The 98494-nt window shown below is 70.4% G+C and carries 87 protein-coding genes, 1 tRNA gene and 1 pseudogene; 59 read left to right on the forward strand and 30 right to left on the reverse strand.

Going from position 1 to position 98494, the window contains the following annotated elements; all coding sequences use genetic code 11:
- On the reverse strand, positions 1 to 181 hold a 181-nt coding region (locus IEZ11_RS51000; RefSeq protein ID WP_229713278.1), incomplete at its 3' end, for a hypothetical protein.
- Positions 182 to 1034: 853 nt separating this feature from the next.
- Here IEZ11_RS51000 and IEZ11_RS21845 point away from each other — a divergent pair.
- From IEZ11_RS21845 to IEZ11_RS21870, 6 genes are all read left to right on the forward strand, one after another.
- Complete coding sequence (locus tag IEZ11_RS21845; protein ID WP_189264500.1) at positions 1035 to 1766, forward strand: Crp/Fnr family transcriptional regulator; 732 nt, start codon at positions 1035 to 1037, stop codon at positions 1764 to 1766.
- A gap of 161 nt (positions 1767 to 1927) precedes the next feature.
- A complete protein-coding gene (locus IEZ11_RS21850) occupies positions 1928 to 2446 on the forward strand; it encodes a hypothetical protein (protein WP_189264501.1) in 519 nt (172 codons plus the stop codon).
- Between the two features lie 199 nt (positions 2447 to 2645).
- The gene (locus tag IEZ11_RS21855; protein ID WP_189264502.1) at positions 2646 to 3407 is read left to right on the forward strand and encodes a DeoR/GlpR family DNA-binding transcription regulator; all 762 of its coding nucleotides are present in this window, start codon (positions 2646 to 2648) and stop codon (positions 3405 to 3407) included.
- Positions 3408 to 3436: 29 nt separating this feature from the next.
- On the forward strand, positions 3437 to 4384 hold the full coding sequence (gene pfkB, locus IEZ11_RS21860; protein WP_189264604.1) for a 1-phosphofructokinase: 948 nt from the start codon (positions 3437 to 3439) through the stop codon (positions 4382 to 4384).
- 289 nt (positions 4385 to 4673) lie between these two features.
- Positions 4674 to 6797 carry a PTS fructose transporter subunit IIABC gene (locus IEZ11_RS21865; RefSeq protein WP_189264503.1) on the forward strand — a complete coding sequence of 708 codons (2124 nt, stop codon included), beginning with the start codon at positions 4674 to 4676 and terminating at the stop codon, positions 6795 to 6797.
- Between the two features lie 119 nt (positions 6798 to 6916).
- Positions 6917 to 7186, forward strand: a complete 270-nt coding sequence (locus IEZ11_RS21870; RefSeq protein WP_189264504.1) for a hypothetical protein — start codon at positions 6917 to 6919, stop codon at positions 7184 to 7186.
- A 15-nt stretch (positions 7187 to 7201) separates the two neighbouring features.
- Here the strand turns inward: IEZ11_RS21870 and IEZ11_RS21875 are convergent, their stop codons facing one another.
- The 4 genes from IEZ11_RS21875 to IEZ11_RS21890 all read right to left on the reverse strand — a co-directional run bounded on the left by IEZ11_RS21875 (position 7202) and on the right by IEZ11_RS21890 (position 11839).
- Positions 7202 to 7957 carry a DUF6227 family protein gene (locus tag IEZ11_RS21875; protein ID WP_189264505.1) on the reverse strand — a complete coding sequence of 252 codons (756 nt, stop codon included), beginning with the start codon at positions 7955 to 7957 and terminating at the stop codon, positions 7202 to 7204.
- A gap of 157 nt (positions 7958 to 8114) precedes the next feature.
- Positions 8115 to 9341: a L,D-transpeptidase gene (locus IEZ11_RS21880; RefSeq protein WP_189264506.1), complete on the reverse strand. Its 1227-nt coding sequence runs from the start codon at positions 9339 to 9341 to the stop codon at positions 8115 to 8117.
- 184 nt (positions 9342 to 9525) lie between these two features.
- Positions 9526 to 10551, reverse strand: a complete 1026-nt coding sequence (locus IEZ11_RS21885; RefSeq protein WP_189264507.1) for a P1 family peptidase — start codon at positions 10549 to 10551, stop codon at positions 9526 to 9528.
- A 49-nt stretch (positions 10552 to 10600) separates the two neighbouring features.
- Entirely contained in the window at positions 10601 to 11839 is a 1239-nt protein-coding gene (locus IEZ11_RS21890; RefSeq protein ID WP_189264508.1) for a low temperature requirement protein A, read from the reverse strand.
- A 74-nt stretch (positions 11840 to 11913) separates the two neighbouring features.
- Here IEZ11_RS21890 and IEZ11_RS21895 point away from each other — a divergent pair, with 74 nt between their 5' ends.
- Positions 11914 to 12090 carry a hypothetical protein gene (locus IEZ11_RS21895; protein ID WP_189264509.1) on the forward strand — a complete coding sequence of 59 codons (177 nt, stop codon included), beginning with the start codon at positions 11914 to 11916 and terminating at the stop codon, positions 12088 to 12090.
- Between the two features lie 28 nt (positions 12091 to 12118).
- Here the strand turns inward: IEZ11_RS21895 and mscL are convergent, their stop codons facing one another.
- The 6 genes from mscL to IEZ11_RS21925 form a co-directional block, all read right to left on the reverse strand.
- The gene (mscL, locus tag IEZ11_RS21900; RefSeq protein ID WP_189264510.1) at positions 12119 to 12595 is read right to left on the reverse strand and encodes a large conductance mechanosensitive channel protein MscL; all 477 of its coding nucleotides are present in this window, start codon (positions 12593 to 12595) and stop codon (positions 12119 to 12121) included.
- A 138-nt stretch (positions 12596 to 12733) separates the two neighbouring features.
- Complete coding sequence (locus IEZ11_RS21905; protein WP_189264511.1) at positions 12734 to 13312, reverse strand: hypothetical protein; 579 nt, start codon at positions 13310 to 13312, stop codon at positions 12734 to 12736.
- A gap of 157 nt (positions 13313 to 13469) precedes the next feature.
- Positions 13470 to 14303, reverse strand: coding sequence for an S-methyl-5'-thioadenosine phosphorylase (locus tag IEZ11_RS21910; RefSeq protein WP_189264512.1), 834 nt, complete (start codon positions 14301 to 14303; stop codon positions 13470 to 13472).
- 112 nt (positions 14304 to 14415) lie between these two features.
- Positions 14416 to 14736, reverse strand: a complete 321-nt coding sequence (locus IEZ11_RS21915) for an FmdB family zinc ribbon protein (protein ID WP_189264513.1) — start codon at positions 14734 to 14736, stop codon at positions 14416 to 14418.
- Between the two features lie 67 nt (positions 14737 to 14803).
- A complete protein-coding gene (locus IEZ11_RS21920; protein WP_189264514.1) occupies positions 14804 to 16096 on the reverse strand; it encodes an MFS transporter in 1293 nt (430 codons plus the stop codon).
- A gap of 269 nt (positions 16097 to 16365) precedes the next feature.
- Complete coding sequence (locus IEZ11_RS21925) at positions 16366 to 17907, reverse strand: potassium/proton antiporter (RefSeq protein ID WP_189264605.1); 1542 nt, start codon at positions 17905 to 17907, stop codon at positions 16366 to 16368.
- A 270-nt stretch (positions 17908 to 18177) separates the two neighbouring features.
- Here IEZ11_RS21925 and IEZ11_RS21930 point away from each other — a divergent pair, with 270 nt between their 5' ends.
- Positions 18178 to 20940: a penicillin acylase family protein gene (locus tag IEZ11_RS21930; protein WP_189264515.1), complete on the forward strand. Its 2763-nt coding sequence runs from the start codon at positions 18178 to 18180 to the stop codon at positions 20938 to 20940.
- A 71-nt stretch (positions 20941 to 21011) separates the two neighbouring features.
- Here IEZ11_RS21930 and IEZ11_RS21935 read toward each other — a convergent pair whose 3' ends face one another.
- Positions 21012 to 21665, reverse strand: a complete 654-nt coding sequence (locus IEZ11_RS21935) for a 5-formyltetrahydrofolate cyclo-ligase (RefSeq protein ID WP_189264516.1) — start codon at positions 21663 to 21665, stop codon at positions 21012 to 21014.
- Between the two features lie 61 nt (positions 21666 to 21726).
- Between IEZ11_RS21935 and galU the strand changes: the two genes are divergently transcribed.
- From galU to IEZ11_RS21980, 9 genes are all read left to right on the forward strand, one after another.
- Positions 21727 to 22662, forward strand: coding sequence for a UTP--glucose-1-phosphate uridylyltransferase GalU (galU, locus tag IEZ11_RS21940; protein ID WP_189264517.1), 936 nt, complete (start codon positions 21727 to 21729; stop codon positions 22660 to 22662).
- Entirely contained in the window at positions 22659 to 23981 is a 1323-nt protein-coding gene (gene glp, locus IEZ11_RS21945) for a molybdotransferase-like divisome protein Glp (protein WP_189264518.1), read from the forward strand. Before galU ends, glp begins: the two co-directional genes overlap by 4 nt.
- 129 nt (positions 23982 to 24110) lie before the next feature.
- A complete protein-coding gene (gene moaC, locus IEZ11_RS21950) occupies positions 24111 to 24623 on the forward strand; it encodes a cyclic pyranopterin monophosphate synthase MoaC (RefSeq protein ID WP_189264519.1) in 513 nt (170 codons plus the stop codon).
- The gene (locus IEZ11_RS21955; protein WP_189264520.1) at positions 24620 to 25183 is read left to right on the forward strand and encodes a MogA/MoaB family molybdenum cofactor biosynthesis protein; all 564 of its coding nucleotides are present in this window, start codon (positions 24620 to 24622) and stop codon (positions 25181 to 25183) included. Before moaC ends, IEZ11_RS21955 begins: the two co-directional genes overlap by 4 nt.
- A 20-nt stretch (positions 25184 to 25203) precedes the next feature.
- Complete coding sequence (locus IEZ11_RS21960; protein ID WP_189264521.1) at positions 25204 to 25830, forward strand: GNAT family N-acetyltransferase; 627 nt, start codon at positions 25204 to 25206, stop codon at positions 25828 to 25830.
- Between the two features lie 172 nt (positions 25831 to 26002).
- Positions 26003 to 27370 (forward strand): divisome protein SepX/GlpR, encoded by a 1368-nt coding sequence (gene sepX / locus IEZ11_RS21965; protein ID WP_189264522.1) that lies wholly within the window; start codon positions 26003 to 26005, stop codon positions 27368 to 27370.
- An 81-nt stretch (positions 27371 to 27451) separates the two neighbouring features.
- Positions 27452 to 27525, forward strand: a tRNA-Ala gene (locus IEZ11_RS21970).
- Positions 27526 to 28113: 588 nt separating this feature from the next.
- Positions 28114 to 29202: a hypothetical protein gene (locus IEZ11_RS21975; protein WP_189264523.1), complete on the forward strand. Its 1089-nt coding sequence runs from the start codon at positions 28114 to 28116 to the stop codon at positions 29200 to 29202.
- Positions 29203 to 29238: 36 nt separating this feature from the next.
- On the forward strand, positions 29239 to 30363 hold the full coding sequence (locus tag IEZ11_RS21980; RefSeq protein WP_189264524.1) for a hypothetical protein: 1125 nt from the start codon (positions 29239 to 29241) through the stop codon (positions 30361 to 30363).
- 45 nt (positions 30364 to 30408) lie between these two features.
- On the opposite strand, the gene IEZ11_RS21985 is transcribed toward IEZ11_RS21980, so the two are convergent.
- Positions 30409 to 30909, reverse strand: a complete 501-nt coding sequence (locus tag IEZ11_RS21985) for a GNAT family N-acetyltransferase (protein ID WP_189264525.1) — start codon at positions 30907 to 30909, stop codon at positions 30409 to 30411.
- A 75-nt stretch (positions 30910 to 30984) separates the two neighbouring features.
- Between IEZ11_RS21985 and IEZ11_RS21990 the strand changes: the two genes are divergently transcribed.
- Positions 30985 to 31788, forward strand: coding sequence for an exodeoxyribonuclease III (locus tag IEZ11_RS21990; protein ID WP_189264526.1), 804 nt, complete (start codon positions 30985 to 30987; stop codon positions 31786 to 31788).
- 3 nt (positions 31789 to 31791) lie between these two features.
- On the opposite strand, the gene IEZ11_RS21995 is transcribed toward IEZ11_RS21990, so the two are convergent.
- Complete coding sequence (locus tag IEZ11_RS21995) at positions 31792 to 32412, reverse strand: MerR family transcriptional regulator (protein WP_189264606.1); 621 nt, start codon at positions 32410 to 32412, stop codon at positions 31792 to 31794.
- Positions 32413 to 32627: 215 nt separating this feature from the next.
- On the opposite strand from IEZ11_RS21995, the gene IEZ11_RS22000 reads away from it, so the two are divergent.
- From IEZ11_RS22000 to IEZ11_RS22015, 4 genes are all read left to right on the forward strand, one after another.
- On the forward strand, positions 32628 to 34166 hold the full coding sequence (locus IEZ11_RS22000; protein ID WP_229713279.1) for a flavin-containing monooxygenase: 1539 nt from the start codon (positions 32628 to 32630) through the stop codon (positions 34164 to 34166).
- Positions 34163 to 35119 (forward strand): alpha/beta fold hydrolase, encoded by a 957-nt coding sequence (locus tag IEZ11_RS22005; protein WP_189264527.1) that lies wholly within the window; start codon positions 34163 to 34165, stop codon positions 35117 to 35119. The genes IEZ11_RS22000 and IEZ11_RS22005 overlap by 4 nt, the downstream gene beginning before the upstream one ends.
- Positions 35116 to 36000: an SDR family oxidoreductase gene (locus tag IEZ11_RS22010; RefSeq protein WP_189264528.1), complete on the forward strand. Its 885-nt coding sequence runs from the start codon at positions 35116 to 35118 to the stop codon at positions 35998 to 36000. Before IEZ11_RS22005 ends, IEZ11_RS22010 begins: the two co-directional genes overlap by 4 nt.
- Before the next feature lie 88 nt (positions 36001 to 36088).
- Complete coding sequence (locus tag IEZ11_RS22015) at positions 36089 to 36376, forward strand: hypothetical protein (protein WP_189264529.1); 288 nt, start codon at positions 36089 to 36091, stop codon at positions 36374 to 36376.
- A 148-nt stretch (positions 36377 to 36524) separates the two neighbouring features.
- On the opposite strand, the gene IEZ11_RS22020 is transcribed toward IEZ11_RS22015, so the two are convergent.
- Positions 36525 to 39908: a S41 family peptidase gene (locus IEZ11_RS22020; RefSeq protein WP_189264530.1), complete on the reverse strand. Its 3384-nt coding sequence runs from the start codon at positions 39906 to 39908 to the stop codon at positions 36525 to 36527.
- Positions 39909 to 40075: 167 nt separating this feature from the next.
- On the opposite strand from IEZ11_RS22020, the gene IEZ11_RS22025 reads away from it, so the two are divergent.
- The 6 genes from IEZ11_RS22025 (at position 40076) to IEZ11_RS22050 (ending at position 49493) form a co-directional block, all read left to right on the forward strand.
- The gene (locus tag IEZ11_RS22025) at positions 40076 to 40678 is read left to right on the forward strand and encodes a TetR/AcrR family transcriptional regulator (RefSeq protein WP_189264531.1); all 603 of its coding nucleotides are present in this window, start codon (positions 40076 to 40078) and stop codon (positions 40676 to 40678) included.
- Positions 40679 to 40802: 124 nt separating this feature from the next.
- Complete coding sequence (locus IEZ11_RS22030; RefSeq protein ID WP_189264532.1) at positions 40803 to 43013, forward strand: MMPL family transporter; 2211 nt, start codon at positions 40803 to 40805, stop codon at positions 43011 to 43013.
- A gap of 122 nt (positions 43014 to 43135) precedes the next feature.
- Positions 43136 to 43654 (forward strand): YbaK/EbsC family protein, encoded by a 519-nt coding sequence (locus tag IEZ11_RS22035; RefSeq protein WP_189264533.1) that lies wholly within the window; start codon positions 43136 to 43138, stop codon positions 43652 to 43654.
- Positions 43651 to 44394, forward strand: coding sequence for a DMT family transporter (locus IEZ11_RS22040; RefSeq protein WP_189264534.1), 744 nt, complete (start codon positions 43651 to 43653; stop codon positions 44392 to 44394). Before IEZ11_RS22035 ends, IEZ11_RS22040 begins: the two co-directional genes overlap by 4 nt.
- Before the next feature lie 501 nt (positions 44395 to 44895).
- The gene (locus IEZ11_RS22045; RefSeq protein ID WP_189264535.1) at positions 44896 to 48531 is read left to right on the forward strand and encodes an NACHT domain-containing protein; all 3636 of its coding nucleotides are present in this window, start codon (positions 44896 to 44898) and stop codon (positions 48529 to 48531) included.
- A gap of 20 nt (positions 48532 to 48551) precedes the next feature.
- Positions 48552 to 49493 carry a restriction endonuclease gene (locus IEZ11_RS22050; protein ID WP_189264536.1) on the forward strand — a complete coding sequence of 314 codons (942 nt, stop codon included), beginning with the start codon at positions 48552 to 48554 and terminating at the stop codon, positions 49491 to 49493.
- An 86-nt stretch (positions 49494 to 49579) separates the two neighbouring features.
- Here IEZ11_RS22050 and IEZ11_RS22055 read toward each other — a convergent pair whose 3' ends face one another.
- Positions 49580 to 50872, reverse strand: coding sequence for an NsdA family TPR-like regulatory protein (locus IEZ11_RS22055; RefSeq protein WP_229713280.1), 1293 nt, complete (start codon positions 50870 to 50872; stop codon positions 49580 to 49582).
- A 313-nt stretch (positions 50873 to 51185) separates the two neighbouring features.
- Here IEZ11_RS22055 and IEZ11_RS22060 point away from each other — a divergent pair, with 313 nt between their 5' ends.
- Together IEZ11_RS22060 and IEZ11_RS22065 are read left to right on the forward strand one after the other, a co-directional pair.
- Positions 51186 to 51749, forward strand: coding sequence for an ATP-binding protein (locus IEZ11_RS22060; RefSeq protein ID WP_189264538.1), 564 nt, complete (start codon positions 51186 to 51188; stop codon positions 51747 to 51749).
- A 310-nt stretch (positions 51750 to 52059) separates the two neighbouring features.
- Entirely contained in the window at positions 52060 to 52356 is a 297-nt protein-coding gene (locus tag IEZ11_RS22065; protein WP_189264539.1) for a hypothetical protein, read from the forward strand.
- Between the two features lie 406 nt (positions 52357 to 52762).
- Here IEZ11_RS22065 and IEZ11_RS22070 read toward each other — a convergent pair whose 3' ends face one another.
- Positions 52763 to 53542, reverse strand: a complete 780-nt coding sequence (locus tag IEZ11_RS22070) for a GntR family transcriptional regulator (RefSeq protein WP_189264540.1) — start codon at positions 53540 to 53542, stop codon at positions 52763 to 52765.
- Positions 53543 to 53709: 167 nt separating this feature from the next.
- Here IEZ11_RS22070 and IEZ11_RS22075 point away from each other — a divergent pair, with 167 nt between their 5' ends.
- From IEZ11_RS22075 to IEZ11_RS22095, 5 genes are all read left to right on the forward strand, one after another.
- Positions 53710 to 54057, forward strand: a complete 348-nt coding sequence (locus IEZ11_RS22075) for an SCO3933 family regulatory protein (protein ID WP_189264541.1) — start codon at positions 53710 to 53712, stop codon at positions 54055 to 54057.
- Positions 54057 to 55358 (forward strand): FtsK/SpoIIIE domain-containing protein, encoded by a 1302-nt coding sequence (locus IEZ11_RS22080; protein WP_189264542.1) that lies wholly within the window; start codon positions 54057 to 54059, stop codon positions 55356 to 55358. The genes IEZ11_RS22075 and IEZ11_RS22080 overlap by 1 nt, the downstream gene beginning before the upstream one ends.
- Positions 55355 to 55552, forward strand: coding sequence for a hypothetical protein (locus IEZ11_RS22085; protein ID WP_189264543.1), 198 nt, complete (start codon positions 55355 to 55357; stop codon positions 55550 to 55552). Before IEZ11_RS22080 ends, IEZ11_RS22085 begins: the two co-directional genes overlap by 4 nt.
- 376 nt (positions 55553 to 55928) lie before the next feature.
- Positions 55929 to 57200: a replication initiator gene (locus tag IEZ11_RS22090; RefSeq protein WP_373294954.1), complete on the forward strand. Its 1272-nt coding sequence runs from the start codon at positions 55929 to 55931 to the stop codon at positions 57198 to 57200.
- 409 nt (positions 57201 to 57609) lie between these two features.
- Positions 57610 to 57825 (forward strand): hypothetical protein, encoded by a 216-nt coding sequence (locus IEZ11_RS22095; RefSeq protein WP_189264544.1) that lies wholly within the window; start codon positions 57610 to 57612, stop codon positions 57823 to 57825.
- Positions 57826 to 57893: 68 nt separating this feature from the next.
- Here the strand turns inward: IEZ11_RS22095 and IEZ11_RS22100 are convergent, their stop codons facing one another.
- Positions 57894 to 59342 (reverse strand): recombinase family protein, encoded by a 1449-nt coding sequence (locus IEZ11_RS22100; protein ID WP_189264545.1) that lies wholly within the window; start codon positions 59340 to 59342, stop codon positions 57894 to 57896.
- 26 nt (positions 59343 to 59368) lie between these two features.
- On the opposite strand from IEZ11_RS22100, the pseudogene IEZ11_RS22105 reads away from it, so the two are divergent.
- Positions 59369 to 59491, forward strand: a pseudogene (locus IEZ11_RS22105) (EamA family transporter); the annotation flags it as partial.
- On the opposite strand, the gene IEZ11_RS22110 reads toward IEZ11_RS22105, so the two are convergent.
- A complete protein-coding gene (locus IEZ11_RS22110) occupies positions 59488 to 59808 on the reverse strand; it encodes a hypothetical protein (RefSeq protein ID WP_229713281.1) in 321 nt (106 codons plus the stop codon). The pseudogene IEZ11_RS22105 and the gene IEZ11_RS22110 overlap by 4 nt on opposite strands.
- Before the next feature lie 174 nt (positions 59809 to 59982).
- Here IEZ11_RS22110 and IEZ11_RS22115 point away from each other — a divergent pair, with 174 nt between their 5' ends.
- From IEZ11_RS22115 to IEZ11_RS22135, 5 genes are all read left to right on the forward strand, one after another.
- The gene (locus IEZ11_RS22115; protein ID WP_189264546.1) at positions 59983 to 60924 is read left to right on the forward strand and encodes an ABC transporter ATP-binding protein; all 942 of its coding nucleotides are present in this window, start codon (positions 59983 to 59985) and stop codon (positions 60922 to 60924) included.
- Positions 60921 to 62279: an ABC-2 transporter permease family protein gene (locus tag IEZ11_RS22120; RefSeq protein WP_189264547.1), complete on the forward strand. Its 1359-nt coding sequence runs from the start codon at positions 60921 to 60923 to the stop codon at positions 62277 to 62279. Before IEZ11_RS22115 ends, IEZ11_RS22120 begins: the two co-directional genes overlap by 4 nt.
- Positions 62280 to 62292: 13 nt before the next feature.
- On the forward strand, positions 62293 to 65046 hold the full coding sequence (locus IEZ11_RS22125) for a bifunctional YncE/alkaline phosphatase family protein (protein WP_189264548.1): 2754 nt from the start codon (positions 62293 to 62295) through the stop codon (positions 65044 to 65046).
- A gap of 143 nt (positions 65047 to 65189) precedes the next feature.
- A complete protein-coding gene (locus tag IEZ11_RS22130) occupies positions 65190 to 66071 on the forward strand; it encodes an NAD(P)-dependent oxidoreductase (RefSeq protein WP_189264549.1) in 882 nt (293 codons plus the stop codon).
- Positions 66072 to 66169: 98 nt separating this feature from the next.
- Complete coding sequence (locus IEZ11_RS22135; RefSeq protein WP_189264609.1) at positions 66170 to 66445, forward strand: DUF1876 domain-containing protein; 276 nt, start codon at positions 66170 to 66172, stop codon at positions 66443 to 66445.
- 50 nt (positions 66446 to 66495) lie between these two features.
- Here the strand turns inward: IEZ11_RS22135 and IEZ11_RS22140 are convergent, their stop codons facing one another.
- From IEZ11_RS22140 to IEZ11_RS22150, 3 genes are all read right to left on the reverse strand, one after another.
- Positions 66496 to 67665 (reverse strand): serine hydrolase domain-containing protein, encoded by a 1170-nt coding sequence (locus IEZ11_RS22140; protein ID WP_189264550.1) that lies wholly within the window; start codon positions 67663 to 67665, stop codon positions 66496 to 66498.
- Between the two features lie 101 nt (positions 67666 to 67766).
- Entirely contained in the window at positions 67767 to 68171 is a 405-nt protein-coding gene (locus IEZ11_RS22145) for an organic hydroperoxide resistance protein (protein ID WP_194548440.1), read from the reverse strand.
- Positions 68172 to 68351: 180 nt separating this feature from the next.
- Entirely contained in the window at positions 68352 to 68780 is a 429-nt protein-coding gene (locus tag IEZ11_RS22150; RefSeq protein ID WP_229713287.1) for a MarR family winged helix-turn-helix transcriptional regulator, read from the reverse strand.
- 484 nt (positions 68781 to 69264) lie between these two features.
- Between IEZ11_RS22150 and IEZ11_RS22155 the strand changes: the two genes are divergently transcribed.
- Positions 69265 to 69612 carry an SsgA family sporulation/cell division regulator gene (locus IEZ11_RS22155; RefSeq protein ID WP_189264553.1) on the forward strand — a complete coding sequence of 116 codons (348 nt, stop codon included), beginning with the start codon at positions 69265 to 69267 and terminating at the stop codon, positions 69610 to 69612.
- Between the two features lie 9 nt (positions 69613 to 69621).
- Here the strand turns inward: IEZ11_RS22155 and IEZ11_RS22160 are convergent, their stop codons facing one another.
- From IEZ11_RS22160 to IEZ11_RS22175, 4 genes are all read right to left on the reverse strand, one after another.
- Positions 69622 to 71292, reverse strand: coding sequence for a penicillin-binding transpeptidase domain-containing protein (locus tag IEZ11_RS22160; protein WP_189264554.1), 1671 nt, complete (start codon positions 71290 to 71292; stop codon positions 69622 to 69624).
- Positions 71293 to 71397: 105 nt separating this feature from the next.
- A complete protein-coding gene (locus IEZ11_RS22165) occupies positions 71398 to 73008 on the reverse strand; it encodes a penicillin-binding transpeptidase domain-containing protein (protein WP_189264555.1) in 1611 nt (536 codons plus the stop codon).
- Between the two features lie 204 nt (positions 73009 to 73212).
- A complete protein-coding gene (locus IEZ11_RS22170) occupies positions 73213 to 73419 on the reverse strand; it encodes a hypothetical protein (protein WP_189264556.1) in 207 nt (68 codons plus the stop codon).
- Between the two features lie 99 nt (positions 73420 to 73518).
- Positions 73519 to 75309 (reverse strand): dolichyl-phosphate-mannose--protein mannosyltransferase, encoded by a 1791-nt coding sequence (locus IEZ11_RS22175; protein ID WP_189264557.1) that lies wholly within the window; start codon positions 75307 to 75309, stop codon positions 73519 to 73521.
- Positions 75310 to 75452: 143 nt separating this feature from the next.
- Here IEZ11_RS22175 and rsmI point away from each other — a divergent pair, with 143 nt between their 5' ends.
- The 11 genes from rsmI (at position 75453) to IEZ11_RS22230 (ending at position 89643) form a co-directional block, all read left to right on the forward strand.
- Positions 75453 to 76301, forward strand: a complete 849-nt coding sequence (gene rsmI / locus IEZ11_RS22180; RefSeq protein WP_189264558.1) for a 16S rRNA (cytidine(1402)-2'-O)-methyltransferase — start codon at positions 75453 to 75455, stop codon at positions 76299 to 76301.
- Positions 76302 to 76761: 460 nt separating this feature from the next.
- Positions 76762 to 77193: a hypothetical protein gene (locus IEZ11_RS22185; RefSeq protein ID WP_189264559.1), complete on the forward strand. Its 432-nt coding sequence runs from the start codon at positions 76762 to 76764 to the stop codon at positions 77191 to 77193.
- A gap of 46 nt (positions 77194 to 77239) precedes the next feature.
- On the forward strand, positions 77240 to 78142 hold the full coding sequence (locus IEZ11_RS22190; RefSeq protein ID WP_189264560.1) for a TatD family hydrolase: 903 nt from the start codon (positions 77240 to 77242) through the stop codon (positions 78140 to 78142).
- 230 nt (positions 78143 to 78372) lie between these two features.
- Positions 78373 to 79779: a ubiquitin-like domain-containing protein gene (locus tag IEZ11_RS22195; protein ID WP_444544935.1), complete on the forward strand. Its 1407-nt coding sequence runs from the start codon at positions 78373 to 78375 to the stop codon at positions 79777 to 79779.
- A 39-nt stretch (positions 79780 to 79818) separates the two neighbouring features.
- Positions 79819 to 80688, forward strand: a complete 870-nt coding sequence (rsmA, locus tag IEZ11_RS22200; RefSeq protein WP_189264562.1) for a 16S rRNA (adenine(1518)-N(6)/adenine(1519)-N(6))-dimethyltransferase RsmA — start codon at positions 79819 to 79821, stop codon at positions 80686 to 80688.
- Positions 80685 to 81596: a 4-(cytidine 5'-diphospho)-2-C-methyl-D-erythritol kinase gene (locus IEZ11_RS22205; protein WP_189264563.1), complete on the forward strand. Its 912-nt coding sequence runs from the start codon at positions 80685 to 80687 to the stop codon at positions 81594 to 81596. Before rsmA ends, IEZ11_RS22205 begins: the two co-directional genes overlap by 4 nt.
- A 174-nt stretch (positions 81597 to 81770) precedes the next feature.
- Positions 81771 to 83129: an ankyrin repeat domain-containing protein gene (locus IEZ11_RS22210; protein WP_189264564.1), complete on the forward strand. Its 1359-nt coding sequence runs from the start codon at positions 81771 to 81773 to the stop codon at positions 83127 to 83129.
- Between the two features lie 49 nt (positions 83130 to 83178).
- Positions 83179 to 84981 (forward strand): ABC-F family ATP-binding cassette domain-containing protein, encoded by a 1803-nt coding sequence (locus IEZ11_RS22215; RefSeq protein ID WP_189264565.1) that lies wholly within the window; start codon positions 83179 to 83181, stop codon positions 84979 to 84981.
- Between the two features lie 255 nt (positions 84982 to 85236).
- Complete coding sequence (locus tag IEZ11_RS22220) at positions 85237 to 87009, forward strand: outer membrane protein assembly factor BamB family protein (protein ID WP_189264566.1); 1773 nt, start codon at positions 85237 to 85239, stop codon at positions 87007 to 87009.
- A gap of 79 nt (positions 87010 to 87088) precedes the next feature.
- On the forward strand, positions 87089 to 88747 hold the full coding sequence (locus IEZ11_RS22225) for an outer membrane protein assembly factor BamB family protein (RefSeq protein WP_189264567.1): 1659 nt from the start codon (positions 87089 to 87091) through the stop codon (positions 88745 to 88747).
- A 203-nt stretch (positions 88748 to 88950) separates the two neighbouring features.
- Positions 88951 to 89643, forward strand: a complete 693-nt coding sequence (locus tag IEZ11_RS22230) for a helix-turn-helix transcriptional regulator (protein WP_189264568.1) — start codon at positions 88951 to 88953, stop codon at positions 89641 to 89643.
- 60 nt (positions 89644 to 89703) lie between these two features.
- Here IEZ11_RS22230 and IEZ11_RS22235 read toward each other — a convergent pair whose 3' ends face one another.
- The gene (locus IEZ11_RS22235) at positions 89704 to 90018 is read right to left on the reverse strand and encodes a hypothetical protein (RefSeq protein ID WP_189264569.1); all 315 of its coding nucleotides are present in this window, start codon (positions 90016 to 90018) and stop codon (positions 89704 to 89706) included.
- Between the two features lie 34 nt (positions 90019 to 90052).
- Positions 90053 to 91753: a sodium:solute symporter family protein gene (locus IEZ11_RS22240; RefSeq protein ID WP_189264570.1), complete on the reverse strand. Its 1701-nt coding sequence runs from the start codon at positions 91751 to 91753 to the stop codon at positions 90053 to 90055.
- Between the two features lie 125 nt (positions 91754 to 91878).
- Between IEZ11_RS22240 and galT the strand changes: the two genes are divergently transcribed.
- From galT to galK, 3 genes are read left to right on the forward strand one after another with little or no spacing between them, the layout of a single operon-like run.
- Positions 91879 to 92937 carry a galactose-1-phosphate uridylyltransferase gene (gene galT / locus IEZ11_RS22245; protein WP_189264571.1) on the forward strand — a complete coding sequence of 353 codons (1059 nt, stop codon included), beginning with the start codon at positions 91879 to 91881 and terminating at the stop codon, positions 92935 to 92937.
- Complete coding sequence (gene galE / locus IEZ11_RS22250; protein ID WP_189264572.1) at positions 92937 to 93905, forward strand: UDP-glucose 4-epimerase GalE; 969 nt, start codon at positions 92937 to 92939, stop codon at positions 93903 to 93905. The genes galT and galE overlap by 1 nt, the downstream gene beginning before the upstream one ends.
- Positions 93906 to 95066 carry a galactokinase gene (galK, locus tag IEZ11_RS22255; RefSeq protein ID WP_189264573.1) on the forward strand — a complete coding sequence of 387 codons (1161 nt, stop codon included), beginning with the start codon at positions 93906 to 93908 and terminating at the stop codon, positions 95064 to 95066.
- 3 nt (positions 95067 to 95069) lie between these two features.
- On the opposite strand, the gene IEZ11_RS22260 is transcribed toward galK, so the two are convergent.
- The gene (locus IEZ11_RS22260; protein WP_189264610.1) at positions 95070 to 95528 is read right to left on the reverse strand and encodes a GNAT family N-acetyltransferase; all 459 of its coding nucleotides are present in this window, start codon (positions 95526 to 95528) and stop codon (positions 95070 to 95072) included.
- A gap of 261 nt (positions 95529 to 95789) precedes the next feature.
- On the opposite strand from IEZ11_RS22260, the gene IEZ11_RS22265 reads away from it, so the two are divergent.
- Entirely contained in the window at positions 95790 to 96563 is a 774-nt protein-coding gene (locus IEZ11_RS22265; protein WP_189264574.1) for a LuxR C-terminal-related transcriptional regulator, read from the forward strand.
- 105 nt (positions 96564 to 96668) lie between these two features.
- On the opposite strand, the gene tamR is transcribed toward IEZ11_RS22265, so the two are convergent.
- A complete protein-coding gene (gene tamR, locus IEZ11_RS22270) occupies positions 96669 to 97166 on the reverse strand; it encodes a MarR family transcriptional regulator TamR (RefSeq protein WP_189264575.1) in 498 nt (165 codons plus the stop codon).
- Positions 97167 to 97255: 89 nt separating this feature from the next.
- Between tamR and IEZ11_RS22275 the strand changes: the two genes are divergently transcribed.
- Positions 97256 to 98068: a trans-aconitate 2-methyltransferase gene (locus tag IEZ11_RS22275; RefSeq protein ID WP_189264576.1), complete on the forward strand. Its 813-nt coding sequence runs from the start codon at positions 97256 to 97258 to the stop codon at positions 98066 to 98068.
- Positions 98068 to 98433 (forward strand): VOC family protein, encoded by a 366-nt coding sequence (locus IEZ11_RS22280; protein WP_189264577.1) that lies wholly within the window; start codon positions 98068 to 98070, stop codon positions 98431 to 98433. The genes IEZ11_RS22275 and IEZ11_RS22280 overlap by 1 nt, the downstream gene beginning before the upstream one ends.
- Positions 98434 to 98494: the final 61 nt, after the last annotated feature.

Raw genomic sequence — 98494 nt, forward strand, 5'->3', positions numbered from 1 at the left:
GCATTCCATGTCGACATGGAATGACTCTCGAAAGGAATTGCCGAACCGGTGGCCGGTTAATTCCGGGGCCGACGGTGGTCTGTCGTGCGGGTTTTTCGTGGCCGCGCTTCCGCTCGGCCGGGTCGTCGGCCGGGCAGGGGCGGTTGGCCGAATCTGTTTGCTCTTGATCGATGGCAATCACCTGATAACGCTGTCATGGAGTGACGGAAGCCGGCTCTCCCTCCCCTTCGTGTCTACAAAGAGGGCAAAAAGTGCGGCCGGATCCAGGGTGCCGACGGCGTGTGCGGGGCGGGGCACTGTCCGTGAGACTCCCCGCCCTCGGGGTTTTCGCCCGGCAGGTGGGGTGGTGGGGGCTCTTTGCCGACCGGTGGGGAGTGACCTAAAGGCCGTCCGTGGTGTTTACTGGGCACCGGTCTGATCCCTGGTGGGTCCGGACCCTTTCCGGGAGGTCCTGGGGGTGGTGCCCCGGGGCCTCTCGTTTTTTGCCTTCGGTATACGTGGGTGTCATATGTCGCTCACCGGGAGGGCCTTGTCGGCCCTCTGCAAGGGTATGCGGATAATCGCGAAACAGGGGCCGGGAATTCCCCGAAGGGCAAGCGGAAGGCTCGTTCGTACCGCACGCGATCTTCTGTAACAAATCCCCGTCGCCGGGGGTTTCCGGCATGATCACTAATCCCCGCGGCGCCTCGGGAAACATAACTGGCTCTGTGCTTGCGGCGAGCGGTACGGTTTATCTCGCTCATCTGTCCCAACGCGCCCGGCCTCACCACCCGGGCGTTGTCGTACCTCCCCGACCGGGAGGCCCGGAGCAAGCGCCGGACCCACCACCGGAACCCCGCTGACCAGCGGGGTTTCAGAGCTTCAAGAGGAATGGGAAAAGATCAAGTGCGTACTGCCGACGACGACGGCGCCTTCCCGCCGTCGTGCCGTGGTCCCCGCGGCACCCTGCCCGTGACGCGTCGTCACCGCCGTGCGCCCCGGGGCGCCTGCGCCGACGCACGTGCGTCCACGGCCGCCGCCGCGGGGGAGTGACCATGCCCTCGACCGTCGACGACGCCCGGTCGATCGACCTTCTCCTGGGGCACGAGGACAAGCCCGAGGGGAGCTTTCTGCAACGGCTGTCCGCGGCGGAGTGGCGCGTCCTGATGGAGGCGAAGCTGCGCAGCCGCACCTTCGCCAGGGACGAGCGGCTGCGGGTGGGCCCGGACGACCGGAACGTGTACATCATCTGGGAGGGCGTCGTCCGGCAGGACCGCTTCCCGCTGGGCGAAGGGGGCAGCGCCCCGGCCCTGACCCGGTTCCGGGGCGGCGGCCAGCTGGTCGGGGAGGCCAAGCTCATCGCCCCCTGCTCGGCCGTCCTGACCACCTGCCTGACCAGGACCGTGGTCATCCCCTGCCGCGTGCGGCACTTCAACGCCCTGCTGGCCCGCTGGCCCAAGATCCAGCTCGCCCTCCTGTGCAGCCTGGAGGACCGCAGCCGCAGCGACGAACGCGTCTACGCCATGACCACCAGGCCGCCCCTCGAGCGCGTCAGCGGACTGCTGGCGCATCTCGCCGACACCGTGGGTGTCCCCGGCCCCCGGACGGACTGCACCACCATCGCCGGGCCGAGCCAGAAGGACATCGCCGCCGCTCTCCAGCTCGCCACCTCCACCACGGAGAGCGCGATCCGCACCCTGCGCTACCACGGGATCATCGAGGCCCGGTACCGCCAGTTCGTCATCCACGACGTCGACGCGCTGCGCCACCTCGCCGCCCGGCACTGACACCGCTCGGCACTGACACCGCTCGGCAGTGACATCGCCCGGCAGTGACATCGCCCGGCAGTGACATCGCCCGGCAGTGACATCGCACCGGTGCGCCGGTTCCTCCCACCCGCGCGCACCGGCCCCCGCCGCTCACGCTCCGCCCCTGAACGGATCACCGCATGATGACCAGCATCGCCACGCCGGCGATCGGCACCGGCGCCGGCACTCTCGCGCTGAGCACCGTCTCCGCCCTCGTCACGGGTGTCCTCGCCACGTACACCCTCCTGCACCACAAGCAGGTCTTCGCCTGGATGCGGAAGATCCGCGGCAGGGACGAGGCGAACGCCGAACTCGACAAGCCGGCCGAGTGGCTCGCCGACCTCTACAAGGCCCAGTGCCGCCTGGCCCAGAAGCCCTGCCGGGCCGACGACTTCGAGGACATCTCCCAGACCGGCAACATGATCAAGGGCATCGCCGACCACATGGGGGCCCTCCGCCCCGAACTGACGGAGGTCGTCGAACGGGTCGGCGCGTACGTCGCCACCGCCCTGCCCGAGCCGGGGCCCGCGGTGCGCGTCACCGTCCCGGAGCACCGCGCCCAGCTCGTCAGGGCCATGCGGCAGGAGGCCGCTCGGGGCGAACTGGCGCGCGCCGTCATCGCCGCCGAGCAGAAGATCGCGGCCCAGAAGCACGGCTGACCTGGCGCCCTGCCCGTATGTGTCCGCCTCATGCCCGAACCTGTTTACTTTCCGGAAATCCAGGCGTAGCCTCCTCGCGAAACCACAAGTTCGGGCATGAGTCGGACGTAGTCGGACATGGGCCGGACGTCTGTGGGACGCATCCCGAGGCCTGTCTCAGGCATATCGCGGACGTATCTTGGAGCGGAGGCGCAGGGGCATGTACGCACCGGAGCGGCAGCAGGAGATCCTCCGGCTCGCCCGTGACGGCGGCCGGGTGGACGTCGTGTCGCTGGCCGAGGAGTTCCAGGTCACCGCGGAGACGATCCGCCGCGACCTGAAGGCCCTCGACCGCGCCGGCCTCGTCCGCCGGGTGCACGGCGGTGCCATCCCGGCCGGGCGCCTCGACTTCGAGCCGGACCTCGCCGAACGCGAGTCCACCTCCTCCGACGAGAAGGACCGCATCGCCAAGGCCGCCGTCCCGGAACTGCCGACCGAGGGCACCCTGATCCTCGACGCCGGTTCGACGGTCGCCCGCCTCGCCGCGGCCATTCCGCTGGAGGCGTCCCTCACCGTCGTCACGCACAGCCTCCCCATCGCGGCCCGCCTCGCCGACCACCCGGGCATCCAGCTCCACCTGGTCGGCGGGCGCGTGCGGCACAACACACGCGCCGCCGTGGACGCCTGGGCGCTGCGCGCGTACGGCGAGATCCGCGCCGACGTCCTCTTCGTCGCCGCCAACGGCTTCTCCGCCGACCAGGGCCTGACCACCCCCGACCTCGCCGAGGCCGCGGTCAAGCGGGCGGCCGTCACCGCGGCCCGCCGGGTGGTCCTGCTCGCCGACTCCGCCAAGCACGGCCAGGAGCACTTCGCCCGCTTCGGCGACATGGGCGACGTGGACCTGCTGATCACCGACAGCGGGCTGAGCCCCGAGGACGCCGCCGCCATCGAGCGCGGCGGCACGGAAGTAGTACGAGCATGAGCACCACGAGCACCACCTTCGGTACGGGCGTGATCCTCACCGTCACCCCCAACCCCTCCCTCGACCGGACCTACGAGGTCCCCGCCCTGGAGCGCGGCGAGGTCATCCGCGCCTCCGGCGAGCGCATGGACCCCGGCGGCAAGGGCGTGAACGTCTCCCGCGCGGTCGCCGCGGCCGGCCGCCGCACGGTCGCCGTCCTGCCCCTGGGCGGAGCACCGGGGGCCCTCGTCGCCGACCTGCTCGACGCCCAGGGCATCGAGGTCGCGCCGGTCCCGGTGGCCGGAGCCACCCGCTCCAACATCGCGCTCGCGGAGTCCGACGGAGTGCTCACCAAGATCAACGCGCCGGGCCCGGAACTCTCGGCGGAGGAACAGGAACTGCTCCTGGAGGCCGTGCGCGAACAGTCGCGCGACGCCGACTGGATCGCCTGCTGCGGCAGCCTGCCGCGCGGGCTGGCGCCCTCCTGGTACGCCGATGTCGTCGCCCGCGCGCACGCCGGGGGTGCGCGCATCGCGCTGGACACCTCGGGCCGCGCGCTGCTCGAAGCGCTGCGCGAGCGCCCCGACGTGGTGAAGCCGAACGCCGAGGAGCTCGCGGAAGCCGTCGGGCGCCCCCTGGTGACCGTGGGTGACGCGCTGAAGGCGGCCGAGGAACTGCGCGACATGGGCGCCCAGGCCGTCCTCGCCAGCCTGGGCGCCGACGGACAACTGCTCGTGGAGGACGAGGGTGCCTGGTTCGCGAGCGCCCGCGTGGACACCGTCCGCAGCAACGTCGGCGCCGGCGACTCCTCCCTCGCCGGTTTCCTGATCGCCGGCGGCAGCGGCCCGAAGGCCCTGGCCTCCGCCGTCGCCCACGGCGCCGCCGCCGTCCAGCTGCCCGGCAGCGTGATGCCCACCCCGGCCGACCTGGACCCGACGGCGGTCACCGTCACCGACCGCGTCCCCGTCGACCGCGAACTGACGGAGCCGGTGTCATGAAGCCTCACCCGACCGCTCACCCGATCGTTCACCCGGCCGCTGACCCGGCCGCGCTCCTCCCCGGCGCCGCCCAAGACCGCCGACAACCGGCCCAGGAGCGGCGAGGCGTCTCGTTACTCGCCGCGCCGACGGGCCGTCGGGGCACCCTGAGCCGCCCTGCCGTGCCCGGGAGGCGGGGCTTCCCCGGCCCCGCCTCCCACCCCGCCCCCCACGGCACCCCCGTCCCCACCCCCGTCCCCACCCCCGCCCACCCCACACTCCGGGCGATACGCGTGCATAGGAGCCCGCGATGAGCGACATGATCACCGCGGACCTGGTCGATCTCGACCTGTCCGCCGATACCAAAGAAGCGGCGGCGCGCGCCCTCGCCGAGCGCATGGTGGCCCTGGGCCGGGTGACCGACCTGGAGGGCTTCCTCGCCGACGTGGCCGCCCGCGAGGCCCAGATGCCGACCGGCCTCGACGGCGGCATCGGCATCCCGCACTGCCGCAGCGCCCACGTCACCGAGCCGACGCTCGCCTTCGGGCGCAGCGCCGCCGGCGTCGACTTCGGCGCCCCCGACGGCCCGGCCGACCTGATCTTCCTGATCGCGGCGCCCGCCGGTGCCGACGACGCCCACCTCACGATCCTCTCCGCGCTGGCCCGCCAGCTGATGAACAGCGAGTTCACGGACGCGCTGCGGTCGGCGGGCGACGCGGCCACCGCGGCGGCCCTGATCCGCGGCGACGAGACGCCCGCAGAGGGCACGAAGGCGGAAGCGAGCGCCCCGGCAGCCGCCGCGAGCGCCGCGGCCGCCGCCCAGAACACCGCTGCGGCGCCGGCGGCGGCCTCCGCCGGCACCGCAGCGGCCAGCGCGGGCGCCGGCGTCGGCCTCGGCTCCCGCTCCGGCGTAGGTTCGGACGCGGGTGAGCGCCCCTTCCGTATCGTCGCTGTCACCTCCTGCCCCACCGGCATCGCCCACACCTACATGGCGGCCGAGTCCCTGGAGAACGCGGGCCGTGAGGCGGGCGTCGAACTCGTCGTCGAGACGCAGGGCTCGGCCGGCTTCACCCGGCTCGACCCCGAGGTCATCGCGGCGGCGGACGGCGTGATCTTCGCGCACGACGTCCCCGTCCGCGAGAAGGACCGCTTCGCCGGCAAACCCACCGTCGACGTCGGCGTGAAGGCGGGCATCAACCGCCCCGGCGAGCTGATCGGCGAGGTCCGCACGAAGGCGGCCCGCGGCGAGGTCACCTCCGGCTCCGCACCGGCCACGCCGGTCGAACGCGCCGGGGAGGCCGGCGAGGGCTACGGCACCAAGCTGCGCAAGTGGCTGATGTCCGGCGTCAGCTACATGGTCCCGTTCGTCGCGGCCGGCGGTCTGCTGATCGCCCTCGGCTTCGCGATCGGCGGCTACACGATCAACAAGGCGCCGTCGGTCATGGACCACTTCGTGTGGACCCAGGGCGACAGCTGGGCCGCGCTGCTCTTCCAGATCGGCGTCGTCTCCTTCGGCTTCCTGGTCCCCGTCCTGGCCGGCTACATCGCCTACGGCATGGCGGACCGGCCGGGTCTGGTCCCCGGTTTCGTCGGCGGCATGATCGCCTCCACCATCAACGCCGGCTTCCTCGGCGGCCTGGCCGCCGGTCTGATCGCCGGTGGCGTGGTGATGGCGATCCAGAAGGTGAAGATCCCCGCGGCGGTGCGCGGCATCATGCCGGTCGTGGTGATCCCGCTGATCTCCTCGGCGATCGTCGGCTTCCTGATGTTCGTCGTGATCGGCAAGCCCATCGCCTCCGCCCAGAAGGGCATGACCGACTGGCTGAACGGCCTCTCCGGCTCCAACGCCATCCTGCTCGGCGCCCTGCTCGGCCTGATGATGTGCTTCGACCTCGGCGGCCCCGTCAACAAGGTCGCGTACACCTTCGCCACCGCCGGTATCGCGGTCTCCAACCCCAGTGACTCCGCGATGAAGATCATGGCGGCGGTCATGGCGGCCGGCATGGTCCCGCCGCTGGCGATGGCCCTGGCCACCACCGTGCGCGGCAAGCTCTTCACCGAGACCGAGCGCGAGAACGGCAAGGCCGCCTGGGTCCTGGGCGCCTCCTTCATCTCCGAGGGCGCGATCCCGTTCGCGGCCGCCGACCCGCTGCGCGTCATCCCGTCCTCGATGGTCGGCGGTGCCCTCACCGGCGCCCTGTCGATGGCCTTCGGCGCCACCCTGCGCGCCCCGCACGGCGGCATCTTCGTGGTCCCGCTGATCGGCAACCCGTTCCTCTACCTGATCGCCATCGCCGTAGGCGTCTGCGTCACCACGGCTCTGGTCGTCGTCCTCAAGGGCATGCGCAAGCCGGCCCGGCAGACCTCCGCGGGCGGTTCCGCCGCCGGCTCGGCCGCCGCCGCGAAGGAGGCCAAGCAGCCGGTCGCGGCCTGAGCGCCCGCCGCCCTGCTGCCCCTCTTGTCCCTTTGATTCGCTGTGAGTTGTTCACGGCACCTGCGAGATACGTCACGGTCCGGGACCAAAGTCCCGGACCGTGGTGTGTACTGGGACGTATGCCCGAGCACGTCTCGACCCTCCAGCTGATCGGCATGGCCGCGCTGACCCTGGCGACCGTCGCCTGGGCGGCCGTCGTGACGCGCCTGCTGCGCCGCAACCGCCGCGAGGCCCTCGCCTGGCACGCCGCGCGCGCCCTTCCCGCCTTCCCGCACCAGCTCCAGGCCGCTCCGTCGCGCGAGACCGTCGAACTGACCCCCGCCGAACAGGACGCCTTCGCCGGCCTGGTCCGCAGACTCGGCGGCCGCTCGGGCCGCGCGGGCCGCTAGACCCGGTCGTCGGGATCAGCCCGTCTGGCCCTGGCGCGTCGCCCGCCGCTCCATCGCGTTCCTGGCCGCGTCCTCCGTCGGGTACACCTCGCACATGTGGCGGCCGTCCGGCGTCACCGTGTGCTCCACCTCCCACAGGGACAGCTCCTGGCCGTCCCGCAGCAGGAACGCGTGCTCGTAGAGCGAGAAACTCGGACCCGCCCGGCCCACCCGCCCCGGCCGCCCGAACGCCTGGGTGATCTGGTGCGCGAACGCCGCCGTCAGCACCTCGGCCGTCTCCGCCCCCGGCCGGTCGGGGTTCTCCGCGCGGCGCAGCAGCCGGCGCGCGTGGTCCGCCGAGTCGTCCGGCACGTACACGTGCCGGGGCTCCGGAACCGGCGCCAGCGTCACCAGCACCGGCAGCTCGAAGTCCGGAGTGTCCTGCGGTAAGGGCAACCGCGCGGTCGCGGCCCGCAGCTCCTCCTCGTCGACGTACACCTCGTGCTGCGGGTCGTGACCCGGTGCGGTGTTGTGCACGAGCTCCCACAGCGTGACCGCCGAGCCGTCGGCCAGCAGCCAGGTGTGCCGGTACGTCTCCCGGTGCAGCCCCGCGCTGTGGTGCGCGGAGTGCAGCGAACTGTCGTGCGCCAGCGCGCAGTCCAGCTGCCTTATGGCCTCGTCGGGCAGCTCGAAGGAGTTCAGGGCACGGCCGAGGAGCCGCGCGAGGTGCTCCTCCGGAGACTCGGGCGACTCGGCTGGTTCGTACGCTGCCGTCTCGTACGGAACGCTCAAGGTTTCTCCCGGCGTTGCTGCATGTCACCTTGTGGGTGCATACCGTAGCCCCTCGGTCGGACATCATGTCCGGGAACCGAGAAAACGTACGCCGGGAAAACGCGCCGGCCGCGCGAAAAGTTCCCGCGCGGCCCGACGATCCGTCAAAACCAGCCGGTCAGGCGGAGCTTGCGGCGGTCCACTCGCTCCACGACAGGTTCCACCCGTTGAGCCCGTTGTCCGGCTGCACGGTCTTGTCGGGCGAGTTCTTCACGATCACGACGTCCCCGACGAGCGAGTTGTCGTAGAACCACTTGGCCGTGGTGTCCCCCTGCGCACCCTGCACGTCCGCGAGCCCCACACAGCCGTGGCTGGTGCCCTCGCGCCCGAACGGCGGGTTGCTCCTGCTGTACCAGTAGTTGCCGTGGATGAACGTCCCCGACGTCGTCAGCCGCATCGCGTGCGGCACGTCCGGGATGTCGTACTCCCCGCCGAGGCCCACCGTCTGGCTGTTCATCCGGGTCTGGGTGAACTTCTCGGAGATCACCATCTGTCCGTTGTACGTCGTGTGCTCCGGGCTGCCCGTGGAGACCGGCACCGTCCTGAGGAGCTTGCCGTCCCGCATCACGGTCATGGTCTGCGTGTTCGCGTCCACCGTGGAGACCTGCGAACGTCCGACGGTGAAGGTCACCGTCTTCTTCTGCACCCCGTAGACGCCGTTCGCGCCCTCGACCCCGTCCAGGTCGATCTTCATGGTGACCTTGGAGCCGGCCTTCCAGTACTCCTGCGGCCGGAAGTCCAGCCGCTGCGACCCGAACCAGTGCCCCACCACCTGCTGGCCGCTGCTGGAGGTGACCGTGATGTGCGACTGCACGGCCTTCCGGTCCGTGATCACCTTGTCGAAGTCGAACGACACCGGCATCCCGACACCGACCGTCGTCCCGTTGTCCGGCGTGTACGTGCCGATGTAGCTGTTCGCCGAGTCGACGGTGGTGAAGATCGAGTTGGCCGCGGCCGTGAGCCCCTTCGAGTCCTTCGCGGTCGCCGATATCTCGTACTTCGTGCCGCGCTCCAGCTGCTCCTTCGGCTTCCAGACGGCACCGTCCGCCGAGAGGGTGCCGGCCACGGCCTGCCCCGACCCCGCCACGGTCATCTTGACGCCGGTCAGCTTCCCGTCGCTGACCTGCACGCCGGTCGTGTTGATGGACGCGCCGGTCGAGCCGTCCTTCGCCGATATCGCGATCTTCGCGACCGACGTCTTCGCGGCGCTGTCCGTCTGCCCGCCCTTGCCGTCGTCGCTCTTGGCGCTGGCGTTGCCGCCGCAGGCGGTGAGGGTGAGGGCGCCGACCATCAGGGCGGCACAGGCCCCCAGTGCGCGCCGCGCTGCAATGTCCGGCGATGTCACGGGCTGCTCCAGGTTCTTGTGATGTGCGTGATCCGTTCCAGTGCGTGGAGAAAGAGGCCCCGGGCCCCCGCCGGGGTTCCCTCCGGCGCCCGCGAACGCCATCACGTGACAGAACCAGGACAATCGACAGCCACCCGCAAGGTTCCGGTCGGCCACCGAGGCCGCGCCCCCGCCCCCGCCGCAGTCACAGCGCCCCGTACAACTCCTCGTACGACGGCCACACCCCGCCCGGCCCGGCCACCGGCCCGGCGGCCCGTACGGCCCGCACGATCGCGCGGGTCACCAGGTCCGCGCCGGCCGCGAGGATCTCGTTGAACGCGAACGGGCTCGCGTCGAGCGGGCGCGCCTCCGTCGACAGCGCGAACACCGTGTCCCCGTCATGCAGCAGGTGCACCGGCCGTACGGCCCGCGCGATCCCGTCGTGCGCCGTCCCGGCCAGCTTCTGCGCCTGCGCCTTGGACAGCCGGGCGTCGGTCGCGACCACCGCGAGCGTCGTGTTGAGCGGCGGCAGCCCGTTTCCTGCGGCGGTCTCGGCGAGCCGCCGGCGCGCGGCCTCGTGCACCCGCTCCTCGGGATACTCGACGCGCCCCTGGAACAACTCCCCGTACAGCACGCCCGTTTCGGGGTCCAGCACCGCACCGGCCGCGTTGGCCACCACCAGCGCGGCGACCGTGATCCCCGAGTCCAGCACGGTGCTCGCGCTGCCCACCCCGCCCTTCACCGCGCCGGCCACGGCGCCCGTACCCGCGCCCACGCACCCCTGTGGCACCGGGGCGCCCGGCGCGCTCGCCGCGGCCGCCTCGACCGCCGCCCGCCCGCTCGCCGCGTCCGGCCGGGCCCGGAAGTCCCCGCCCCGGCCCAGGTCGAAGACGCAGGCGGCGGGCACCACCGGCACCACATGCGCCGGATCCGGCCCCACCCGCACGCCCCGCTGCCGCTCCTCCAGCCAGGCCATCACCCCGGACGCCGCGTCGAGCCCGTAGGCGCTGCCACCGGTCAGCACGACCGCCTCCACCCGCTGCACCACGTTGCGCGGGTCGAGCGCGTCCGTCTCCTTGGTGCCCGGACCCCCGCCGCGCACGTCCACGGCGGCCACCGCGCCGCCCTCGGGGGCGAGGACGACCGTGGTGCCGGTGAGCCAGCCCTCGCCGCTGCGGGTGGCGTGCCCGACCCGCAGCCCGGCCACGTCCGTCAATGCGTCAACTGTCATGGCGGCCAGTCTGGCCCAGCCCGGGACGGCCCGGCGCGGCCCGGCCCGGTCAGGAGGCGGCCGCGGTGGCCTCCGCGGGGCGCTCGCGGCCCGCCGTGCGCGCCGTCAGTGTCGTGCCGGTCGCCACCGCCAGCGCCGACACGACGCCCGCCGCCGGCACCGCCCAGTCGCCCAGGGACGTGCAGCAGAGCACCAGTAGCGCCGTCACCGGCAGCACCAGCTGCTGGGCGAGGCCCACCTTGAAGTGCCGCGAGTGCAACGCCCACACGGTCAGCAGGTACAGCGCCGTCGGGATGGTCACGGCCGCCGACGCGGCCGTCGTGGAGAGGCGCGCCTTGCCGACCGCCTCCTCGACGGCCACCTCCAGGCCCGCACCGATCGAGGCCGCCGACGCGAAGATCAGATAGTGGCCGTACCCCCACAGGAACGACTCCCTGTTGGAGCGCAGATGGACCTGGATCGGCACCACGAAGTAGATCCACCAGGCCGAGAAGACGATCAGCAGGCCGCCGGCCGCGATCGGCAGCAGCTCGCTCGGCGCGTCGTGCTCGGCCACCGCCGACTTCACGGCGACCGTCGCCGCCGAGATCGTCTCGCCGAGCACGATGATGGTGAACAGCCCGTACCGCTCGGCGATGTGGTGCGGGTGCCAGGAGGTCGTGTAGTCCTTCTCCGCGTACAGCGGCACGCACATCTCGGCGATCGCCATCACCAGGAACACCCAGGCCCGCGCGGGCTCCGGCAGCACCACCAGGCCGAGCCAGCCGACCATGCACAGCAGCACCCCGCCGGCGTACCGGAGCGCCATGGTCCGCTCCGAGCCGCGGGCCCAGCGCGCGGCTCTCAGCCACTGCGCGGCCATCGCCAGCCGCATGATCACGTAACCCAGCCAGACCAGCAGGTAGTCGTGGTCGGTGAAGGCCTGCGAGATACCGGCCGCCAGCACCAGGACGCCGGCGATCTGGACCAGGGTGACGATCCGGTAGAGGACGTCGTCGTTGTCGTACGCCGAGGAGAACCAGGTGAAGTTCATCCACGCCCACCAGATGGCGAAGAACTGCATCGCGTAGTTCAGGACGCCCTCGCCCGGGTGCCCCGCCGCGACGGAGTGCACCAGCTCCACGCCCGCCTGTGCGATGGCCACGACGAAACACAGGTCGAAGAAGAGCTCCAGCGGCGAGGCCACCCGGTGCGCCTCGTCGCGCCCGCGCGCGGTGAGCCGGCGCAGTGGTCGCAGGGGCTGGGGTGAGTGCGGGGAGGCGGGAGCCGCTGGAGAACTCGACATCATGCGCCCAGCAGATCAGAAAAGGCCACCGAAGGCCCACCAAGGGAGTCGAGCCGTGCGCGCCGTAGGCTGGAGGCATGAGTACTGCCCCCGAGCCCGCGCCGCGCGACCCGAAGCCCGCGCTGATCTTCGACGACCCGCTCGACCGGCAGTCGTCGGACGACACGGACCGCGGCTGGGGCGACCGCCCGGAGGGCGACTCGGCGGCCGACCTCAAGCGCTTCCTCGACGAGAAGCCGCCCCACCACCTCTGAGCCGCCCGCGCGAGCGCCCGGAGCGCCGCTAACGCTGGCTGTGACCGTTTCCGCGCTGCGCGATCAGGGCGTCGCGGATCTCCTTCAGCACCTCCAGCTCGGTCACCTCGATGACCTCGTGCGTGCCCTCCCTCGCCTTCCTGCGTGCTTCCACCCGGGCCAGGTACTTCGCCATCGGCAGCACCATCAGGAAGTACACGACCGCCGCGGTGATCACGAAGGAGAGCGTGGCGCCCAGGACCGAGCCCCACATGATCTGGACGCCACTCGTGACCGTGCCGTCCGCGGCCGTCTTGCAGGGTTCCTTCAGACAGGTGCTGTAGCTGTCCAGGTTCTTCGTGCCGATCGCGCCGACCAGCGGGTTGATGAGCCCCTTCACCACCGAGTTGACGATGTTCGTGAAGGCGGCGCCGATGACCACCGCGACTGCCAGATCGACGACGTTTCCGCGCATCAGGAAGGCCTTGAAGCCCTGCCAGACACTCGGTTCCTTCTTTGCGCTCACCTCGGGGACTCTCCTCACATGCACAGGCTGTGGAACAAAGAGATCCGCAACCTACGTCACCGTGCGGCCATTGCGCCCAACCTGGTAGCTCGAATGAGCGACTTGACACAAAGAGTCCCGTAAATCGCCCCAGGTTGTTCAGCACAGGGTCACCGCCAGCCGTGCCGTGCTGCTCGCACCGACCAGTCGCGCCGCGGTGGCCCGCGGCACCGAGAGCACGACCAGCGCCCCGCTCTCCGCGGCCGCGTCGACCGGCTCCGGCAGCTGCGTCACGCGCGCCCCGCGCGCGATCACCCGGGCCTGGCCGCCCGCTGCGGTGTCCCCGGCGGCGATGACGTCCACCCGGTCACCGGGGCGCAGCAGCCGGACGGTGGCCGCGTCGGCGATCCGCACCGGTGCCGTCACCATGTCCACGGGCGGGGCGGGCCGGCGTACCGGCTGGGTGGCGGCGGGATGGCCGCGGGGCCGCTCGGCGCTCGGCTGGCCGGTGCCGGCCCGCGGCCCCGCCGCCACGAGCGCCGCCGCGGTGATCGCGAGGCCGGCCGCGAGGGCCCGCCCGGGATGCCGCGGCAGCCGCAGCAGCTGATACCGCCCGCCGCGCACCCGCACCGGTTCGAAGTGCGGCACCTCGCAGGTGGCGGGGGCGTCCGTGCCCAGCGGACGCGGGACGCGGAGGGGAGGAGGGAGGGTGGGGTGGGGGGACGGGGGAACGGACATGGGAGTCACCGCCTGCGACGAGGAATCGGCTTGCGGGACCACGATGAGGTCTCGCGCCGAAACCCGTCGGAGCCGGTGGGCTACCGGCCGGTTGTGGACAACTCGGCCACCCGAACGAGGAGTTCCGTCCCTGCCCGCCCGGTGGAAAGCCCCCGCGTCACGGCAGCTCGAACCCCGGATCCATACCGCCGAGCGCGTTCGTGCACAGGCAGTCCCGTGCCGTGTTCTCCGGCAGCGCCGCCACCGCGTCGAACAGCACGCCCCGCAGCCGGTCCACATTGGCCGCGAACACCTGGAGAACCTCGTCGTGCGAGACGCCCGCACCGGTCTCGGCGCCCGCGTCCAGGTCCGTGACCAGCGTCAACGACGTGTAACAGAGTTCCAGTTCACGGGCGAGCGCCGCCTCGGGGTGGCCGGTCATGCCCACCACCGACCAGCCCTGCGCCTGGTGCCACAGCGACTCGGCGCGGGTCGAGAAGCGCGGCCCCTCGATCACCACCAGCGTGCCGCCGTCCACCGGCTCCCACTCCCGGCCCCGGGCCGCCTTCAGCGCCGCCGTCCGCCCGGTGGGGCAGTAGGGGTCGGCCAGGGAGACGTGCACCACGTTCGGGACGGTGCCGTCGGGCAGCGGCAGCCCGTCGAAGTAGGACTGCGCCCGGGACTTCGTACGGTCCACCAGCTGGTCCGGTACGAGCAGCGTGCCCGGACCGTACTCGGGGCGCAGACCGCCCACCGCGCACGGGCCGAGCACCTGGCGCACGCCGACCGAGCGCAGCGCCCAGAGGTTGGCCCGGTAGTTGATGCGGTGCGGCGGCAGATGGTGGCCGCGTCCGTGGCGGGGCAGGAAGGCGACCCGGCGGCCGGCGATCTCGCCGAGGAAGAGGGAGTCGCTGGGCGGCCCGTAGGGCGTCTCGACCTGGATCTCGGTCACGTCGTCGAGGAACGAGTAGAAGCCGGAACCGCCGATTACGCCGATCTCTGCGTTCACCATGCGCAGCACACTAGCGGGCCGTCCGAACCGGGCAGGAGCCAGGCGGGAGCCGGTGTCCGGGAACGCCTCGGACCCCGCTGCCGTTCGACGGCGGGGTCCGAGGGACGAGGTCTCAGGCGGCGGAGCTGCTGGCGGAGCCCGACGAGGACGACGTCGAGGACGACGACGTCGAGGACGACGGCTTCGAGTCGGACGACTTCGCGTCCGACGACGCGGAGCCCGACGACTTCGACGCGGGGCTGCTGCTCGACGAGGAGCCGCGGCTGTCATTGCGGTAGAAGCCCGAGCCCTTGAAGACAATGCCGACCGCGGAGAACACCTTCTTCAGGCGGCCACCGCAGTTGGGGCACTCGGTCAGGGCGTCATCGGTGAACTTCTGCACCGCCTCAAGGCCCTCGCCGCACTCGGTGCACTGGTACTGGTAGGTCGGCACTGTCTTCCTCCTGGCACTCTCACTCGATGAGTGCTAACGACGGTCCATAGTGACGTATTCCTGAGGATCAGTCCACCGTCACCGGCACGCGGTGACCGACGCCACGTGCGACGGTGCGGTTCCGGGGCCGGGTGACCAGCCGGGAACGCAGCGCCAGGAGGGTCACCAGGGCCAGCACGGTACCGGCCATCGGCACCAGGAACCCGGCGCCGCCCCACAGGCGGTCCTCCAGCTGCCCGGCGACCGTGACCGCGGCCGCCTGGCCGAGCGCCACCGCTCCGGTCAGCCAGGTGAACGCCTCCGTGCGGGCGCCGGCCGGGACCAGGCCCTCGACCAGCGTGTAGCCGGTGATCAGGGCGGGCGCGATGCACATGCCGACCAGCAGACCGAGACCGGCCAGGACGGGCGCCGAGTGGGACGTCCACAGCGCCGAGGCGGTCAGGGCGAGCGCCGCGTAGCCGACGAGCAGGCGCCGGTGCGGGGCGGCCTTCCAGGCGAGCGCGCCGCACACGATGCCCGAGAACATGTTCCCGGCGGCGAAGGTGCCGTACAGGACGCCGTTCAGGCCGGGCTCGCCGATCGACTCGCTGAACGCGGCGAGGGAGACCTGCATGCCGCCGAAGACGGAACCGATGCCCAGGAACGCCACGGCCAGGACGCGTACGCCGGGGACGCGGAGCGCCGACGCGTGTCGCACGCGCGCGTGGCCGTCGCCGGTCACCTGCGGCTGGGTGCTCTTCCGCGCGGCGAACAGCAGGCCGCCGGCCAGGGTGAGCGCGGCCTCCGTGACCAGGCCGGCGGCCGGGGCCACGGTGGTGCACAGGGCGGTCGCGAGCAGGGGGCCGAACACGAAGGTGAGCTCGTCGGTGACGGACTCGAAGGCGGCCGCGGTGGACATCAGGGGGGAGTCCTGGAGCTGTACGCCCCAGCGGGCGCGGACCATGGGGCCGACCTGCGGTACCGAGGCGCCGGTCGGCACGGCTGCCACGAACAGTGCCCACAAGGGCGCGTGCGCCAGCGCGAGCGCCGTCAGGACGAGGCCCGACAGCGCGTGCACGAGGACGCCGGGGACCAGCACCGCACGCTGCCCGTGGCGGTCGGCCAGACGGCCGCTGAAGGGTGCGAACAGGGCCATGGAGACGCCGGTGACCGCCGCGGCGGCACCCGCGGCGCCGTAGGAACCGGTGGTGTGCTGGACGAGCAGCACGATGGAGATGGTGAGCATCGCGAACGGCTGGCGCGCCGCGAATCCCGGGAGCAGGAACGTCCAGGCGCCGCGGGTGCGCAGCAGCTGCCCGTATCCCGGGCGGGGCGGCGCAGCCGGGTTCTCCGACGGCTCGGTGGTGACCGTGGATGCCACGGCCCATGCCTTTCTGCCGCCTGGTAGCGCGCCCGTGCGGGGGGCGCCGAGAGCTGTCCTCTTGCGCGGAACTGCGGTAGATACCGGCGTCCCCTGCGAGGAGTGGTCCGGCCGCCATACGGTCGCGCCAGCTCTGCGTCAGGCAGAGTTGGTTCGATCAGGGTGCTTTCATCGTACAGGGGTGAAGTCCCGGTACACCTGTGAAAACCAGCACCGTGATCCCCGTTCACCTGGGATTGGCGGGGGTGTGAAGTATCCGAAACACACCCTTAACGCGCGCTCGGCGCACCGCCCGACCCCGACCCCGACCCCGCGTCCGCCGTCCCGTTCGCGCCCAGCCAGCCCGCCAGCTTGCCCCCGTGGCCGACCGCGCGCAGCCGCCGTTCCGCGGCGTCCCGTACCGGGTCGGTGGCGACCACGAGGAGTTCGTCCCCGCGCCGCAGCACCGTCGCGGGCAGCGGGACAAACGATTTTCCTTCGCGGACGACCAGGGTGACCGCCGCCCCGGCGGGCAGCCGCAGCTCGTTGATCTCCACGCCGTGCATCCGGGAGCCCTCGGGGATCGAGACGGACAGCAGATGTCCGCGCAGCCGCTCCAGGGGCGCGGACTCGATGCCGAGGTCGGCGGCCTCCGGGCCCTCGCCGAGCCGCAGCTTGCCGGCCAGCCAGGGCAGCGTCGGCCCCTGGACGAGGGTGTAGACGACGACCAGGACGAAGACGATGTTGAAGATCCGGTGGCTGGTGTCGACCCCGTTCACCATGGGGATCGTCGCCAGGATGATGGGCACGGCGCCGCGCAGTCCGGCCCAGGACATCAGGGTCTGCTCCCGCCAGGGCACCCGGAACGGCGCGAGACTGACGATCACGCTCAGCGGCCGCGCCACCATGGTGAGCACCAGTCCGATGATCAGGGCGGGCAGGAAGTCGTCGCCGAGCTCGTGCGGGGTGACCAGCAGGCCGAGCAGGACGAACATGCCGATCTGGGCGATCCAGCCGAGCCCCTCCGCGAAACCGCGGGTGGCGGGCCAGTGCGGCAGCTTGGCGTTGCCGAGCACCATGGAGGCCAGGTAGACCGCGAGGAAGCCGCTGCCGTGCGCCAGGGCGCCGGCGGCGTACGCGGTGACCGCGATGGCCATCACGGCGATCGGGTAGAGGCCGGAGGCGGGCAGGGCGACGTGCCTGAGACCCCAGGCGCCGAGCCAGCCGACCGCGAGGCCGAAGGCCGCGCCGATGGCCAGCTCCAGGGCTATCTCGCCCAGCAGCACGTACCAGTGCTCGACCGGTCCCGCCGTGGAGAAGGCGACGACCAGGATGACCACCGGGGCGTCGTTGAAGCCGGACTCCGCCTCCAGGGTGCCCGTCACGCGCGCGGGCAGGGGGATGCGCCGCAGTACCGAGAACACCGCCGCCGCGTCCGTCGAGGACACCACCGCTCCGATGATGAGCGCCTGCCGCCATTCCAGCCCGACGAGATAGTGCGCGCCCGCCGCGGTCACGCCGACGCTCACGCCGACCCCGACGAGGGCCAGCATGGAGGCGGACGCCAGGACGGGTTCGACCTCCTTCCACTTCGTGCCCAGGCCGCCCTCGGCCAGGATCACGACCAGGGCCGCGTACCCGATGACCTGGGTCAGCTCGGCATTGCTGAAGTGGATGTTCCCGATGCCGTCCTGGCCCATGAGGACGCCGATCCCCAGGTACACGAGCAGGCTGGGGAGCCCGCTGCGCGAGGAGACCCGGACGGCCGCGACGGCGACCAGCAGGACCACGGAGCAGACGAGCAGGAGCTGGTTGAGGTGGTGGACGGTCAGCGGCGCTTCCTTTCCTTGGCTCGCGCGCGGGCGACGCGGAAGCTCTCACGTACAAGACCCGAGGCTGCGGCAACCCGCACCCAAGTACTTCGTTACCTTACCTAACTCTTGACGCTTTCTTGACGCTTCCGCAGGCAAGATCGAACGCCCATGCCTGCGGGTTCCCCACTCCGCGTCAAGTGGCGTGAGGCCCTGCGCCTATGGTTGCTCCAGCGCTCAGTCAAAAGCACATGCCCGCCTGCCGCTCGCGTTAGGACAGCAAGGACAGCGATGCCCCCGAATACCACCGCCACAACGGGTGACAAGCCTGGCAAGTCCGGCAGGAAGAAGGGGCGCAGAGCCCGATTTATCGTGCTCGTGCTCGTCCTGGCCGTCGTCGGTGGCGTCTTCTACGGGGCGTACTGGTCGGTCAGCACGGTCCGTGCGTCCTTCCCGCAGACCAAGGGTTCGATCACGCTCCAGGGCCTCTCCGGGCCGGTGACCGTGAAGCGCGACAGCTACGGCATCCCGCAGATCTACGCCTCCACCGACGCGGACCTGTTCATGGCGCAGGGCTACGTCCAGGCGCAGGACCGGTTCTACGAGATGGACGTGCGCCGTCACATGACCTCCGGGCGCCTGTCGGAGATGTTCGGCAAGGGCCAGGTGAAGAACGACGAGTTCCTGCGCACCCTGGGCTGGGACCGGGTCGCGAAGCAGGAGTACGACACCAAGCTGTCGGACGCGACGAAGAAGTACCTCCAGGCCTACTCCAAGGGGGTCAACGCCTACCTCCAGGGCAAGGACGGCAAGGACATCTCCCTGGAGTACGCGGCCCTCGGGTTCGTCAACGACTACAAGCCCGAGCAGTGGACCCCCGTCGACTCGGTCTCCTGGCTGAAGGCGATGGCCTGGGACCTGCGCGGCAACATGCAGGACGAGATCGACCGGGCCCTGATGACCAGCCGCCTCGGCCCGCAGCAGATCAGGGATCTCTACCCGGACTATCCGTACAGCCGCAACCAGACGATCGTCCAGGACGGCCAGTACGACGAGCTGACCAAGACGTTCGAACAGAGCGGTGCCACGACCGGCTCCTCGACCTCGACGGACACCGGCTCCACCACGACCTCGTCGACCACCGGTTCGGCGCTCACGAGCCAGCTGGCGGGCCTCTACAACGTCCTCGACGACGTCCCCACGGCCGTCGGCGTGAACGGCCAGGGCATCGGTTCCAACTCCTGGGTCGTCGGCGGCGAGCACACCATCACCGGCAAGCCGCTGCTCGCCAACGACCCGCACCTGTCGGCGTCCCTGCCGTCCGTCTGGTACCAGATGGGCCTGCACTGCACCACGGTCTCCAGCAAGTGCCAGTACGACGTCACCGGCTACACCTTCGCCGGCATGCCCGGTGTGATCATCGGCCACAACGGCGACATCGCCTGGGGCATGACCAACTCCGGGGTCGACGTCACCGACCTCTACCTGGAGAAGCTCTCCGGCGACGGTTACCTGTACGACGGGAAGACCAAGCCCTTCACGACCCGTACGGAGACCATCAAGGTCGCGGGCGGCGCCTCCAAGAAGATCGTCGTACGCCAGACCGCCGACGGCATGCCCCTGCTGTCCGACCGCGACGACGAACTCGTCCAGGTCGGCAAGAAGGCCACCGTCGACACCGCTGCACCGGACCGCGGCGACGGCTACGGCATCGCCCTGCGATGGACCGCCCTGGACCCGGGCACCACCATGGACGCCGTCTTCGCCCTCGACAAGGCGTCCGACTGGGACTCCTTCCGGCAGGCGGCCGCCCAGTTCGACGTGCCCTCGCAGAACCTGATCTACGCCGACACCAAGAACAACATCGGCTACACGCTGCCCGGCAAGATCCCCACGCGCTCGACGGGGGACGACGGGTCCATCCCGGCGCCGGGATGGGACTCCAAGTACAAGTGGACCGGCTTCATCAAGCAGGACGAACTGCCCTACGAGTACAACCCGAAGCGCGGCTACATCGTCACGGCCAACCAGGCCGTGGTCGACAAGGACAAGTACCCCTACACGCTCACCACGGACTGGGGCTACGGCACCCGCAGCCAGCGCATCACCGACCTGATCGAGTCGAAGATCAAGGACGGCGGCAAGATCTCGACCGACGACATGCGCCAGATGCAGATGGACAACAGCAGCGAGATCGCCAAGCTGCTGGTGCCCAAGCTGCTGAAGATCAACCTCGACGACAAGGACGTCCGCGAGGCCCAGAAGCTCCTTGAGGGCTGGGACTACACCCAGGACTCCGACTCCGCGGCCGCGGCCTACTTCAACGCGGTCTGGCGCAACATCCTCAAGCTCGCCTTCGGCAACAAGCTGCCCAAGGAGCTGCGGGTCAAGGGCCAGTGCCTGTGGGTCGACAAGATCGACAGCACCGGCCCGGTCGACGACGACACCAAGGTGCGCGAGTGCGGCGAGCGCGACGCCGACCAGGCCCAGCCGGACGGCGGCGACCGCTGGTTCGAGGTGGTCCGCAACCTCATGGACAAGCCGAACAGCGACTGGTGGAAGACGCCGGCCGGAGCGGGTGACCGCATCAAGGCCGACAACATGAACAAGCTGTTCGAGCGGGCCATGATCGACGCCCGCTGGGAGCTGACCGCCAAGCTCGGCAAGGACATCGACACCTGGAGCTGGGGCCGGCTGCACCGGCTGTTCCTGAAGAACCAGACCCTCGGCACCGACGGCCCGAGCATCGTCCAGTACATCCTCAACCGCGGCCCCTGGAAGCTCAGCGGCGGCGAGGCCACGGTCAACGCGACCGGCTGGAACGCCGCCGGCGGCTACGGCGTCGTGTGGGTCCCCTCCATGCGGATGGTCGTCAACCTCGACGACCTCGACAAATCCAAGTGGATCAACCTCACCGGAGCCTCCGGTCACGCCTTCAGCGCTCACTACACCGACCAGACGGGCAAGTGGGCCGACGGCGAACTGCTCCCGTGGTCGTTCTCGGACAAGGCGGTCGACAGCAGCACCAGCGACACCCTCGTCCTCAAGCCCTGACGGATCGACGGGTACTGCCCGTGAGACGGCCCGCCACGCGTGCGTGGCGGGCCGTCTCACGTCGGAGCGGCTCAGGGGCGCGTGAACCGGCGCACCCCCGAAGGCGTCACCACCGCCTGCACCGGCCGGTCGTGCGCCTCGGCGGGCACCCGCTCGACGACCTCCGTGTCGTACAGCAGCACCACGAGCGCCGGGCGCGCGCCCGCGCGCTCCAGACGTGCCAACACCCGGTCGTACGAGCCTCCGCCGCGCCCCAGGCGCATCCCGCGCGCGTCCACCGCGAGCCCCGGCAGCAGCACGACGTCCGCGCCGAGCACGGCGTCCGGCCCGAGGCGTTCACCGGAGGGTTCGAACAGCGCCATCTTCCCGCCGTGTTGGACGCGGGCGAGGGAACCCTCCCCGGCGTACGCGCCCCAGTCCAGGTCGTGGTCGGGCAGCAGCGCGGGGAGCAGGACGCGCACTCCCCGCGCGAGCAGCGCGTCCAGCAGCGTGAGCGTGCCCGGTTCGCTCTCCACGGAGACGTACGCCGCCACCGTGCGCGCACGCGCCAGCTCGGGCAGCTCCAGGGCGTGTTCGGCCAGGGCGTCGGCCGCTTCCCTGACGACATCCGTCGTCAACCTGTTCCTCACCCCGAGGAATTCTCGCCGCAACGTTCGCTTGTCACCCTCGGCCTCGGGTCCACCGTGCTCCACTGGTCGTTCCCGCACCCTTCCCAATCCGCTCATATGAGTGCCAATTAACCTGAGCCTCAGATTCTCCACAAAGGCACCGGATAAGGTTGCGGACATGACTCAGTCGCACCCCAGGATCAGCAAGGCTGTCATTCCCGCGGCAGGCCTCGGCACCCGGTTCCTGCCGGCCACCAAGGCCACTCCCAAGGAGATGCTGCCCGTCGTCGACAAGCCGGCGATCCAGTACGTGGTCGAGGAGGCCGTGTCGGCGGGGCTCGACGACGTCCTCATGATCACCGGACGCAACAAGCGTCCCCTGGAAGATCACTTCGACCGCAACTACGAGCTGGAATCGGCGCTCCAGAAGAAGGGCGACGCCGGCCGGCTCGCCAAGGTACAGGAGTCCAGCGACCTGGCCACGATGCACTACGTGCGCCAGGGCGACCCCCGGGGCCTCGGCCACGCCGTGCTGTGCGCGGCCCCGCACGTCGGCCACGAGCCCTTCGCCGTCCTGCTCGGCGACGACCTGATCGACCCGCGCGACCCGCTGCTCCAGCGCATGATCGAGGTCCAGGAGCAGCACGGCGGCAGCGTGATCGCGCTCATGGAGGTCGACCCGGAGCAGATCCATCTCTACGGCTGCGCCGAAGTGGAGACCACCGTCGACGGCGACGTGGTCAGGGTGACCGGACTCGTGGAGAAGCCGGACCCGGCGGACGCCCCGTCGAACTACGCCATCATCGGCCGCTACGTCCTCGACCCGCACGTCTTCGACATACTGCGGCGCACCGAGCCGGGCCGCGGCGGCGAGATCCAGCTCACCGACGCCCTCCAGCAGCTCGCCCAGACGTATTCGTCAGCGGCGGACGCCGCGGGGAAGGTCGGCGGCCCCGTGCACGGCGTCGTCTTCAAGGGCCGCCGCTATGACACCGGCGACCGCGGCGACTATCTGCGTGCCATTGTCAGGCTCGCGTGCGAACGTGAAGACCTGGGCCCGGACTTCCGGACCTGGCTTCGCAGTTACGTAGCCGAGGAGATGCAGCAGAGTTGAGCAGCGCCGCGACCCGCCCCGCCGGCCCGGACCACCTGTGGTCGGTGGACGAGCACCTGGAGGACATCCTCACCACCGTCCGCCCCCTGGAACCCATCGAGCTGCAACTCCTCGACGCCCAGGGCTGCGTGCTGGTCGACGACGTCACGGCGCCGCTCTCGCTGCCGCCCTTCGACAACAGCTCCATGGACGGGTACGCGGTACGGGTCGCGGATGTGGCGGGCGCGAGCGAGGAGTTCCCGGCCGTCCTGGAGGTCGTCGGGGACGTCGCGGCGGGCGCGGCCGAGCTGACCCCGGTCGGCCCCGGCCAGGCGGCCCGGATCATGACCGGCGCCCCGCTGCCGCCCGGCGCCGAGGCCGTCGTCCCCGTGGAGTGGACCGACGGCGGACTCGGCGAGGGACCGGTCGGCGGGATGCGGGCGCGCAGCCTCGCGCCCGAGGGCGCCGAGGGGCACGTGCGCGTGCACAGGCCGGCCGAGGCACGCGCGCACGTGCGCGCCAGGGGCAGCGACGTGAAGGCCGGCGACCTCGCCCTGGAGGCCGGCACCGTCCTCGGCCCGCCGCAGATCGCGCTGCTCGCCGCGATCGGCCGCGGCACGGTACGGGTACGCCCACGCCCGCGCGTGGTCGTCGTGTCCACCGGCAGCGAACTCGTCCAGCCCGACGAGGCACTCGGCAACGGCCAGATCTACGACTCCAACAGCTTCGCCCTCACCGCCGCCGCCCGGGACGCGGGCGCCATCGCCTACCGGGTGGGCGCCGTCGTCGACGACGCCGAGACGCTCCGCGCCACCATCGAGGACCAGCTCGTCCGCGCCGACCTGATGGTCACCACCGGCGGGGTGAGTGTGGGGGCGTACGACGTCGTCAAGGAGGCGCTGGCGCACGTCGGAGACGAGGACGAGCCGGGCGCCGGCATCGACTTCCGCAAGCTCGCCATGCAGCCCGGCAAACCCCAGGGCTTCGGCTCCATCGGCCCCGACCACACGCCCCTGCTGGCCCTTCCGGGCAACCCCGTGTCGTCGTACGTCTCCTTCGAGCTGTTCGTCCGCCCGGCCATCCGCACCCTGATGGGGCTCGCGGACGTGCACCGGCCGCGCACCACGGCGACCCTCACGGCCGGCAAGGCGCTGAGTTCGCCCAAGGGGCGCAGGCAGTTCCTGCGCGGGGCGTACGCCGACGGCGCGGTGACCGCGGTGGGCGGCGCCGGTTCGCACCTGGTCGCGGCCCTGGCCCATGCCGACGCGCTGATCGTCGTACCCGAGGACACGGAGTCCGTCGAGCCCGGTACGGCCGTCGAGGTCGTCCTGCTCGGCTGACCCGCGTACCCGTACCCGTCCGCCGGGCGGTCCTGCCCGCTGCCGTGTGCCGTCTTGGCGGTACCGTGTCGCGCACAGCAGGCCCGAGCGCCGTACCGCGACGGGCCAGGACCGGGAGCGCCACACAGCATGACTGAGCCCTTCCGGGGGGACACCCCCGGACCCGCACTGCCAGACCGGCTGACGCACCTCGACGACGCGGGCGCCGCCCGGATGGTCGACGTGTCCGGCAAGGACGTCACCGCGCGCACCGCCCGCGCCAGCGGACGGGTCCTCGTCTCGCCCCGCGTGGTCGAGTTGCTGCGCGGCGAGGGCGTTCCCAAGGGCGACGCCCTCGCCACCGCCCGCATCGCCGGGATCATGGGTGCCAAACGCACCCCGGAGCTGATCCCGCTGTGTCACCCTCTGGCCCTGTCCGGTGTGAAACTGGATCTGTCGGTCGCGGACGACGCGGTGGAGATCCTGGCCACGGTGCGGACGACGGACCGCACGGGAGTCGAGATGGAGGCCCTCACCGCGGTCTCCGTCGCGGCGCTCACCGTGATCGACATGGTCAAGGCGGTCGACAAGGGAGCGGTCATCACGGACGTACGCGTGGAGGAGAAGACGGGCGGGAAGTCGGGCGACTGGAGCCGGGCATGAACGCCGGGCCGTCCGCCGGTGGTACGCCGGCCGGGGCATCCGCCGGTGCCGCGCCGCGCGCGCCGTACCGTGCGCTGGTCGTGACCGCCTCCAACCGCGCCGCCGCCGGTGTCTACGAGGACAGGGGCGGCCCGCTGGTCGCGGCGGGCCTGGCGGGCTTCGGGTTCAGCGTGGACGGGCCGCGGGTCGTGCCCGACGGGGAACCGGTGGCGGCCGCGCTGCGGGCGGGGGTCGAGGCCGGGTACGACGTCGTCGTCACCACCGGCGGCACCGGCGTCTCGCCCACCGACCGCACGCCCGAGGCGACCCGCGCGGTGCTCGACCACGAGGTACCGGGCATCGCCGAGGCGATCCGGGCGTTCGGACGGGACAAGGTGCCCACCGCCGCGCTCTCCCGGGGCCTGGCCGGAGTGGCGGGCCGGACATTGATCGTCAACCTTCCGGGTTCCACCGGCGGGGTGCGGGACGGCCTCGCCGTCCTGGAACCGCTGCTGGCACACGCCGTCGACCAGATCCGCGGCGGCGACCACCCGGGACCCGGCAGTGGGGGTGCGAGCTGAACAGCCCGTCCTGGCCCGTCGTGCTGGTGGACGGCGATGTCGTCCTGCGGCCCATAAAGGTGCGCGACCAGCGGGACTGGCGCGAGGTCAACCGGCGCAACCGCGACTGGCTGCGGCCATGGGAGGCGACCATCCCGCCGCCCACGCCCAGCGGGCCGATCACGCACCGGCCGACCTACCGGCAGATGGTCCGGCATCTGCGCTCGGAGGCGAACGCGGGCCGCATGCTGCCGTTCGTCATCGAGTACCAGGGGCGCCTGGTCGGCCAGTTGACGGTCGCCGGGATCACCTGGGGGTCGATGTGCTCGGGGCACGTCGGCTACTGGGTGGACCAGGGAGTGGCCGGCCGCGGGGTGATGCCGACGGCCGTCGCGCTCGTGGTGGACCACTGTTTCCGCACCGTCGGTCTGCACCGCATCGAGGTCTGCATTCGCCCGGAGAACCGGCCCAGCCGCCGGGTCGTGGAGAAACTCGGATTCCGTGAGGAGGGGCTGCGGCCGCGTTATCTCCACATCGACGGCGCCTGGCGCGACCACCTCGTCTTCGCCCTCACCGCGGAGGAGGTGCCCGAGGGGTTGCTCGCCCGCTGGCAGCGGGCACGCTCCCAGAGCGCGTCCCCAGGGAATCCCGGCTGGCCGAAAAATTGAATGCATGTTCGAAGCTGATCGATTGTTGACCGTCTCAGGGCATTGAATTCGCGGCTCCGGCGGCCTGCTGATCGCATCGGTCACAAAAAAAGCTCGAAATATCAGCCGGATCGTGCGACACACCGGCGCAATTGGCAGATGGCCCCATGCAAACCCCTCTACCGTGTGAGGCGTGAGCAGCAGCGGCCTCATCTACGCAGTCATCGTCGGGGCCTGGGCCGCCTACTTGGTGCCGATGTGGCTCCGTAGGCAGGACGAGCTGAACGAGGCTCGTCCGACGGAACGCTTCAGCACCGCCATCCGGCTGCTGTCCGGACGGGCGGGGATGGAGCGCCGGTACGCCAAGGACCTGCGGGCGCGCTCCGCCTCGGAGGGGGAGCAGGACGCCGGAGATCCGGACGCCGTCACCGACTCGGTGGACGTCCGGGCCTTCGCCATGGCTCCGACCCGCCGTCAGGTCCGGGCGGACGTGGAGCCGGAGGCGACCGGGCGCCAGGAACCGGCGCGCGACCACGCCGTCGCGCCGGCGGCCAAGTCCCCGTCCGCGCCGCCCCGTCAGACGGGCGCCACGCCCGCCCCGGCACCGGCGTCCGCCTCGGTATCGGCCCCGGCCCCGGTATCCACCTCTACGTCGGCCCCCAAGTCGGCTTCCGCGTCGGCCCCCAAGTCGGCTTCCGCGCCCGCTTCCAAGTCGGCTTCCGCGCCCGCGCGCAAGCAGGTTCCGGCCGCACGGCGCGCGCCCTCCGCGCAGGCGGCCGCGGAACGCGCCCGGCGCTCGAAGGCGCTCGCCCGCCGTCGGCGCACCACCGTCCTGCTCTTCGTCGCGTTCACCCTGGGCGCGATCGTCGCCGCGGTCGGGGGACTCGCGTTCCTGTGGGCACCCGGCGTGCCCGCCCTCATGCTCAGCGCCTACATCGCCTACCTGCGCGCACAGGAACGGCGGCGCTTCGCCTATCAGATGGACCGGCGTCAGGCCGAGGTCGCCGCACAGCGGTTGCGGGAGCGCCAGCCGCGCCGCCGCCCGGTCCTCGACCCCGGGGCCGGCGCGGACGAACCGGAGGAAGGACCAGAGACCGGGACCGACACCGGCCTGTCCGCGCTCGCCGCCGACCGGCGCGCCCTCGTCGAGCAGACCGACCACGCCGAGTGGGTCGACCAGCAGCGCGAGCGGCAGCGGCGCCCCGGGCACGGGGACAGCTGGGACCCGGTCCCGGTGCCCCTGCCGACGTACGTGACCGCGCCGGTCGCGCCGCGTGCCACCTCCGACGTGGACCTCGGGGCGCCGGACGCGTGGAGCTCGGCGCGCTCCAGCACCGTCACGCCGGAGCAGGAGACCAGGCCGGCGGCGCCGGAGGCCGAGGCGGAGGAGCCGGTGTCCGACGCCGACGCCGATGCCGACGCGGACGCCGACGAGAAGGCGGCGGACGGCCGGACCGACGCCCGCCGCGCGGCCTCCGCCCGCCGGGCACGCGAGCGCGGCCGCACCCCCCTCTTCGACCAGTACGAGGACGGCGACCGTCCGCTCGCGGCCAACGAATGACCAGAGGACGAGGACGCTGACCAGTCAGGGAACGGATTTCCAAGCACCCCGACGGGGATGCTAGAGTTTCACTCGTTGCAAGGGCCTGTGGCGCAGTCCGGTAGCGCACCTCGTTCGCATCGAGGGGGCCAGGGGTTCAAATCCCCTCAGGTCCACTGCACGACCGTTCTTGAGTTCACTCGGGAACAGTCGACGAGATCCCGCCGATCTTCTGATCGGTCGGGATCTTTGTCGTTTCCGGGGTCTGTTCGGGGCTGTTCGGCGTGGTGGATGGCGGCGGTCCCTGGCGGTCTTGAGGTCGCCGGCGGCGTTCGCGGGCAGGGTGATGTCGGATTTGCCGCAGACGGCGGAAAGTTCGTCGTCGGGTGGCCGGGTGCGCCGTTCGTCCCGGGGCAGCCGGGTGGTGGGCCTGACGAGAGCGTCGACGCCGTGCGCCTGGGCGAGTGGTCAACGACGTTCGGGCCGTGGACGCCTGACGGCTCGCCCTGGATGTTGTTCCAGAACCGGTGGCGGGCTACGGCGTCCCGAGTTCCGGGTCCCGGTGCCGCCCTCGCGCGCCCGGAAGACTCGGCGTCCCCCGCGCCGGGGGATGCCGACGGGCCACCGGCCCGATACAGCCAGGTCATGGCATGCGACATGGCGCGGCAGGTTCTGCGCGATCGCGCGCCATTTCCGGCAGGACCGCGCCGTCGCGATGTTTCTAACCTGGCGCCACGTAACCGGGCGGTGGAAGGGGCTGTCGCGTGGCCGTGGAGCGCGAGAACATCGAGACACTCATGCGATGGCTCGCCGACGGCAGCCCCGCGCGATCCGCCCACGCCGGGGCCGACGCCCTCGTGGAGAAGCTGGCGGCCGTGGTCTTCGGCGGCGAGTGGGCGTGGCCCGACCGTGCCGACCAGGCCGACGTCTATCGGGACCGCATGCGCGACTGGTTCACCGGCGACTCCGGTCACGAAGACCAGTTCACCGAGCTCACCGCGCCGGACGCGGACCCCGGCATGTTCATCGACTGGTTCCTGCCCGTGGTCGTGGAGCGGGAGGGCCGGGAGGTACGGGACGCGGCGGGGCAGCCGGAGGACGGCGAGCGGGAGACCGGGTGGGCCAACCCGAACTTCGACGGGACCCCGGGCACCGAGTTCTACCGAGCGGACGAGGCCACGGGCGAGTACCTGTACGCGTCGCGGGAGGCCGGCCCCGACTGGGCGGCCTACGACGAGCGCCGCTACCTTGAGCCGGCCAGGGACGACAGCTACGGACTCGACTGCCGCTACGACCGCAGGGACGGGGTCTACGAGTGGTACGACGAAGCCTCGGGCACCTGGGAGGACCAGGCCTGGGCCGACGAGTACACCGCTCGCGGTGACGACGGCACCGGCAACGCCGCGGACCGCTCGGAGGCGGTCTGGGACGACAACTGGCGGATGTTCTACCGGCTCGACCTCGACGGGGTCTATCAGTACGCCGACGCCCGGTCCCCCGGGGACCAGCCGAGTGGGTGCGGCGACGTGTGGCTGACCGCCGAGCAGGCACAGCAGCGGGTCATCCCGGTCCATCTGATACCCGGCTGGCACGGCCTCCAGGGTGAGTCCTGGGCGCGGGACTGGTACGCCCTGCCCGACGGGGCAGGCGGCTACAGGTATCTCCACTCGCCTGGCCGTACGCCGGACGCCGGTGAGGACGGGTGGAGCCAGGTTCCCCCGGCGCCGCCCCTGGAGCTGACCTCCGAACAGGAGGAAGTGATCGCTTCCATGGGGTTCACCCTCGATGAGGCGGCCGAAGCGATCGAAGCCTTCACCCAGGCCCTCAGCGCGTGGGGCGTGCCCGAGGCATGACCGACCGCGGATCCGTCAAGCGGACCCGACGAACCGATGAAAGGCCTGATCACCATGTCGTTTGCAAGCTGGCCGCCAAAGCAGGCGGACGACCGGAAAGCGAAGGGGAAACCGAAGGAGAAGCCGAAGGGGAGTGAACTGATCGAGGAGGTGCAAAAGGCCACGGCGGCGCTTCTGGGAGGCGAGCTGAGCATTGAGAACGTCAGAGAAGGGAAAGACGCCTGTGACAACATCCGCAGGAAAATAAGAGAAGCCGGAGTCCCGGCGGCGATGCTGTCCCGGGCGGAGGCCGCACTGAATACTCTCGATGCCGTGGTCGCTGAAACACGGGAGAACGTTGCCGCGGCCGCGGCTGCGCTCAAGGTCGAGATCGCGAAAGAAGTGCCCGCTCGCCTGGCGCGGATCGCCGCCGTGAAAAGAGAGCTCAATGCTGTGAGCGGCAGGCTGTTCGAGGAGAGCGAGAAGGAAAACAAGAGGGGAGGCGGAAAGGAAGGCCAGAGCTTTTATCGTGAGAACGAAGACGGGAAAGCCATCACCAGCGCGTTTGTGGATTTGGGGCATCTGGAAAGGGATGCCGGAGACCTGATCGGTCGCGAGTTCGAAGGGCGCCTGGGGCGCGTCGCCGAACTGCTGGCCAAGCACCGGGTGGTCGTGCCCGAAGACCCTGAGGCCAAGATCAGGCCGAGCGAAGAAGCCCAGCCCTTGCCGAAGTCGGATCGATATGCATTCTTGCACCCGAAAAAGCAGCATGAATACGATGTGACCTACGGTCGCGTCACGGGCGCACTGCAGGAGGCCTGGAGCAGCGGTGGCGGCAGGCTGGGCGCAAGGCCGCAGGCGGACTTGGAGGTTACCGTGTCCGGCCTCATGCGGAATGTCGGGTCAGAACGATTCGGTAACCTCGGGACGAACACCACCACAAACCTTCCGGTCATCCTCAGGAGGAGACTGGCGGAGGCGGAGCGTCGCGGATACGACCTCCACTACGACCATGACTCCGGCGAGGGCAGGGAGGGCAGTGTCGCGTACGCGGTTTTCGAATTGGCTTTCATTGATCTGAGCCTGCAGCAGAGCAATGGCGCGTATCTGGCGGATCGCAATCCGAACACCAATGTCCTGGGGGGCTCTGAACAGCCGTCGAGAGGCCCTGGGCAGGGCTGAATGTCGCGCCGGTCCACCAGATGCCGCCCGCCGGGCCCTGCCGGCTCACAGGTCCGCCGGCGTGTCCGGTCGCAGGGTCTTGGCGAAGCAGCGGCTCGACTCGTAGTGCCGGTAGTAGCCGAACTTGATGCACGGCTCGTAGCCGCTGGAGGTGTACAGGGCGATCGCCTCGGGCTGCTTGGTGCCGGTCTCCAGGACCATGCGGAGGCGGCCGGCCGTGCGGGCGTCGTCCTCCAGGGCCGTGAGCATGCGGCGGGCCAGGCCCCGGCCGCGCATCCCCTCGATGACGAACATGCGCTTGAGTTCGGCGTCGCCGTCCTCGTTGCCCTCGCCGTTCTCGTCCTGGCTGCGCCAGCCGCCGGTGGCCACCGGGCGGTCGGACTCGTCGTACGCGATCAGGTAGACGCCGTTCGGCGGCTCGAAGTCGGCCGTGTCGAGGACGGTGGCGTCGCCGCCGTCGCCGTAGCGCAGCTGGTACTCGGCCTGGACCTCGTCGTTCAGCTTGACGGCATCGGAGTGGTCGAAGGCAACAGGACGTATATTCATGTGATGCATCGTATATTCATGTAGGGAATGCGGTGGACATCCGGACTCCGTCCAGTGCGCCGGTATCGTTCCCGCGTGCTGACTGTGACCACGGTGAATGTGAACGGACTGCGGGCCGCCGCGAAGAAGGGCTTTGTGGAGTGGCTCGCGGAGACCTCCGCGGACGTGCTCTGCCTCCAGGAAGTGCGCGCGGAGCCGCAGCAGCTCCCGGAAGAGGTGCGTGCGCCCGGCGGGTGGCACGTGGTGCACGCGCCCGCGGCCGCCAAGGGGCGCGCGGGCGTCTCCCTGTACACCCGGCGTGAGCCGGACCGTGTGCGCATCGGCTTCGGCTCGGCCGAGTTCGACGCGAGCGGGCGCTACGTCGAGGCCGACCTGCCCGGTGTGACCGTCGCCTCCCTCTATCTCCCCTCCGGGGAGGTGGGCACCGAGCGGCAGGACGAGAAGTACCGGTTCATGGCCGAGTTCCTGGTCCATCTGAAGGAGCTGCGCGAGCGGGCCGCCGCCGACGGGCGCGAGGTCGTCGTCTGCGGCGACTGGAACATCGCCCACCGGCAGGCCGACCTGAAGAACTGGCGCGGCAACACCAGGAACTCCGGCTTCCTCCCGGAGGAGCGGGAGTGGCTCGGCAAGGTCCTGGACCCGGCCGACGGCGGCTATGTCGACGTCGTGCGGGCGCTGCACCCGGACGTCGAGGGGCCGTACTCCTGGTGGTCGTACCGGGGGCGGGCCTTCGACAACGATTCAGGGTGGCGCATCGACCACCAGCTGGCCACGGCCGGGCTCGCGGCCAGGGCGGTGAAGGGTTTCGTGGAGCGCGCGGCCACGCACGCGGAGCGCTGGTCGGACCACGCGCCGGTCACCGTCGTGTACGACCTCTGACCGTCACGGCCGCTTGCGCAGCCGGCGGTCCAGGGCCAGGGAGATCTCTGCCTCCACCACGCTGCGGGCCAGCGGGCGCAGGCGTTCCAGGTCCTCCTCGGGGCCGTGGCGCAGGACGAGTTCGGCGAAGAGGTCGGCGAGGGCGTCGGCGTGTTCGTGGACGCTGCGGCCGGCCGCCAGGACCTCCGCGAGCGGGAAGCCCTCGCGGACCAGGGCCGAGGAGGCGTCCAGCAGGCGGCGGCTGATGTGGACGATGTCGTCGCCGTCGGTGCCGAGGTAGCCGAGGTCCATGGCGGCGGCGAGGTTCTCCGGGGTCACCTCGCCCTCGAAGCGGGCGGCGAGCTCCTCGGGGGTCAGGCGGACCGGCTCCTCCTCGGTGGGGGTGTCGACGCCGATCAGGTCGGCGACGTTGCGGCCCTGGTCGAGGGCTTCCGCGAGCTCCGCGATGCCGTTCAGGGTGTGGCCGCGTTCCAGGAGCGCCGAGATCGTGCGCAGCCGGGCCAGGTGGTGGTCGTCGTACCAGGCGATACGGCCCTCGCGGCGGGGCGGCGGGATCAGCTTGCGTTCGCGGTAGAAGCGCAGGGTGCGCACGGTGATGCCGGCCAGCCCGGCCAGCTCCTCCATGCGGTACTCGCGCGGGCCGGTGCCCGGTGCGAGGGGCCGGGTGTGGGCCGTGGAGGTCGCTCGTCCGCCGTCGTCCGTCACGTGCGCAGCCTATGTTGTACCGCCGGTAACTTTCGCCCGTCCGACCCCTACCCATCGGTACGGAGCTGCTCTACAGTCCAACCGTGCCAGTGTTCACTGGCGCAATCGGGTTCGATGTGTGTGGAGGCTCCGGGATGGCCCAGCACGAGCAGGTACGGGTGGCGGTGATCGGGTCCGGGTTCGGCGGGCTCGGCGCGGCCGTGCGGTTGCGCAGGGAGGGGATCACCGACTTCGTCGTCCTGGAGCGGGCCGGCGGTGTCGGTGGTACCTGGCGGGACAACAGCTATCCGGGGTGCGCCTGCGACGTGCCCTCCCACCTGTACTCCTTCTCCTTCGCGCCGAACCCCGACTGGCCGCGCACCTTCTCCGGCCAGGAGCACATCCGCGCCTATCTGGAGCACGTCGCCGACGTGTTCGGGCTCCGGCCCCACCTCCGCTTCGACGCCGAGGTCAAGCGGATGACCTGGGACGCGGAGGCGCTGCGCTGGGACATCGAGACCGCCGCCGGCTCCTTCTCCGCCGACGTCGTGGTCTCCGCCACCGGGCCGCTGTCCGACCCGAAGATCCCCGATGTCCCGGGGCTGGACTCCTTCCCCGGCAAGGTCTTCCACTCGGCCCGCTGGGACCACGACTACGACCTGCGCGGCAAGCGGGTCGCCATGGTCGGCACCGGCGCCTCCGCGATCCAGATCGTGCCCGCCGTGCAGCCCGAGGTCGCCCGTCTCACCCTCTTCCAGCGCACCCCGCCGTGGGTGATGCCCCGGGTGGACCGGGGCATCAGCGCCGCCGAGCGCCGGCTGCACCGCGCGCTGCCCTTCACCACCCAGGCGCGGCGCGGGCTCCTGTGGGGCATCCGGGAGCTCCAGGTCCAGGCGTTCACCAAGCGGCCCGACGAACTCGGCCTGGTGGAGAGCCTCGCCAAGCGGAACATGGCTCGCGCGATCAAGGACCCGGCGCTGCGCGCCAGGCTCACCCCGGACTACCGCATCGGCTGCAAGCGGATCCTGCTCTCCAGCGCCTACTACCCGGCGCTCGCACAGCCCAACGTGGACGTGGTGGCGAGCGGTCTGAGCGAGGTCCGCGGGTCGACGGTGGTGGCCGCCGACGGCACGTCCGCCGAGGTCGACGCGATCATCTTCGGCACCGGCTTCCACGTCACCGACATGCCCATCGCCGAGCGCGTCGTCGGGGCCGACGGGCGGACCCTCGCGGAATCCTGGAAGGGCGGCATGGAGGCGCTGCGCGGTGCCTCGGCCGCCGGGTTCCCCAACTGGATGACGATCATCGGGCCCAACACCGGGCTCGGGAACTCCTCCATGATCCTCATGATCGAGTCACAGCTGAACTACCTGGCCGACTACCTGCGCCAGCTCCGCGTCCTCGGCGGGCGCGCGGCCCTGGACGCCCGCCCGGGTGCCGTGGCCGCCTGGAACCACCGGGTCCAGGAGCGCATGAAGCGCACCGTGTGGAACACCGGCGGCTGCACCAGCTGGTACCTCGACGCGAACGGCCGCAACACCACCATCTGGCCCGGTACGACCACGGAGTTCCGGCGGGCGACCCGGCGGGTGGACCTCGCGGAGTACGAGGTGATCCGCCCGCCCGTGCCCGGTGGCGGCGGCACCGGCGGCTCCGGCGGTGAGAAGGCCGTGGACGCGGAGGTGGGCGCGTGAGCCGGCTGACCCACGTGACCAGCGGGCGGTACGCCCCGCCCGCCCCCGCGCGTGAACTCACCGTCGTCTCCGCCGACGGCGCCCGTCTGCACGCCGAGGTGCACGGCCCCGCGGACGCGCCCCCCGTCGTCCTCGCCCACGGCTGGACCTGCTCGACCGCCTTCTGGGCGGCCCAGATCCGGGACCTGGCCGCCGACCACCGGGTCATCGCCTACGACCAGCGCGGGCACGGACGCAGTCCCGCGAGCCCCGAGTGCACCACCCGTGCGCTCGCGGACGATCTCGAAGCGGTGCTCGCGCACACCCTTGAGCCCGGGGAGCGTGCCGTGATCGTCGGTCACTCCATGGGCGGCATGACCGTCATGGCGGCCGCCGCGCGCCCCCGCTTCCGCGCGCACGCCGCCGCCGTTCTGCTGTGCAGCACCGGCAGTTCGCGGCTGGTCGCGGAGGCACGCGTACTGCCGTTGCGCGCCGGCGGCCCGCGCACCTGGCTCACGGCGCGGGTCCTGGCCTCGCGCGCCCCGCTCGGGCCGGTCACGCCGGTCGCGCGGCGCATCCTCAAGTACGCGACCATGGGCCCGGGTTCCGCCCCGTACATGGTGGAGGCGTGCGCACGGATCGTGCACGCCTGCCCGCGAGCCGTCCGGCACGCCTGGGCGCGCGTCCTCGCGCAGCTCGATCTCGACCAGGGCGTACGGGAGTTGGACGTACCCACCGAGATCGTCGCCGGTACGGCCGACCGGCTCACGCCCCCGGTGCACGCCCGCGCCCTGGCCGCCGCGCTGCCGCACCCCCTCGGCCTCACCGAGCTGCCGGGCATGGGCCACATGACTCCGGTCGAGGCGCCGGAGCTGGTCAACGGAAAGATCCGGGAACTGGTCGCCGCGTACGTGACCGGTACCCCTGAAGCAGCCGGAGCCGACGGGCCCGAGCGGATCAAGGAGGGCTCATGAGCAGGGTCGGTCTCGAAGGACAGGTCGCCGTCGTCACCGGGGCGGCGCGCGGGGTCGGCGAGTTGCTCGCCCGCAAGCTCTCCGCGCGCGGTGCGAAGGTCGCGCTGGTCGGGCTGGAGGAGGAGGCTCTCAAGGAGGTCTCCGGGCGGCTGCACACCGACAGCGCGCACTGGTACGCGGACGTCACCGACCACGAGGCGATGAGCCGGGTCGCGCGGGAGGTCAAGGAGCGGTTCGGGAAGGCCGACATCGTGGTGGCCAACGCCGGGGTCGCCAACGGCGGTCCGTTCGCCGAGTCGGACCCGGACGCCTGGCGGCGGGTGATCGAGGTCAACCTGATCGGCTCGGCGGTGACGGCGCGCGCGTTCCTGCCGGTCCTCACGGAGAGCCGCGGCTACCTGCTGCAGGTCGCGTCGCTGGCCGCGATCACCCCGGCGCCGATGATGACGGCGTACTGCGCGTCCAAGGCGGGCGTGGAGGCGTACGCGCACAGCCTGCGCGCCGAGGTCGGCCACCAGGGGGTGCGGGTCGGGGTCGCGTACCTGTCCTGGACGGACACCGACATGGTGCGCGGCGCCGACCGGGACGAGGTGATGCGGGAGTTGCGGCAGCGGCTGCCGTGGCCGGCGAACAAGACGTACCCGCTGGGGCCGGCCGTGGACCGGATCGTGGCCGGCATCGAGCGGCGCTCGGCGCATGTGTACGGGCAGTCGTGGCTGCGCGGGATGCAGGGCGTGCGCGGGTATCTGCCGGCGATCGTCGGAGCGGTCGGGCAGCGGGAGATGAAGCGGTTCGCCCCCCGGTTGCAGGGCATCCGTACCGGACTCGTCGGTGCAGGTGGGGAGGCCGACGAGGAGGCGCGCGCTACGCACGGTCATTGATCGAAATGCGAGCGTAGTCGGCCCGTGTGAGTCTGGTCGAGGCCCCACCGAGGGCCGATCCCCTCACCCTCCACAGGAGTGAACCCACATGGGTATGAAGGACAAGGCCGGCAAGATGCAGGAGCAGGGCAAGCAGAAGATGCGCGAAGGCCAGCAGCAAGCGCAGCAGACGCAGCAGCGGGGCCAGCAGGCGCAGCGCCAGGGTCAGGGCCAGGGCCAGGGCCAGAACCAGGGCCAGGGTCAGGGCCAGCAGGGTCACCAGCGGGGCCAGCAGGCGCCGGAGCGTGGCCGGCCGACGTCTGAGCGCGGTCGCCAGCACCTGGACGACGCCGAGCAGGAGATGCAGGACCGGTTCGACCAGGACTACGACGCGTAGTCGTTGCACTCGGCTCGGCCGAAACGGCGTGGGGCGCCCTCCTTTTGGAGGGTGCCCCACGTCGGGTTCCGGGGTGGTGGCGGTCGGGGGACGGGTGCGGGGCGAGTGTGGGCTGGTCGCGCAGTTCCCCGCGCCCCTGACGGGGCGCTCATGCCGACCTCGGGGGCAGTTTCGGGCGGGAGCGGTTCGGGACTTCGCTGTGGTCCGGGGGGATCGCCGCCGGGTGGTCGGTCAGGAGGTCCAGGGCGAGTTGGATGGCGTCGTCCATCTCGACGTGGCGGCCCTCCGCCCAGTCCAGGGGGGTGCGCAGGACCTCCACGTCGGGGGCGACGCCGTGGTTCTCGACGGACCAGCCGTGGTCCTCGAACCAGGCCGCGTTCATCGGCACCGTGATCACCGTGCCGTCGCCCAGGCGGTGCCGGCCGGTCATGCCGACCACGCCGCCCCAGGTGCGCTGGCCGACGACCGGGCCGAGCCTCAGCAGCCTGATCGCGGCCGTGATCATGTCGCCGTCGGAGGAGGTGGCCTCGTCGGCGAGCGCGACGATCGGGCCGCGCGGGGCGTTGGAGGCGTACGACACCGGCTGGGCGTCCCGCGTCAGGTCCCAGCCGAGGATGGTCCGGGTGAGCTTCTCCACGACGAGTTCGCTGATGTGGCCGCCGGCGTTGCCGCGTACGTCCACGATGAGCGCCGGCCGCGAGACCTCCATGCGCAGGTCGCGGTTGAACTGGGCCCAGCCCGAGCCGCCCATGTCCGGGATGTGCAGGTAGCCGCACTTGCCGCCGCTCATCTCCCGTACCACCTCACGGCGTTTGGCCACCCAGTCCTGGTAGCGCAGCGGCCGCTCGTCGATCAGCGGGAGGACGGCGAACCGGCGCGGCGGCCCCGACTCGCCCTCGCCCGGGGCGAACGTCAGCTCCACCGTGGTGGCCCCGGCTCCCGCGAGCAGCGGGAACGGCCCGGTCACCGGGTCGACCGGCCTGCCGTCCACGTGGGTGAGGACGGCGCCCTCCCGGATACCGGTGCCCGCCAGCGGGGAACGCGCCCTGGAGTCGGAGGAGTCGCCGGGCAGGATCCGCCCCACCGCCCAGCCGCCGTCCCGGCGTACGAAGTTGGCGCCGAGCAGGCCCTGGAAGCGCTGGTAGTGCGGTGGGCCCTCGTTGCGGCGGGCCGGGGTGACGTAGGCGTGCGAGGTGCCGAGTTCGCCGAGCACCTCGCGCAGCAGGTCGGCGAAGTCGTCGGGGGAGGCGACCCGTTCGACCAGCGGACGGTACTGGTCGAGGACGCCGTCCCAGTCGATGCCGCACATCCCGGGATCCCAGAAGTAGTCCCGGATGAGGCGGCCGGCCTCGCCGTACGACTGCCGCCACTCGGCGGGCGGGTCGACCTCGTGCAGGATGCGGCGCAGGTCGATCCAGACGGTCGTGTCGCCGTCGCCGGACTCGGTCGAGGGAACGGCCCGCAGCTCGCCCTCGTCGACCACGACCAGCCGGCTGCCGTCGCCGCTGACCGTGAACCAGTCGAGGTGGTCCACGAGTTCGGCCTTCTTCGCCTTGCTGATGTTGAAGTACTCCAGGGTCGGCCGTCCGCTGGTGTCGGCCGGGTTGACGAAGGTCTCGCCCAGCGCGCCCGAGATCGGCCAGCGCAGCCAGACCAGACCGCCGCCCGCGACCGGGTACATCGCCGAGTACTTGGAGGCGGTGACCGGGAACGGGGTCACCCGGCTCTCCAGTCCCTCCACCTCGACCGTCACCGCGCCGCCCTCGCCGGGCTCCTCGTCCTCGACGGGGTCCAGGCCGCCCGCGGCCGGGCGTCCGTCCGGGTTGAGGGCGAAGGGGGAGGGGGTCGCCGAGGAGAGCGGTACCAGGTAGGGGCGGCAGCCGAGCGGGAACGACAGGTCGCCGGTGTGGACGTCGTACACCGGGTCGAAACCGCGCCAGGAGAGGAACGCGAGGTAGCGGCCGTCGCGGGTGAAGACCGGGTTCTCGTCCTCGAAGCGGCCGTTGGTGACGTCGATGACGAGCCGGTCGCTGATGCGGGCCATCTTGATCTGCCGCAGCGAACGCCCGATGCCTGGATGCGACCAGGTCAACCATGATCCGTCCGGGGAGAAGGCCAGATCCCGGACCGGCCCGTTGATCGACTGGATCAACTCGGTGACCACGTCGCCGGAACCCGGGCCGTCAACAGAGTCAACGCTGTCGACCTCGTCAACCTCGTCAACCTCGTCAATGCCGTCAATGTTGTCAATGTCGTCAACCTTGTCAATGCCGTCGAGGGAATCAACAGGATCAACGGAGGAACCCTCGACGGCGTCGATCTCCTCGGTCGCGTCGATGAGGAGCAGCCGCCCGTCGTGCGCCGCCACGGCCAGCCGTTCGCCCAGTGGGTCCGCGACCAGTTCGAGTACCCGGCCCAGCTTGCCGCAGGCCAGCCGGCGCGGCGGGCGGGCGCCGCTGGCCCGGGGCAGGTGGGCGATCTCGACCGCGTCCTCGCCCCCGGCGTCGGTGACGTACGCGATCTGCCCGGTCGAGCCCAGCATCTCCGGGAGCCGGACCCGTACCCCCGGTGTGTCGGCGATGGCGCGGGCCGGGCCGTCGCGGTGGGTGAGCCAGTACAGGCTGCCGCGCACCACGACGGCGCCGGCCCGGCCCGTCTCGTCGACCGAGACGCCGTCGACGTGCTGGGCGGCCGGTACCTGGTAGGGGCGGCGCCCCGCCCGCGGGCCGGACAGGCGTACGTCGAGCCTGCGCGGGGTCGCGCCGGGACCGAGGTCGTCGACGAGCCACAGGTCGCCCGCGCACTGGTAGACGACCCTGGTGCCGTCGGCGGCGGCGTGCCGGGCGTAGAAGGCGTCGTGGTCGGTGTGCCGGCGCAGGTCGGAGCCGTCGTAGGCGCAGGAGTAGAGGTTGCCGACGCCCTCGTGGTCGGAGAGGAAGGCGATCCGGCCGCCGACGAACATGGGGGAGCACAGATGGCCGCCGATGCCTTCCAGCAGCCGCTGCCCGTGCAGCCACAGCCGGCCCATGGCGCCGCCCCGGTAGCGCTTCCAGCCGGCCGGTTCGTGCGGTGGGGTGCCGGTGAGCAGCAGGGTCTTCCGTTCGTCCGCGATGTCGGCGACCTGGATGTCGGCGACCGGCCCCCAGGGCAGCTTGCGGCCCGGGTCGCCGTCGGGGGAGACCTTGTAGGCCCAGCTGAAGTAGGAGAAGGGCTGCCCGTGCGAGGCGACCGCCAGGATGTCCCCCTCGGGAGTCCAGCCGCACACCCGGGTGTCGGCGCTGCCCCAGTACGTCAGCTGCCGGCCGGGGCCGCCGTCGACGTCGGCCAGGTGGATCTCGGGCACCAGGCTGCGCCAGCTCGTGTAGGCGATCCGGCGGCCGTCCGGCGAGAAGCGCGGGTGGCCGACCTTGGTGCGGTCGACGGTGAGCCGCCAGGCGCGGCCCGGGGAGCCGAGCGAGGTCAGCCAGAGGTCGTCCTCGGCCACGAAGCACAGCATGTCGCCGCTGAGGTGGGGCAGGCGCAGATAGCTCACCTCCCCATGCTTTTCCGGGGGCGGGGGGCCAGCAACTCGTGGGAGGACATGGATCGCGCGAGCACGTGAGAGAGCACACGTACGAAACGGTTTCGTTTCTGTAGATCGCGGGGTATCTTCGAGACGTACACACGAAGATGCCGATGGAGCAGTGAAGGGTGAGTGGCATGACTGAGGTCGCAACGGCGCGTCGCAGTCGGATCACGCCCGAGCGTGAGGCCGAGCTCTACGAGGCCGTGCTCGACCTGCTCCGCGAGGTCGGCTACGACGCCCTCACCATGGACGCCGTCGCCGCCCGCACCAAGTCCAGCAAGGCCACCCTCTACCGCCAGTGGGGCGGGAAGGCCGAGCTGGTGGCCAAGGCGGTGCGGTACCAGAAGCCGGGTGCCGCGATCGACGAGACCGACACCGGCTCGCTCCGCGGTGACCTGCACGCCCTCACCATGCGCTCGGACGACTGCGAGATGGAGCAGAGTTCCGCGCTGATGCGGGGCCTCGCCATGGCGATCCACGGCAACCCGGACCTCCTGCGGGCGTTCAAGGAGCACCTGATCGAGCCCGAGATGGCAGGGTTCCGCCAGGTACTGCAACGGGCGATCGACCGGGGCGAGGTCCGTGCCGACAACCCGGCGATCGACTTCGTGATGCACATGATGATCGGTGGATTCGCCGCCCGCTCGTTGATCGACGAGCAGCCGCCCACCCAGACCTTCCTGCTGTCGTACATCGACGCCGTGGTGCTCCCCGCCCTCTGCGCACCGGCCTCCTGACACCTCCCCGCAGCCTGCCCACCTGACGTCTCCGCTCACGTCGTCGGGCCGATCACGCCTGCTCCCCACCGGGCCGATCACCCCTGCCCCGAAAACCCCACGACCTGACCTGGAGTACGCCCTCGTGGCCACGTTCCTCTACAAACTGGGCCGGTTCGCCTTTCGGCGGCGGCACTTCGTCGCCCTCATATGGGTGGCGCTGCTGACGCTGGCCGGCGTCGGCGCGGCCAACGCACCCGCCGCCGGAAGCACCTCCTTCTCCATCCCCGGAACCGAGGCCCAGAAGGCCTTCGACCTGCTGGACCAGCGTTTCCCCGGCTCCAGCTCGGACGGTGCCACCGCACGCGTGGTCTTCAAGGCGCCGGCCGGCGAGAAGATGACGGACAAGCTCAACAAGGCGACCGTCGAGAAGACCGTGAAGGAACTGGCCGACGGTTCCGAGGTCGTCTCCGTCGCCGATCCCTACCAGGCGAACACCGTCAACAAGGGCGGGACCGTCGCCTACGCCTCGGTGCGGTACGAGGTCTCCGGCACCGAGCTGAAGGACTCCTCCCGTACCGCCCTGGAGGACGCCGCCCAGCAGGCGCGCGACGCCGGGCTGACCGTCGAGGTCGGCGGCGACGCGCTCCAGACCGGGGCCGACGCGGGAGGCGCCGGTGAGGCCATCGGCCTCGCCATCGCCGCCGTCGTCCTCGTCATCACCCTGGGCTCACTGGTCGCGGCCGGACTGCCGCTGCTGACGGCGGTCATCGGCGTCGGTATCGGTGTCTCCACCATCACCGTCCTCGCCAAGGCGCTCGACCTCGGTGACACCACGTCCACGCTGGCGCTGATGATCGGTCTCGCCGTCGGCATCGACTACGCGCTGTTCATCGTCTCCCGCTACCGCGGCGAGCTCGCCGAGGGCCGCGACCGCGAGGAGGCGGTCGGCCGCGCCGCCGGCACGGCCGGCTCGGCGGTGGTCTTCGCCGGCCTCACGGTCGTGATCGCGCTGGCGGGTCTCTCGGTCGTCGGCGTGCCGATGCTGACGAAGATGGGCCTCGCCGCGGCGGGCACGGTCGTGGTCTCCGTCCTCATCGCGCTGACCATGATCCCGGCGATGCTCGGTTACGCGGGGCGGCGGGTCCGGGCCGCGGGCGAGAAGCGCCGGACGCGTGCCGGTGCCGCCCGCCAGGACAAGCCCGGCCTGGGCGCCCGCTGGGCGAGCTTCGTGGTCCGCCGCCCGGCGGCCGTGCTGCTGCTCGGCGTGGTCGGACTGGGCGCCGTCGCGCTCCCGGCCACCCAGCTGGAACTGGGCCTGCCCGACGACAGCTCGCAGCCCACGTCGACCACCCAGCGCCGGGCCTACGACCTGCTGTCGGAGGGCTTCGGCCCCGGCTTCAACGGGCCCCTGATGATCGTGGTCGACGCCAAGGACAGCGACGCGCCCAAGGCCGCGGCCACCAAGGTGGCCCACGAGATCAAGAGCCTGAAGGACGTCGCCACGGTGACCCCGGCGGCGTTCAACAAGGCCGGCGACACCGCGACGATCACGGTCGTCCCGGACTCCAAGCCCTCCTCCGTGCAGACCGAGGACCTGGTGCACGCCATCCGCGACCAGGGCACCGACGTCAGGGCGGACACCGGCGCCCAGGTCCTCGTCACCGGCACCACCGCGATGAACATCGACTTCTCGCAGAAGCTCAACGACGCGCTGGTCCCGTACCTGGCGCTGGTGGTCGGCCTCGCCTTCCTCCTGCTGATCGCGGTCTTCCGCTCCGTCCTGGTCCCGCTGAAGGCGGCTCTCGGCTTCCTGCTCAGCGTGCTCGCCGCGCTCGGCGCCGTCGTCGCGGTCTTCCAGTGGGGCTGGCTCGGCGGCCTGCTCGGCGTCGAGCAGACCGGCCCGATCATGTCGATGATGCCGATCTTCATGGTGGGCGTGGTCTTCGGTCTCGCCATGGACTACGAGGTGTTCCTCGTGACCCGGATGCGCGAGGCGTACGTCCACGGCGAGACGCCCGGCCAGGCCGTGGTGACCGGCTTCCGGCACAGCGCGCGGGTGGTGGCCGCCGCCGCGATCATCATGATCTCCGTCTTCGGAGGCTTCATCACCTCCAGCGAATCCATGATCAAGATGATCGGGTTCGGCCTCGCCATCGCCGTCTTCTTCGACGCGTTCGTCGTCCGCATGGCGATCGTCCCGGCGGTGCTCGCCCTGCTCGGCAGGAGCGCCTGGTGGCTGCCGAAGTGGCTGGACCGGCTGCTGCCCAACGTCGACGTCGAGGGCGAGGGCCTGCGCACCCTGTCCGACGACGCCGGCAGGGACGACGAGGACCGGGAGCTCGTACGCGCCTGACGTACGGCTCGTGACAGACCGCCGGTGAGGGTCCGTGGGGACGGGGCGCCCTCACCGGCTTCGTCGTGCGCCCCGCGCTTAACCACTCGCCGGGCCTTCCCCCGTCCCGTTAGCGTGCCCCCATGACGACAGCCGCCACTGACGCCGACGCCGGGGACTCCGGCGCCCATCCCCGCTTCGCCGCCGCCCTGGAGGAACTGGGCCTCGGGACACTCGCCTCGCGGATCCGGCGGTTCCCGGACGCCACCCGGACCGCGGCCGAGGCCGCCGCGGCGGTCGGGTGCGAGCTGGGCGAGATCTGCAAGTCGCTGATCTTCGCGGCCGACGGGGTGCCGGTGCTGGTGCTGATGGACGGCGCCTCCCGGGTCGACCTGGAACTGGTCCGCAAGGAACTCGGCGCCGGGCAGGTGACCCGGGCCAGGGCGGACGTCGTACGCGAGACGACCGGGTACGCCATCGGCGGCGTGCCGCCCTTCGGGCACCGCACGCGCACGCGCGTGCTCGCCGACCGGGAGCTGCTCCGCCACGACGTGGTGTGGGCCGCCGCCGGCAACCCCCACGCCGTCTTCCCGATCGCGCCCGCCGCCCTGGTGGCACACGCCGGCGCCACCGTCGTGGACGTGCGCGAGCCCACCGCGTGACCCCACTGGTCACCGCGGCCGTCCTGTTCGCCGCGGTCACGCACGCCAGTTGGAACGCCATCGCCCACCGGATCACCGACAAGCTCGTCGGCTCCTCGCTGATTGCCGGCGGGGGCGTGCTGATCGGCCTGCTGCTGATGCCGTTCTCCGCCGTACCGGCGGCCGGCGCATGGCCGTACCTGACCGCCTCCGCGGTCGTCCATGTCGCCTACTTCGCGCTGCTGATGCTCTCCTTCCGGCTCGGTGACTTCGGGCAGGCCTACCCGATCGCGCGCGGCACCGCCCCGCTGCTGGTCACGCTGTTCGCCGCCGTGTTCGCGCACGAGGTGCCCGACGCCCCGGCGGCCGCGGGCATCGCCGTGTGCTGCGCCGGGCTCACCGGGGTCGCCCTGTGGGGGCTGCGCGGCCGCCGCCCCGACCGGACGGCGATCGGGGCCGCCCTCGCCACCGGCCTGACGATCGCCGCGTACACCGTCCTGGACGGCCTCGGGGTACGGGCCTCGGGATCCCCGGTGGGTTACATCGCCTGGCTGACGGCCCTCCAGGGCCTCGTGATCCCGGCGTACGCGCTGTACCGCAGACGCGGCGAACTGCTCACCGCGGCCCGCCCGTTCGCGGCCCTGGGGCTCTTCGGAGCCCTGCTGTCCGTCCTCGCCTACGGACTGGTCCTGTGGGCCCAGACCCGCGCCGAACTCGCCCCGGTCGCCGCGCTGCGCGAGTCGTCAGTCAACTCTTGCTGATGCGGTAATAACTTCGCTGGTCGGAAGGTTGCATGAGGTCATCCCGCATGTCCTGTGTCACCGTGCGCTCTGAGCAACGGCAGCTCAACCGGTGAGCACGCGGTTCCTCCTGCATCGACTGCGGGCTGTGTCCGCCTCGCTAGTGGAAGCACGACCGAGTGACGTGGGTCAAGCCGTCGTTCCTCTCTCGGGCGGCAGCAAGCCGTAGGAACGACGGTTTGACCCATGTCAAGCCGCGTTCGCAGATCTTTTAATAACACTCACAGCAGGACGCCTAGCCAAGGCTGATTCGGCAACGCGATCCCACACACCGTCGTGGTGCACGAAACTTGCCCAGAGTTCGCTGGCTTCTGCAGCGGCGGTCGACGCCTTGATCACACCGCTCTCTGTGAGGTTTCCGCCCCCCAGTCAACCGCTTACCGCTGTTCAAGACCGTGATCTCTGCAAGAATGAGCCTGGGTAACGGTCAGCACACCGAATAGAGCACTTAACGGGGGCGTCGTGGCAACCAGTGGCGGCCGGGCTAATGAAGCTGGAAGTCTTCACCGAAGCGGCTTTGCCGCCCTATTGGCGGCTTATGGCTTGCGAGGTATATCACTGCCCTTTTTTGGGACCGATCACGGAAATGTCACTGTGTCCTCCCTGCAGTTTGAGACCGAAGATGCAGTTGATGACATTAGATGCAATATGGCTGACGGAAGCTATGCCGTAATTCAAGCCAAAAGGACTTGTGGGAACGATAAGCATCTAGTGGCCACCGTCGATCAATGGGTACGACAGCTCTCTAGTCTTGGTGATGGCGACAGAATCGCGATCGTAGTCAGGAACCCGAAAGGTCCAATCAAGCACCTCAAAGAGGCTTTGGATAATAACCGTGCAGATTTCCCAAGGTCGCCCACCCAGCAAATGATAGAAGCCCTTAATGTGCTATCTGCCCGAATGCCGGAAAGTATTGAAATTCGAGATAAGGACAAACTTATAAAGCAGGCATACTGCATTGAAGCTCGGACGGAGAAGGAAGGTGACAGTCATTTCGATATTGCAGTAGCGCTACTTGATGGAGTTGTCGTTGAGCGCGGGTTCGGTATCGTGGCAGTGAAGATCTTGCAGCGGAATTTCCAGGAGGGTGCCGCAACTGGAGTTGGATCGACCGTAAAAGACTGGATACGTTGGTTCCAAGCAGGAGGATTGCAACCCAGACCTAACGCCAGCGGATCGCCCGGCCAGCAGGAGGCCGCAGAGGTTGCGGCTCGATCCGAGTTCCTCAAAGAAACTAAAAAGCTAGCGGATAAACTCCATTACTCCCTGCTAGCCGATGATCTACCTGTCCTCGAAGTCCCCGATCTCGCTCGAACTTTTCAAGCTTCTATTACGGGCAACAAGGAGGGGGCAGGCGAAAATAGACTTCTTATTTCCATTGCGCGCCGATGGCGACGGTTTTTCCTTGTAGGCTTGCCCGGGTCTGGGAAGTCCGTAGCTGTACGCCAAATTGCAGCACACTGGGCCGACCAACCTGGTGCACCCCTCCCCATCGTTGTGTCCCTCAAGAGGGTGGCTGAAAATGTGATCGAACCGACAGACGTCACATTGGATCTGCTTATAGATGTAGCGATCAGCGGCAGGAGCTCCGAACAAAAGATTCTATTGAAGCGTGCCATGCTGGAAAGCATTGGAAACGGCTCTGCGGCTATCATCATGGACGGCCTGGACGAGTGTAGATCCCTGGCGGGCGTAGTCTCCATTGGAATCCAGCAAATTATCGGAAGACTGCATGGCTGTAATGCTGTCATCGTGACGGGTCGGGAAAGTTCACTACTTGCCGCGCAGAAGCTGAACCTTCCCACGGCTCGACTTACAGAGCCTGCATTCCTGGAAACGAATATGGCGAGACTTCTATCAGCCATTGCCGATCTGCGTATTCCAGAAGATGAGCGTGAGTTTTGGCTAGCCGAGAAGAAGCGAAACCTTTCAGCTTCCAAAGCGCAGCACCCAGACATCTGGAGTGTTCCCCTCCTCGCGACCATGTTGACACTTCTATCTGCGACGACAGACAATGCCTCATTGCCGGCAAACAGGGCTAAAATCCTTTACCTGGTGATTCAAACGAGCATACGCAAGTGGGAGTTGGGCCGCGGGATAGAGCCCCCGGGCGGATGGAATGACAAACTGAATTCTGCGAAGTTGTTGGATGGATTTGCGACGATCGGGCACGCGATCAATCATGCCTCGTCCAGCAGTTCGGCAGACGTTGATCTAGCACTGCTTTCAATGCTAAGTAAAAGATGGGCGGCACCTAGGGGAGAGGCGGAATTCGTAGCACCGGATATCAGATGGTTTTGGGATCAGAACGTTGGCGTTTTCGTTGCAATCGATAGCGGTCGAGCCACATCCGCTCGAAGTCGGCAGTTCATCGAAATAGCAGAAGCGATATGGGCTTCGCAGCAAGAAAAACAGGATGTCATCTTGTGGCTGACTGAAATGGTTCGCGATAGCGGAATGCAGGAAGCCGTTGTTTTGGCTGCGGGTCTGTCTCCTGAGGTTGCAGAAGCGCTACTAGATGTCCTGTCGCGCGAGGAAGACATCAACTCCAAACTGCAGGTGATGTCGTGGCTACTCCTTTCGCAGGAGAACGAGATCACGCTTCCGATAACTCGCCTAAAGATTTTGATCGAGATGGCTTGCGATATTTATTCCGCATTTCTCACAGGTGAAGTTTCCGCAAATCAGATGACCGACGAGCCTTCGGGCGCGGGGAAAACCGGCCGACTCAGGTACGAGCGGGTCAATCGGCAGCTTGAATTTGACGGACCGGGGTGGAAGCAGATTTCGCATCTTGCTCAAGTTCCTATACCTAGCGAACTTCGGCCCGTGCGAGATACTAGGTTCGCGAAGCTCGAGATCGATACATATAAGAGGAATGTGCTAAGCGCCCTAACGGCCCTCACAGATGCCGGCACAGATGGTGCACCTCTTACCCCGGTTCAAGCGCATGCAGTTCGAACACTGTTTCAGGAAGAGTTGGCACACGAGGATGGAGGGGTATTGCAGGTATCAAGGCGATCCTTCCGGATCACCTCCCGCCCTGTAACTCAACTATCTGGGCACTATTCTGCTGGGCTGCTAGCGGTTAAGTACCTAGACGAACTGGGGCCTAGTGTTTATGGGCATCTTAAGACTCTCGCGAAAAGTGGACCGGCATCAAAATATTTTGAAATAGCCCGACCGCTCAGACTTGCAGGGGTTGAGATTGAAGGTACCTGGACATCATCCAAGGCTTTCAAGCAATTGCAGGAAGCTTTTGGGGATGACGACTTCTGGGACGGCATTCTAGAGCCGATTTCGCAAATATCCAAACTCGGCATCCCTGCGCCCCCAGCCTGCACAGATAGAAGCTGGCGGATGCCAGACCTGGTCGCCCTTTTTGAAACTATCGGCATTGCGGAGGTCGGCATACAAGATTACCGCTTCGCGATTGACTTTGATTCCGAGCACCTCGCTCTATGGCTAGGCACTTTCGCCAACGTATGTGGTATTGACTCCTCTGCGTGTGCCCAGCAAGCAATTCAGGTACTGGATGATGAGGCAGAATTGAGGCTGTATACGTATGACTTCCTCTTCACTTCGCTGAATCATCCGGATCCAGAGCCACTCGCCGCGAGCACAGATGACATTCGGACCCTGGTGTCAATCATTAGCGAAGCGCGATCCGACTGGATGGCCTCGACCGCTGCGATGCTTCTATGTAATCTCGCGGACGTTCGTGCTTTGCCGCACCTTGCGCAACTATCGAACGATCTACCTTCCGACCGTGGAAGGCTAACAACTGCTGCACTAATTCTTAGTTCACCGGATCCGGTGCAGGCAGCTGGTCAGATGTACGAGTCGGGAAATCCGGTCATCAGGTGTGGCGTCGCGATGGCCGTGTCTATGATGGCATCAGATGAACCAGGACTCTCCCACCTGCGTCAGTTGTTGCTTTCTGATGAAGATGCCACAGTTCGCTGGTACACGGTGGTTGATGACTCCGCTTATACGGAGGCTGGCGCCGACTACTGGTCATGCCCTGTCTGCGCAGGCATAAATGGCATTGAGAGTTCTGATTGTGGACACTGCGATACGGGCTCAAAGTCAATATAGGGAACGTCGAATCGGGAAACATGACGGTCAAGTCAGTCGAATTCGAGCAGCTCACAGCGAAGATCGTCGGCGAACTAGAGAAAACCGCTCAGGTCACTTGGAACGACCACATCATTGGGAAGCGATCGGGTATTAGGCGTCAAATCGATGTCTCAATTCGGCGATTTGATCCGGACTTTCTAGGGGTACTCGATGCCAAAGATTACAAGCGGCCGGCGACAATTGAGCGCATAGACGCCCTGACCGGCGTGATGGGGGACGTCGAGGCCAACTATGGAGCCCTCGTATGCAGCGGGGGATTTGCCAAAAGTATTCACAGATATGCGAGAGCGTGTGGCATTTCGCTGCTAAATATCCATGATGCACAGTCTCTAAATTGGTCCCTTGAGTTGAAAATTCCTATTATCTGGACGGAATTGACACCTCTTGTGCGCGTGGTAGGAGTCGCCGCGTTCGAGGTTGGGGATAGCTTTATTACTGACGATCCGAGAGGCTTGCAGGTAACCACGGACGGTGGCGTTACCATCGCTAATCCTCTGTCGACATTTGAACGGTACTGGAACCGTTCTGATGCAGATCGCAGGATAGATGTGCCTCATATGTTGACTTTCAACCAGCAAGTCGAGGCATTCGTAGTCGACGTCGGGGGGAGTCCCCGCCTGCGCCCAGTCGGGAGGTACGGGATCGAATATGTCGTCGAGTCACACACGTGGCTTGGAAAATTCGAACCGGACGAGTGTCGTGGGGTTGTCGATTATCTAGACGGTCAGGCGTTTATCGCTTCACATCTTCCCGAGAGTGCAATTCCCGTACGGCGTGATGATTCATGGGAATCAATAGAAGATCCGAGCAAGTTTGCGCTGAAGCCGCAGGGTACGATTGTGGTATGTCAGCAACCGGTGCTTCTGAGTGACGCAAAGGTTGAGGCGCTCGACGTAAAGTTTCTTGGTCCGCATGATTGATCAGTCCGATTTTTCAAATGCCGACCATAAGGGGTTAGCTGACATGGCTCTGTCACAGGAACAGGGCGCACGTCTGCATGAGTGCCTCAGAAGGGAAGTTCGGGCCTTACGGCACCTCGCTTGATGGTCATGACCTGCTCGTGGAAGTCGCGTGTGGCGGCTTCGCGCGGGTATCTGGCGCGTAGTTCCTTGTCCAACTCGTCAGCGACTAAAAGCAGCGACGGGAGGGACTTGCGGTCGGCTTCGAGTGCTGTGGTGCCCATGCCGATGGCTTCTTCGATTTCGCCCATGCGGGCGGCGGCGACTCCGAGGGTGAGGCGGGCTTCTGCGGCGCGCATGGGGGAGATCTCGGTGCCGTCGGGACCGGTGCTGATGCGGATGACCGATCGGGCGTGGGATGCGGCGCGTTCGTCGTCTCCGAGGAGGCGGTAGGCGTCCATCTCGTAGAAGTCCCACTTGTCGGGGTCGATGATGAAGTGGTGTTCGGGGTGGTCGGGCCTGGGGAGTCGGTCCAGGCGGGCGCGGCCGGCGTCGAGGGAGTCGCGGACCAGTCGGGCGTCTCCCATGCGGGCGGCGGCGCGGGCTTTGTGGGCGTAGAGCTGGACGCCGACGGAGTGAGTCTGGTCGGCCATGTGTCCGGCCTCAACGGCGTTGAGCATGTCTTGCCAGCGGCTTTGGGTGAGGGCGAACCAGGCCTCGATCTCCCATGCCCATGCCTTGATCTCGCCGTGTCCGGCTTCCTCGCCGATCCGGAGTGCTGCGGCCTTGCTGAGGTTGGCGGCCTCGCGCTGGCCCCGGTCGTACTGGACGCACGCGTTGAGCAGGAACAGCCAGCCGGCGTCGACGAGTAGTTCCCGGTGCTGGCGCAGGGTCACTCGGCCTTCGAGCTGCTTGGTGACGTAGTGCAGTCCGTTGCGGGTGCGCTCGTGGAGATAGTCGGCGTTCGCGTAGGGGTAGGCGCGGGCGAGTTGGTTGATGCCCTCTTCGATCGATTCCAGGGCGGCGCTGTTGATGCTGGACATCTCGGTGCGGCGCAGCATCTCGGCGATGTCCCATATGCCCGCACCGCCCTGTGCGATCAGGGTGCTCGGATCCTCCGGCTGGGTGGTCTTGGCCGACTGTTCCAGCTCCCATGGGCGTGGGGAGAGTCCTGCGAGGTGGCCGGGGATGCGGAGGCCGTCCACCACTTCCAGGATCTTGTGGAACTGAGTGATGCGCGGGCGGACACCCATGCCGTCGGTCTCGGGCCTGGCCATCTTGCCGATGTGCTCGCGCTTGTAGCCGACGGCCTCGGAGATCTTGGCGTAGCTGACGTTTCCGTGGATCTTGGCGAGTCTGAAGACCTCGCCGAAGTCGTGGTTGGCGATCGCTGACCGCACGTCTGCGCGTTCCAGAACGTGAGGCGGCAGAGCGGCCGGTGTCGGTGCGGCTGCGGTCATCTCACTTCCCCATCGTGATTGACCAAATGTCTCTTCTGAATTGATCTTCGCGCCGTGTCCTGCTGGCGAGTCTACCCAGGGGCCTTCTCAAGTGGAGGGGCCCAAGTGGTCCCCGAGAGTGCCCGATTGGCTCGGGGTCCCCAAGAGGGGGGTCCCCAAGTGGGGGGAGCGACGTCTGTGACATCGGGTGCACCCTCGGGTCACCCTGCCGGGAGAGCCTCGGCAGACGTGATCAGGGCCGGTGATCGGTGTCATGGGTGCGAGGAGAGAACGGCGTTCGGAAGACCTGTTCAGCGAGTTAGACGCGTACGCCCACTGGTTCGTGGCGCCGGATCCGTCCGTCGGGCACTTCCTGACGCTGACGCTCTTCGCCGAGTGCAGCAGCACGGGGCGCATCGCGCGTGACACGACGTCCGTGTTCCTCCGCGGCGCGGTCCCGGACGACGTCATGTATGACGCGCAGCTGGCTGTCTCGGAACTGGTCGGCAACGTCGTGAACCACGCGGTTCCGGACCGCTGCCGGGCCCATGCCGGCGGCGCCCGGCGCATCGACGTGACCTTCAAGCTCTACCCGAAGTGGCTGTTCATCGGGGTCGCGGATGAGGACTCGACGCCCCCGCTGCTGCCCATGGGCGACTTCTACTCGCCGGAGCTGGTGACGGAGTTCTCAGAGGCGGTCCTGGCCGACACCGGCCGTGGACTGATGCTCGCCCAGCGGATGGCGGCAGCGGTGTGGTGGACACCGAAGCACGGCGGCGGCAAGACGGTCTGGTGCCGCTTCGATCTTGACGACGGAGTCGAATTCGGCTTGTCCTGATGATCTCCAGGCTGCTGCACCTGCACGCGACGCACGTCGAGGGGCGGCAGTCGGGGGCCGGAGATAGATCTTCCGGTGATCGGGGCGTGGCTCCTCGGGACTGTCCGCCGGGATCCCCACTCGGCCCCTGGGGGCCACGCTTCACAACCTCATACCGAGACCGGACCACCCCCGCGCCTGGCAGCAACCGGGGTGGTCCGGGAGGGGACACAGCGATCCCCGGTGCCCGATGGTACCGGGGTCGCTGTGCTGCGTATCCGCCCTGGGCCAAAGAGAGTTGACGATCTGTTACCAGAGCGGGAGTGACGCGGTGACTGGCGCAAGTGATGAGTGGATCGGTGACGGGCTCGACGCCACGGGCACGGACTTCGGGCTCTGGGTGTCCGGGATTGACTACATCGCCGGATGGCGGGACGCGAGGGAGAGCGCCGACCGGCTTAACCGCGCATTTCTGGGCGCGGGCTTCGAGCTGTCGGAGTTACGGGCCGTCGGCTCGACCTACGACGACGGGCGCGGGGCCGTGCGCTTCGTCGGCTGGCCCGGTGCGGTGGAGCGTCTCGCCGCGCTCCTGGAGGCGCGTGCGGATGGCGACGGCGGTGCAGCATGAGGGGCATTTCCGCTGGTGAGTGGAGTGCGTGGGCACGTCGCCGGCCGTCGAGACTTTGGGCGGTAGCTGCCATGGGGCGAGTGAACAGGGGGCCTTACGCTCGCCAGCGGATTGGGCAGTCCTTGGACCTGCCCGCAAGAGCCCGATCGGCCCCCTGTTCTTCGAGGCTCGCCCCATGGGAGCTGCCTAAAGTCTCGGCAGCCGGCGACCCCCAGCCCGCCACACCCCGGCCCCCGCGGCCGGTCGTCGCCTCGACTTCTTGGGTGCGCTGTGGGCGGGGGCGTCGGGCGACCGGACGGGACCGGCGGGCACGCCGCACGCCCGGCCGGGGCGGCCGGGCGCCCCGGCGCGCCGCAGGCGCGCCCTTGAGGAAGTGAAGGCTGTTTCGACCGATCCTCGGCCCAGCTCACGGGCGGGTGCGTCGCGCGGGCTGCTTGTCGGCGGTGATCCGGTAAGCGAGTTCGGCACGGTCCGCCCCGAAGCGCAGCTCTTCGAGCATAAGAGGGCGCTCGTCGGCATCGTGCGCGACGCGGGCGACGTGCAGGACCGGGGTCGCGTCCGGGAGCTGGAGCGCGGCGCGCTCGTCGGGCAGCGGCATGTGCGCGCGTACCGTCTCGGTCCACGTCAGGTTGTGTCCGGCCTGGGCCAGTACCCAGTAGACCGCTGCCGCCGGTTTGCACGGCTCTTCGCCGAGCAGGGGGACGGCTTCGGCGACCTCGAACGGGATCAGCGTCCGGTGCATTGCACGCGTACCGGTGCCGGGATCGATGAGCAGCCGGTCGCACCCGAACAGGGCCTCTTCCTCACCGAGTTGAAGCAGGCGGCCGGTGCTCTTTGTGGTGCGGGTCCGGTAAGTGTGCGGCTCCTCGGCTTCCTGCCAGATGTCGCCGGTGGGCATGACGAACTTGCCCTCGCGGGTGCGGCTGATGCGCCGCTCCAGGGTGAGGGTGGGCTGTCCCGAAGAGCGGACGAAGCTGCCCTTGCCGTGGCGCACATCGATCAAGCCTTCCGTTCGCAGAGCTGCGATGGCATTGCGGACGGTGGGTCGGGACACGGCGTAGCGGGTCATGAGCTGGGCTTCGGACGGAAGCAGGGAGTCGGGGGCGAACTCGCCCGACAGGATCGCTTCGCGGATGGCGGCGGCCACCTGCTGGTAAAGGGCTCCGGGGCGCTGGATCTCCGACATCTGGGCATCTCCGGCGGGTCGAGGTCGTAGGCACGTCGCACGTGCGACATCACTCGTCAGCATAAGTACTTGCGCACTCGCCGTACAGGACTTCATAGTCATCACTCGTAAGGACAAGTGACGTCAGAGCAAGTCTGACACCTCGACTGGCCAGGGAGGCCGAAGAAATGCAGTCCATTCCCGTGGACACGGCGCGGCTGGGCGTACTGCGGTGCGCCATCGCACCCGAAGCGAAGATCACCAACAGCGAGACACAGGAGGTGAAGAGGGATCGGGACGGCAACCCGGTCTGGACCGTGGCGGTCACCGTGCGGCAGGACGGGCGCCGGATCTCCGTCATCGAAATCGCCGTCAGCGGCCAGCCCAGGGGCATCGAGGAAGGCCAGATCCTCAAGGTCACCGGACTGACCGCGTTCATGTGGTCGATGGGCGACCGGCACGGCGTCAGCTTCCGCGCCGACGCCATCACCCCCATGCACGGAACCCCCGTGCAGAGCAAAGGCGGTGACGCGTGATGGGACCCATCCTGATCGCGTTCGCTCTCGCCGTGCTGGCCTGGATGCTGGTCGTCGGTGACCTGGTGCGCCGACATCGTCCGGTCTGGCACTGGTACCTCGCCGGCTACCCGGCCACCGCCTTCCGGGTGGTGGCGACCTGGCGCAGGGTCGCACTGCTCAACGACCTGTCGGTGTCGCGGCGCCCGCCCCGCGGGCTCCTCGGCGACCTGGTCGTCAAGGGCGACCCGCTCCGGCCGCTCATCCCGCGCGCCTCGTTCCCACGCGCCAGCCGTATGGGCCTGGCGGTGACCGTGCGCCTGCACGCCGGGCAGACCCCGGCGACGTACATGAAGGCGGCGGACGCGCTGGTGCACGCGTGGAAGGTCCACGCGGTCCGGGTTACCTCGCCGGAACGGGGGCTCGTCCTGCTGACGGCGACGGCCACGGATCCGCTTCAACGGCCCGGCTTAGCCACGGCTCCGGCTGAGCTGCTGTCGGCCCTCATCGGGGTCCTGGAGTCCGGTGGCGCCTGGGTGATGAACCTGCGGCTCGTGCCGCACTGGCTGATCGCCGGGGCCACCCGCTCCGGCAAATCCACCCTGCTGGCCCGGTTGATCACCCAGTTGGTGGCTCAGCCGGTTGCCCTGGTCGGGATCGACTGCAAGGGCGGCATGGAACTGGGCCTGTTCGCCGACCGGCTCAGCGCGCTGGCCACCTGCCGGAAAGAAGCGGTCACCGTGCTCTTCGCGCTGGCGGCCGACATGCGGGACCGCATGAGCGTGTGCCGGTCGGCCGGCGTCCGCTCGGTCTGGGAGCTCCCCGAGAAACTCCGCCCGGTGCCCATCGTCGTGATCGTCGACGAGATCGCGGAACTATACCTGTCCGACGGCACCCGCGAGAGCAAGACCGAGGCGGAGCAGTGCTCCACGCTCCTGCTCCGCCTGGCCCAGCTCGGTGCCGCCCTCGGCCTGCACCTGATCGTCGCCGGGCAACGCGTCGGCTCCGACCTCGGCCCTGGCGTCACCGCCCTGCGCGCCCAGCTCGGCGGCCGGATCTGCCACCGCGTCAACGACCCCGGCACCGCCGAAATGACCCTGGGCGACCTCAACAAGGACGCCGTGGCCGTCGCCCAGTCCATCACCGCAGAGGAACGCGGGGTGGCTGTCTGCACCGGCCCGGATGGCGGCTGGAGCCGCGCCCGCTCCCACCTCACACCCACCGAAGAGGCTGTGTCGACGGCCCGGAAGTACAGCGCGCTGACCCCTCAACTGCCCGCCCTCGTCCGCGCTCTCGCGGTAGTGGAAGGAGAGAGCAAGTGATCAGTGAAGGTACGGCCTACGGGTTCGCGGTGATCTTCGGGATCATCACCGTCCTCCTCGTCCGCTCCCGCGACGTCCGCCCCTGGGAAGCCGTGTGCGTCGGCCTCTTCGGCCTGTACGTCGGTCAGACCCCCGTGGGCCTCACGGTCCATGAACTCGTGACCTGGTTCATCAGCGGCTTCTCCCACCACTGAGCAGAAAGGGACCACCACCATGCCCATGCCCCGCGTGAGGTGCCCGTACTGCAAGGGCGACGGAGCAAGGAAGACCTGGACCGGACGGCTGCGGCGCTGCCGCGTCTGCCGTGGCACCGGCACCATCCGCTGACCCACAACCCCACCCGCCGGACCACCGAAGGGACAACCCCATGGATCTCGACGCACCACCACCCACCCACCGTGCCGCCTCGGCGGCTCACCCCGGAAGGTCACCACCATCATCCCGGAGTTCACCCCGGCTGACAGGCGCGCCGCCCTCGACCGCGCGGCGCGCCTGCGTCAGCTCCCCGAAACCGACCGCGACGCCATCCGCCTCGCCCAAGACCCTCAATTCCCGCGCTGGCTGAAGCAGATCACCGCAACCGGCGGCTGCGCCCACCCCGTCCACCTCTCCGGCTCCACCACCACCCTGGACGGCACCACCGGCGAGATCCTCCACCACTACGACACCCGCACCGAACCGTGCGAACGCCTCCTCGTCCGCTGCCGCAACCGCCGGGCGACCATCTGCCCCGCCTGCTCCCGCCTCCACGCCGGAGACACCTTCCACCTCGTCCGTGCGGGCCTGCTGGGCGGCAAGAACGTCCCCGCGACGGTCCGGCAGCGGCCCCGGCTCTTCGTCACCCTGACGGCGCCGTCCTTCGGTCCCGTCCACCGGTCAGGGGAAGCCTGCCGTCCCCGCCGCGACGGCGGAACCTGCCCGCACGGGCGGTCCCTCGGCTGCGGCGCCGTCCACGCCCCGGACTCTCCGGTCATCGGCCAACCGCTGTGCATCGACTGCTACGACTACACCGGCCACGTGCTGTGGCACGCGCACGCGTCCAAGCTGTGGGACCGGTTCGTTATCGATGTCCGGCGGCGCCTGGCCTCCTCGGTCGGCCTCGTGCAGTCCCGCTTTGCCGACCACGCCCGGCTGTCCTTCGCCCGCGTTGCCGAGTATCAGAAGCGGGCGGCCGTCCACGTCCACGCTGTCGTCCGCCTTGACGGGCCGAACGAGGCCGACGACGAACCCCCGGCCTGGGCCACCACTGAGCTACTGGCTGGCGCCGTGCGCGCCTCCGCCCGGCGGGTCCTGGTCCACACCCCCTACAGCGCGGCGGTGGGAGAGCTGGCACTGCGCTGGGGCGCCCAGGTCGACGCCCGGCCCCTCCGTACGAACGACGACGGCCCCGACGATGACGCGGTGGCCGCGTACGTGGCCAAGTACGTCACCAAGGGAGCCAGCGAGACAGGCGCCGGCACTGACTATCCACTCACCACCTGGGATGACATCGAGTCGGCACCCGTCAGCGAACATGTCCGCAACCTCATGCGGGCCTGCTGGCGCCTCGGCGGCCTCCCCGAGTACGAGCCTCTCCGCCTCCGGGAATGGACTCACACCCTCGGCTACCGGGGCCACATCCTCACCAAGTCCCGCGCCTACTCCACCACCTACGCAGCACTCCGCGCCGAACGCGCCCACCACATGGGTCACGTCGATGCCCCCGACACGATCACCGAACGGCACTGGCGCTACGTCGGGTCCGGCCACACCCCCGGCGCGGCTCTCATCGCCGTCGGTGTCGCTGAAGACATCGCCGCGAACCGTGAGATAGCGCGGGGACAGCGGGAGGTGCCCCGGTGACGCAACGCCACAGCGAGCAGTGGGCTCGGGCGGTTGAGCGTCAGGCGGCCAAGTTCCCCACGCAGATAGGGCCGAAAAGCGCTGCGAGGCTCGCGCGGCTTCTCGGTCCTGGACGCAAGGAGTAGGCCTCCTGCCCCTGCTGGGACCCCCTTTTATCAGCCACATTGGACAAGGTGCGCACTCGACCCCTACTTTGGTCCGCCATGACCCACACGGGTGAAGATCGGTACAGCCATTGACGAGGAGGGTGCGGTGAACCAGCGACGTTACTGCGCCAAGACCATTCCGCTCTGTGCTCCTTTGCGCGTAGTCATATCCCTGTGAAGGTCGGGCTCCGACAGCGGAGTCGCGAGGTGGCCTGATCGTCGGCATCGGCCGACAGCCACCGGGGGGTTGAGAGTGAGCCTCCATGGTCACCGTGGGCTGGGTTTCAGCCATCACCGCCGTCGTAGGTGGTGTCTTTCTGGTCTTCCGGTATTTCTGCAATCAGTTGGTCGGTGCTAGCCGGGACCTGATCCGTGTCATTCGCGCGATCCGCAAGGTTCGTGAGGAGTTGGCGGACAAGTCCAGCAAGCCGCCCACCGCACCGGTCTCGGAGGAGAGTGACGAGACCTCGACGGTTTGACCTGGGAAGCCCTCACCGATATGGCGAGGGCTTCCCTGCTGAGCGGGTGTTTGCCCCCGGAGAGCTGCTCAGTCGAGCGGGTTCGGCTCGATCTCCACCCGATCCGTGTCGAACCCCCTGCCCTTCCGCGTCGGCGGGCGAACGATCACGGCGGCGAACAGGAACCGGTAGATCGCGTTCATGCGGGCGTAGTCCTCCGCCTGCTCCAGCCTCTCCCAGTTGGCTTCGGCCTCCGGGCCGGCGATCCCCTCCAGCACGGCGACCGGCCGTTTGACGGTCTTGCGCTGCCGCTCCTTCATCCGCTTGATGATCGGCGCGCGCATGGCCTGAAAGTCGGCGGTCGTGAAGTCGTCGTCGCTGAGCCACAGTTCTTTCAGCTCGGTCAACTTCTCGCGGTCCTTCTCGTCGGCGATGACGTCAGCCTCGGGGCGTGTGGTCGTGGCGGGCTCGTAGCCGGAGGTGTCCAGCTTGGTCAGCACCTTGATCGCGACGTCCCGAACGAAGGCTTCCAGCGGCTCGGCCGAGACGGAACGGTTGCACTTCTGCTGGTCGGTGTTGTCGGAGCGGTTGCATCGGTAGTAGGGGCATCGGGCGCTGTTCGATCCGCCCATCCGTGCCCCACATGCGCACGTGGCGACTCCGCGCAGGATGTAGTTCCGGAGCGGCCGCTTCTTCGTGTCCCGGTGCTGCTGGGCGCGGTACTCCTTGAGCCGCTGTACTTCGTCCCACTGCCCCCGGTCGATGATGGCGGGCCACGTCCCGACGGCGACTTCCTCGCCCAGGTGGAACCGTAGGCCGGCCACGAAGTGGGACGACAGCAGATGCCGAACGTTCTCCGGATTCCACGCCTTGCCCTTGGACGTGGGGATGCCGCGTGCGGCGAGATCCTGCGCTATGAGGTTCGGTGACTCGCCGTCCAGGTAACGGCGGTAGACCTCACGGACGATCTCGGCTTCCTCCTCGACGATCGCACTTCCGTCCCCGGTGTAGCCGTACGGCCTGTTGCCCACGTGCGGCCGGCCTTCGCGGGCGTGGTCCTTCAAGGCGTCCTTGAGGCGGCGCGACGTGTCGTCCGAGGAGCGGCACGCGTGGGCGACCTCGATGTGCAGGATGAACCGGTCATCGGGGTCTGACAGATCACGCCGGTTCGCCTCGCCGTGCAGCAAGACCCGCTTGTCGTCGGCTATGGAGAGCAACTCCTCAAGGTCCTTGGGCTGCCGCATGAGTCGGTCGGGGTGGTAGACGATGACGTGCCGGATCTCCTCGTCCCCCATCGCCTTCAACATCGCTTCCCACCCCGGTCGCTTGCGGTTGCGCTGCCACGCCGAACGGTTGTTGTCCACGTAGACGTGGGTCGACTCGACGCGGAGCTGAAGCCGTTCGGCGATCTCACGGCAGATGCGTTCCTGCCGGTCCACCCCGGTCTGGTCCTCGTCGCGGGTGTGCGAGATGCGGCAGTAGATCGCCGCGCGCTCGCCCGGTGTCACTGTGGCCTTGGCTAACTTGGATCGGCTCATGACAAACACTGTATGAGCCGGGTATGACATCGATCATCGTCGGCGCGGCCATCGGAGCGGTCTTCTTCAAGGAGCGGTTCGGGGCGACCAGGATCGCGGCGGCCGGGCTGGTGGTCGTCGGGATCGGGCTGATGCTGCACGCCGGTTAGCCGACGGGCCCGGCGGCCGCCTTCCCCCGGTCGCGCCGGGCCGGGACCAGGCGCGCGGCCACGAGCAGCACGAGTGCGGCGCCCATCAGGTACAGGCCGAGGCGTGCCTCGGGCACCGCCGGCGACCACACCCGCCACCCGGACGACGAGTAGCTGTCGGCCGCCAGGTAGCCCGAGTAGATCCTGGCCGTCGAGCCGGTCTGTCCGCGCACCCACAGCAGGGCGCCCAAGGCGCCGCAGGTCGCGGAGACCGAGTGGAGGATCGTGGCGCGGCGCGGGGCCGGTCCGTTCACAGCGGCGCGTTCGGTCTTCGTCATGGTGGGTGGATTCTCCTCCTTGGCCGGTAGCGGTCTTGAACCGGCCGTCCGTTCGGCGGACTTGCCGTTGCCTTGACGAACCGTTCCACCGCCGTTCAGCCGACTGCCTGTGCCCGGGATGTGTGTTCTCCATAAAGTCCCTGCGGATTGCGGAAGAAGGGACGCATGGGACTCATGGACACACCTCGCGCAGTCCGGGCCCGCGGGATCACCAAGTACTTCGGTGACGTCGTCGCACTCGACGGTGTCGACCTGGATGTGACACAAGGTCAGATCCATGGTCTGGTCGGTCCCAACGGCGCCGGAAAGACGACACTGCTGGGTCTGCTGCTCGGCCTGGCCGCCGCCGACGGCGGCCGGCTGGAGATCCTCGGCACCCCGGTCGAGCGGGCGCTCGCCGCCCCCGACGGCGTCGCCGGCTTCGTGGACGCGCCCGGTCTCTACCCCTCGCTCACCGCCCGGCAGAACCTCGCCGCGCTCGCCGCGCTCCGCGGCCTGGCCACGGGCGCGGCGGGCATCGACGACGTGCTCGGCGAGGTCGGCCTCACCGAGGTCGCCGACGACCGGACCCGCGGCTTCTCGCTCGGCATGCGACAGCGCCTGGGACTCGCCGCGGCCCTGCTCACCAGACCCCGGCTGCTCGTGCTCGACGAGCCGTCCAACGGCCTCGACCCGTCCGGCAAGAGACAGGTGCACGGCGTCCTCCACCGGCTCGCCGCCGACGGCACCGCCGTGGTCCTTTCCAGCCACCGGATGGACGACCTGGAGGCGCTCTGCTCCGAGGTCACCATCCTCGCCACCGGACGCGTGGTGTTCTCCGGTCCGCTGGGCAAGCTGGCCGCCGAGAACCGCGAACTCGACTACCGGCTGCGCACCTGCGACCCGCGGACCGCGCGCCGGATCGCCGGGGACACCACCGGGATCCGGATCGTCGACGACAGCGGGGTACGGCAGGACCCCGACGTGCTCGTCGTACGCGCCCTGGTGCCCGCACTCGACGAACTCGTCGCGCAGGTCGTGCGTTCGGGCGTCGCGGTCCGCGAACTCGCCCCCGTCGTGTCCCCGCTCGAAGCCGCGTTCCTCGCCCTCACCGAGCACCAGGAGACCGGCCGATGACCGCGACCGCCGCTCCCGCCACCGAGTCCGCCCCGTCCGTCGCGCGCAGGGTCCCGGTCTTCCGCGGCTACCGCTTCGAACTGGTCAAGCTGGTCTCGCAGTGGCGGATCCGGCTGCTGGTGGCCGCCTGCTGGATCGTGCCGGGGCTGTTCGTCGCCGGGGTGGGCCAACAGAGCACGCTCCCCTCCGACACCCTCTTCGGCCGCTGGATGCACGCCACCGGGTGGGCCGGGCCGCTGGTGCTGCTCGGTTTCGCGGGCACCTGGGCGCTGCCGCTGCTGACCTCGGTGGTCGCCGGTGACGTGTTCGCCGTCGAGGACCGCCTCGGCACCTGGCGCCACCTGCTGGTGGCGGTCCGCTCGCCCGCGCGGATCTTCGTGGCGAAGTCGCTGGCCGGCCTCACCGTCATCCTGCTCCTGGTGGCCGGACTGGCCGTCTCCAGCACGACAGGCGGGCTGGCCTCGGCCGGTGACCAGCCGCTGGTCGGCCTCGACGGCCACCTGCTGTCGCCCGGCGACGCGGCCGGCCGGGTCCTGCTCGCCTGGCTCGCGGCCCTCGCCCCGACCCTCGCCCTGGCCGCGATCGGACTGCTCGGCTCGGTCGCCCTCGGCCGCTCCCCGACGGGCCTGCTGCTGCCCCCGGTCGTCGCGCTCGCCATGTCGGTCGCCCAGATGCTGCCGCTGCCCGTCGCCGTGCGCCTCGCCCTGCCCGGCTACGCCTTCACCTCCTGGAACGGCCTGTTCACCAGCCCCGTCCAGCTCGCCCCGCTGCTGATCGCCGTCACGGTGAGCCTGACGTGGACGGTGCTCGCCACCGCCCTCGCTTACCTGCTGTTCGTACGGCGGGACTTCACCAACCCGGCCGACGACGGCTCCGGGCGCCGCGCGCTCGCCTTCGGCGTGCTGCCGCTGGCCGCGCTGACCGCCGTCACCGTCGGCGCGGTCGCCGTGGCCACCCCCTCGACCGGCTCCGGGATCACGCAGGACAAGGTGCAGAAGTCCCTCGCCACGGTCTTCGGGCACCTCTACCGCCTGCAGACGCGGGAACTCCGTCGGCCCGCCGTCACCGAGGCGCAGTCGAGGGCCACGGCGGCCTGCACCAAGAGCGACGGCCAGGCCGCCCAGGAGGGCGCGGGCAACGACTGGCGCTGCGTCGTGAGCTGGCACCTGCCCGGTGTCGCGGTCACGGGCACCGCGATCTACCAGCTCGACATCACCTCGGACGGGCGGTTCGTGGCCGACGGCGACGGTCCCAAGGAGGTCAACGGCTACTTCCTGGTGCGGACCCCGACCGGCGACGCCCCGAATCCGCTGTGGCAGTTCGACGGCAACGTCGACCTGCTCGACACCCAGTGAAGGGAACAGCTCCGTGCAGGTAACCCGCCAGCGTCGGATCAGAGAGAAGAAGCAGCTCAGCCTCTTCGGCAGACACGTCGGCCGCCGCACCCTTCTGGTGACGACCGGTATCGCCGTCGCCCTCGGTGTCACGGGCACCGCGGTCGCCTCGACGTACCGGTTCGGCACCCAGCAGGTCGGCCAGACCACCGCCGACGGCCAGGTCGTCGCCGCCGACCAGTACATCAACCCCTACGGCACCCGTTCCGTCATCAACGACGGCAAGATCATGTCGTCGACGGTCAGCCCGGACGGCACCCGCCTCGCCGCGTCGATCGCCGACGGGGACGCCTCCCTGGTGGTCGTGGACCTGGCGACCGGGCAGGTCAAGCAGAAGATCGGCACCAGCACCGCCGACGACCTGCGGATCAGCAGCGGCGCGGTCGGCCAGGAAGGCCCGACGTACTCGCCCGACGGCAAGCAGCTGTGGCTGGGCCAGGCGGGCGGCTACACCAGGTTCACCGTCAACGCCGACGGTACCCTCGCGAGCCCCACGGCCGTCCCGATCGCCGCCGACGGCTCCAAGCAGGCGCTGGTGGGCGCGGCCGTGTTCTCGGCCGACGGCACCACCGTGTACTCCGCGGTCAACGGCGAGAACAAGGTGGTCGCCATCGACGCGGCGACCGGCACGGTCGAGCAGACCTGGGCGGTCGGCAACGCCCCGCGCGGCCTCGCCCTGGCCGGCGGCAAGCTCTACGTCAGCAACGAGGGCGGGCGCCCGGCCAAGGCCGGCGACACCACCATCAACTCCTACGGCACCGACGTCGTCGCGAACCCGGAGACCGGTGCCAGCACCACCGGCACCGTCAGCGTCATCGACACCGCGGACCCGGCCGCCCCCGTCGGCACCGTCGACGTCGGCCTGCACCCGACCGCCGTGTACGCGAGCAGGGGCGCGGTGTTCGTCACCAACACCGCCGACAACAACGTGTCGGTCATCGACACCCGCAAGGACAAGGTCGTCCAGACCATCGCCACCCAGCCGTGGCCCGAGGCGTCCGTCGGCTACGAGCCGAACGCGGTCACGCTCACCGACGACGGCCGGCTCCTCGTCACCCTCGGCCGTGCCAACGCCGTCGCCGTCTACCGCTACACCTCCGCGCATCAGCCCGCCCGCTACGTCGGCCTGCTCCCCACGGACTACTTCCCCTCCGGCGTCACCGCCGTCGGCGACCAGGTCGTCGTCGCCAACACCCGTGGCATCGACGCCCTCCGTCCCGACGCCGCCGGTCACAACACGCACGACACCACGTCCAGCATCACCCGGTTCACGCTGCCGAGCGACCAGGTCGTCAGGTCCGAGACCGCCAAGGTGTTCAGGCAGAACGGCTGGACCGGCGGCTCGGTCAAGACCGCCAAGGGCGACAGCCACAAGAAGGCCGTCCCGGTCCCGCGCCGGATCGGGGACCCGTCGACGATCAAGCACGTCTTCCTGCTGGTCAAGGAGAACCGCACCTACGACCAGGTCTTCGGCGACCTCCCGCAGGGCGACGGCGACTCCGCGCTCACCCAGTTCGGCGCGAACGTGACGCCGAACCAGCACGCGCTGGCCCAGCAGTTCGGCCTGTACGACAACTTCTACGACATCGGCACCAACTCCGCCGAGGGCCACAACTGGCTGATGCAGTCCGACAACCCGGAGTACACCGAGTCGTCGGCGGGCGAGTACACGCGCAGCTACGACACCGAGGACGACGTCCTCGGCCACCAGAAGACCGGGTTCATCTGGACCGGCGCGCAGGCGGCCGGGAAGTCCGTGAAGGACTTCGGCGAGTTCCAGTCGCTGGAGACCAAGCCGTCCGGCGCGACCTGGCAGAACCTGTACTGCGACAGCAAGAACATGGCCGCGACCGGGGCCGGGACCGCCTACCCCATCCAGACGGGCTCGGCGATCCCCTCCCTCAACGACGTGACGGTGCAGGGCTTCCCGAAGTTCGACCTGGACGTCCCGGACGTCTACAAGGAGCAGATCTGGCAGCAGGACTTCGAGAAGAACGGCCCGGCGAACCTGAACATGTTCTGGTTCTCCAACGACCACACCGGCGGTCCCGCGAACGCGGCCGCGGAGGTCGCCGACAACGACCTCGCGGTCGGCCGGATGGTCGACGAGATCACCCACAGCAAGTACTGGAAGGACTCGGCGATCTTCGTCGTCGAGGACGACTCGCAGGCCGGCCTCGACCACGTCGACGGCCACCGCGCCCCGGTCCAGGTCATCAGCCCGTACGCCCAGCACGGCACGGTCGACGACCACTACTACTCGCAGATCACGATGGTCCGGACGATCGAGCAGATCCTCGGGGTGCACCCGATGAACCAGCTCGACAGCGCGGCCACCCCGATGTACGGGGCGTTCACGAAGAAGCCGGACGACACGCCGTTCACGGCGGTCCCCAACCGGACCTCGCTGACCCTCGGCGTGAGCCCGCAGCCGGCCTGCGGCTCGGACACCCCGGCGGCCCAGGACACCGCGGCGGCGGCCGCCCCGACGGCCGTCTCCGTCCCGGCGGCCGAGAGGTCCCTCGCGGCCCAGTGGCAGACGTGGGCCAAGCACCAGCGGCTGACCGGCAAGAACGCCGTGCCGGACTACGCGAACCCCGCCCAGATGAACCGGTACACCTGGTACCAGACCCACAACTGGACCAAGCCCTACCCGGGTGACCGGAAGATCTACACGCCGGACGACGTGCCGGGCGCCTACCTCCCGTCCGCGGAGAACGACGGCTGACCCCGGCCCGCTCGACGTCAGGGGACCCCGGCCGCCGGACCGGGGTCCCCGCGCGTTTCCGCCGCGCCGCCGGGCACCAGGGCACCCGGGCACCCGCGGGTAGGCCAAGCTGGCTGCGGAACGTACGAGGACAGGGAGACGTCATGACCGACAAGCCGACCGTGGGCGTGCTGGGCACCGGCATCATGGGTGCCGCGATGGCCCGCAACCTCCTCAGGGCCGGGCACACCGTCCGCGCGTGGAACCGCACCCGCGCCAAGGCGGACCCCCTCGCGGCCGACGGCGCCCAGGTCACCGACACCCCGGCCGAGGCGGTCGCGGGCGCCGACGTCGTCCTGACCATGCTGTACGACGGCGCCACCGCGCTGGAGACGATGCGGGAGGCGGCGGGGGCGCTGCGTCCCGGCGCCGTCTGGGTGCAGTCGACCACCGCGGGCCTCGACCAGATCCCCGGACTCGCCGCGTTCGCCCGCGAGCACGGCCTGGTCTTCTACGACGCCCCGGTCCTCGGCACCCGGCAGCCCGCCGAGGCCGGACAGCTCACCGTCCTGGCCGCGGGGCCCGAGCAGGGCCGGGAGACCGTCACCCCGGTCTTCGACGCCGTCGGCGCCCGCACGGTGTGGACCGGCGACGACGGGTCCTCGGCCGCCGCGACCCGGCTCAAGCTGGTTGCCAACAGCTGGGTCCTCGCGGCCACCGCGGCGACCGGCGAGGTGGTCGCGCTGGCACAGGGCCTGGGCGTGGACCCGCACCGCTTCTTCGACCTGATCGCGGGCGCCCCGCTCGACATGGGCTACCTGCGGGCCAAGGCCGGGCTGATCCTCGACGGCGGGCTGACCCCGCCGTCGTTCGCGGTGGACACCGCGGGCAAGGACGCCCGGCTGATCGTCGCCGCAGGCGCGAGCCACGGCGTGCGCCTGGACGTGGCCGAGGCGGCCGCCGAACGCTTCGCCCGCGCCGCCGCCCAGGGACACGCCGACGAGGACATGGCCGCCGCCTACTTCGCGAGCTTCGAGGACCGGTAGCGGACCGGGGGCCCGCGCCGACGTGACGGTGCGGGCCCCGAGGGAGCACCCTGGAAACAGCGACTCCGGAGGTGGTCCCCATGACGAACGCGATGAACGTGACGAGAACGACTGTGGGATGGCACGTCGAGATGGAGTTCCTGGAGGACGACACGCACACCCGCGCGGTGGCCCTGGTACGGCTGCCCGACGCCACCGAGGTACGCGCGCACGGTCACGCGAGCCGTCACGAGTCCGACAGCAACCAGCCCAGGGTCGGCGAGGAGATCGCCGGCGCCCGTGCCCTCAACGAACTGGCCATGCAGTTGCTGTCCAAGGCGCACGGCGAGATCGACGCGCAGTCGGGGCGGCACTCCCACCCGATCAACGTGTGAGAGGCACCGTCTGAGAAGCAGCGTCGCAGAAGCGCGGGGGCGTGCGGTGGTCAGGACAGCGCCGTGCGCACCGCGCGCACCAGCGCCTGCGCCCGCGGGTCCGCCGTCACGCTCTTGCGGAAGCCGTTGGTGACATAGCCGAAGGCGATGCCCGACTCCGGGTCCGCGAAGGCGAGCGCGCCGCCGCGGCCCGGGTGGCCGAAGGAGGCGGGGGAGAGCAGCGGGGACGCGCTGCCGTGCAGCATGTAGCCGAGCCCGAAGCGGGTGGCGACGACCAGCACCCGGTCCGGCCCGGCCGACCGCTCGGCGCGGGCCAGCTCCACGGTCTCCGGCGTGAACAGCCGCCTGCCGCCGTCGACCTCGCCGATCAGGGCGGCGTAGAAGCGGGCCAGGCCGTCGGCGGTGGCGATGCCGTTGGAGGCCGGCAGGACGGCCGCGCGATAGGCGGGGTCGTTCTCGTCCGGGAGCGGGCTGATCGCGCCGAACGCCCGGCGGGTCAGCGATCCCGGGTCGGTGTAGGCCTCGGAGACGGCTCGCTTGGGCCGGGTCCGGAGCGCGCCCGCGGCGGCGGGCGCCTCGACGGGCCCCACGCGTCCCACGCGCGCCTGTTCCGCGGCCGGGAGCCCGAGCCACAGCTCGGCGCCGGCCGGCCCGGCGATCTCGTCCGCGATCCACTCGCCGACGCTCCGCCCGGTCACCCGCCGCACCAGTTCACCGGTCAGCCAGCTGTACGTCTGCGCGTGGTAGCCGTGGTCGCTGCCCGGCTGCCACGCCGGTGCCTGGGCGGCCACCGCGGCGGCGCCGAGGTCGGGGTCGGCGGCCTCCGCGGGGGTGAGCGGCCGGTCCAGCACCGGTACGCCCGCGCGGTGCGCGAGGAGTTCGCGCACCAGCGTCCGCTCCTTGCCGGCCGCCTTGTACTCCGGCCAGTGGTCACCCACCGGCGCGTCCAGGTCCAGCTCCCCGCGCTGGTGCAGGAGCAGCAGTACGGCGGCGGCGACGCCCTTGGTGGCCGAACGCACGATCTGGGCGGTGCGCCGCTCCCAGGGTGCGTCGCCGGCGTCCCCGTCGAAGTCCCGGGCGCCGCCCCACAGGTCGACGACGCGGTGCCCGTCCCGGTAGACGGCCACCGCCGCGCCCCGGTCCCCGAGCAGCTCGAAGTTGCTCGCGAACGCGTCCCTGACCGGCTCGAAGCCCTCCGCCACAGTGCCGTGCACGTCCACGCCCGGATCCCTCCACCCACTCGTCGCCGACAGTGGGTGGAACAGGGCCGTGCGGCCTCGGATTCCGCGCTGCGACGTGGTCTGCGGCACGTGCCCGGCGGTCAGCCGAGCACGATCGTCACCTCGATGTTCCCGCGCGTCGCGTTCGAGTACGGGCACACCTCGTGGGCGGCGTCCACCAGCTTCGCCGCGAGGTCCGCGTCCACCACCGGCAGCGAGACGCTGAGGGCGACCGCGAGGCCGTAGCCGCGCTGCTTGTTGGGGCCGATGCCGACCTTCGCGGCGACCGTGGAGCCGGTGAGGTCGTAGCCCGAGCGATTGCCGACGAGGATCAGCGCGTTGTGGAAGCAGGCGCTGTAGCCCGCGGCGAACAGCTGCTCCGGGTTGGTGCCGTTGCCGTCCCCGCCCAGCGCCGGGGGCATCGCCACCTTGAGCTCGATCTGGCCGTCCTGGCTGGTGACATACCCGTTCCGGCCGCCGTGCGCGGTCGCCTCGGCGACATACATGATCTTCGTCGGACGGGTGTCGACAGCGGCGCCTTCGATCACGGCGGGACCTCCCCCAGGGCGGAAACAGTGGTGGGCAACACAGGAGTGCGCAAGCACATCGTGCACAAGGTACCGACCGGTAGGAAGCCCCGGGAGGGGCAGGGGGTGGAAACCGTGGGTAACAGGAGGCGGCCGGCGCTACCAGGGCCGTGCGGCCGCCCTGCCCGCCCGCTCCGCGAGCTCCCGCAACTCCTCGCGCAGCCGCGTCACGTCGGCCCCGTCGAGTCCGGTCGTCGTGAGCAGGGCGCCGGGTATGCGTGCCGCGCGCTGCTTCAGTTCCTCCGCGCGCCCGGTGCACGCGACGAGCACCGAGCGCTCGTCCCGCTCCGAGCGCTCCCTGCGTACCAGGCCGGCCCCCTCCAGCCGCTTCAGCAGCGGCGACACCGTGCCGTAGTCCAGCCGGAGCGCCTCCGCGAGCTCCTTCACCGTGGCCTCGCCCCGCTCCCACAGCACGAGCAGCACGAGGTACTGCGGGTAGGTGAGCCCGAGTTCGTCGAGCAGCGGGCGGTAGGCGGCGGTCACGGCGCGCTGCGCCGCGTACAGCGCGAAGCACAGCTGGTCGTCCAGCCGCGGCGGCCCGGCGGGCGGTCCGGGGGGCGGCCCGGTGGTCGGCCCGGCGGCCGGCCGGGCGAGGGTCCGGGCGTCCTCTTGATGCGTCACGCACCCATTGTCACGGACGCGCGGACGCATGGGACGGTCGTCACGCAAACGCGTCATATGCTCCCGGGCCCCGCCGCCGCGGCGCGCGGGTCGAAGCCGAAGGGGGTTCCAGCCGGCGGGCCCGTCGGCGGCGATCGTGCCGTCGCTCAGGACCAGGGAGCGCGGGCACGGCTCCAGGGCGTACGGCAGGTCGTGGGTGACCGTCAGGACCGTGGTGTCTGATTATTCGGGGTCCTATTGCGAAGCTTGTGCAAGAGCGAGAAGGTCGTCACTTCCGGGGCCGGGTGCGGGACGCGAGGACTCCCGTAAGCGCATTCCGGAATATGTGCGACATTGGAGAGGAAAGCGGCTGAACAGCTTTCACAGATCACGGAGCGTAGAGGGCAGTCCGATGTCTGTAGTCGAGCAGTACGCGCGAGCCCACATCGTCACGGACGAGGACGCGCAGGAGGAGCCGCCCGCGGTGCCCGTCGTCCTGCGCTACGACCCCGACGCCGATCCGAGGACGGTCCGGGTCGGCCTGCCCGGCACGGACGAGTGGACGTTCTCGCGCTCGCTGCTGGAGCAGGGCCTCAGGGCCCCCGCCGAGAGCGGCGACGTACGGGTGTGGCCGCTCGGGCGGGTCCAGGCCGTGGTGGAGTTCCACTCCGACCACGGCACGTCGGTGGTGCAGTTCGAGTCGAAGGCGCTGCTGCGGTTCCTCAGGCGGACGTACATGGCGACTCCGGTGGCCGGCTGACGTTCCCCGCTAGAGCGAGGCGCCCAGCTTCAGCAGTGCCGCCACGATCGGTCCGGCCGTGTCGCCGCCGTGCCCGCCCGCCTGGACCACGCCCGCCGCGGCGAAGTCCCCGCAGTACGCGGTGAACCAGCCGTTCGGCTTCTTCTGGCCGTCGACCTCGGCCGAGCCCGTCTTGGCGCCGCAGCTCGAACTCAGGCCCGACATCGCCTTCGCGGCCGTGCCGTACCCCGCCGTGTACTGCATGACCTCCTTCAGCTGCGCCTGCGTCTTCGACGACATCGTGCGCGAGGCCTTCGCGATCGTCCGGTTGTCGACGCTCGGGGCGACCAGGTAGGGCTGGTGGAAGGTGCCGGTGTCCACGGTGGCCGACACCGAGGCCATGTTCAGCGGGTTCATGCGCACCCCGCCCTGCCCGATCAGCGAGGCGCCCATCTGCGCGCCGCTCTGCACCGGGACCGAGCCGTCGAAGGTCGGGACGCCGATGGCCCAGTTGTTCATGCCGAGGCCGTAGACCTGCTGGGCCTCGGTGGTCAGGTCGCTGTCGGAGAGCTTGGGCGCGAAGTCGATGAAGGCGTTGTTGCAGGAGGCGCCGAAGCTCAGCTTGAACGAGCCCTGCTTGATCTCGGAGTCGTCGTCGTTGTGGAACGTCCACCCGGCGAGCTTGTACGTCTTCGGGCAGGGGTGCGAGGCGTCCGGGGTGATGAGCCCCTTCTCGAACAGCATCGTCGACGTGATGATCTTCATGGTGGAGCCGGGCGCCAGGGAGCCCTGGAAGGCCACGTTGAAGCCGTGGCTGGAGTTGGCGACCGCGAGGACCTCGCCGGTCGACGGGCGCATCATCACGACCGAGGCGTTCTTCTGCGTGGTGACCTGCTTCTCGGCGGCCGCCTGGAGGGTCGGGCTGAGCGTCGTCTTCACGGTGCCCGGCGTGCCCTTGCTGAGTTCCAGGAGCGTCTTGTCGGAGAGCTTCTCCTTCTCGGACGCCTTGCCGCGCACCACGCGCAGTTCGACGCCCGCCTTGCCGCCGGCCTTCTTGCCGAACTTCTCCCGCAGTCCGTCCAGGACCGAGCCCAGCGACGGGTACTTGGCGGTGGTGATCTCCCCGCCGTCCCGGTCCAGGGCCTTGATGGGCGGGGTGCCGGACGCGCCGGTGACCAGGGTGTCGCCGTCCGCGAGGTCCGGGTGGACGACCGCGGCGTGCCAGTTCACCACCGGCTTGCCGTCACTGGTCCGCCGGATCACGGTGAACGCGGAGTCGTACGACAGCGGCTTGCTGACGCCCTTGTACGACACCGTCGCCTTCACGGAGAACGGGACCTTGTCGCCGGTGCGGGTGCCTTCGGTGAGGGTGACGCCGGTGACGTGGGCGTCCTTGGCGTAGCCGGTCAGGAGCCTGACGCAGGCCTTGCTGTCGTCCGTGACGGCGGCGGCCTGGGTGACCTTGCCGTGCTGCCAGGACGACAGGAAGGTGCGGGCCGTCGTCTGCACCTCGGTGGCGGAGAGCGGGCCGGTCTTGACGGGCTTGTGGTCGGCCGTCTTCGTCGACGCCGCGTCGGCGGCCCCGCCGCCGTACAGCGCGTACAGGCCCAGGCCCGCGCCGCCGACGACCACGGCGATCATCCCGCCGATGACGGCGGGTCTCTTCTTCCGTCGCTCGACGACGCGCCTTCTCTTGCCCACAGCTCAGTTCCTCCGCGCACTTCCCCCGGGGTCCCCGCCGCCCCGTAGCCCTCACGCTCCCCAACGACTGCACACAGCCTAGAGTCCCGGCCTGTGGGAGTGACGTCAGCCACCGATCCGTAGCACACTCGCGACAATCGGCCCGGCCGCGTCGATGCCGTGGCCGCCGTCCTGGGTCATGGCCGCGGCCGCGACGTCGTCCCGGTAGCCGGCGAACCAGCTGTTCGACTTGGACTGGCCGTCGACCTCCGCCGACCCCGTCTTCGCGCCGATGCTGCCGCTCAGGCCGCGCATCACGCCGGCCGCGGTGCCGCTGGTCGCGGTGCGGTTCATCATGGCGCGCAGCTGCCCGACCGTGGCGGGCGACAGGCCCTTGGCGGTGGCCAGTTCACGGCCGTCCAGCTGCTGCGCGACCAGCACCGGCTGGTGGAAGGTCCCGGTCATCGCGGTCGCCGCCACCGACGCCATGTTCAGCGGGGACATCTGCACCTGGCCCTGGCCGATCAGGTTGGCCGCGGTGTCCGGGCCGCCGGAGGCGGGGACCCGGCCGTCGAAGCTCGGGATGCCCACCTTCCAGTTGTTCTTCCCGAGCCCGAACCGGTCCTCGGCCTCCTTGGTGAGCGAGTCGACCTGGACCGAGTCCGCGTACTTCACGAACGCCGTGTTGCAGGAGCGCGCGAAGCTGTCCGAGAGGGTGGCCTTCAGGTCGGGCTGGAGTCCCTTGAGGTTGCTGAAGGTCTGGCTCTGCCAGGTCGCGGTCGGCGGGCAGGGTGCCGGGCCGTTCGCCGAGGTCAGGCCGGTGTCGATCAGGGTGGCGGCGCTGATGATCTTCATGGTGGAGCCGGGCGCCAGCTCGCCGAGGAAGGCCGCGTTGAAGCCGTCCTCGCGGTGGTTGGCGACCGCCAGCACCTCGCCGGTGCTGGGCTTGACGGCCACCACCGAGGACTCGGCGTACTTCGTCACCGCGGTCTCGGCGGCGGCCTGCACGCGTGCGTCGAGCGTCGTGCGCAGCTTGCCCGCCCGTCCCGCCTTCAGGGTCAGCAGCGTGGTGTCGGCGGACTCCTCGGAGGCGTGCTGGATGACCAGTTCCACGCCCGGGGTGCCGCCGGCCTTGTCGCCGTACCGGCTGCGCAGCTCGTCCAGGATCGGGCCCAGGGACGGGTACCTGTCCTTGGTGAGGACCTTGCCGTTGCGGTCCACCGCCTCGATCGGCGGGCTCGCGGCCTCGCCGGTGGACAGCGTGTCGCCGCGCCGGAGCTCCGGATGGACGACGGTCGGATCCCAGTCGACGAGCGCGCGGTGCGTGGTCTCGCCGCGCACGACCGTCAGGCGGCTCTTGTAGGCGAGCGGTTTCGACTTCCCGCCGTAGGACACGGTCGCCTTCACGCTGTACGGCACGGTGGCGCCGGTCGCCCTGCCGGGCGTGATGTGCACGTCCTTGATGTGCGCCACGTCGCTGAAGGAGGTGAGCACCGGTTCGGCGTCGGCGGAGTCGTTCGTGTACGACGCCGCGGTCACCGACTGGCCCTTCTCCCAGGCCGCGAAGAACTTCTGGGTGGTGTCCCTGATCTCGTCCTTCGTCGGCGGCCCGGTACGTACGGCCGGTGTGCCGTCACCATGGAGCGCCGACAGCACGTTGTAGGCGCCGTACCCGCCCCCGCCCAGCACTGCCGCGCAGACGCCGCCGATCAGGGCGCCCTTGACCCCCTTGCGCATGGTGCGAAAATCCCTCCCGTGAGCTTTTGCCGCATTTTGTGAACGCGTTCAAAAGCGGGTTGTGACTCGCACTGTAGGTCGTTGTGGGGCCCCTGCGGCAGGCGTTGACCGATTGTTGGCCGAACTGTTGGTCGACTGGAAACCGCGGCCGCGGCTTGCGCGGGAGCGCCCCGCAGCGCGTGGCTGCGGGGCGCCTGGTGGGGTTCAGTCGACTATCTTGCCGTCCTGCGTACCGCCCACGCAGGTCCCGGTATGGGGTATCTGCTGCTTGCTCCAATCGACCGTTCCGCCGCCCGACGTGCACTCACCCGGGGTGAGGCTGGCGGCATGGGCGGTGACGGCACCTGTGAGGCCGAGCCCGGCGAAGGCTGCCGCGGCGATGGCGGCGGCGAGGAATCGTCGAATGCGCATGTGGTTCGCCTTTCACGGATTACCTCGGTTGGGACAGTACTCAGCTTGAGGTTGATCCATGTGGGTGACACATCATGTTGGGCCGTTCGGGTGACATCGCTAGACCCAGGTGTCCAGCCACATCCGCGAGCGCCAGGAGTCGATGGGGATCGCCGTGCCCGTGTACAGGGGCCAGAAGTAGATGAAGTTCCAGGCGATCAGCAGCACCAGGACGCCCGCGCTCGACGCGCCGACCAGCCGGCGGGTGTCGCTGGAGCCCGGCGGGCCGATGATCGCGCCGATCATCATCGCCACCGCGAGACACAGGAACGGCACGAAGACGACGGCGTAGAAGAGGAAGATCGTGCGCTCCTGGTACATGAACCAGGGCAGGTAACCGGCGGCGATGCCGCAGGCGATTGCGCCGGCCCGCCAGTCGCGGCGCAGCGCCCACCGCCACAGGACGTAGGCGATCGCGAAGCAGGCCGCCCACCACAGCAGCGGGGTGCCGATCGCGAGCACCTCACGGGCGCACTTCCCGCCCGCGTCCGACGGGCAGCCGTCCACCCCGGGGGACGGCGACTCGTAGTAGTACGACACCGGGCGGCCCAGCACCAGCCAGGACCACGGGTTCGACATGTACGTGTGCGGCGACGAGAGGCCGACGTGGAACAGGTACACCTCGTGCTCGTAGTGCCACAGGCTGCGCAGCCAGTCCGGCAGGAACGTCCAGCTGCCGCCCTTGCCCGCGGTGGCCGCCCAGTCGCGGAAGTAGCCGCCGGTGCCGTCGGTGGGGGAGAGGATCCAGCCGATCCAGGAGACCAGGTAGACGGCGACCGCCACCGGGACCGTCGCCAGGAACGTGATCCCCGTGTCGTGCGCCAGGACCGCCTTGTACGGGTGCCGGGCACCGGCCACCTTGCGGGCGCCGACGTCCCACAGCAGGGCCATCACGCAGAACGCGGCCAGGATGTAGAGGGCGTTCCACTTGGTGCCGAGCGCGAGGCCCAGCAGCAGGCCCGCGGCCCAGCGCCAGGGACGCCACCCGAAGCGGAAGTCGTCGGCCACGCGCGCGTCCGGGCGGATCCGGCCGTCCGCCTCGGCCGGCAGCGCGGCCGCCAGCTTCGCCCGTGACCTGTCCCGGTCGATGACCAGGCAGCCGAACGCCGCCAGCACGAAGAACATCAGCACCCCGTCGAGCAGCGAGGTGCGGCTCATCACGAAGTGCAGTCCGTCCACCGCCATCAGCCCGCCCGCCAGGCAGCCGAGGAACGTGGACCGGAACATCCGGCGCCCGATCCGGCACAGCAGCAGCACGCTCAGCGTGCCGAGCAGCGCGGTCATGAACCGCCAGCCGAACGGGTTGAAGCCGAAGATCAGCTCCCCGAGCCCGATGACGTACTTGCCGACCGGCGGGTGCACCACGTACGCCGCGTCCACCGGGATGCCGACATGGCCCGCCTTCTGCAGGATCAGGTCGTTGGCGTTCTTGTCCCAGTTGACCTCGAAACCGCGGTGGACGAGCGCCCACGCGTCCTTCGCGTAGTACGTCTCGTCGAATATCACCGCCTTGGGGCTGCCCAGGTTCCAGAACCGCAGCAGGCCCGCCAGCAGCGTCACGAGGAGCGGACCGCCCCAGGCCGACCACCGCGTGATCCGCTCGGCGAGCACCGGGGGCACCCCCAGGGCGAGCCACAGCCGGGAACCGGGCCGGGCGTACGGCGGCACCAGGCGGTCGACGACCTCGGCGCGCGCGCCGGAGCCCGCGGCGCCTCTGCCACCGGCAGGGTGCGCCGTGTGCGCCGGGCTTGCCGGGTAGCCGAACCGGCGCAGCCGCTGCTGCCACGTCGGCCGCTCGTCGAGCACTGCCTGGCCCTGCCGGGTGTCCGTGGAGGACGCGGTACTGGTCACCGCGCCATCGTAGGGAACCGTTCTGTGTGAGTCCCGTGCAATGGGGCTTCGCGGTGGGTTCCTTTGCGTTCACCGCCCCGGCCGCCGGGGCGGTGAAGTCCGGTGGGGACGGCGCTGTCGGTGGCGGCTGCGAGGATGGAGGCGTGACTGGAACCCTTGTCCTCGCAGGCACCCCCATCGGCGACGTCGCGGACGCGCCGCCCCGGCTCGCCGCCGAGCTGACCGGCGCCGACGTGATCGCGGCCGAGGACACCCGGCGGCTGCGGTGGCTCACCCAGGCGCTGGGCGTGACCCCCAGGGGCCGCGTGGTGTCGTACTTCGAGGGCAACGAGGCCGCCCGCACCCCGGAACTGGTCGAGGAACTCGTCGGCGGCGCGCGCGTGCTGCTCGTCACCGACGCCGGGATGCCCTCGGTCTCCGACCCCGGCTACCGGCTGGTCGCGGCCGCCGTGGAGAAGGAGATCCGGGTCACCGCCGTCCCGGGGCCGTCCGCCGTGCTCACCGCCCTCGCGCTGTCCGGGCTGCCCGTCGACCGGTTCTGCTTCGAGGGGTTCCTGCCGCGCAAGGCGGGCGAGCGCCGCTCCCGCCTCCAGGAGGTCGCCGAGGAGCGCCGCACCCTCGTCTACTTCGAGGCCCCGCACCGCCTCGACGACACCCTCGCCGCCATGGCCGAGGTCTTCGGCGCCGAGCGCCGGGCCGCCGTCTGCCGCGAGCTGACCAAGACGTACGAGGAGGTACGGCGCGGTCCGCTGGCCGAACTGGCGGTGTGGGCGGCCGACGGGGTGCGCGGCGAGATCACCGTGGTCGTCGAGGGGGCCCCCGAGCGCGGGCCCGAGGAACTCGACGCCGAGGAGCTCGTGCGGCGGGTGCGGGTGCGGGAGGAGGCCGGCGAGCGGCGCAAGGAGGCGATCGCGGCGGTGGCGGTGGCGGCGGGGATCCCGAAGCGGGTCGTGTTCGACGCGGTGGTCGCGTCGAAGCGTGCGGACGGCTGAGGGTGGCGGTTTCGGGAGCGCCGTCGTGGTTGCTCCTGTGTAGTTCTGTGCGCAGTGGCGGGGGCTGGTCGCGCAGTTCCCCGCGCCCCTTCGGGGGCGCCCTCGTGCGGGGTGTTTGAAAGGGGGCGCGTCCTGATCTCCGAGCGGGTCGCTCCTCTCTTGAGCGTGCGCCCCTGACCTGCGGCGATGTGTCCTCTGAGCGGGGAGCTTCTCCTCTGAGCGCGCGCCCCACGGGACGGTAAAGCAGGGGCGGGAAACGCAAAGCCCAGCCCTGTGCGACGAGGCCGATTTGGCAAGCAGAATCCAAATCGCCTCCAACACTCGGCAGGCCTGTCGCATTCGCGTCGGTGAAGGCGTCCACTGGTCAGCAGGGACGCACCCGTCCCTCACCCCCATGGGATTCCGGGGGGAATCCCGCGCCGGGGGTGCGTGCTTGTCCACGCGGACAAGAGGAGCTGGCATGAGTGAGATCGCAGGGCAGACCGGCCTCGGCAGTGCGGCCACAGCCGTTGTCCACGAGTCGTATTCCTTCGCCTGCATGCGCTGCGGGCACGGCTGGGAGCAGTCGTACGAGATAGAGCACCACACCGACGCCGACAACCACGAGTTCGTCAAGTACGTGGCGAACGGCCGGGTCGTCCCGTCGCCGCTGAGCCGGCCCTCGTGCCAGAACTGCGACGGCCAGGTCCTGCGGATCATGCGGGCGGGGCAGGTCTCGTCGGTACGGGACGCCGCGCAGCGGTCGCATCGGCCGGCGGCGCAGGGCCGTGCCGCCGGACAGGACGGCACGGAGACCGGACCGGCCGCGGCGGAGACCTCCGTGGCGGACGGGGCGGTGCACCACTGGCACCTGTCGGACCTGCTGCACCCCTTCCAGCGCAAGGCGAGCTGACCCGGGCGAAGGTCCGGCGGGCGTGCCCCTTTCGTAGGATCGGGGCATGCCTTCGAACGCCACCGGTCCGGCTTCCCGTACGGCCGACAAGAACACGGCGCCGCCGCTCCCGGAACCCCTGCGGGTGCCCGTCGCCGACTCCCACACCCACCTCGACATGCAGTCCGGCACGGTCGAGGAAGGTCTCGCGAAGGCCGCGTCGGTGGGTGTGACGACCGTCGTCCAGGTCGGCTGCGACATCAAGGGCTCGCGGTGGGCGGCCGACACCGCCGCCGCGTACGGGAACGTCCACGCGACCGTCGCCCTGCACCCCAACGAGGCCCCGCGCATCGTGCACGGGGACCCCGACGGCTGGTCCCGGCAAGGGGTCCGTGCGGGAGGCGGCGACGCGGCGCTGGACGAGGCGCTGGCCGAGATCGACCGGCTGGCCGGGCTGCCCCAGGTGAAGGGGGTCGGCGAGACCGGCCTGGACTACTTCCGCACCGGGCCCGAGGGCAAGGCCGCCCAGGAGCGCTCCTTCCGCGCCCACATCGAGATCGCCAAGCGGCACGGCAAGGCCCTGGTCATCCACGACCGCGACGCCCACGCCGACGTCCTGCGCGTCCTCAAGGAGGAGGGCGCCCCCGAGCGCACGGTGTTCCACTGCTACTCCGGGGACGCCGCGATGGCCGAGGAGTGCGCCCGCGAGGGCTACTTCATGTCCTTCGCCGGCAACGTCACCTTCAAGAACGCCCAGAACCTGCGGGACGCGGTGGCGGTGGCCCCCCTGGAACTGCTCCTGGTGGAGACCGACGCGCCCTTCCTGACCCCGGCGCCGTACCGCGGACGGCCCAACGCCCCGTATCTCGTTCCGGTCACGGTGCGTGCGATGGCGGCCGTGCGCGGTATCGACGAGGACGCGCTGGCGACGGCGCTGGGCGCGAACACGGCCCGCGCCTTCGACTACTGAGGGTATATCGATCATAACCGGCGCATAACGTTCGCGGGGCGCGCCATGGTCCGCCCGCGACCGTGCGTAGTCGTGCCGCTTTGGAGAGTGACGGGAGCTCCGCTAGGTTCTGGGGGCCCGATCCGGACCCCTCTGGCCTTCTGGAGCGTGTCGGCGTGAGCACATCGCAGTACGGGACGCCTGGGGCGTACGACCCTCATGGCGCGCCCGGAGTGCACGGCGTGCGGGAGATGTACGGCGTGCACGACGCCGAGACGATGGCATACGGCACGGCGTTCGGCGCGGCCTCGGGGGCGGCGTACGGCGGTGACACGTACCGCCCGGCGTACGAGGCCGCCGCGCAGGCCGCGGCGCAGGCGCAGGCGAGTGGACCGGCGCTGCCACGGCAGGGCGAGCACGGTGCGCAGGGCGAGCGCGGTGCGCAGGGCGAGCGCGGTGCGCAGGGCGAGCGCGGTGCGCAGGGCGAGGCGCGTGAGCCGGGTGCCCGCGCCATGACGGGGCGCCGCTCCGCACGCCGGCGCAAGGCGCGGTACTCCCGGCGCCCGGAGTCCGCCGTGCGCCGTCTGCTGCCGCAGGCGCTCGTCGTCGCGTTCCTCGCGGGCGGCACCACCGCGTTCCTCGCCAAGGACAAGGCGATCGAGCTGACCGTGGACGGCAGGCCGCGCACCCTGCACACGTTCGCGGACGACGTGACCGGCCTGCTGCGGGAGGAGGGCGTACCGGTCGGGGCGCACGACGTGGTGGCGCCCGCCCCCGGCACGGCACTGGCCAGCGGCGACGAGGTGGCGGTGCACTACGGCCGCCCCGTACGGCTCACCCTGGACGGCGAACCGCGCGAGGTGTGGACGACGGCGCGCACGGTGGACGGCGCGCTCCAGCAGCTGGGGGTGCGTGCCGAGGGCGCGTACCTGTCGGCCTCGCGCTCCCAGCGGATCGGGCGCGCCGGGCTCGCGCTCGACGTACGCACCGAGCGCACGGTCACGATCCTGGCGGACGGCCGGACCCGGACCATCCGCACCAACGCCGCGACCGTCCGCGACGCCGTGGAGGAGGCCGGGATCACCCTGCACGGCCTGGACGCCACCTCGGTGCCGCTGTCCGGCTTCCCGCGCGACGGGCAGACGGTGACCGTGCTGCGCGTCACGGGCAGCAGGGAGGTGCGCGAGGAGACCATCCCGTTCGAGGTGCGGCGGACGGCGGACCCGACGCTGTTCAAGGGCACCGAGGTGGTCGAGCGGGCCGGGCGGCCGGGGTTGCGCCGGGTGACCTATTACCTGCGTTCCGTCAACGGCGTCCGGCAGAAGCCGCGCCGCGAGACCTCCGAGGTGGTGCGGGAGCCCCGCGCGCAGCTCGTGCAGGTGGGGACCAAACCGCACCCGGACTCCGTGACGGGCGCCGACGGCCTGAACTGGCGCGGCCTCGCCGCGTGCGAGTCCGGCGGCCGCCCGCACGCGGTGGACGCCTCCGGCACCTACGGCGGCCTCTACCAGTTCGACACCCACACCTGGCACAGCCTCGGCGGCAGCGGGCGCCCGCAGGACGCCTCGGCCGACGAGCAGACGTTCCGCGCCAAGAAGCTCTACGTGAGCCGTGGCTCCACGCCCTGGCCGCACTGCGGGGCACGGCTGCACAGGTGACCGGCCAAAGGCGTCCCCGGCGGCCCGTACCCTTGTCCCGTGAGCAGCCCCGCCCCCGACGCCCTCCTCGGCCCCGCCGACATCCGTGAGCTCGCGGCAGCGCTCGGTGTACGCCCCACCAAGCAGCGCGGCCAGAACTTCGTGATCGACGCCAACACGGTCCGCCGTATCGTCCGCACCGCCGAGGTCCGCCCCGACGACGTCGTCGTGGAGGTCGGCCCGGGGCTCGGGTCCCTCACGCTCGCGCTCCTGGAGGCCGCCGACCGGGTCACCGCGGTCGAGATCGACGACGTGCTGGCCGGTGCCCTGCCCGCGACGATCGCGGCGCGCATGCCGACGCGCGCGGACCGGTTCGCGCTGGTCCACTCCGACGCGATGCACGTCACCGAGCTGCCCGGCCCCCCGCCGACCGCGCTGGTCGCCAACCTCCCCTACAACGTCGCCGTCCCCGTCCTCCTCCACATGCTGGAGACCTTCCCGAGCATCGAGCGGACGCTGGTGATGGTGCAGTCCGAGGTCGCCGACCGGCTCGCCGCCGGACCCGGCAACAAGGTGTACGGCGTGCCGTCCGTCAAGGCCAACTGGTACGCCGAGGTGAAGCGCGCCGGCGCCATCGGGCGCAACGTCTTCTGGCCCGCCCCGAACGTCGACAGCGGGCTGGTCTCCCTCGTCCGGCGCGCGGAGCCGCTGAAGACGACGGCCGCCAGGCGCGAGGTCTTCGCGGTCGTCGACGCGGCGTTCGCACAGCGCCGCAAGACCCTGCGGGCGGCGCTCGCCGGCTGGGCCGGATCCGCGGCGGCCGCCGAGGCGGCGCTGGTCGCGGCCGGGGTCTCGCCGCAGGCCCGCGGGGAGGCGCTGACCGTCGAGGAGTTCGCGAGGATCGCCGAACACAAGGAGTCCGGCAAGTGAGCGTCACGGTACGCGTCCCCGCCAAGGTCAACGTCCAGCTCGCGGTGGGCGCCGCGCGCCCCGACGGCTTCCACGACCTGGCCAACGTCTTCCTCGCCGTCGGCCTTCACGACCAGGTCACCGTCACCCCCGCCGACGAACTGACCGTCACCTGCGAGGGCCCCGACGCCGAACAGGTCCCCCTGGACCGCACCAACCTCGCCGCCCGTGCCGCCATCGCGCTCGCCGGGCGCCGGGGCATCGAACCGGCCGTGCACATCCACATCGTCAAGGACATCCCGGTCGCCGGCGGCATGGCCGGGGGGAGCGCGGACGGCGCGGGCGCGCTGCTCGCCTGCAACGAGCTGTGGCGGGCGGGCGCCTCCCGCGCCGAACTCCTCGCCATCTGCGCCGACCTGGGCAGCGACGTCCCGTTCAGCCTGGTCGGCGGGGCCGCCCTCGGCACCGGGCGGGGCGAGCGGCTGACCGTGCTGGAGACCGGCGGCACCTTCCAGTGGGTGTTCGCGATGGCCGAGCGGGGGCTGTCGACGCCGGCCGTCTTCCGCGAGTTCGACCGGCTGGCGCGGGGGCGGGACATCCCGGAGCCGGTGGCTTCCGCACAGCTGCTCCAAGCGCTGGCGAAGGGGGACGCGGACGCGCTGGCCGCCGCCGTCTCCAACGACCTCCAGCCCGCGGCCCTGTCCCTCTTCCCGGAGCTCGCCGACACGCTGGACGCGGGGCGCGGGGCCGGAGCGCTCGCCGCGCTCGTCTCGGGCTCGGGGCCCACGACGGCCTTCCTCGCGCGGGATCCGGACGCGGCCACGAAGATCGCCGACGCCCTGCGCGCCTCCGGCACCTGCCGCACGGTACGCACGGCGACGGCCCCGGCGCCGGGCGCCACGGTGACCCGTCGGGCCGCCGCGCGGTAGCGCCCCGAAGGGGCGCGGGGCCGTATCCGATATGCGGCTGCCGCCGCGCGGGCGCGGCCGGCCACGACGGCGCAGCAGCCGACGCACGGCGTGTCGCGGCACTTCCGGCGGAGCGCGTAGGCTCCGCTCCCTCGGCCGGTTCGGACGCGGGCGGGCGGGGGAGGGAGCGCACACATGGACACGGGGAACGCGGACGCGAACCAACTCGTCGCGGCCGCCCACCAGCGCGTCCCCGACGCAGACGCAGACGCAGACGCAGACGCAGACGCAGACGCAGACGCAGACGCAGACGCGGAGCGGCTCGCGGCGGCCGTACGGCGTGGGGACGCCGCACAGGTCCGGGAACTGCTGGACGCCGGCGCCGATCCGGACGTCCTCGACGGGGGCACGGGCCTGCCGGTGCTGTGCCGGGCGATCTCGGCGCACGACCAGCCGGTCGCCGAGGCCCTGGTACAGGCCGGAGCCGACCCGCTGCGGCGGCTGCCCGACGGCACCACCCCGCTGCTGCGGGCGATGGACGAGGGATCGCCCGGACTGACCCGGACCGTCTTCCCCGACGTGGCACTGCGCCCCGGACCGGCGCGGGAGGAACTGCTGGACCGGGCCCGCCGCCTGGCGGGCATCGACCCGGAGGCCGAACTGCGGCGCCGTACCGGTCTGCCGGGCCCCGTCGGGCGGACCTGGCAGCAGGACGACATCGGCTGCCGGCACGAGCGGCTCACCCTCGGCGGGCTGACGCTGGGCGACGGGCACGCGGCCTTCCTCACCGACCTGGAGGCGAGGCTGCGGCTGCGCACGCCCTTCGCCGAACTGCTCGCGCGCGCCCTGACCCGCCCGGACCGCGACCACGAGGTGTGGACGGCATCGGTGCTGGCGCTGGGCGCGCGGCTGGACGACGAGACCTGGGCCGAGGCCACCCGGCTCGGCCGCGACCCCGATCCGCTGCTCCGGCTCTTCGCCGCGGACGTGCTGCTGAGCACGATCATCGCGGACGCCCAGCGCCGCGAGCCCACCCTTCAGGACCGGGCCCTCGCCTTCGTTCCCTGGGCCGAGCGGGAGCGGGACACGGACGTGCTCGCCGTCCTGCTCAACGGCTTGACGTGGCTGAGCGGCCCCGAGGCCGACGCCATCGGCCTGGCGTACGTCACGCACCCCGATCCCCGGATCCGCGGCTGGGTGCCCGAACTGCTGGGCGGCGACGAGGGCGTGCTGCGCCCGGAGGCCCTGGCCGCCGTTCTCACCCTGGCCCGCGACCCGGACCCCCAGGTACGCGAGCGCACCTGCTACTGGCTGTGGCACTGCCGAGGTCCCGAGCCGGAGATCGGGGACGTGCTGGTGGAGCTCACGCACGACGAGCGGCAGCGCACGCGCGCGTACGCGGTCGCGGCGCTCGCCGTCCGCGACGACCCGCGCTGCATGGCGGCCGAGGAGCGCGTCGGACCCCTGGAGCCCGGCACGGACCCCGACGCGCTGCCGCTGACCGCGGTCTGGTGGTACCGGCGGCGCCAGGAGGAGCAGAAGGACCACGGCTGACCTCCGACTACCCTGGACGGGCGATCCATCCCCCGTGCGCAGGAGTGAAATGGCCGTCAACCTGGTCAATGTCGAGAACGTCAGCAAGGTCTACGGCACCCGTGCCCTGCTCGACGGCGTCTCGCTCGGCGTGTCGGAGGGCGACCGCATCGGCGTGGTGGGCCGCAACGGCGACGGCAAGACCACCCTGATCCGGATGCTCGCCAAGCTGGAGGAGGCCGACACCGGCCGCGTCACCCACTCCGGCGGACTGCGCAGCGGCGTCCTCACCCAGCACGACTCCCTCGACCCGGCCGCCACCGTCCGGCACGAGGTCATCGGCGACATGGCCGACCACGAGTGGGCCGGCAACGCCAAGGTCAGGGACGTCCTCACCGGCCTCTTCGGCGGCCTGGACCTGCCGGGCTTCCCCAAGGGCCTGGACACCGTCATCGGCCCGCTCTCCGGTGGTGAGCGGCGGCGCATCGCGCTCGCCAAGCTGCTCATCGAGGAGCAGGACCTGCTCGTCCTCGACGAGCCCACCAACCACCTCGACGTCGAGGGCATCGCCTGGCTGGCCAGGCACCTGCGCGAGCGCCGCTCGGCCCTCGTCTGCGTCACCCACGACCGGTGGTTCCTCGACCAGGTCTGCACCCGCATGTGGGACGTCCAGCGCGGCGACGTCTACGAGTACGAGGGCGGCTACTCCGACTACGTCTTCGCCCGCGCGGAGCGCGAGCGGATCGCGGCCACCGAGGAGACCAAGCGGCAGAACCTGGTCCGCAAGGAGCTGGCCTGGCTGCGCCGCGGCGCCCCCGCCCGTACCTCCAAGCCGCGCTTCCGGGTCGAGGCCGCCAACGAGCTGATCAAGGACGTGCCACCGCCGCGCGACACCTCCGAGCTGATGAAGTTCGCCTCCTCCCGGCTCGGCAGGACCGTGTTCGACCTGGAGGACGTGACCGTCCAGGCCGGACCCAAGGTGCTGCTCAAGCACGTCACCTGGCAGCTCGGCCCCGGCGACCGCATCGGCCTGGTCGGCGTCAACGGCGCCGGCAAGACCTCGCTGCTGCGCGCCATGGCCGAGGCCGCCCGGACCGAGGGCGAGGAGCAGCCGGCGGCCGGCCGGGTCGTCGTCGGCAAGACCGTCAAGCTCGCCTACCTCTCCCAGGAGGTCGCCGAGCTGAACCCCGCCACCCGGGTCCTGGAAGCCGTCCAGCAGGTCCGCGAGCGCGTCGACCTCGGCAAGGGGCGCGAGATGACCGCGGGGCAGCTGTGCGAGACGTTCGGCTTCAGCAAGGAGAAGCAGTGGACGCCGGTCGGCGACCTGTCCGGCGGTGAGCGCCGCCGCCTCCAGCTGCTGCGCCTCCTCATGGACGAGCCGAACGTCCTCTTCCTCGACGAGCCCACCAACGACCTCGACATCGAGACCCTCACCCAGCTGGAGGACGTCCTCGACGGCTGGCCCGGCTCGATGATCGTCATCTCCCACGACCGGTTCTTCGTCGAGCGCACCACCGACCGGGTCTTCGCCCTCCTCGGCGACGCCACCCTGCGGATGCTGCCGCGCGGTATCGACGAGTACCTGGAGCGCCGTCAGCGCATGGAGGAGGCGGTCGCCGCGACGTCCGCGGCCCCCAAGGCCGCCACGGCCGAGCGGAGCGCCGCCGACCAGCGCGCCGCCAAGAAGGAACTCCAGCGGATCGAGCGGCAGCTGGACCGCGTCTCCGAGAAGGAGACCAAGCTGCACGACCAGATCGCCGCGAACGCCACGGACTTCGCGAAGGTCGCCGAACTCGACGCCCAGCTGCGCGATCTGGCCACGGAGCGCGAGGAACTGGAGATGCGCTGGCTGGAACTGGCGGAGGACGCGTAGCCGCCACCGGCGTGAATCAGCCCTCCGCGGTCCCCGCGCAACCCCCTTGCGCGGGCCCGGTGAAGGGGGCGTGAAGGCGCGTAACGACGGCATCACGGGCCGGTTCTCCCTTGGGAACAGCGGCACATGGGGGCCCGTGGGCTGTCGGTGCCGGGTGGTAGAAAGGTCAGTCTGAGAACTGCCTGAGTGCGACCGAGGGTCCGCCACCAGCCTCGGGCATGGCTCGAAATCAGTGAACGAGGGGGAAGAACGCTGATGACACAGCCGCCCGGCCAGCCGCCGCACGGCGCTTTCGGAGCGCCGCACGACCCGCCGCCCCCGGGCGGCGGTTTCGGCGCCCCGCAGCAGCCGCCCGCACAGGGGGGTTTCGGGGCTCCGCAACAGCCGCCGGTTCAGGGCGGTTTCGGCGCTCCGCAGCAGCCGCCCGCGCAGGGTGGTTTCGGCGCCCCGCAGCCGGGTTACGGCTACCCGCAGCAGCCCGTCCCCGGCCCCTACGGCACACCGGGTCCGTACGGGGCGCAGCCCGGGTACGGCCACCCCCAGCAGCCGCCGTACCCCGGCGGCCCGGGTGGACCCGGGCCGGTCCCGCCCTCCGGCGGCGGGCCGTTCAAGGGGAGGCCCGCGCTGATCGTCGCGGCGGCGGTGGCGGGCCTGCTGGTCGTCGGCGGCACCGTGTACGCCGTGACCGGGAACGGGGGCGGCGGCAGGAAGCCGGTCGCCCAGCAGTCCGACGACCCCAGGGCCTCCGGCACCGGCACCCCGGTCAACCCGGGTGACGGCAGCGGCGACGGCGGTGCGGACCCGGAGAACCTCAACGCGGGCCGCAGGTCCGGCGAGGCCAAGGTGCTCTGGTACAAGTCGGCACCCGACGCGCCCGCCTCCGGCGCCGACGCGCCCGGCATGTGGATCACCTCGAAAACGGCGGTGAAGGCGGCGTACAAGCAGGTCTTCGCGTACAGGGTGGGCGACGGCGACCCGGCCTGGGCCCCGATCACCTTCCCGCAGAAGATCTGCGCGGTCACCTCGCAGAAGTCGGCGGACGACAGGATCGTCGTCGCCTACATGAACGGCACCAGCGACCGCGCCAAGTGCAACCAGCTGCGGGAGATCGACCTCGACACGGGCAAGCAGGGCTGGACCGCGACCGTCGCCGACGGCGGGCTGTTCGACAGCGCCCTCAGCATCGAGCTGACGCTCAGCGGAAAGACGCTGATGGTGGGCCGCTCCGAGTCGGGCACGGCCTACGACCTCGACAGCGGCCACAAGCTGTACGACAAGAAGAAGTACGGCGCGGCCTGCTTCCCGACGGCGTTCGCGGGCGGCACGGACCGGCTGGTCGAGGTGGCGTCCTGCGCCGCCGGCGGCAGCGCCGAGCACGACGAGATCTCGCGGCTCGACCCGGCCACCGGCAAGGTCGAGTGGACCCGGCCGATCAAGAAGGGCTGGACGGTCGAGCGGACCTACTCCGTCGACCCGCTCGTGGTCTACCTGACCAACGAGGACAAGAAGGCCTGGAACATCTCGGTCCTCGACGACAAGGGCACGTTCCGATCCGAGGTCAAGGTCAACGAGAAGTTCGCGCCCCAGTGCGGCTTCGCGATCCTCAGCCGTGACCTCCAGGGCTGCCAGGGCGTGGCCGTCGACGCGAACACCCTCTACCTGCCGACCGACGTGAGCGGCGGCGGTAACGAGATCGTCGCGATCAGCCTCACCGACGGCACGGCGAAGTGGCGCACGAAGTCCCCGACGGACGAGTCGATGTACCCGGTCGAGGTCGAGGGCGGCCGACTCGTCGCGTACGTGCGGCCGTCGTACGACGCGGGCGGCCGGGTCGTGTCGATCCCCACCACCGGCTCCGCCCACCCCACCACCAGGCTGTTGCAGAACCCGCAGCACACCGCCGACATCGAGGGCGGCTTCTACGACGGCGCGGTCGACTGGGCCGACGGACGTTTCTACGTCTCCTCCACGCGGCTGACCGGCAGCGACGACGCGAAGGAGAAGCTGATGATGGCCTTCGGCAACTGAGCGGGGACCGTCCCGTGCCGTCCAGCAGTCCACGCCGTCCCCAGCCGTCGCACGCGCCGTCTCCCGAGGTACCCCTGTCATGACCCAGCCGCCCCCGCCCCCGCCCAACCAGCCCCCGCAGCAGCCCGGTTTCGGCGCACCCCGGCCCCAGCCGGGCTACGGCTACCCGCAGCAGCCCCCGAACCCGTACGCCCAGCAGCCCGGTTACGGCTACCCGAACCAGCCGCCCCAGCCCGGTTACGGCTACCCGGGCGGCCCGCCCGGCCAACCCGCCGGCCCCGGCCCCGCTTCCGGCCCCGGCCGGAACAACGCCGTGCTGTTCATCGTCCTCGCCGCGGTCGTCGCCATCGCGCTGATCGTCGGCGGCGGCATCTGGTACGCCAGGTCCAGCGGCGGCGACGGCGGGAAGGACGACACCGCGAGCTCCGGTGGCGGCACCGGCGACAAGGGCGCGAGCGGCGGCAGGAAGGGCAACGGCACCGAGAAGGTGCCCGCGGACCCCGCCGCCAAGGTCCTCTTCCAGGTCCCGCTGCCCACGGCGAAGGACACGACCGTCACCGCCGGCTCCTGGCTCACCGACAAGGTGTACGCGAAGAGCGGCATAGCCCGGATCACCGGCTACGACCCCGGCTCGGGCGCCGAGTTGTGGACGGTCCCGCTGCCCGGTCCGGTCTGCCGCGCCAGCGGACACGCCAGCGCCGACGGCCGGACGGCGGTCGTCTTCCAGCCGAAGATGCCCGCCAAGGGCTCCACGGCCGGCTGCACCCAGGTCGCCGCGATCGACCTGAACGCGGGAAAACGACTGTGGACCAAGACGATCAAGTCCGGTGATGTCCCGGTCAACTTCGACAATGTGACGGTCGCCCAGCAGACGGTCGCGGTCGGCGGCACCAGCGGCGGCGCCGCCTTCGACCTCGCCTCCGGCAAGGTCCGCTGGCAGCCGAAGCCGGCCGACAGCTGCTACGACGCCGGCTACGGCGGCGGCGCCAAGCTGGTCGCGATCCGCAGGTGCGGCAGCGGCGACGCCGGCCAGCTGCACATCCAGACCCTGGACCCGGTCTCAGGCAAGGTGCTCTCCGAGTACAAGATGGCCTCCGGCATCGACTACGCGAGCGTCGTGTCCACCGACCCGCTGGTGGTGGCCGCCGACGTCAACGACAGCGCGGGCGACGGCAGCGGCTTCTCGGACGTCTTCTCCATCGACAGCAGGACCGGCGCGCTGCGCACCCGTATCTCCACGCCGGGCAGCTCCTATGCGGCCCGCTGCGACGGCATCTACGAGCTGGAGAAGTGCTCGGGAGTGGTGGTCGGCAACGACAGGCTCTACCTGGCGACCGAGGAGCACGACGGCGACGGGGAGTACACGAAGACCAACGAGATCGTCGCCTTCGACCTGGCCACCGGCAGGCAGACCGGCCAGCGCGCCGACGCCGGGGACAACTACACGATCACGCCCCTGCGCATGGACGGCTCCGATGTGATCGCGTACAAGAACGCGCCGTACGACAAGGGCGCCCAGGTCGTCAGCATCGACGGCGGGTCGTTCAAGGAGACCGAACTGCTGGAGAACCCGGCGACGACGGCGGTCAAGGCGGTGGAGACCAGCATGTCACCGCAGTACGCCGAGATCCTCTACTCCCGGGGACGCCTCTACCTGTCCGCCGTGTTCGCCCACACCGCCGGCTCCGCCACGTCGGCCAAGGAGTATCTGGTCTCCGCTTTCGGCACGGGTGGCTGATACGCGCTCTTGACCCGCGAATACGAGAAAACCCAGAGATTCCTCCGATCCGGGGCACTTCTCATCAGTAGGGGCAGCGCAACGTCGAACAAGCGTGTAGCTTCCGGGGGCATGAAGGACGAGGCGCCGGGGGGCCCTCTGTCCATGCGGACCAGTGGGCATCCATAGTGGGGCATCCATTGGGGGGACTGGGGGGTTGCTCTATGGGAGTGCGGCTCATGGTGGTCGACGACCACCGGTTGCTCGCCGAGGCGCTGGCCTCTGCGCTGAAACTGCGCGGCCACCGGGTGCTGGCCGCGGCGGCACCGGCCGCGGGCGCGGCGGAGCTGGTGATCACCCGGGCACCCGAGGTGTGCCTGCTCGGTACGGCGGCACCGGCCGAGCCGGGGATCTTCGACCCGGTGGTGCGGATCAAGAAGGAGCGGCCGCAGGTCGCTGTGGTGGTGCTGGGCCCGGTGCCGTCCCCGCGGGGCATCGCGGCGGCCTTCGCCGCGGGTGCCTCCGGGTACGTACGGCACGACGAGCGGATAGAGGGCGTCGAGCGGGCGATCATGAAGGCGCGGGCCGGGGAGGCCGCCGTGGCACCCGCCCTGCTGCAGGGCGCCTTCGGCGAACTCCTCAACCCGGCCGCCCAGCCCGACGACGAGGGCCAGCGCCTTCTCCAGATGCTCACCCCGAGGGAGGTCGAGGTCCTGGTGCGCGTCGCCGACGGCGAGGACACGAGGCTGATCGCCGCGGGCATGGGCATCGCCCCGAGCACGGCCCGCACCCATGTGCAGAGGGTCCTGATGAAGCTGGGCGTGGGATCGAGACTGGAGGCGGCGGCCTTGGCGGCCAGGACAGGCCTGCTGGACAGGGCCGGCCCTCTGAACGGCGGCACACAAGCGCCCCTTTAGGGGCGCGGCGAACTGCGCGACCAGCCCTCCCCGCACCGGCAGCCGAACAACAACCGTCGGCTATCTCCCGGCCTCTTCCGCCGGAGGCACCGGCCGCAACCACAGCCACACCAGAAAGAACACCCCTAGCAACAGCATCCCGATCCCGGTCCACAGGTTGATGTTGATCCCCTGCGCCTTGTCGATCTCGGCCTGTGAGTCCGTGATCCCGGTGATCGTGACGATGACGCCGTACAGGACGAACAGGCCGCCGATGATCCGCCGCAGGTCGAAGATCCGCGCCGCGGTCGTGGACCTGCTCTCCAGCTCGGTGACCTCGCGCTGGACGTCCTGCTCGGAGTAGTGGAACCCGGAGTGCCCGGAGTCGTCGGTCATGGTCTCTCCATTCTCCAGCGAACAGCGACGGCGGTCAGAACGAGAACGGGATGTAGCAGAGCGCGGCCAGGATCACCGCACCCCAGCCCAGCAGCGCCGGCCGCCGGTACCAGGCCTCGTCGCCGGGCGCGGGCGGCTCGGCCATGCCGGGGGACCGGGTGCCGTAGACCAGGCCCTCCAGCTCCGCCTCCGGCTTGGGCGCGGTGAACAGGGACACGATCACCATCACGACCGCGCCGGCGACGAACCCGGCGATCGCGGAGACGAAGTTGGCGCCCTGGTCGGTGGGGATGCCGATGACGCCCTTCCTGTAGAGGACGAAGTAGTTGACCATCGCGGTCACCGTCCCCGCGAGCAGCCCCCAGAAGCCGGATTTCGCCGAGGCGCGCTTCCAGAACATGCCGACGACGAAGACGACGAACATCGGCACGTTGAAGAAGGAGAACAGCGTCTGGAGGTAGCTCATGATGTTCGAGAACGAGGACGCCAGGAACGCCGTGCCGATGGACGCGCAGACGCCGATCACGGTGATGAGCCGTCCGAAACGCACGTAGTACGCGTCCTCCCGGCCCCTGACCACGTACTTCGCCCAGATGTCCGTGGTGAACACGGTGTTGAAGGACGAGACGTTGGCCGCCATGCCGGCCATGAAGGCGGCCAGCAGTCCGGTGACCGCGATGCCGAGCACGCCGTTGGGCAGCAGCTGGGACATCAGGTAGGGGATCGCGTCGTTGTACTGGAGGCCGGATCCGGACCTGCCGATGTTCGGCACCAGTGCCGCGGCGACCAGGCCCGGGATCATCACCAGGAAGACGATGAAGATCTTCGGGTAGGCGGCGATCAGCGGGGTGCGCTGGGCGGCGGAGAGGTTCTTCGCCGACAGGGCGCGCTGCACCTCGGCGAAGTTCGTCGTCCAGTAGCCGAAGGAGAGCACGAAGCCGAGGCCGACGACGATGGTCAGCCAGTTGGCGCCGAGCGGGTTGGCGGAGCCGATGCCGGTGCCGCCCCAGGCGGTCGTGAAGTTGTGGCCGTGGGTGGCGGTGAGCCTGTCGACCAGACCGTCCCAGCCGCCCACCTTCTTCAGGCCCAGCACGGACAGCGGGATGAGGGCGGCCAGGATCACGAAGAACTGCAGCACCTCGTTGTAGATGGCCGAGGAGAGACCGCCGAGGGTGATGTACGCCAGCACGAACGCGCCGGCGACCACGATCGCCACCCACTGCGGCCAGCCCAGCAGCGCCTCCACGACGATCGCGAGGGCGTACAGGTTCACACCGGCGATCAGGACGGCCGCGAAGGCGAACAGGATCGAACTCAGCAGGTGTGCGGCTCTGTCGAAGCGGAGCAGCAGCATCTCGGGGACCGAGCGGACCTTGCTGCCGTAGTAGAAGGGCATCATCACCAGGCCCAGGAAGACCATGGCCGGAATGGCGCCGATCCAGTACCAGTGCACGGTGTACGCGCCGTACTGCGCGCTGTTGGCGGCCATGCCGAGGATCTCGGTGGCGGCCAGGTTCGCCGAGATGAACGCGAGACCGGTGATCCAGGCCGGCAGCGACCGCCCGGACAGGAAGAAGTCGAGGCTGGTCCGCACCGACCGGCGGGCCGCGAAGCCGATGCCCAGGACGACGGCGAAGTAGATCGCGAGGATCGCGTAGTCCAGGCCGTTGGTGGGGAGCCGCAGCCCCGCCGCGAGGGATGTGGGTGATACAGGCGCATCTGTGGGGTTCTGCACCCGGTAATTCAACACTTTCGTTGTCGCACCTTGATTGATTGCAATGTTGACTGCCGTGGTGAGTTGTGTTTTGGTGTGTTCGGTTCTGTTTGATGGTTGGCTGGCTCGATCAATGGGAGTCCGCAGTGAAGAAGACCTCGACCCGGCTGGCCGACGGTCGCGAACTCATCTACTACGACCTGCGCGACGACACCGTGCGGGACGCGGTGGACCGCCGTCCGCTGGAGCGGACGCACACCACCTCCGAGATCCGCCGGGATCCGCTGCTCGGCGACCAGGTGGCCATCGCCTCGCACCGGCAGGGCCGCACCTACCACCCGCCGGCCGACCAGTGCCCGCTGTGCCCGACCGAGGGCGACCGGCTGAGCGAGATCCCGGACTCGTCGTACGACGTCGTCGTCTTCGAGAACCGTTTCCCCTCGCTGGCCGGTGACTCCGGGCGCTGTGAGGTGGTCTGCTTCACCTCGGACCACGACGCGTCCTTCGCGAGCCTCACCGAGGAGCAGGCGGCCCTGGTCCTGGACGCCTGGACCGACCGGACCTCGGAGCTCTCGCACCTCCCCTCCGTCGAGCAGGTGTTCTGCTTCGAGAACCGGGGCGAGGAGATCGGCGTGACGCTCGGTCACCCGCACGGCCAGATCTACGCCTACCCCTTCACCACCCCGCGCACCGCCCTGATGCTGCGCTCACTCGCCGCCCACAAGGAGGCCACCGGCGGGGAGAACCTCTTCGACGCCGTGCTCGCGCGTGAACTCGCCGGCGAGCGGGTCGTCCTTGAGAGTGAACACTGGGCCGCCTTCGTGCCCTACGCGGCACACTGGCCCTACGAGGTCCACCTGTACCCGAAGCGCCGCGTCCCCGACCTGCTCGGGCTCGACGAGGCGGCACGCTCAGAGTTCCCCCAGGTTTATCTGGAACTCTTGAGGCGCTTCGACCGTATCTTCGGTGAGGGTGAGCCTCCCACGCCCTACATCGCCGCCTGGCACCAGGCGCCGTTCGGGACGCTGGAGGAGTTCGAGGGTGTCACGCGCGACGACTTCGCGCTGCACCTGGAGCTTTTCACCATCCGCCGAACGTCCGGCAAGCTGAAGTTCCTCGCGGGTTCCGAGTCGGGCATGAGCGTGTTCATCAACGACGTGCCGCCGGAGCGCGCGGCCGAGCGACTGCGAGAGGTAGCGAGTTGATGAAGTACCTGGTGACGGGCGGGGCGGGTTACGTCGGCAGCGTGGTCGCCCAGCACCTGCTGGAGGCGGGCCACGAGGTCACCGTCCTCGACAACCTCTCCACGGGCTTTAGCGAGGGCGTCCCCGCGGGCGCCGCCTTCGTCGAGGGCGACATCCGCGACGCCGCCAAGTGGCTGGACTCCTCCTACGAGGCGGTGCTGCACTTCGCCGCGTTCTCCCAGGTCGGCGAGTCGGTCGTGAAGCCCGAGAAGTACTGGGACAACAACGTCGGCGGCACCATGGCGCTGCTCGCCGCGATGCGCGAGGCCGGCGTCCGCAAGCTCGTCTTCTCCTCCACGGCGGCCACCTACGGCGAGCCGGAGCAGGTCCCGATCGTCGAGACCGCCCCCACGCAGCCGACCAACCCGTACGGCGCCACCAAGCTCGCCGTCGACCACATGATCACCGGCGAGGCCGCCGCGCACGGCCTGGGCGCGGTCTCCCTGCGCTACTTCAACGTGGCCGGGGCGTACGGCGCGCAGGGCGAGCGGCACGACCCCGAGTCGCACCTGATCCCCCTGGTCCTCCAGGTCGCGCAGGGCCGCCGCGAGGCCATCTCGGTCTTCGGCGACGACTACCCGACGCCCGACGGCACCTGCGTGCGCGACTACATCCACGTCGCGGACCTGGCCGACGCCCACCTGCTGGCCCTGACGGCCGCGCAGCCCGGCGAGCACCTGATCTGCAACCTCGGCAACGGCGAGGGCTTCTCGGTCCGCGAGGTCATCGAGACGGTCCGGCAGGTCACCGGCCACCCGATCCCCGAGGTCGTGGCCCCCCGCCGGGGCGGCGACCCGGCGGTCCTGGTCGCCTCGGCGGCCGCCGCCCGCGAGAAGCTGGGCTGGAACCCGACCCGCGCGGACCTCGCGGGGATCGTCGCGGACGCCTGGGAGTTCGCGCAGACCATCAGCGCAGCGAGGGAGCAGTAGGTGGGGGCAGCACAGCAGGTCACGGACGCCTTCGAGGAGCTGTACGGAACGGCTCCCGACGGCGTCTGGGCGGCGCCGGGCCGGGTCAACCTGATCGGCGAGCACACCGACTACAACGACGGCTTCGTGATGCCCTTCGCGCTGCCGCACGTGGCGACGGCCGCCGTCGCCCGCCGCGGTGACGGCGTACTGCGGCTGCACTCCTCGGACGTCGAGGGCGGGGTCGTCGAGCTCTCCCTCGACGCCCTGGAACCCGGCACCGACCGGGAGTGGACGGCGTACCCGGCGGGCGTGGTCTGGGCGCTGCGCGAGGCCGGGCACCCGGTCACCGGCGCCGACGTCCACCTCGCCTCCACCGTGCCGACCGGCGCCGGGCTGTCCTCCTCCGCGGCCCTGGAGGTGGTCATCGCCCTCGCGCTCAACGACCTCTACGAACTGGGCCTGCAGCGCTGGCAGCTGGCCCGCCTGTGCCAGCGCGCGGAGAACGTCTACGTCGGGGCGCCGACCGGCATCATGGACCAGACCGCGTCCGCCTGCTGCGAGGCCGGACACGCCCTGTTCCTGGACACCCGCGACCTCTCGCAGAAGCAGATCCCCTTCGACCTCGCGGCCGAGGGCATGCGGCTGCTGGTCGTCGACACCCAGGTCAAGCACGCGCACAGCGGCGGCGAGTACGGCAAGCGCCGGGCCGGCTGCGAGAAGGGCGCGGCCCTGCTCGGCGTGGACGCGCTGCGGGACATCGCCTACGCCGACCTCGACGCGTCGCTGGAACGCCTCGGCGACGAGGCGGAGGTACGGCGCCTGGTCCGTCATGTCGTCACCGAGGACCACCGCGTCGAGCGCGTCGTCGCCCTTCTCGAAGCGGGCGACACCCGCGCCATCGGGCCGGTCCTCACCGAGGGCCATGCCTCGCTCCGCGACGACTTCCAGGTCTCCTGCCCCGAGCTGGACCTGGTCGTGGAGGCGGCGAACGCGGCCGGTGCGCTGGGCGCCCGGATGACCGGCGGCGGCTTCGGCGGCTCGGCGATCGTCCTCGCCGAGGCGGCCGACGTCGACACGATCACCAAGGCGGTCGAGGAGGCCTTCGCGGCGGCCGGTTTCACCGCCCCGCGGGTGTTCGAGGCGGTGCCGTCGGCGGGTGCGCGGCGGGACCGGGGCTGAGGCTCAGCCCAGCCGCTTCGTCAGCGTGTACTCCGTGGTCCCCGGCGGATAGTCGGGGATCACGCACACCACGTCGTACCCCTGCTTCCGGTAGAACTCCGGGGCCTGGAAGTCCCAGGTCTCCAGGCGGACGGCGGTGCAGGCGCGGTCCTCGCGGGCGATGCGCTCGGCCTCCGCGAGGAGCCGCCCGCCGAGGCCGGAGCCGCGGTGGCGGGCGTCCACCCAGAGGTAGGTGACGTGCAGCCAGGTCGTCCAGGTGTGCCCGACCAGACCGCCGGCCAGGCCGCCCGAACCCTCGTCCATCGCCCACAGGTGCAGCGGCAGCTCGCGTTCGGCCGGGGTGCCGCGCAGGGCGGCCAGGACCGGGGAGGCCTCGGTGTTGGTGGCCAGCAGCCGAGCGCGAAGCAGATCGCGTCGTTCCTTGTCGACTTCCGCCTCAATACGAAACATGCGGCACACCATAAACGCGTCGGCCGGGCAGTTCTGCAAATTGCCTTCCGCTCCCGGCGCCCGGCCGTACTCTGATGAGCAGTACCGGTGGGGGCCGGTGCTGATCAGGGGGCGAGACAAGTCGGATACGACGCCCGCGGTGGGGGTAGCAGTTCAGGCACGGCGGCGGCCGTGCGGCTCCGTCCTCCCGTGGGTGTCGTGTCCGCATGGTTCGTCGTTCTCCGGACCTTGGGGTATCCCCTGCTCGTGAAGAGCATTGGGGAAGGGGGTTTCGTGGTTCGCATCCGAGTTCTGGTCGTTGACGACCACCGCATCTTCGCCGAGTCCTTGGCCGCCGCACTGGCCGCCGAGCCCGACGTCGACGTGTCCGCGGCCGGCAGCGGTCCGGCCGCGCTGCGCTGCCTGGAGCGCGCGGTCGCCGAGGGCCGCCGCTACGACGTGCTGCTCGTCGACGCCGACCTGGGCGGTCAACTGCCGGGCGGCCGGGCGGCCGTGCCGGTGCAGGAGGCCAACGAGGAGGGGCTGGTCGACGGCATATCGCTGGTCGTCGGCGTCCGCTCGGCCCACCCGGCCGTGCGGGTCGTGGTGCTCGCCGAGAAGGACGACCCGCGGCGCGCGGCCCTGGCCCTCCAGGCCGGCGCCTCCGGCTGGGTCGCCAAGGACTGCTCGCTGTCCCGGCTGCTGAACGTCATCCGGGGGGTGCTGCGCGACGAGACGCATCTGCCGCCCGCACTGCTCACCGGGGTGCTGCGGGAGCTGACCGCCGCCCGCAAGCACCGCACCGAGAGCGAACGCCTGGTGGAGTCCCTCACCCCGAGGGAGCGGGAAGTGCTCCGGTGCATGGTGGCCGGCCTGGGGCGCAAGGCCGTCGCCGAGCGCCTCTTCCTCTCCCCGCACACCGTCCGCACCCATATGCAGAACGTCCTCGGCAAACTGGGCGTCCACTCCACCCTGGCGGCGGTCGCGCTGGCGCGGAGGGCCGGAGTGGGGCCGGTGGATCTGGGGCCCACCGGGCGCATCATGCCGGAGGAGAGCAGCAGCGCCTGAGCGGCGCACCAGGCCGTATGTCGATTGCGGCGCCGTCGTGGCTGGTCGCGCCCACGCGGCGGAGCCGCATATTGATACAGCCCCGCGCCCCTTCGGGGGCGCTGCCTAACCGGGGATGTTGTCGAACGGCGCCGTCAACTGCCGTAGCAGACCGGCGAGTTCGGTCCGCTGGGCGTGGGAGAGCTCGCCGAGGATGGCTCGCTCCTGGGCCAGCAGGCCGGCCAGGGCCTGGTCCGCGCGGTTCTGGCCCTCGGCGGTCAGGCGTACCAGCACGCCCCGCCGGTCGCTGGGGTCCGGCAGCCGTTCCACCAGGCCCTTCTGGGCCAGCCGGTCGATCCGGTTGGTCATGGTCCCCGACGTGACCAGGGTCTGGGTCAGCAGCTGCCCGGGGGAGAGCTGGTACGGCGTGCCCGCGCGCCTGAGCGCGGTCAGCACGTCGAACTCCCAGGGTTCCAGGCTGTGCTCGGCGAAGGCCAGCCGACGTGCCCGGTCCAGGTGCCGCGCCAGCCGGCTCACCCGGCTGAGCACCTCGAGCGGTTCCACGTCGAGGTCCGGGCGCTCCCGGCGCCACGCAGCGACCAGCCGATCGACCTCGTCCTCCATGGCGATCAGTGTAGTGGTTGTGTCGACATGAAGTCTCTTGATGTCGAGTCTCTTGACATCAAGATATCTCGGCGGGGAAAGTGGTGCGCATGACGACGCCCGCCTGGGACCCCGCCCAGTACCTCCGCCACGCCGGCCACCGCGCCCGCCCCTTCGGCGACCTCCTCGCCCGCGTCCCCGCCCTCCCCGGCGAACCCCCGGCCGTCGCCGACCTCGGCTGCGGCCCCGGCAACGTGACCGCCGTCCTCGCCGACCGCTGGCCCACCGCGCACATCACCGGCTACGACAACTCGACCGCGATGCTCGACAAGGCCCAGGCCGAACACGCCGGACCCACCCCGGGCGGCGGCCGCCTCGACTTCGCCCACGCCGACCTGCGCGGCTGGGCGCCCGAACGGCCGTACGACCTGATCGTGTCGAACGCGGCGCTCCAGTGGGTCCCCGGCCACCTCGACCGCTTCGCCGACTGGCTGGACGCGCTCGTCCCCGGCGGCAGCTTCGCCTTCCAGGTGCCGAACAACATCGACGCGCCGCTGCACGCCCTGATGCGCGAGCTCGCCGCCACGCCCCGCTGGAAGGCCCGGCTCGCCGACGTCCTGCGCCACGAGGACTCCGTCCACCCGCCCGCCGTCTACCTCGACCGGCTCGCCCGCCTCGGCTGCGCCACCGACGTCTGGGAGACCACCTACCTGCACGTCCTGGAGGGCGAGGACCCCGTCCTCGACTGGGTCAAGGGCACCGGGCTGCGCCCCGCCCTCACCGTCCTCGGCGACGATCCCGAGGCCCGGGACGCCTTCGTCGCCGAGTACCGCGACCTGCTGCGGGAGGCCTACCCGAGCGCCCCGTACGGCACCGTCCTGCCGTTCCGCCGGCTGTTCGCCGTCGCCCGCAGGGAGGGCTGATGCTCGCCGCCGTCGACCACGTCCAGCTCGCCGCCCCGCCCGGCTCGGAGGACGCGCTGCGGGCGTACTACGGGGACGTCCTCGGTATGACGGAGGTGCCCAAGCCGCCCGCGCTCGCGGCGCGCGGCGGCTGCTGGTTCGAGGCCGGTGCCGTCCGGCTGCACCTGGGCGTCGAGGAGGACTTCCGGCCGGCGAAGAAGGCCCACCCCGGCCTGCGGGTCACCGGCATCGACGCCTTCGCCGCCCGGCTGGCCGCCCATGGCGCCCCCGTCACCTGGGACGACGCCCTCCCCGGCCACCGCCGCTGCTACTCCGAGGACCCCGTCGGCAACCGACTGGAGTTCCTGGAGCCCGACAGGCCCTAGGTGTATTGATCACGAGCGTTGTTGACACTGGCCGGGCTTGATCACGGCGAAGACCTCCGGT

The organism is Streptomyces fuscichromogenes (assembly GCF_014645815.1).
Lineage (GTDB): Bacteria > Actinomycetota > Actinomycetes > Streptomycetales > Streptomycetaceae > Streptomyces > Streptomyces fuscichromogenes.

Bases quoted from the DNA above. Each gene is read 5' to 3' on its own strand.
- IEZ11_RS21910 (WP_189264512.1), bottom strand. From the start codon at position 14,303: ATGGTGAACGCAGAGATCGGCGTAATCGGCGGTTCCGGCTTCTACTCG.
- IEZ11_RS22260 (WP_189264610.1), bottom strand. From the start codon at position 95,528: ATGGTGTGCCGCATGTTTCGTATTGAGGCGGAAGTCGACAAGGAACGA.
- IEZ11_RS22155 (WP_189264553.1), top strand. From the start codon at position 69,265: ATGTCTGTAGTCGAGCAGTACGCGCGAGCCCACATCGTCACGGACGAG.
- IEZ11_RS22115 (WP_189264546.1), top strand. From the start codon at position 59,983: ATGGACACACCTCGCGCAGTCCGGGCCCGCGGGATCACCAAGTACTTC.
- IEZ11_RS21890 (WP_189264508.1), bottom strand. From the start codon at position 11,839: ATGATGTCGAGTTCTCCAGCGGCTCCCGCCTCCCCGCACTCACCCCAG.
- tamR (WP_189264575.1), bottom strand. From the start codon at position 97,166: ATGGAGGACGAGGTCGATCGGCTGGTCGCTGCGTGGCGCCGGGAGCGC.
- IEZ11_RS22035 (WP_189264533.1), top strand. From the start codon at position 43,136: ATGACGACAGCCGCCACTGACGCCGACGCCGGGGACTCCGGCGCCCAT.
- IEZ11_RS22190 (WP_189264560.1), top strand. From the start codon at position 77,240: ATGCCTTCGAACGCCACCGGTCCGGCTTCCCGTACGGCCGACAAGAAC.
- IEZ11_RS21850 (WP_189264501.1), top strand. From the start codon at position 1,928: ATGATGACCAGCATCGCCACGCCGGCGATCGGCACCGGCGCCGGCACT.
- IEZ11_RS22210 (WP_189264564.1), top strand. From the start codon at position 81,771: ATGGACACGGGGAACGCGGACGCGAACCAACTCGTCGCGGCCGCCCAC.
- IEZ11_RS22080 (WP_189264542.1), top strand. From the start codon at position 54,057: ATGGGACCCATCCTGATCGCGTTCGCTCTCGCCGTGCTGGCCTGGATG.
- IEZ11_RS22170 (WP_189264556.1), bottom strand. From the start codon at position 73,419: ATGCGCATTCGACGATTCCTCGCCGCCGCCATCGCCGCGGCAGCCTTC.
- IEZ11_RS22130 (WP_189264549.1), top strand. From the start codon at position 65,190: ATGACCGACAAGCCGACCGTGGGCGTGCTGGGCACCGGCATCATGGGT.
- IEZ11_RS22195 (WP_444544935.1), top strand. From the start codon at position 78,373: ATGTACGGCGTGCACGACGCCGAGACGATGGCATACGGCACGGCGTTC.
- IEZ11_RS22050 (WP_189264536.1), top strand. From the start codon at position 48,552: ATGACGGTCAAGTCAGTCGAATTCGAGCAGCTCACAGCGAAGATCGTC.
- IEZ11_RS21845 (WP_189264500.1), top strand. From the start codon at position 1,035: ATGCCCTCGACCGTCGACGACGCCCGGTCGATCGACCTTCTCCTGGGG.
- IEZ11_RS22230 (WP_189264568.1), top strand. From the start codon at position 88,951: ATGGGAGTGCGGCTCATGGTGGTCGACGACCACCGGTTGCTCGCCGAG.
- IEZ11_RS22110 (WP_229713281.1), bottom strand. From the start codon at position 59,808: ATGACGAAGACCGAACGCGCCGCTGTGAACGGACCGGCCCCGCGCCGC.
- IEZ11_RS22070 (WP_189264540.1), bottom strand. From the start codon at position 53,542: ATGTCGGAGATCCAGCGCCCCGGAGCCCTTTACCAGCAGGTGGCCGCC.
- IEZ11_RS21855 (WP_189264502.1), top strand. From the start codon at position 2,646: ATGTACGCACCGGAGCGGCAGCAGGAGATCCTCCGGCTCGCCCGTGAC.
- IEZ11_RS21955 (WP_189264520.1), top strand. From the start codon at position 24,620: ATGAACGCCGGGCCGTCCGCCGGTGGTACGCCGGCCGGGGCATCCGCC.
- IEZ11_RS22100 (WP_189264545.1), bottom strand. From the start codon at position 59,342: ATGAGCCGATCCAAGTTAGCCAAGGCCACAGTGACACCGGGCGAGCGC.
- IEZ11_RS22220 (WP_189264566.1), top strand. From the start codon at position 85,237: ATGACACAGCCGCCCGGCCAGCCGCCGCACGGCGCTTTCGGAGCGCCG.
- IEZ11_RS22075 (WP_189264541.1), top strand. From the start codon at position 53,710: ATGCAGTCCATTCCCGTGGACACGGCGCGGCTGGGCGTACTGCGGTGC.
- IEZ11_RS22280 (WP_189264577.1), top strand. From the start codon at position 98,068: ATGCTCGCCGCCGTCGACCACGTCCAGCTCGCCGCCCCGCCCGGCTCG.
- galU (WP_189264517.1), top strand. From the start codon at position 21,727: ATGACTCAGTCGCACCCCAGGATCAGCAAGGCTGTCATTCCCGCGGCA.
- IEZ11_RS21905 (WP_189264511.1), bottom strand. From the start codon at position 13,312: ATGTCCGTTCCCCCGTCCCCCCACCCCACCCTCCCTCCTCCCCTCCGC.
- IEZ11_RS21865 (WP_189264503.1), top strand. From the start codon at position 4,674: ATGAGCGACATGATCACCGCGGACCTGGTCGATCTCGACCTGTCCGCC.
- IEZ11_RS22145 (WP_194548440.1), bottom strand. From the start codon at position 68,171: ATGTATGTCGCCGAGGCGACCGCGCACGGCGGCCGGAACGGGTATGTC.
- moaC (WP_189264519.1), top strand. From the start codon at position 24,111: ATGACTGAGCCCTTCCGGGGGGACACCCCCGGACCCGCACTGCCAGAC.
- IEZ11_RS22225 (WP_189264567.1), top strand. From the start codon at position 87,089: ATGACCCAGCCGCCCCCGCCCCCGCCCAACCAGCCCCCGCAGCAGCCC.
- IEZ11_RS21935 (WP_189264516.1), bottom strand. From the start codon at position 21,665: ATGAGCGGATTGGGAAGGGTGCGGGAACGACCAGTGGAGCACGGTGGA.
- galE (WP_189264572.1), top strand. From the start codon at position 92,937: ATGAAGTACCTGGTGACGGGCGGGGCGGGTTACGTCGGCAGCGTGGTC.
- IEZ11_RS21995 (WP_189264606.1), bottom strand. From the start codon at position 32,412: ATGGAGGAGCTGGCCGGGCTGGCCGGCATCACCGTGCGCACCCTGCGC.
- IEZ11_RS21870 (WP_189264504.1), top strand. From the start codon at position 6,917: ATGCCCGAGCACGTCTCGACCCTCCAGCTGATCGGCATGGCCGCGCTG.
- IEZ11_RS22000 (WP_229713279.1), top strand. From the start codon at position 32,628: ATGGCCCAGCACGAGCAGGTACGGGTGGCGGTGATCGGGTCCGGGTTC.
- IEZ11_RS22120 (WP_189264547.1), top strand. From the start codon at position 60,921: ATGACCGCGACCGCCGCTCCCGCCACCGAGTCCGCCCCGTCCGTCGCG.
- IEZ11_RS21985 (WP_189264525.1), bottom strand. From the start codon at position 30,909: ATGAATATACGTCCTGTTGCCTTCGACCACTCCGATGCCGTCAAGCTG.
- IEZ11_RS21980 (WP_189264524.1), top strand. From the start codon at position 29,239: ATGAAAGGCCTGATCACCATGTCGTTTGCAAGCTGGCCGCCAAAGCAG.
- IEZ11_RS22165 (WP_189264555.1), bottom strand. From the start codon at position 73,008: ATGCGCAAGGGGGTCAAGGGCGCCCTGATCGGCGGCGTCTGCGCGGCA.
- IEZ11_RS22185 (WP_189264559.1), top strand. From the start codon at position 76,762: ATGAGTGAGATCGCAGGGCAGACCGGCCTCGGCAGTGCGGCCACAGCC.
- IEZ11_RS22215 (WP_189264565.1), top strand. From the start codon at position 83,179: ATGGCCGTCAACCTGGTCAATGTCGAGAACGTCAGCAAGGTCTACGGC.
- IEZ11_RS22010 (WP_189264528.1), top strand. From the start codon at position 35,116: ATGAGCAGGGTCGGTCTCGAAGGACAGGTCGCCGTCGTCACCGGGGCG.
- IEZ11_RS22015 (WP_189264529.1), top strand. From the start codon at position 36,089: ATGGGTATGAAGGACAAGGCCGGCAAGATGCAGGAGCAGGGCAAGCAG.
- IEZ11_RS21885 (WP_189264507.1), bottom strand. From the start codon at position 10,551: ATGACAGTTGACGCATTGACGGACGTGGCCGGGCTGCGGGTCGGGCAC.
- IEZ11_RS22060 (WP_189264538.1), top strand. From the start codon at position 51,186: ATGGGTGCGAGGAGAGAACGGCGTTCGGAAGACCTGTTCAGCGAGTTA.
- IEZ11_RS22275 (WP_189264576.1), top strand. From the start codon at position 97,256: ATGACGACGCCCGCCTGGGACCCCGCCCAGTACCTCCGCCACGCCGGC.
- IEZ11_RS21930 (WP_189264515.1), top strand. From the start codon at position 18,178: ATGCCCCCGAATACCACCGCCACAACGGGTGACAAGCCTGGCAAGTCC.
- IEZ11_RS22095 (WP_189264544.1), top strand. From the start codon at position 57,610: ATGGTCACCGTGGGCTGGGTTTCAGCCATCACCGCCGTCGTAGGTGGT.
- IEZ11_RS22235 (WP_189264569.1), bottom strand. From the start codon at position 90,018: ATGACCGACGACTCCGGGCACTCCGGGTTCCACTACTCCGAGCAGGAC.
- IEZ11_RS22025 (WP_189264531.1), top strand. From the start codon at position 40,076: ATGACTGAGGTCGCAACGGCGCGTCGCAGTCGGATCACGCCCGAGCGT.
- IEZ11_RS21895 (WP_189264509.1), top strand. From the start codon at position 11,914: ATGAGTACTGCCCCCGAGCCCGCGCCGCGCGACCCGAAGCCCGCGCTG.